Origin of the sequence: Variovorax sp. JS1663 (genome assembly GCF_002157355.1) — a bacterium.
GTDB lineage: Bacteria > Pseudomonadota > Gammaproteobacteria > Burkholderiales > Burkholderiaceae_C > Variovorax.
This window is the reverse complement of the sequence record NZ_LYMK01000015.1, coordinates 55,790-137,554: the sequence shown is the minus strand read 5'-3', so window position 1 is coordinate 137,554 and position 81,765 is coordinate 55,790. Positions and strand designations below refer to the sequence as shown.

The 81,765-nt window shown below is 66.7% G+C and carries 97 protein-coding genes and 3 tRNA genes (1 of these 100 running past the window's edge); 57 read left to right on the top strand and 43 right to left on the bottom strand.

The window, feature by feature from the left end; all coding sequences use genetic code 11:
* Nucleotides 1–300: 300 nt before the first annotated feature.
* From A8M77_RS15050 to pcp, 9 genes are all read left to right on the top strand, one after another.
* Nucleotides 301–1,758, top strand: a complete 1,458-nt coding sequence (locus tag A8M77_RS15050) for a M16 family metallopeptidase (RefSeq protein ID WP_086922308.1) — start codon at nucleotides 301–303, stop codon at nucleotides 1,756–1,758.
* A gap of 38 nt (nucleotides 1,759–1,796) precedes the next feature.
* Nucleotides 1,797–3,119, top strand: a complete 1,323-nt coding sequence (locus A8M77_RS15045; protein ID WP_238136833.1) for a M16 family metallopeptidase — start codon at nucleotides 1,797–1,799, stop codon at nucleotides 3,117–3,119.
* Between the two features lie 61 nt (nucleotides 3,120–3,180).
* Nucleotides 3,181–3,996, top strand: a complete 816-nt coding sequence (locus A8M77_RS15040; protein WP_086922307.1) for a TIGR00266 family protein — start codon at nucleotides 3,181–3,183, stop codon at nucleotides 3,994–3,996.
* Nucleotides 3,980–4,603, top strand: coding sequence for an RsmD family RNA methyltransferase (locus A8M77_RS15035; RefSeq protein WP_238136829.1), 624 nt, complete (start codon nucleotides 3,980–3,982; stop codon nucleotides 4,601–4,603). Before A8M77_RS15040 ends, A8M77_RS15035 begins: the two co-directional genes overlap by 17 nt.
* 44 nt (nucleotides 4,604–4,647) lie before the next feature.
* Nucleotides 4,648–5,151, top strand: coding sequence for a pantetheine-phosphate adenylyltransferase (gene coaD / locus A8M77_RS15030; RefSeq protein ID WP_086922305.1), 504 nt, complete (start codon nucleotides 4,648–4,650; stop codon nucleotides 5,149–5,151).
* Nucleotides 5,148–5,801: a 5-oxoprolinase subunit PxpB gene (gene pxpB / locus A8M77_RS15025; protein WP_086922304.1), complete on the top strand. Its 654-nt coding sequence runs from the start codon at nucleotides 5,148–5,150 to the stop codon at nucleotides 5,799–5,801. Before coaD ends, pxpB begins: the two co-directional genes overlap by 4 nt.
* Complete coding sequence (locus tag A8M77_RS15020) at nucleotides 5,798–6,841, top strand: biotin-dependent carboxyltransferase family protein (RefSeq protein WP_192871620.1); 1,044 nt, start codon at nucleotides 5,798–5,800, stop codon at nucleotides 6,839–6,841. Before pxpB ends, A8M77_RS15020 begins: the two co-directional genes overlap by 4 nt.
* On the top strand, nucleotides 6,831–7,568 hold the full coding sequence (gene pxpA, locus A8M77_RS15015) for a 5-oxoprolinase subunit PxpA (protein ID WP_086922303.1): 738 nt from the start codon (nucleotides 6,831–6,833) through the stop codon (nucleotides 7,566–7,568). The genes A8M77_RS15020 and pxpA overlap by 11 nt, the downstream gene beginning before the upstream one ends.
* Nucleotides 7,565–8,212 (top strand): pyroglutamyl-peptidase I, encoded by a 648-nt coding sequence (pcp, locus tag A8M77_RS15010; RefSeq protein WP_238136828.1) that lies wholly within the window; start codon nucleotides 7,565–7,567, stop codon nucleotides 8,210–8,212. Before pxpA ends, pcp begins: the two co-directional genes overlap by 4 nt.
* Here the strand turns inward: pcp and A8M77_RS15005 are convergent.
* Nucleotides 8,205–8,912, bottom strand: a complete 708-nt coding sequence (locus tag A8M77_RS15005; protein WP_192871619.1) for an alpha/beta fold hydrolase — start codon at nucleotides 8,910–8,912, stop codon at nucleotides 8,205–8,207. The genes pcp and A8M77_RS15005 overlap by 8 nt on opposite strands.
* Before the next feature lie 69 nt (nucleotides 8,913–8,981).
* Here A8M77_RS15005 and A8M77_RS15000 point away from each other — a divergent pair, with 69 nt between their 5' ends.
* A complete protein-coding gene (locus tag A8M77_RS15000) occupies nucleotides 8,982–9,653 on the top strand; it encodes a histidine phosphatase family protein (protein ID WP_086922302.1) in 672 nt (223 codons plus the stop codon).
* Nucleotides 9,654–9,707: 54 nt separating this feature from the next.
* Here A8M77_RS15000 and A8M77_RS14995 read toward each other — a convergent pair whose 3' ends face one another.
* Nucleotides 9,708–12,710 carry a transglycosylase domain-containing protein gene (locus tag A8M77_RS14995; protein WP_086922301.1) on the bottom strand — a complete coding sequence of 1,001 codons (3,003 nt, stop codon included), beginning with the start codon at nucleotides 12,708–12,710 and terminating at the stop codon, nucleotides 9,708–9,710.
* Between the two features lie 164 nt (nucleotides 12,711–12,874).
* Here A8M77_RS14995 and A8M77_RS14990 point away from each other — a divergent pair, with 164 nt between their 5' ends.
* Nucleotides 12,875–13,237 carry an SPW repeat protein gene (locus A8M77_RS14990; RefSeq protein ID WP_086922300.1) on the top strand — a complete coding sequence of 121 codons (363 nt, stop codon included), beginning with the start codon at nucleotides 12,875–12,877 and terminating at the stop codon, nucleotides 13,235–13,237.
* Nucleotides 13,238–13,250: 13 nt separating this feature from the next.
* Here the strand turns inward: A8M77_RS14990 and A8M77_RS14985 are convergent, their stop codons facing one another.
* From A8M77_RS14985 to A8M77_RS14975, 3 genes are read right to left on the bottom strand one after another with little or no spacing between them, the layout of a single operon-like run.
* Nucleotides 13,251–13,877, bottom strand: coding sequence for a LysE family translocator (locus tag A8M77_RS14985; RefSeq protein WP_086922299.1), 627 nt, complete (start codon nucleotides 13,875–13,877; stop codon nucleotides 13,251–13,253).
* A gap of 5 nt (nucleotides 13,878–13,882) precedes the next feature.
* On the bottom strand, nucleotides 13,883–15,247 hold the full coding sequence (locus tag A8M77_RS14980) for a tetratricopeptide repeat protein (RefSeq protein ID WP_086922298.1): 1,365 nt from the start codon (nucleotides 15,245–15,247) through the stop codon (nucleotides 13,883–13,885).
* A gap of 16 nt (nucleotides 15,248–15,263) precedes the next feature.
* On the bottom strand, nucleotides 15,264–15,662 hold the full coding sequence (locus A8M77_RS14975) for a tautomerase family protein (protein ID WP_086922297.1): 399 nt from the start codon (nucleotides 15,660–15,662) through the stop codon (nucleotides 15,264–15,266).
* 106 nt (nucleotides 15,663–15,768) lie between these two features.
* Here A8M77_RS14975 and A8M77_RS14970 point away from each other — a divergent pair, with 106 nt between their 5' ends.
* Entirely contained in the window at nucleotides 15,769–16,635 is an 867-nt protein-coding gene (locus A8M77_RS14970; RefSeq protein WP_086922296.1) for a LysR family transcriptional regulator, read from the top strand.
* Between the two features lie 7 nt (nucleotides 16,636–16,642).
* Here the strand turns inward: A8M77_RS14970 and A8M77_RS14965 are convergent, their stop codons facing one another.
* The 6 genes from A8M77_RS14965 to A8M77_RS14940 form a co-directional block, all read right to left on the bottom strand.
* Entirely contained in the window at nucleotides 16,643–18,049 is a 1,407-nt protein-coding gene (locus A8M77_RS14965; protein WP_443271308.1) for an amidase, read from the bottom strand.
* Complete coding sequence (locus A8M77_RS14960) at nucleotides 18,046–19,539, bottom strand: ABC transporter substrate-binding protein (protein ID WP_086922295.1); 1,494 nt, start codon at nucleotides 19,537–19,539, stop codon at nucleotides 18,046–18,048. Before A8M77_RS14960 ends, A8M77_RS14965 begins: the two co-directional genes overlap by 4 nt.
* Nucleotides 19,540–19,652: 113 nt before the next feature.
* Entirely contained in the window at nucleotides 19,653–20,456 is an 804-nt protein-coding gene (locus A8M77_RS14955) for an ATP-binding cassette domain-containing protein (RefSeq protein WP_086922294.1), read from the bottom strand.
* Nucleotides 20,453–21,439 (bottom strand): ABC transporter ATP-binding protein, encoded by a 987-nt coding sequence (locus A8M77_RS14950; RefSeq protein ID WP_086922293.1) that lies wholly within the window; start codon nucleotides 21,437–21,439, stop codon nucleotides 20,453–20,455. The genes A8M77_RS14955 and A8M77_RS14950 overlap by 4 nt, the downstream gene beginning before the upstream one ends.
* Before the next feature lie 12 nt (nucleotides 21,440–21,451).
* Complete coding sequence (locus tag A8M77_RS14945; protein WP_086922292.1) at nucleotides 21,452–22,333, bottom strand: ABC transporter permease; 882 nt, start codon at nucleotides 22,331–22,333, stop codon at nucleotides 21,452–21,454.
* Nucleotides 22,334–22,427: 94 nt separating this feature from the next.
* Entirely contained in the window at nucleotides 22,428–23,378 is a 951-nt protein-coding gene (locus A8M77_RS14940) for an ABC transporter permease (RefSeq protein ID WP_086922291.1), read from the bottom strand.
* 150 nt (nucleotides 23,379–23,528) lie between these two features.
* Here A8M77_RS14940 and A8M77_RS14935 point away from each other — a divergent pair, with 150 nt between their 5' ends.
* Nucleotides 23,529–23,822 (top strand): YfhL family 4Fe-4S dicluster ferredoxin, encoded by a 294-nt coding sequence (locus tag A8M77_RS14935; protein ID WP_086922290.1) that lies wholly within the window; start codon nucleotides 23,529–23,531, stop codon nucleotides 23,820–23,822.
* On the opposite strand, the gene A8M77_RS14930 is transcribed toward A8M77_RS14935, so the two are convergent.
* The 8 genes from A8M77_RS14930 to A8M77_RS14895 form a co-directional block, all read right to left on the bottom strand.
* Nucleotides 23,819–24,259, bottom strand: a complete 441-nt coding sequence (locus A8M77_RS14930) for a hypothetical protein (protein ID WP_086922289.1) — start codon at nucleotides 24,257–24,259, stop codon at nucleotides 23,819–23,821. The two genes, A8M77_RS14935 and A8M77_RS14930, sit on opposite strands and share 4 nt — an antisense overlap.
* Nucleotides 24,260–24,288: 29 nt before the next feature.
* Nucleotides 24,289–24,921: an aminoacyl-tRNA hydrolase gene (gene pth / locus A8M77_RS14925; protein ID WP_086922288.1), complete on the bottom strand. Its 633-nt coding sequence runs from the start codon at nucleotides 24,919–24,921 to the stop codon at nucleotides 24,289–24,291.
* A gap of 81 nt (nucleotides 24,922–25,002) precedes the next feature.
* A complete protein-coding gene (locus tag A8M77_RS14920) occupies nucleotides 25,003–25,656 on the bottom strand; it encodes a 50S ribosomal protein L25/general stress protein Ctc (protein ID WP_086922287.1) in 654 nt (217 codons plus the stop codon).
* 82 nt (nucleotides 25,657–25,738) lie between these two features.
* A complete protein-coding gene (locus A8M77_RS14915; protein WP_086922286.1) occupies nucleotides 25,739–26,713 on the bottom strand; it encodes a ribose-phosphate pyrophosphokinase in 975 nt (324 codons plus the stop codon).
* A 68-nt stretch (nucleotides 26,714–26,781) separates the two neighbouring features.
* A tRNA-Gln gene (locus A8M77_RS14910) sits at nucleotides 26,782–26,858 on the bottom strand.
* Between the two features lie 69 nt (nucleotides 26,859–26,927).
* Nucleotides 26,928–27,791, bottom strand: a complete 864-nt coding sequence (ispE, locus tag A8M77_RS14905; RefSeq protein ID WP_086922285.1) for a 4-(cytidine 5'-diphospho)-2-C-methyl-D-erythritol kinase — start codon at nucleotides 27,789–27,791, stop codon at nucleotides 26,928–26,930.
* Nucleotides 27,788–28,282, bottom strand: coding sequence for a lipoprotein insertase outer membrane protein LolB (locus tag A8M77_RS14900; protein ID WP_086922284.1), 495 nt, complete (start codon nucleotides 28,280–28,282; stop codon nucleotides 27,788–27,790). Before A8M77_RS14900 ends, ispE begins: the two co-directional genes overlap by 4 nt.
* On the bottom strand, nucleotides 28,279–30,105 hold the full coding sequence (locus A8M77_RS14895; RefSeq protein WP_086922283.1) for a tetratricopeptide repeat protein: 1,827 nt from the start codon (nucleotides 30,103–30,105) through the stop codon (nucleotides 28,279–28,281). Before A8M77_RS14895 ends, A8M77_RS14900 begins: the two co-directional genes overlap by 4 nt.
* An 81-nt stretch (nucleotides 30,106–30,186) precedes the next feature.
* On the opposite strand from A8M77_RS14895, the gene mutM reads away from it, so the two are divergent.
* From mutM to mutY, 3 genes are all read left to right on the top strand, one after another.
* Nucleotides 30,187–31,002, top strand: coding sequence for a bifunctional DNA-formamidopyrimidine glycosylase/DNA-(apurinic or apyrimidinic site) lyase (gene mutM / locus A8M77_RS14890; protein ID WP_086922282.1), 816 nt, complete (start codon nucleotides 30,187–30,189; stop codon nucleotides 31,000–31,002).
* Nucleotides 31,003–31,073: 71 nt separating this feature from the next.
* A complete protein-coding gene (locus A8M77_RS14885; protein WP_086922281.1) occupies nucleotides 31,074–33,035 on the top strand; it encodes a dynamin family protein in 1,962 nt (653 codons plus the stop codon).
* A 25-nt stretch (nucleotides 33,036–33,060) separates the two neighbouring features.
* Nucleotides 33,061–34,095 carry an A/G-specific adenine glycosylase gene (mutY, locus tag A8M77_RS14880; protein WP_238136832.1) on the top strand — a complete coding sequence of 345 codons (1,035 nt, stop codon included), beginning with the start codon at nucleotides 33,061–33,063 and terminating at the stop codon, nucleotides 34,093–34,095.
* On the opposite strand, the gene rapZ is transcribed toward mutY, so the two are convergent.
* The 3 genes from rapZ to A8M77_RS14865 all read right to left on the bottom strand — a co-directional run bounded on the left by rapZ (nucleotide 34,092) and on the right by A8M77_RS14865 (nucleotide 37,744).
* Nucleotides 34,092–34,970 (bottom strand): RNase adapter RapZ, encoded by an 879-nt coding sequence (gene rapZ / locus A8M77_RS14875; RefSeq protein WP_086922279.1) that lies wholly within the window; start codon nucleotides 34,968–34,970, stop codon nucleotides 34,092–34,094. The two genes, mutY and rapZ, sit on opposite strands and share 4 nt — an antisense overlap.
* Nucleotides 34,971–35,025: 55 nt before the next feature.
* Nucleotides 35,026–36,708 carry a DNA repair protein RecN gene (gene recN / locus A8M77_RS14870; RefSeq protein WP_086922278.1) on the bottom strand — a complete coding sequence of 561 codons (1,683 nt, stop codon included), beginning with the start codon at nucleotides 36,706–36,708 and terminating at the stop codon, nucleotides 35,026–35,028.
* 139 nt (nucleotides 36,709–36,847) lie between these two features.
* Nucleotides 36,848–37,744: an NAD kinase gene (locus tag A8M77_RS14865; RefSeq protein WP_086922277.1), complete on the bottom strand. Its 897-nt coding sequence runs from the start codon at nucleotides 37,742–37,744 to the stop codon at nucleotides 36,848–36,850.
* A gap of 28 nt (nucleotides 37,745–37,772) precedes the next feature.
* Here A8M77_RS14865 and hrcA point away from each other — a divergent pair, with 28 nt between their 5' ends.
* The 3 genes from hrcA to A8M77_RS14850 all read left to right on the top strand — a co-directional run bounded on the left by hrcA (nucleotide 37,773) and on the right by A8M77_RS14850 (nucleotide 39,027).
* The gene (hrcA, locus tag A8M77_RS14860; RefSeq protein WP_086922276.1) at nucleotides 37,773–38,777 is read left to right on the top strand and encodes a heat-inducible transcriptional repressor HrcA; all 1,005 of its coding nucleotides are present in this window, start codon (nucleotides 37,773–37,775) and stop codon (nucleotides 38,775–38,777) included.
* A 36-nt stretch (nucleotides 38,778–38,813) separates the two neighbouring features.
* Nucleotides 38,814–38,890, top strand: a tRNA-Ile gene (locus A8M77_RS14855).
* Nucleotides 38,891–38,950: 60 nt separating this feature from the next.
* Nucleotides 38,951–39,027: transfer RNA gene (locus A8M77_RS14850), tRNA-Arg, on the top strand.
* 80 nt (nucleotides 39,028–39,107) lie between these two features.
* On the opposite strand, the gene A8M77_RS14845 is transcribed toward A8M77_RS14850, so the two are convergent.
* The 8 genes from A8M77_RS14845 to A8M77_RS14810 form a co-directional block, all read right to left on the bottom strand.
* A complete protein-coding gene (locus A8M77_RS14845) occupies nucleotides 39,108–39,995 on the bottom strand; it encodes a tyrosine-type recombinase/integrase (protein WP_158100934.1) in 888 nt (295 codons plus the stop codon).
* Between the two features lie 20 nt (nucleotides 39,996–40,015).
* Nucleotides 40,016–40,396: a hypothetical protein gene (locus tag A8M77_RS36440; RefSeq protein WP_192871618.1), complete on the bottom strand. Its 381-nt coding sequence runs from the start codon at nucleotides 40,394–40,396 to the stop codon at nucleotides 40,016–40,018.
* 56 nt (nucleotides 40,397–40,452) lie between these two features.
* Complete coding sequence (locus A8M77_RS14835; protein ID WP_086922274.1) at nucleotides 40,453–40,833, bottom strand: hypothetical protein; 381 nt, start codon at nucleotides 40,831–40,833, stop codon at nucleotides 40,453–40,455.
* A complete protein-coding gene (locus A8M77_RS14830) occupies nucleotides 40,830–41,033 on the bottom strand; it encodes a hypothetical protein (protein ID WP_086922273.1) in 204 nt (67 codons plus the stop codon). Before A8M77_RS14830 ends, A8M77_RS14835 begins: the two co-directional genes overlap by 4 nt.
* Nucleotides 41,030–41,710 carry a hypothetical protein gene (locus A8M77_RS14825; protein WP_086922272.1) on the bottom strand — a complete coding sequence of 227 codons (681 nt, stop codon included), beginning with the start codon at nucleotides 41,708–41,710 and terminating at the stop codon, nucleotides 41,030–41,032. Before A8M77_RS14825 ends, A8M77_RS14830 begins: the two co-directional genes overlap by 4 nt.
* On the bottom strand, nucleotides 41,707–42,402 hold the full coding sequence (locus A8M77_RS14820) for a hypothetical protein (protein WP_086922271.1): 696 nt from the start codon (nucleotides 42,400–42,402) through the stop codon (nucleotides 41,707–41,709). The genes A8M77_RS14825 and A8M77_RS14820 overlap by 4 nt, the downstream gene beginning before the upstream one ends.
* Nucleotides 42,399–42,785 (bottom strand): hypothetical protein, encoded by a 387-nt coding sequence (locus A8M77_RS14815; protein ID WP_086922270.1) that lies wholly within the window; start codon nucleotides 42,783–42,785, stop codon nucleotides 42,399–42,401. Before A8M77_RS14815 ends, A8M77_RS14820 begins: the two co-directional genes overlap by 4 nt.
* An 89-nt stretch (nucleotides 42,786–42,874) precedes the next feature.
* Nucleotides 42,875–43,066: a hypothetical protein gene (locus A8M77_RS14810; RefSeq protein ID WP_086922269.1), complete on the bottom strand. Its 192-nt coding sequence runs from the start codon at nucleotides 43,064–43,066 to the stop codon at nucleotides 42,875–42,877.
* A 151-nt stretch (nucleotides 43,067–43,217) separates the two neighbouring features.
* Here A8M77_RS14810 and A8M77_RS37240 point away from each other — a divergent pair, with 151 nt between their 5' ends.
* Entirely contained in the window at nucleotides 43,218–43,727 is a 510-nt protein-coding gene (locus tag A8M77_RS37240; RefSeq protein ID WP_086922268.1) for an Arc family DNA-binding protein, read from the top strand.
* 205 nt (nucleotides 43,728–43,932) lie between these two features.
* Here the strand turns inward: A8M77_RS37240 and A8M77_RS35210 are convergent, their stop codons facing one another.
* The 6 genes from A8M77_RS35210 to A8M77_RS14775 all read right to left on the bottom strand — a co-directional run bounded on the left by A8M77_RS35210 (nucleotide 43,933) and on the right by A8M77_RS14775 (nucleotide 49,043).
* Nucleotides 43,933–44,976 carry a hypothetical protein gene (locus A8M77_RS35210; protein WP_143694609.1) on the bottom strand — a complete coding sequence of 348 codons (1,044 nt, stop codon included), beginning with the start codon at nucleotides 44,974–44,976 and terminating at the stop codon, nucleotides 43,933–43,935.
* A 152-nt stretch (nucleotides 44,977–45,128) separates the two neighbouring features.
* A complete protein-coding gene (locus tag A8M77_RS14795) occupies nucleotides 45,129–46,148 on the bottom strand; it encodes a P63C domain-containing protein (protein ID WP_158100933.1) in 1,020 nt (339 codons plus the stop codon).
* 128 nt (nucleotides 46,149–46,276) lie between these two features.
* A complete protein-coding gene (locus A8M77_RS14790; RefSeq protein ID WP_086922265.1) occupies nucleotides 46,277–47,050 on the bottom strand; it encodes an SGNH/GDSL hydrolase family protein in 774 nt (257 codons plus the stop codon).
* A 2-nt stretch (nucleotides 47,051–47,052) separates the two neighbouring features.
* Nucleotides 47,053–47,361, bottom strand: coding sequence for a hypothetical protein (locus A8M77_RS14785; RefSeq protein WP_086922264.1), 309 nt, complete (start codon nucleotides 47,359–47,361; stop codon nucleotides 47,053–47,055).
* Between the two features lie 278 nt (nucleotides 47,362–47,639).
* A complete protein-coding gene (locus A8M77_RS14780; RefSeq protein ID WP_238136827.1) occupies nucleotides 47,640–48,482 on the bottom strand; it encodes a DUF3800 domain-containing protein in 843 nt (280 codons plus the stop codon).
* Between the two features lie 132 nt (nucleotides 48,483–48,614).
* Nucleotides 48,615–49,043 carry a bacteriophage CI repressor gene (locus tag A8M77_RS14775; RefSeq protein WP_143694608.1) on the bottom strand — a complete coding sequence of 143 codons (429 nt, stop codon included), beginning with the start codon at nucleotides 49,041–49,043 and terminating at the stop codon, nucleotides 48,615–48,617.
* Nucleotides 49,044–49,138: 95 nt separating this feature from the next.
* Here A8M77_RS14775 and A8M77_RS14770 point away from each other — a divergent pair, with 95 nt between their 5' ends.
* Nucleotides 49,139–49,324, top strand: a complete 186-nt coding sequence (locus A8M77_RS14770) for a hypothetical protein (protein WP_086922262.1) — start codon at nucleotides 49,139–49,141, stop codon at nucleotides 49,322–49,324.
* A gap of 9 nt (nucleotides 49,325–49,333) precedes the next feature.
* Here A8M77_RS14770 and A8M77_RS14765 read toward each other — a convergent pair whose 3' ends face one another.
* Nucleotides 49,334–49,561 carry a hypothetical protein gene (locus A8M77_RS14765; protein ID WP_086922261.1) on the bottom strand — a complete coding sequence of 76 codons (228 nt, stop codon included), beginning with the start codon at nucleotides 49,559–49,561 and terminating at the stop codon, nucleotides 49,334–49,336.
* On the opposite strand from A8M77_RS14765, the gene A8M77_RS14760 reads away from it, so the two are divergent.
* From A8M77_RS14760 to A8M77_RS14735, 6 genes are all read left to right on the top strand, one after another.
* Complete coding sequence (locus A8M77_RS14760) at nucleotides 49,560–49,871, top strand: transcriptional regulator (RefSeq protein WP_143694607.1); 312 nt, start codon at nucleotides 49,560–49,562, stop codon at nucleotides 49,869–49,871. The genes A8M77_RS14765 and A8M77_RS14760 overlap by 2 nt on opposite strands.
* A 106-nt stretch (nucleotides 49,872–49,977) precedes the next feature.
* Complete coding sequence (locus A8M77_RS14755; protein ID WP_143694606.1) at nucleotides 49,978–50,334, top strand: hypothetical protein; 357 nt, start codon at nucleotides 49,978–49,980, stop codon at nucleotides 50,332–50,334.
* Nucleotides 50,334–51,278 carry a hypothetical protein gene (locus A8M77_RS14750; RefSeq protein ID WP_086922258.1) on the top strand — a complete coding sequence of 315 codons (945 nt, stop codon included), beginning with the start codon at nucleotides 50,334–50,336 and terminating at the stop codon, nucleotides 51,276–51,278. Before A8M77_RS14755 ends, A8M77_RS14750 begins: the two co-directional genes overlap by 1 nt.
* Complete coding sequence (locus A8M77_RS14745) at nucleotides 51,275–53,128, top strand: AAA family ATPase (protein ID WP_086922257.1); 1,854 nt, start codon at nucleotides 51,275–51,277, stop codon at nucleotides 53,126–53,128. Before A8M77_RS14750 ends, A8M77_RS14745 begins: the two co-directional genes overlap by 4 nt.
* Nucleotides 53,085–53,396, top strand: a complete 312-nt coding sequence (locus tag A8M77_RS14740) for a hypothetical protein (RefSeq protein ID WP_143694605.1) — start codon at nucleotides 53,085–53,087, stop codon at nucleotides 53,394–53,396. The genes A8M77_RS14745 and A8M77_RS14740 overlap by 44 nt, the downstream gene beginning before the upstream one ends.
* Entirely contained in the window at nucleotides 53,393–53,953 is a 561-nt protein-coding gene (locus A8M77_RS14735) for a hypothetical protein (RefSeq protein WP_086922255.1), read from the top strand. The genes A8M77_RS14740 and A8M77_RS14735 overlap by 4 nt, the downstream gene beginning before the upstream one ends.
* Nucleotides 53,954–54,336: 383 nt before the next feature.
* Here the strand turns inward: A8M77_RS14735 and A8M77_RS14730 are convergent, their stop codons facing one another.
* Nucleotides 54,337–54,543 carry a YegP family protein gene (locus A8M77_RS14730; RefSeq protein ID WP_086922254.1) on the bottom strand — a complete coding sequence of 69 codons (207 nt, stop codon included), beginning with the start codon at nucleotides 54,541–54,543 and terminating at the stop codon, nucleotides 54,337–54,339.
* Between the two features lie 470 nt (nucleotides 54,544–55,013).
* Here A8M77_RS14730 and A8M77_RS14725 point away from each other — a divergent pair, with 470 nt between their 5' ends.
* The 27 genes from A8M77_RS14725 to A8M77_RS14585 all read left to right on the top strand — a co-directional run bounded on the left by A8M77_RS14725 (nucleotide 55,014) and on the right by A8M77_RS14585 (nucleotide 75,889).
* Nucleotides 55,014–55,223, top strand: coding sequence for a hypothetical protein (locus A8M77_RS14725; protein WP_086922253.1), 210 nt, complete (start codon nucleotides 55,014–55,016; stop codon nucleotides 55,221–55,223).
* A complete protein-coding gene (locus A8M77_RS14720) occupies nucleotides 55,220–55,621 on the top strand; it encodes a hypothetical protein (RefSeq protein ID WP_192871616.1) in 402 nt (133 codons plus the stop codon). Before A8M77_RS14725 ends, A8M77_RS14720 begins: the two co-directional genes overlap by 4 nt.
* Nucleotides 55,578–56,978 carry a hypothetical protein gene (locus A8M77_RS14715; protein WP_086922252.1) on the top strand — a complete coding sequence of 467 codons (1,401 nt, stop codon included), beginning with the start codon at nucleotides 55,578–55,580 and terminating at the stop codon, nucleotides 56,976–56,978. The genes A8M77_RS14720 and A8M77_RS14715 overlap by 44 nt, the downstream gene beginning before the upstream one ends.
* Nucleotides 56,979–56,992: 14 nt before the next feature.
* Nucleotides 56,993–57,184, top strand: coding sequence for a hypothetical protein (locus A8M77_RS14710; protein ID WP_086922251.1), 192 nt, complete (start codon nucleotides 56,993–56,995; stop codon nucleotides 57,182–57,184).
* Nucleotides 57,185–57,186: 2 nt separating this feature from the next.
* A complete protein-coding gene (locus tag A8M77_RS14705; RefSeq protein WP_143694604.1) occupies nucleotides 57,187–59,526 on the top strand; it encodes a portal protein in 2,340 nt (779 codons plus the stop codon).
* Nucleotides 59,527–59,535: 9 nt separating this feature from the next.
* Nucleotides 59,536–59,973, top strand: a complete 438-nt coding sequence (locus A8M77_RS14700) for a phage tail fiber protein (RefSeq protein WP_086922249.1) — start codon at nucleotides 59,536–59,538, stop codon at nucleotides 59,971–59,973.
* Nucleotides 59,974–59,976: 3 nt separating this feature from the next.
* Nucleotides 59,977–60,303, top strand: a complete 327-nt coding sequence (locus A8M77_RS14695) for a hypothetical protein (protein ID WP_086922248.1) — start codon at nucleotides 59,977–59,979, stop codon at nucleotides 60,301–60,303.
* Nucleotides 60,304–61,650, top strand: coding sequence for a hypothetical protein (locus A8M77_RS35205; RefSeq protein ID WP_143694603.1), 1,347 nt, complete (start codon nucleotides 60,304–60,306; stop codon nucleotides 61,648–61,650).
* On the top strand, nucleotides 61,647–61,856 hold the full coding sequence (locus A8M77_RS14675) for a hypothetical protein (protein ID WP_086922244.1): 210 nt from the start codon (nucleotides 61,647–61,649) through the stop codon (nucleotides 61,854–61,856). Before A8M77_RS35205 ends, A8M77_RS14675 begins: the two co-directional genes overlap by 4 nt.
* On the top strand, nucleotides 61,853–62,161 hold the full coding sequence (locus A8M77_RS14670) for a hypothetical protein (protein ID WP_086922243.1): 309 nt from the start codon (nucleotides 61,853–61,855) through the stop codon (nucleotides 62,159–62,161). Before A8M77_RS14675 ends, A8M77_RS14670 begins: the two co-directional genes overlap by 4 nt.
* A gap of 98 nt (nucleotides 62,162–62,259) precedes the next feature.
* The gene (locus A8M77_RS14665) at nucleotides 62,260–63,219 is read left to right on the top strand and encodes a hypothetical protein (protein WP_158100932.1); all 960 of its coding nucleotides are present in this window, start codon (nucleotides 62,260–62,262) and stop codon (nucleotides 63,217–63,219) included.
* A 10-nt stretch (nucleotides 63,220–63,229) separates the two neighbouring features.
* The gene (locus A8M77_RS14660; RefSeq protein ID WP_086922241.1) at nucleotides 63,230–64,198 is read left to right on the top strand and encodes an SU10 major capsid protein; all 969 of its coding nucleotides are present in this window, start codon (nucleotides 63,230–63,232) and stop codon (nucleotides 64,196–64,198) included.
* A gap of 89 nt (nucleotides 64,199–64,287) precedes the next feature.
* Complete coding sequence (locus A8M77_RS14655; RefSeq protein ID WP_086922240.1) at nucleotides 64,288–64,605, top strand: hypothetical protein; 318 nt, start codon at nucleotides 64,288–64,290, stop codon at nucleotides 64,603–64,605.
* Between the two features lie 3 nt (nucleotides 64,606–64,608).
* Nucleotides 64,609–65,214 carry a phage adaptor protein gene (locus tag A8M77_RS14650; RefSeq protein WP_086922239.1) on the top strand — a complete coding sequence of 202 codons (606 nt, stop codon included), beginning with the start codon at nucleotides 64,609–64,611 and terminating at the stop codon, nucleotides 65,212–65,214.
* Complete coding sequence (locus A8M77_RS14645; protein ID WP_086922238.1) at nucleotides 65,214–66,674, top strand: hypothetical protein; 1,461 nt, start codon at nucleotides 65,214–65,216, stop codon at nucleotides 66,672–66,674. Before A8M77_RS14650 ends, A8M77_RS14645 begins: the two co-directional genes overlap by 1 nt.
* Nucleotides 66,671–67,279, top strand: a complete 609-nt coding sequence (locus A8M77_RS14640; protein ID WP_086922237.1) for a hypothetical protein — start codon at nucleotides 66,671–66,673, stop codon at nucleotides 67,277–67,279. The genes A8M77_RS14645 and A8M77_RS14640 overlap by 4 nt, the downstream gene beginning before the upstream one ends.
* An 11-nt stretch (nucleotides 67,280–67,290) precedes the next feature.
* Nucleotides 67,291–68,016: a hypothetical protein gene (locus tag A8M77_RS14635; protein WP_143694601.1), complete on the top strand. Its 726-nt coding sequence runs from the start codon at nucleotides 67,291–67,293 to the stop codon at nucleotides 68,014–68,016.
* On the top strand, nucleotides 68,013–68,423 hold the full coding sequence (locus A8M77_RS14630; RefSeq protein WP_086922235.1) for a cupin domain-containing protein: 411 nt from the start codon (nucleotides 68,013–68,015) through the stop codon (nucleotides 68,421–68,423). Before A8M77_RS14635 ends, A8M77_RS14630 begins: the two co-directional genes overlap by 4 nt.
* A 2-nt stretch (nucleotides 68,424–68,425) precedes the next feature.
* Nucleotides 68,426–69,208 (top strand): hypothetical protein, encoded by a 783-nt coding sequence (locus A8M77_RS14625; RefSeq protein ID WP_086922234.1) that lies wholly within the window; start codon nucleotides 68,426–68,428, stop codon nucleotides 69,206–69,208.
* A 96-nt stretch (nucleotides 69,209–69,304) separates the two neighbouring features.
* Complete coding sequence (locus A8M77_RS14620; protein WP_086922233.1) at nucleotides 69,305–70,861, top strand: hypothetical protein; 1,557 nt, start codon at nucleotides 69,305–69,307, stop codon at nucleotides 70,859–70,861.
* 1 nt (nucleotide 70,862) lies between these two features.
* A complete protein-coding gene (locus tag A8M77_RS14615; protein WP_086922232.1) occupies nucleotides 70,863–73,061 on the top strand; it encodes a hypothetical protein in 2,199 nt (732 codons plus the stop codon).
* Nucleotides 73,062–73,206: 145 nt separating this feature from the next.
* Nucleotides 73,207–73,983 (top strand): tail fiber protein, encoded by a 777-nt coding sequence (locus tag A8M77_RS14610; protein WP_086922231.1) that lies wholly within the window; start codon nucleotides 73,207–73,209, stop codon nucleotides 73,981–73,983.
* Nucleotides 73,984–73,993: 10 nt separating this feature from the next.
* Nucleotides 73,994–74,338 carry a hypothetical protein gene (locus A8M77_RS14605; RefSeq protein WP_086922230.1) on the top strand — a complete coding sequence of 115 codons (345 nt, stop codon included), beginning with the start codon at nucleotides 73,994–73,996 and terminating at the stop codon, nucleotides 74,336–74,338.
* Nucleotides 74,338–74,670 (top strand): hypothetical protein, encoded by a 333-nt coding sequence (locus tag A8M77_RS14600; RefSeq protein ID WP_086922229.1) that lies wholly within the window; start codon nucleotides 74,338–74,340, stop codon nucleotides 74,668–74,670. The genes A8M77_RS14605 and A8M77_RS14600 overlap by 1 nt, the downstream gene beginning before the upstream one ends.
* A complete protein-coding gene (locus A8M77_RS14595) occupies nucleotides 74,645–74,845 on the top strand; it encodes a response regulator transcription factor (protein ID WP_143694600.1) in 201 nt (66 codons plus the stop codon). The genes A8M77_RS14600 and A8M77_RS14595 overlap by 26 nt, the downstream gene beginning before the upstream one ends.
* Nucleotides 74,842–75,333: a glycoside hydrolase family 108 protein gene (locus A8M77_RS14590; RefSeq protein WP_086922227.1), complete on the top strand. Its 492-nt coding sequence runs from the start codon at nucleotides 74,842–74,844 to the stop codon at nucleotides 75,331–75,333. The genes A8M77_RS14595 and A8M77_RS14590 overlap by 4 nt, the downstream gene beginning before the upstream one ends.
* Nucleotides 75,326–75,889 carry a hypothetical protein gene (locus A8M77_RS14585; RefSeq protein ID WP_086922226.1) on the top strand — a complete coding sequence of 188 codons (564 nt, stop codon included), beginning with the start codon at nucleotides 75,326–75,328 and terminating at the stop codon, nucleotides 75,887–75,889. Before A8M77_RS14590 ends, A8M77_RS14585 begins: the two co-directional genes overlap by 8 nt.
* Nucleotides 75,890–76,953: 1,064 nt before the next feature.
* Here the strand turns inward: A8M77_RS14585 and A8M77_RS14580 are convergent.
* Genes A8M77_RS14580 through A8M77_RS14570 form a run of 3 tightly spaced genes read right to left on the bottom strand, consistent with a single transcriptional unit; the run spans nucleotide 76,954 to nucleotide 77,830 of the window.
* Entirely contained in the window at nucleotides 76,954–77,166 is a 213-nt protein-coding gene (locus A8M77_RS14580) for a hypothetical protein (RefSeq protein WP_086922225.1), read from the bottom strand.
* Between the two features lie 11 nt (nucleotides 77,167–77,177).
* A complete protein-coding gene (locus tag A8M77_RS14575; RefSeq protein ID WP_086922224.1) occupies nucleotides 77,178–77,408 on the bottom strand; it encodes a hypothetical protein in 231 nt (76 codons plus the stop codon).
* Nucleotides 77,405–77,830 (bottom strand): hypothetical protein, encoded by a 426-nt coding sequence (locus A8M77_RS14570; RefSeq protein ID WP_143694599.1) that lies wholly within the window; start codon nucleotides 77,828–77,830, stop codon nucleotides 77,405–77,407. Before A8M77_RS14570 ends, A8M77_RS14575 begins: the two co-directional genes overlap by 4 nt.
* Nucleotides 77,831–77,866: 36 nt before the next feature.
* On the opposite strand from A8M77_RS14570, the gene A8M77_RS14565 reads away from it, so the two are divergent.
* From A8M77_RS14565 to greB, 3 genes are all read left to right on the top strand, one after another.
* The gene (locus A8M77_RS14565) at nucleotides 77,867–78,061 is read left to right on the top strand and encodes a hypothetical protein (protein ID WP_086922222.1); all 195 of its coding nucleotides are present in this window, start codon (nucleotides 77,867–77,869) and stop codon (nucleotides 78,059–78,061) included.
* A 106-nt stretch (nucleotides 78,062–78,167) separates the two neighbouring features.
* On the top strand, nucleotides 78,168–78,593 hold the full coding sequence (locus A8M77_RS14560) for a hypothetical protein (RefSeq protein ID WP_086922221.1): 426 nt from the start codon (nucleotides 78,168–78,170) through the stop codon (nucleotides 78,591–78,593).
* 216 nt (nucleotides 78,594–78,809) lie between these two features.
* The gene (gene greB, locus A8M77_RS14555) at nucleotides 78,810–79,376 is read left to right on the top strand and encodes a transcription elongation factor GreB (RefSeq protein ID WP_086922220.1); all 567 of its coding nucleotides are present in this window, start codon (nucleotides 78,810–78,812) and stop codon (nucleotides 79,374–79,376) included.
* A 7-nt stretch (nucleotides 79,377–79,383) separates the two neighbouring features.
* On the opposite strand, the gene A8M77_RS14550 is transcribed toward greB, so the two are convergent.
* Nucleotides 79,384–81,639, bottom strand: a complete 2,256-nt coding sequence (locus A8M77_RS14550; protein ID WP_086922219.1) for a RelA/SpoT family protein — start codon at nucleotides 81,637–81,639, stop codon at nucleotides 79,384–79,386.
* 93 nt (nucleotides 81,640–81,732) lie between these two features.
* On the bottom strand, nucleotides 81,733–81,765 hold the 3' end of the coding sequence (rpoZ, locus tag A8M77_RS14545; protein ID WP_086922218.1) for a DNA-directed RNA polymerase subunit omega. 171 nt of this gene lie beyond the right edge of the window; 33 of the gene's 204 nt are visible here — the last part of the coding sequence; its start codon lies beyond the right edge, outside the window — the gene reads right to left on this strand; the stop codon is at nucleotides 81,733–81,735.

Below are 81,765 nucleotides of genomic sequence, written 5' to 3'. Positions count from 1 at the left end.
GGGGTACGGCAGGGGTCGCAGCAGGGGGCGCTATCGGCGCTGCAACGGGCGGTGCGACCGGAGGTGCGACTGGAGTTGCAACAGAAGGTGCAACAGGAGATGCGACAGGGGCGGGCGGCTCCGCCACGGCGGGTTTGCCGCCGAACCAACTGGACGGCGAGAACACCGACCGGGCGGGCGCCGGCGGCTCCGCGGGCGTCTCGGCCGGCAAGGCGACAGGTGCTGGCGCAGGGCTCTCGACCGGCGGTTTTTTCTTGAAGAAACTGAACATCGGGGTGTTTTTACAATCCGACCCATTCTATGAAACACCCCTCGCCACGCCGCGCTGCGTCTGGTGCGGTGCTGGCTTCGGTGCTCATCGCGCCCTGGGCCTGGCCCGCGCTGGCGCAGACCCCTCCCCCGGCCGCACCCGACGCCACGGTGGCCAGCCCAGCCACCCAGCCCCGCCAATTCACCCTCGCCAACGGCATGAGCCTGATCGTCAAGCCCGACCGGCGTGCGCCGACGGCGGTGCAGATGGTCTGGGTCCGCGTCGGCTCCGTGGACGAGGTCGACGGCACCTCCGGCGTGGCGCACGTGCTGGAGCACATGATGTTCAAAGGCACGAAGACGCTCAAGCCCGGCGAGTTCTCGCGCCGGGTGGCCGCGCTGGGCGGGCGCGAGAACGCCTTCACCACGCGCGACTACACCGGCTACTACCAGCAGATCCCGGCCGACAAGCTGGAGCAGGTGATGGTGCTGGAGTCCGACCGCTTCGCCGCCAACCAGTGGCCGGACGAGGAATTCACGCGCGAGATCGAGGTGGTGAAGGAAGAGCGCCGCCTGCGCACCGATGACCAGCCCCGGGCCTTGCTCGGCGAGCAGCAGAACGCCGCCGTCTTCACCGCCTCGCCCTACCGCCGCCCCATCGTCGGCTGGATGAGCGACCTGGACGCGATGACCCCGGCCGACGCCCGCGCCTTCTTCCAGCGCTGGTACGTGCCCGCCAATGCCGCACTCGTGGTGGCGGGCGATGTCGACGTCGACAAGGTGCGTGCCCTGGCCGAGAAGTACTACGGGCGCATCCCCAGCCGGGCGGTGCCCGAGCGCAAGCCCCGCATCGAGCCGCCGCAGCGCGGCCTGCGGCGCATCGAGTTCAAGGCGCCGGCCGAGCAGGCCTACGTGTCCCTGGCTTTCCGCGTGCCGCAGATCCCGACCACCGACCAGTTCGACGGCGCGAGCGATTCCTATGCCCTGCTGGTGCTGTCCGCCGTGCTTGACGGCTATCCGGGCGCGCGCCTGGACCGCGCGCTGACCCAGGGGCCGGATCGCGTGGCCGACTCGACCGGCGCCTACTCTGGCTTCGTCGGCCGCGGCCCGCAGCTCTTCGTGCTCGATGGCGTGCCCGCCGCCGGCAAGACCCCGGAGGCGGTCGAGGCCGCCCTGCGCGAGCAGGTCGCGAAGATCGCCCGCGAAGGCATCGGCGAGGCCGAACTGGCCCGGGTCAAGACCCAGTGGACCGCCAGCGAGACCTACAAGCTCGACTCGGTGATGGCCCAGGCGCGCGAGCTCGGCAGCAACTGGATCCAGGGCCTGCCGCTCGATGCCAGCCCGCGCATGATCGCGCGGCTGCAGAAGGTCACGGCGGCAGAGGTGCAGGCCGTGGCAGCCAAGTACTTCGGCGACGACCAACTGACCGTCGCCACGCTGCGGCCGCTGCCGCCCGATCCCCAGCGACGTGCACGCGGCTTCGCTGCCCCCGGGGGAGAACTGCGATGAAGACGACGAGCCGCCGCATCATGCCGATCCTGAACAAGATGAAGCTCCTGCCGTCCCTCGCTGTCGCGCTGGCCGGTGCCGTTGCCCAGGCCGCAGTCCCGATCGAACACTGGACCCTGGCCAACGGCGCCAAGGTGTACCTGGCCGCCACCGATGCCCTGCCCATCGTCGACGTCCAGATCGATTTCGACGCCGGCAGCCGGCGCGACCCCGCGGCGCAGGCCGGGCTCGCCGGTGTGACCGCCGGCATGGTCGAGAAGGGCATCCGGGCGAGCGGTAGCGAGCCGGCGATGGACCAGAACGCCCTGGGCGAGGCCTGGGCCGATCTCGGCGCCAACTTCGACGCCAGTGCCGGCTCCGACCGCATGAGCTTCTCGCTGCGCACGCTCGCCACGCCGGCGCTGCTCGACAAGGCGGTGCGCCTGGCCGCGCGCGAGATTGGCGAGCCTTCCTTTCCCGAGGACGTGTGGCGGCGCGAGCGCGAGCGGCTCAACGCCTCCATCCGCGAGGCCAACACCAAGCCTGCGACCCTGGCCGGGCGCACCTTCGGCCAGGACGTCTACGGCAGCCATCCCTATGGGTTGGATACGACCGAAGCCACGCTCGCGCGCATCGACACGGCCGCGATGCGCCAGCGCTACGAGCAGTTGATCCAGCCTTGCCGCGCCAAGCTCAGCATCGTGGGCGCCGTCACGCGCGCGCAGGCCGACTCGATAGCGAACACGCTGCTGTCGCGCCTGCCCGTGCCGGCCGGCGGCTGCGCCGCGCTGCCGCCGGTGCCCGACGTGGCGCCGCTCGCGGCCGCCAAGGACGAGCGCCTGCCCTTCGACTCGGCCCAGGCCCATGTCTGGATCGGGCAGCCGGGCTATCCGCGCAGCGATCCGGACCACTTCGCGCTCACCCTCGGCAACTACGTCCTCGGCGGTGGCGGCTTCGTCTCGCGCCTGACCGAGGAGGTGCGCGAGAAGCGCGGCCTGGCCTACAGCGTCTACAGCACTTTCTCGCCGGGCCTGCATGCCGGCGCCTTCCGCATCGGCTTCCAGACCCGGCCCGACCAGGCCGACGAGGCGGTGAAGGTCTCGCGCGAGGTGGTCGCGAAATTCGTCGCCGACGGCCCCACCGCCGCCGAGCTCAAGGCCGCCAAGGACAACCTGATCGGCGGCTTCCCGCTGCTGCTCGACAGCAACCGCAAGCTGCTGAGCAACGTCGCGAACATCGCCTGGAACGACCTGCCGCTCGACTACCTCGAGACCTGGACCGCGCGCATGAACGCCGTCACGGCGGCCGACATCAAGGCCGCCTTCGCGCGCAAGCTGCAGCCCGACCGCATGGTGACGGTGGTGGTGGGCGGCAAGCCCTGAATCCGCCCGCGGCCGCTTGGCTACCATCCTCGCCTCACAGCGCAACACGAGGAGCGACAAGATGGCGATGGACGTGGTGGACTACGAGATCCGCGGTGCGGAGATGCAGTTCGTCGAGGTCGAGCTGGATCCCGGCGAGGCCGCGATCGGCGAGGCCGGCAGCCTGATGTTCATGGATGGCGGCATCGCCATGGACACGGTGTTCGGCGACGGCTCGGTCCAGCAGGGCGGCGGCCTGTTCGGCAAGCTGCTCGGGGCGGGAAAGCGGCTGGTGACGGGCGAGTCGCTGTTCACCACCGTCTACACGAACAACGGGCAGGGCAAGCGCCGCGTGGCCTTCGCGGCACCCTATCCGGGCAAGATCCTGCCGATGGACCTGAAGGCGCTGGGCGGAACGCTGATCTGCCAGAAGGATGCCTTTCTCTGCGCCGCGCGCGGCGTGAGCCTGGGCATCGCGTTCCAGCGCAAGCTCTCGGTCGGCTTCTTCGGCGGCGAGGGCTTCATCATGCAGAAGCTCGACGGCGATGGCCTGGCCTTCGTGCATGCGGGCGGCACTGTGGTCAAGCGCGAGCTGGCGCCCGGCCAGACGCTGATGGTGGACACCGGCTGCCTGGTCGCCTACACGCCGCAGGTCCAGTTCGAGATCGAGTACGTGGGCAAGATCAAGACCGCGCTCTTCGGCGGCGAGGGCCTGTTCTTCGCCAAGCTCGGCGGGCCTGGCACGGTCTGGCTGCAGAGTCTTCCCTTCTCGCGCCTGGCCTCGCGCGTGTTCGCGGCCGCACCGCAGCGCGGCGGCGCGCGCGAGGAGGGCTCGGTGCTCGGTGGCTTCGGCGCTGGAGGACTGCTCGGAGGAGTGCTGGGTGGCGACGACGAATAAGCGGACACAGGACGCGCGGCGCCACGAGGTCCGCATCATCGGCGGCCAATGGAAGCGCACGCGGCTGGCGGTGGTCGACAAGCCCGGCCTGCGCCCCACGCCCGACCGGGTGCGTGAGACCCTGTTCAACTGGCTCGCCAGCCTGGCGGGCGCCAGTGGCGGCGAGCTGCCGGGCTGGCATTGCGTCGACGCCTTCGCCGGCACCGGCGCGCTCGGCTTCGAGGCCGCCTCGCGCGGCGCGGCCTCCGTGCTGCTGTGCGAGCAGGACGCCTCGCTGGTCGCTCAGATGCAGGCCCTGAAGACGAAGCTCGAGGCCGAGGCCGTGCGCATCGAGCGCGGCAATGGCGTGACGGCCCTCGAGCGCGCGCCGGCGGGGAGCGTGCATGCCGTGTTCCTCGATCCGCCCTTCGACAGCCCGCAGCTCTACGACTCGGCCCTGCGGGCAGCGGTGCGCGCGCTGCGGCCCGATGGCGTGGTCTACCTCGAAGCGGCGCGCCGCTGGGGCGGAGAAGAGCTGGCCCCTTTCGGCCTGGCGCCCTACCGTCTGCTCAAGGCCGGCGCGGTGCATGCACATCTGTTGATACTTGCGTCTGACAGCACTGCATAATCCGCCCGAACCGGCCGCAACGGCTGCACCAGGAGGAAGCAACCATGTCCAGCAACGTGATCGCGGTGTATCCCGGCACATTCGATCCCATGACCCTCGGCCACGAAGACGTGGTGCGACGGGCGACGCAGCTGTTCTCCAGGGTGATCGTCGCGGTGGCGGCGGGCCATCACAAGAAGGCCCTGTTCACGCTCCAGGAGCGCATGGACATGGCGCGCACGGCGGTGGCGCCCTACAGCGACCAGGTCACCGTGGAGAGCTTCTCGGGCCTGCTGCGCGATTTCGTGGTGGCGCGTGGCGGCAAGGCCATGGTGCGCGGCCTGCGCGCCGTGACCGACTTCGACTACGAATTCCAGCTCGCCGGCATGAACCGCTCGCTGATGCCGGAGGTCGAGACCGTGTTCCTCACGCCCAGCGACAAGTACCAGTTCATCTCGAGCACCTTCGTGCGCGAGATCGCGATGCTCGGCGGCGAGGTCGACAAGTTCGTCTCGCGCGGCGTGCAGGAGAGCCTGCTCGCCAAGGTGCGCAGCCTGGGCCGCGAATGACGTCGCCGCGCCTGCACGCCCTGGGCGATGCGGCGCTGCTGTGCGAGCTGCCGTCGCCGGCGACGCTGGCGCAGCAGCAGCAGATCTGGGCGCTGGCCAGCGAGGCCCTGCAATGGCGCGGCGTGCACGAGGTGCTGCCGGGCATGAACAACCTCAGCCTCGTCTTCGATCCCGAGCAGGTCGATGCGGCCGAGCTGGAGATGCAGGTGCTGTCGGCCTGGCCCCAGCTCGCCGGCATGGCCATCGAGGGGCGCGAGATCCGCATCCCGGTGGCCTACGGCGGCGAGGCAGGTCCTGACCTCGCCGACGTGGCCGCGCACACCGGCCTCGCGCCGGCGGAGGTGGTACGGCGCCACAGCAGTGCCGACTACGTGGTTTACCTGCTCGGCTTCCTGCCGGGCTTCGCCTTCATGGGTGGGCTGCCGCCGGAGTTGGCGACACCGAGGCGTGCCGAACCCCGGGTGGCGGTGCCGGCCCGATCGGTGGGCATCGGCGGGGCGCAGACCGGCATCTATCCGCTCGTCTCGCCGGGCGGCTGGCAGCTGATCGGCCGCACCCCGTTGGAACTCTTCGACCCGGCCGCGGCCGAGCCCACTCTGCTGCGCCCCGGGGACCGGGTGCGCTTCGTCGTGGAAAGCGTCGCGCTGTGACGGCGGCGGGCGCCCTCACGGTGCTGCGACCCGGCCCGCTGGCCTCCGTGCAGGACCTGGGCCGCCATGGCCACCGGCAGCAGGGGATCTGCCCCGGCGGTGCGCTCGACGCACTCGGGCTGGTGCTGGCCAATCGCCTGGTGGGCAACGCCGACGGCGCGGCAGGCCTGGAACTCACGCTCGGTGGCTGCGAGATCCGCTTCGAGACCTCCACCCGCATCGCGCTGGTTGGCGACGATTTCGGCGCACGCCTCGACGGTGCGCCGCTGTGGCCCGGCTGGAGCATGCCGGTGGCGGCAGGCCAGGTGCTGCGCCTCGGCGCGGCCAACGAATGGATCGGCAAGACGGGACTGCGCAGCTGGCTGGCCGTCGCCGGCGGCATCGACGTGCCGCCGGTCATCGGCTCGCGCAGCACCGACCTCAAGGCCGGCTTCGGCGGCCACGAGGGTCGCGCGCTGAAGAAGGGCGACCGGCTGCCGCTGGGGCTGCCCGGCCTCGATGCGGCACGCATGGCGCGCCGCGCCTTCGGCGTGCGCGCGCCCGACTGGGACCAGCACGAGGACGGCACCGTGGTCCTGCGCGTCATGCCAGGCCCCGAGTTCGATCAGTTCACCGTCGCTTCTCGCGAGCTGCTGTGGCGCGAGGCCTGGCGCATCACGCCGCAGAGCAACCGCATGGGCAACCGGCTCGAAGGACCGGAACTCAAGCGCAAGCGCAGCACCGACATGCTGTCCTCGGCCGTGATCCCCGGGACCATCCAGGTGCCGCCTTCGGGGCAGCCCATCATCCTGATGGGCGATGCGCAGACCACGGGCGGCTATCCGCGCATCGGCGTGGTGATCCGTGCCGACCTCTGGAAGCTTGCGCGGGCGCCGCTCAACGGCCGGCTGCGCCTGGTCGAGGTCGACGCGGCGGCGGCGCTGGAGGCCTGGGGCGCACAGCAGCAGTACCTTGCGCATGTCAGCCAAGGCCTGTCCGCGGCGGGGTGGATGCTGCCGGCGCACAATGGGACGCAAGGAGAACGCCACCATGCGGATTGACCTCAATGCCGATCTCGGCGAAGGCTGCGACAACGACGAGGCCCTGCTGCAGCTCGTGAGCTCGGCGAACATCGCCTGCGGCTGGCATGCCGGCGACGCGAAGACCATGCGGCAATGCGTGCGCTGGGCGCTGGAGAACGGCGTGGCGATCGGCGCGCACCCCAGCTGGCCCGACCGCGAGAACTTCGGCCGCAGCGAGATGCGGCTGCCGCCCGAGGAGGTCATCGCCGGCATGCTCTACCAGGTCGGCGCGCTGGCGGCCATCGTCAAGGCCGAGGGCGGCGCGCTGGCCCACGTCAAGCCGCACGGGGCGCTCTACAACCAGGCGGTGAAGGACCCGGTGCTGGCCGAGGCCCTGTGCGAGGCGGTGCGCCGCTTCGATCCCGGCCTGCGCTTCTTCGGCCTGGCAGGCAGCGGCATGATCGATGCGGCCCGGCGCGCCGGCCTGACGCCGGTGGAAGAGGTCTTCGCGGACCGCGGCTACATGCCCGATGGCAGCCTGGTGCCGCGCAGCCGGCCCGAGGCGCTGATCGAGGACGAGGCACAGGCGCTCGCGCAGACGCTCTCGCTGGTGCGCGACCACCAGGTGCGTGCGATCGACGGCACGGTGGTCGAGGTCAACGCGCAGACCGTCTGCCTGCACGGCGATGGCGCCCATGCGCTCGCCTTCGCGCGCCGCATCCGCGAGCGCCTGACGGGCGAAGGCATCGCGATCGCCGCGACGTGAACATCCTGCTGACCGGCTTCGAGCCCTTCGACAAGGAGGCGATCAATCCCTCGTGGGAGGCGGTCCGCGCACTGGACGGCTGGCGCTGCGAGGGCGCGGTGGTGCATGCGCGGCGCATCTCCTGCGTCTTCGGTGCCGCGCTGCGCGAGCTCGATCCGGCCATCGACGAACTGCGGCCGGTGCTGGCGATCGGCGTCGGCCAGGCGGGCGGCCGTAGCGAGATCACACCCGAGCGCGTGGCCATCAACATGGACGACGGCCGCATCTGCGACAACGCGGGCTGCCAGCCGATCGATGTGCCGGTGGTGGCGGGCGCGCCGGCGGCGTACTTCTCGACGCTGCCGATCAAGGCCATGGTGCGTGCGCTGCGCGAGGCGGGCATTCCCGCGTCGGTGTCGAACAGCGCCGGCACCTTCGTCTGCAATCACCTGTTCTTCGGCCTGATGCATCGCATCGCCATGCGCCCGGCGCCGGGCTTGCGTGGCGGCTTCATCCACATCCCCTACCTGCCCGAACAGGCGGTGCGCTTTCCGGGCATGCCGAGCATGGCGCTGGAGACGGTGACCACTGGTCTGCGCATCGCGGTCGCGACAGCGCTCGCGGTGCACGACGACGTGCGCGAGACCGGCGGGCAGATCAGCTGAGCATCACCCGCTGGAGCCATGGCAGCAGCGTCGCGTTGACGAATGCCGGCTTCTCCATCGTCAGCATGTGGCCGCAGGCCTCGACCCACACGAGTTCCGCGTGAGGCATCAGCGCGGCCAGCTCGCTCGAGCATTCGGGCGCGGTGAGCCTGTCGCTGTCGCCGCACATGATCAGCACCGGGCAGCGCAGCGAGGCCAGGTGCGTGCGCTGGTCGGGCCGCTCCATGAGGGCGCGGTTCTGGCTGATGAGCTGCTCCGCGCCGGCATCGAGCACCAGCTCCACGTAGCGGCGCACCAGCGCGGCATCGCCCGCCTGCGCGGGATGAAAGGCGAAGCCGGCATTGAATTCGATCACGTCGCGCGCCTCGCCGCGTTCGAAGAGTTCGATCGCGGAGGTACGCAGCTCGTACATCTCGGGCGTTTCGGGGCGCGGATTGGTGCCCAGCAGCGCCAGGCCCGCGATGCGCTCGGGCGCCTGGCGCGCAGCCTCCATCGCGATCATGCCGCCCATCGAGGCACCGCACAGCACCAGTGGCCCGGCATGCTCGCGCAGCACGGCTGCGGCCATGGCTTCGATGCGCTCATGCCGCATGTGGGCGTCGCTCACGCGCACGTCGAGGTTGGCGGGCAGTGCGGAGAGCTGGGCTTCCCAGAGGCGTTCGTCGCAGGCGAGGCCGGGCAGCAGGACAAGTTGGGGCATCGGCGCATTTTCGGCGATCCGCGGCCGTCGTCTGGCCGACATGGGTTGCGAGGACAATAGCCACACTCCATGTCCATCGAACTCATCCTCATTCGCCACGGCGAAACCGACTGGAACCGCGAGCTGCGCTTCCAGGGCCACATCGACGTTCCCCTCAACGACACCGGCCACGAGCAGGCACGCCGGCTGGGCCTGCGCATGGCGCGCGAGACGGCGCAGCACCTGGTCAGCAGCGACCTGATGCGCGCGCAGCAGACGGCGACGCCCGCCGCGCAGCAGCTCGGGCTCGAGATCCTCACCTCGGTCGCGCTGCGGGAGCAGAACTTCGGCGTCGTCGAGGGCATGCGGGCCGAGGAGATCCAGGCGCAGCACCCGAGCGCCTGGGAGGACTGGCTCAAGTTCAGCGAGGACCACGCGATGCCCGAGGGCGAGTCGACGCGGCAGTTCCACGCACGCGTCATGGAGACGTTCGGCGGCCTCGCGGCCGCGCATCCGGGGCAGAGGGTGATCGTCGTGACGCACGGCGGCGTGCTGGACATGGTCTGGCGCACCGCGCGCGGGCTGGGGCTCAACGGCCCGCGCCAGAGCGATATTCCCAACGCCGGCTTCAACCGCATCCGCATCGCCGACGCGGCGCGGCCCACGCAGATCGAGATCATCGACTGGGCCGACACCGCGCACCTCGAGGGCCTGCCCGCGCAGCCGACCTACGACCAGCAGCGGCACCTGCGAAAGTCATGAGCCGACGGGCCGCTCCCAAGGCGAATACCGCAGCCGGAGGCGAAGGTGCTCCGGTCAGCCCGCGGGCGCGCTGCAGCCTTCCTGCTGCAGCACCGGCAGCAGCTGCGGCGCCAGCGATTTCAGCAGCTGCACCGGCAGTGCGCTCGTGAAGCGGAAGCGCGCCGCGTAAGGCTCGCGCGCATAGGCGACCAGCGTGCCGAAGTACCGGTCGCCGAGGGTGAAGGCAAAGGTGGCCGTGCGCTCCACCTTGCGCTCGGCAATCACGCGGCCGCCGCGGCCGTAGACCTGGAAGCGGCGGTCGCCGGTGCCGGTCTTGCCGGTGATCTCGATGGGCCTGCCGTCCGCGTCGATCACCGCGCCGTACAGCCGGCGCGCCGTGCCGCTGCGCACGACGTCGGCCAGCGCACGGCGTGCCGCCTGGGCGACCTCCGGCGCCAACACCTGCTGCGGGGCCTCGCCGCGCTGCTCGAGCCGCGTCTCGTAAGGCGTCCCGCGCGCGAAGTGCAGGGCGGTCACGCCGGGCTGCGGCAGTCGCCGGCCGTCGTTGGCCAGGATGCCCATCAGTTCGGCCAGCGCCGCCGGCCGGTCGCCGGAGGCGCCGATCGCGCTGGCATAGGAAGGCGTGAGCGACGCGAAGGGATAGCCCAGGCGCTGCCACGAGCGGTGGATCTGGGCGAAGGCGTCGCCCTCGACCAGCTCGCGGATGCGGCGGTCCTGCGCGCTCCTGTGGCGCGTCCTGAACAGCCACGCATAGCTGTCCTGGCGCTCCTGCACGCTCGCGTCCAGCACCTCGGTCAACGAGGCACCGGGGTGTCGGCGCAAGTAGCCCACCAGCCAGAGTTCCAGCGGATGCACCCGTGCCACGTAGCCGCGGTCGCCCAGCGAGAGGCCGGTGTAGGTGCTGTGCATCTTGCGAAGGGCACGCGGCGAGTTGGCGCCGCGGCCGAGCTCGCGCACCAGCAGCGCCTCGAGCTGCGCTTCGTCGGCCCCCGGCTCCAGGGTGAACAGCACGCTGGCCAGGCGTGGCGCCGTCGGCCGCAGGCCCTTGAGCAGCAAGGCCTCCGCCTCGGCCGGCGTCTTGCCCTTGTACTTGCGATGGAAGCGCGCGAGGAAGGCCGAACCCTCGCGGTCGGCGAAGAGCACCAGCATCTCGCGGCGCGACGGGTCGGCCGGGTCTTCCAGCAGGCGGCGGCCGGCAGCGCCATCGCCGTACATCCGGTGGCGCACGATGTCGCGCATGAGCCGGATGAACACCAGGTTGACCGAGTGCCGGAAGGCCTCCTGCACCGTCATCGGCCCGCCGTGCGTGCGATCGAAGTTGCTGAAGCTGTGCAGGCCGCCGCCGGTGAAGAAGGCCTCGCCTTCGCCGGCGGAGTAGCGCCGCTGCATGGCCGCTTCCAGCATCGCCGGGAGGCTGCGGTCGCGTGCGTTCAGGAGCTGGTGGCGCGCCCACTGGCCCAGCGGATCGCGCTCGTTCGGCTTCCAGGCCGCGACCGCGGCCGTGCCGGCCTCCGCCCAGCGCCCGTGCAACTCGGCCACCAGTTCGAGGTAGCTCACCAGCGTGCGCAGCTTGGCGGTGGAGCCGAGATCCAGGCGTGCGCCCCGGTTCACGTCGAAGGGCTGATCGATGCTGTCGGCCTGCACCCGCAGCAGGTTCCTGTCTTGGCCGCGCTCGTAGAGCGTGAAGCTGTAGGTCAGGCGGCGCGGGTCGTCGCCCGGGTCCAGCAGGTGGTGGCCGTACAGCCCGGCGGCCTTGGCGGCTGCGGGCGTGCGAAGCTGCATCAGCGCCCGCGCGGCAATCGCCTGCGCCTGGTCGTGCAGGCTGCCGTCGACCTCCAGGTCCAGCCGCTCCAGGTCGTAGGCACGCGGCACGTCGAGCAGTGAGGTCATCTCGCCGCGCAGCGCATTCAGCGCCTTGCGCCGAACGAAGTCCGGCCGCGGTGCGGGCGGTAGCTCGGACGGTCGCTTCAGCGTGATCTTCAGCGCCGCATCGCGCAAGGAGGGCGCGATGACGCCCGCATCGGCCATCAGGCGCAGGTAGCTGTCGGTGAGCCGGCCCAGGCTCTCGCCGTTGTCCAGCAGGTGTTGCGAGGGCCGGCGTTGGGCGATCATGAGCGAGAGGGCCTGCTTGAAGGCCTCGGCCTGCCGTTCGAGCGCCTGTTCCGTGGGCGGGGCGCCTTCGGCGTTGTCGGCCAGCAGGCGATTGACCTCGCCGAAGTCTCGCCCGTACCAGGCCCACAGGCCGTCGCCCAGGCCATGCACCTCGCCGTAGCCGGGCCGCGCGGCGAGCGGCACGGTGTCCAGGTAGTCGACCACGATCTGGCGGCGCCGTACCTGCGTGTCCTCGCCGTCCTGGTAGGCGCGCAGCGAGGCCGATGCCATCTGGCGCAGCTTGTCGCCGATCGAGCCGGTGCGGCCGTGGGGCGAATGGCGGTACTTCTCGATCTGCGTGGCCAGCGTGCTGCCGCCCGAGGCGGAACGCGAAGCGCCGAGGGCGCGCTGCAACTGCTCGATGCCGGCCTTGGCGAAGCGCTCCGGGTCCAGCGCGGGATTGCGCTGCGCCGGCTCGGCGTCGAGCAGATGGCGGTCCTCGACGAAGAGCAGGGCGTCCACCAGCAGCGGCGGCACCTCCTCGAAGCGCTCGTACACGCGCTGCGGCACGCGGGTCTGCGACAGTGTCCGGGCCCGGCAGTCGCGTACGGTGAGGCCGGCCTGGTTCTTCTCGCGCCAGGGGCCATAGAGGCCGTGGTCGTACAGCGCCATCAGCCGCGGCGACATCCGCGCCTGCTCAGTCACCTGATAGCCGCGCGCCTCCAGCCGCTCGATGAACTCGGGCATGCGCTTGTAGCCAAGACGCTCGTCATAGGGGCCGCTGTGCGGGAAGCGGAGGGCGTCGCTGGGGCCGGCGGCGACGCTGAAATGCGCGTCGCGCCCGACATCGCGCCAGAAGGCGGACTGCAGCCGCGCGGTCCGCAACTCGTCCACCGCGAAGGCAACGAGCGCCCCCGTCGCGGCGAGTGCCGCGCCGAGCCACAGGAGCGTCCTGAACCTTGCCACGATCTGCCTCGCATCGAGCCCGTGCCGTGGGTTCTGCAGACCGGATGATGCGCCTTTCGGCGCCTTTGTGGGAGTCCGGGCGCTTTCATGTTCACAAAAGGAACCAGCGCCATGCCCGACGGGTCCAACGACCACCGGCATTCCAGCCGGCAGGAGGTGCAACCATGTTCCAACTCAAGCATTGGCAGGACGCCGTCAATGGCGCGCTGGGTGCCTGGCTGGTGCTCTCACCCTGGATCCTGGGCTATTCCGGTGATGCTGCCGCGATGCCGAACGCGGTGATCGTGGGTATCGCACTGATCGCCGCGGCGCTCGGCGCGATGCTCCTTCCGCGCGCCTGGGAAGAATGGACCGAGGCGGCGCTGGGGCTGTGGCTGGTGGCGTCGCCCTGGGTGCTGCGCTTCAACGGCAACGCCGATGCGATGCTCACCGCGGTCGTGACCGGGCTGGTGGTCATGGTGCTGGCGCTGTGGACCTTGTCGACCGACGAGGAATACAGCCGCTGGTGGCACCGCATCGCGCACTGAGCGCGCAGCGCGGCTAGGCCGGGCGACGGGCCAGCAGCGCCCAGATCCCGGCCGCCGACAGCAGCGAGCCACCCGCCAGGTGGAAGCGCCGCTGCGCGCGCGGCGAGCTCAGCAGCCGACGCGCCGCCGCGGCGAACACCGCGTAGAGCGTGGCGTTCAGCGTCGCCATCACCACGAAGGTGAGGGCGAGGATCCAGAGCTGCTGGGTCACGTCCTCGCCAGGCCGGAGGAATTGCGGCAAGAAGGCCACGAAGAACACGATGCCCTTGGGGTTGAGTGCCGTCACCAGCCAGGTGTTGGCGAACAGCCGCCAGCGCGAGCCCGGCGCGGCAGGGGCGGCCAGCTCGGCCGAGGAGGCGCCAGCGCGCAGCAGCTTGAAGCCCAGGTAGAGCAGGTACAGGCCGCCCGCCCACTTGACCACGGTGAACCAGAAGGCCGAGGCCGCGAGCAGCGCGCCCAGGCCCAGCAGCGACACTGCCAGCGCGGTCGAATCGCCCAAGGCCACCGCGGCCACCAGCGGCACATTGGCGCGGCGGCCGTGCGCCATCGAATAGCTGATGACAGTGAGGATGGTCGGGCCGGGAATGATGAGCAGCACCGCCGAGGCGGCGACGAAGGCGAGCCAGATTTCGATGGACAAGTTTCTTACTCCTGTGCGTGTGCGTGTGGGTTGGGCGAGTTGGACACCAGGCGTGGAAGCCCAAGTGCGGCGTAGACATCGCCGGCCTGGCGCCGCAGGCGCAGCGATTCGGGCTGCGCGTTGACCTTCTGCTGAAGAAGACCTTGTGCGCTGGCCAGCCCGCTGGCTGTGCCGCTGGCGACCAGCGCATCGAGGTAGACCTGCTCGAACAGGTCGCGCTGCGCATGGCTGCCGCCGATCTCCACGAGGCGCGGCAGCGCCAGGCCGAGGCCCTCGATCGTGCCGGCCGCATCACCTTGCGCGTGGGCCAGCAGGCCCCGCGCCGCCGGGACACAGACGCGTTGCCAGGCGGCACGCGTGGAGGCCGGGGCATCTGGTGCGAAGGCCTCGATGCTGTGCAGCAACTGCTGCGCCTCGGGCCGGCCGGCGCGCGCGAGGCCATAGAGATACTGCAGGTCGAGAAAAGGCAGCACATGGTCGTCGAGCCGCTGTGCCAGGTAGCCGGCCAGGTCCTGCCAGCGTGCGCCCACGTCGATGCCTGCGAGCTCCAGGCGGGCGAGCAGCGAGACCGCGCCGATCTGGTCCTGCGAGTACTCCTTGACCACGCCCCACACCTGCCGGTCGTAGACCGCGAGCGCCTCGGCATCAAGGCCGAGGTCGATGAGAAACAGCGCCACATGCCACCAGTTGTGCGTGACCATGAAGGAGTTGAGCCCGACCCAGGTGTCGCTCACGCCGCGCATGAAGTCCAGGCCCTCGGCCAGCCGTCCCTCGGTCAGCATCACGTGGGCCAGAGCGTGGTGGGCCCAGGGCTCCTTGTGCACCATCGCGATCGCGCGGCGTGCGCTGGCCTCGGCCTCGCGCAGCAGGTGGCATTGCTCCTGGCCGAAGGCTGCCATGCCGTGCAGATAGGGCACGTCGGCCGCCGCCGGCAGCGCCGCCAGCGCGAGCCGCAGCATGCCGGGGCAGTCGCCGACGTTGAAGCAGTGGTACTGCCCGAGCTTGAGCGAGGCCAGATCGCGCGGATGCTCGCGAGCCTGCTCGTGGTGCAGGGCGATCGCGCGCGTGATGTCGCCCTCGGCCCAGGCGCTGACGGCCGCGATGTAGCGCCGCTCGCGCGGCGTGGCACGGCCGGCGCCGGCCTGCGCCCTGTCGAGGAAAGGCCGCGCATTGGCCGCGGCATCGCGCGACTCGGCGAACAGATGCAGCGTCGCGCAGTAGGCCTGCACGAGAGGGCTGTCGTCCTGCGCGGCGGCGAGCACGTCGACGGCGCGCGCCTCGCAGGAGATGAAGCCCTCGACGAAATCGTTGACGGCGCGCAGGCTCGACGGGTCGCTCAGCGTGACGGGATTGCCCAGGCTGTCTTGCATGCAGCCTATTCTGCCCCTACACGCCGGCCTGCTGGTGCCGGTACTCCTGCGTGAGTCCGCCGTAACCGTAGGCCGCCGCGCGGGCGTCGATCAGATGCACATAGGACACCTCGTGCAGATTCTTCCGCAGCGCCGCCATCGCGCGGTAGATCTCGCGGAGGTAGCGCGCCTTCTCGGCCTTGGTGTTGGTCTCGTCGGTGATGCTGATGTCGAGATGGAAGGCCGACTGGCCGAGTTCGGCGAGCGAATGGCCTCCGATGAACCAGGCGTCGTCGGCGATGTACTGCACGGTGGTGGCGATCACCGGCAGCTTCTTGTCGAGCACGCTCTGGGTCAGCTCGGCCACGGTCTCGACGACGCGGCGGGTGAGCTGGGCGTCGGGCTGGCCGGAGAGATGGATCACGATGTGGGGCATGGTGCTTTCCTTTCGAACGATGAGGGCTTCATTCTGGGAAAAGGCGATCCATCTGAAAAGCGGGAAGATATGATGGATGTCATCGGTAGAACGAATGGATATGCCCATGCAGCAGAGCTTCGACCTGGAGCAGCTCAGGACCTTCGTCGCGGTGGTCGAGGCGGGCAGCCTCACCGCGGCCGCGCCGCAGGTCTTCCTGTCGCAGTCCGCGGTGAGCGAGCAGATGCGCAAGCTGGAGGAGCGCGCCGGCCAGTCCCTGCTCAGCCGCAGCAAGGCCGGCGTGCTGCCCACGGCGGCCGGCACGCGGCTGCTGGCCCATGCGCAGCGCCTGCTGGTGCTGGCGGACGAGGCCCTGCGCGACCTGCGCGGCGAAACCCTTCAGGGTGAACTGCGGCTCGCCGTCACCGACTACTTCCGGCCGGGAGAGCTGGCGCGCCTGCTCGCGCGCCTGGGCGAACGCTACCCCCAGGTGCGGCTGCATGTGAGCGTGCTGAAGAGCGGGGCGATTGAGGCCGGCTATGCGCAGGGCCAGTTCGACGTCGGTCTCTCGATGCGTGTGGCCGGGCAGGGCGACAAGGCCGCTGCGAAGGCGCCCGCGCTGCGCCGCGAATCGCTGGCCTGGATGGGCGCTGCCGGCCTGCGCGTCGCGCGTGGCGCGCCGCTGCGGCTGCTGGTGCTGCCCGACACGTGCTCGCTGCACCAGTTCACCATCGGGCTGCTGCGCCGACGGCGCGTGCCCTACACGGTGGCTCACGTGGCTTCGGGCGTGGCCGGGCTGCAATCAGCGCTGGCGGCCGGTTTGGGCGTGGCCTGCCTCAACGAATCCGCCCTGTGCGAGGGCGTGGCACGCCTGGCGCCGCCGCACGGCCTGCCCGCGCTGCCGCGGGTGGTCTTCCATCTGCTGCCGCCGCGGCGCGGCGAGACGGAATTCGTCACGCGGGCGCGCGAGATGCTCGCCTCGCAGTTTTCCTGAGCCGCGTTCAGGCGGCCGGCGGCTGCGGCCAGGGCCGCTGTGGTTCGCGGATCAGCTCGAAGGCGCGCGCGACCTGCAGTACGCCCAGGTCGTCGAAGCGATGTCCCGCGATCTGCAGGCCGATGGGCAGGCCGCTGGCGCTGTAGCCGCAGTTGATCGACGCGGCCGGCTGCTCCGACATGTTGAAGGGCACGGTGAAGCCAATGTGCTCCAGCGGGCGCAGCGGGTCGTTGGTGGGAGAAGGAAGCTCCGCGTCCACCGGCAGATTGGGCGAAACGGGCGAGATCACGTAGTCGAATTTCGAGCAGGCGCTCACCGCCGCCACGCGCGTCGCGTGGAATTGGCTGAAGCCGCGGAACACGTGCTCGCCGCTGAAGGCTCCCGCGCTCTCGGCCCATGCACGGATGTAGGGCAACACCTTGACGCGCTGCTCGGCCGGCAGGGCGTTGATGTCCACCAGCGACCGCATGCGCCAGAAATGGTCCATGCCATCCAGCATGGCCTGCGACATGAAGGGCCGCATCGGCTCGACCACGGCACCGGCGCGCTCGAGCAGCCGCGCTGCCTGCTCGACCGCCTTCAGGATCTCGGGCTCGACGGCCAGGCCACATCCCGCATCGAGCAGCAGGCCGATGCGCAAGCCGCGCAGGCGCTCTGCGCCGGCGTCGAAGGTGGACCAGGCGATGACCTGTTCCGGCAGGCTCATGCTGTCGCGCGCGTCGGGCTGCGCCAGCACCTGCATCATGAGCGCCGCATCGGCGACGCTGCGCGTCATCGGGCCGGCTGCGCGGCCCATGTAGGGCGGATCGATCGGAATGCGGCCCAGGCTGGGCTTGAGGGTGAAGATGCCGCACCAGCTGGCGGGCAGCCGCAGCGACCCGCCGATGTCGGTGCCGACATGCAGCGGGCCGTAGCCGGCCGCCGCCGCCGCACCGGCGCCTGCGCTGGAGCCGCCCGGTGTCCTGGTCAGGTCCCAGGGATTGCGGGCCAGCCGGTGGAAGCTGGAGAGTCCGGAAGACAGCATGCCGTAGTCGGGCATGGTGGTCTTGGAGACGACCACCGCACCCGCTTCCTTCAGCCGCGCGGCAGGCGGCGCATCGGCCGCGGCCGGGCGCAGCGCCACGGCCGCGGTGCCGGCGGGCATGGGGTCGCCCTGGGTGGCGATGTTCTCCTTGATCGTGGTCGGGACGCCGTCGATCGGGCCCCGCGGCTCACCGCGGCGCCAGCGCGCCTCCGCGGCACGCGCCTGCTCCAGCGCGGCCTCGGGGCGCAGCAGCCAGGTGGCCTGCAGCCGCGGCTCCCAGCGCGCGATGTGGTCGAGCACGGCCTGCGTGACCTCGACCGGGGACAGGCTCCCCTTGCGGTAGGCGCCGACGAGCGCCTGTGCCGACAGGTCGTGCAGCGGCGTGCTCACGACCAGGACAGCGCCGCGAGGTCGTTGACGAAGATCGGGCTTTCCTTCCACAGACCCTTGACGCCTTTCCTGGCGACGCTGGGGAACTGGGGCTGGTACAGGAATCCGTTCGCTGCGTCGGTTGCCAGCAGCTTCTGTGCATCCCCCAGGAGCTTGTTGCGCTCGGCCTCGTTCGCAGTGTTCTTGATCTTGGCGTAAAGCGCGGAGAACTCCTTGGAGTCGTAGCCCCAGTAGTAGTCCGGCTTGGCATAGTTGCCCAGGTCGAAGGGCTCGACGTGCGACACGATGCTGAGGTCGTAGTCGTGCGCACCGCCGTAGGTGTTGCTGAGCCATTGCGCCCACTCGACGTTCTGGATCTTCACGGTGATGCCGATCTTGGCCAGTTCGGCCGCGATCACTTCGCCGCCCTGGCGTGCATAGGGGGGCGGCGGCAGCGTCATCGTGAGTTCGAGCGGCGTTTTCACGCCGGCTTCGGCCAGGAGCTTCTTGGCCTTTTCGACGTCGTAGGGGTTGATGGCAGTGGTATCCACATAGCCGGGCGCGCCGGGCACGTAGTGGCTGCCGATCGGCGTGCCGAACCCGTCGGCGGCGCCTTCGATCACCGCCTTGCGGTCGATCGCGGCAAGGATGGCGCGGCGCACGCGCACGTCGTTGAGCGGCTTCTTCTTGCTGTTGATGGCGAGAATGGTCTTGGCGCGCGAGCCGCCCTGGATGACCTGGAACTGCGGGTTGTTCTTGAACTGCGCCACCGCGCGCGTACCGATCGGCTTGAACACGTCGACGTCGCCGGCCATCAGCGCCGCCGCCTGCGCGGCGGTGTCGGAAATGAAGCGGAAAGTCACGCGCCGGAGCTTGGCCTCGCCCGGATTGCGATAGCCGTCCCACTTGCTCACGACCACCGAGGCGCCCTTGGCCCAGCTGTCCAGCTTGTAGGGGCCGGTGCCGACCGGCTTCGTGGCATTGGTGTCCACGCTCTTGGGCTCGACGATGATCGCGGTTGCCTGGCCCAGCAGGAAGGGCAGGTCCGGATCGATCTCCTTGTTGATCAGCACAACGGTGTTGTCGTCCACCACCTGCGTGCTCAGGTTGGCGAAGGTGCGCTTGTCCTTGTTCGTGCTCTTCTCGGCGCCGGCGCGATCGAAGGAGAACTTGACGGCCTGCGCGTTGAATGGCTCGCCGTTCTGGAACTTCACGCCGCGGCGCAGCTTGAAGGTGTAGGTCTTGAGGTCGGGCGAGACCTCCCAGCTCTCGGCCAGGAGCGGCGTCACCTTGCCGTCGGCGTTGATCTTCGTCAGCGTCTCGTAGATGTTGTAGTGGGTGATTTCCGCGATGGCGGACGCTGCACCGGTGGTCGGGTCCAGGCCCGGCGGCTCGAGCGTCATGCCGATCACCAGGGCGTCCTTGCGCCCCTGGGCCAGCGCCGCCTGCGGCAGGGCGAGCGGCACGGTAGCGAGCGCAGCGGTGGTGAGGAGTGTGCGGCGTTTCAACATGTTCAGGACTCCGGACTGGAAACTGTTAGAGGAAAGACATACAACGTTACATCATCCGCGCGCCGGAGGGCTCGGGACAAGCACCTGCCCCTTCGGCGTGGCCGGGCGGACGCTCATGCAAGCGCCGCAGGCTCCGCCCGTGGCACCGCTGCCAGGAGGGCCTGGGTGTAGGGATGCTCGGCATGCGCGAAGAGCTGTTGCGGCGCGCCGCGCTCGACGACCAGGCCCCGGTGCAGCACGCAGACCTCGTCGCAGAGGTGGTTGACCACGGCCAGGTCATGGCTGATCAGCAGGTAGCTGATGCCGAACTTCTGCTGCAGGTCCTGCATCAGGTTCAGCACCTGGGCTTGCACCGAGACGTCGAGCGCGCTCACCGGCTCGTCGGCCACGATCAGCTTGGGCCGGGTGATCAGCGCGCGGGCGATCGCGATGCGCTGGCGCTGACCACCGGAGAACTCGTGGGGGTACTTGTAGCGATCGCTGGCGCGCAGGCCCACCGCGACCAGCGATTCGGCGGCGAGTTCGTGCTGCTCCGCGCGGCTGGTCTGGGCCAGTGCCTCCAGGGGCTCGGCGACGATTCGCGCCACGGTCTGGCGCGGGTCGAGCGAACCGTAGGGGTCCTGGAAGACCATCTGCAGGTCGCGGCGGGTGGCGCGCAACGCGTCCTTGGGCAGCGCGTGGAGATCACGGCCGAGCAGCTTCACCGTGCCGGCGGTCGGTGCGTCCAGCGCCATCACCAGGCGCGCGATCGTCGACTTGCCCGAGCCCGATTCGCCGACGATGCCCATGCTGCGGCCGGCTTCGAGGCTGAAGCTGACGCCGTTCAGCGCCTTCACCGTCGGCGCCGGGCCGAACAGGCGCTCCCGCGGGAGCTGGTAGTGGCGCACCAGGTTCTCGACTTCGAGGAGAGCGGTCATGCCGTCACCTCCTGCGCGATCGCTTCGCCCAGTCGGATGCAGCGCACCTCGTGCCCGTGCGGCATCGGCGTGGGTGGCGGGCGCGTGGCGTGGCAGTCGTCGATGGTGAGCTGGCATCGGCCGGCGAAGGGACAGCCGGCCGGCAGGTCCACCAGTTCCGGCACGCTGCCGCGGATGGTGGCCAGCTTCAGGCCTCTCGCCGCTCCGAGCGCGGGCCGGGCGGCGAAAAGACCCTGCGTGTAGGGATGGGCACGCTCCGCGAAGACGGCGGCTGTCGGCCCGCTCTCGACCACGCTGCCGCCGTACATCACCAGCATCCTGGAGACGTTCTGCGCGATCACGCCGAGGTCGTGGGAGATCAGGATCAGGGCCATCCCGCGTTCGGCCACCAGGCCTTGAATGAGCTCGAGGATCTGCTTCTGGATGGTGACGTCAAGCGCGGTGGTGGGTTCGTCGGCGATCAGCAGGTCAGGCCCGCAGGCCAGCGCCATCGCGATGCCGATGCGCTGGCGCTGGCCGCCGGAGAACTGGTGCGGGTAGGCATCCAGGCGCGAGGCGGCGTCGGGAATGCCGACCCGGTCCAGCAGGGCCAGCGCCTCCTTGCGCGCCTCGGCGCGCGACAGACCGCGGTGCAGGCGCAGCGGCTCGCCGACCTGGCGCGCGATGGTGTGGACCGGGTTCAGCGCCGTCATCGGCTCCTGGAAGATCATGCCGATGCGATTGCCTCGCAGCTCGCACATCGCGCGTTCGGGCAGGCCGACCAGCTCGGTGCCGTCGAAGCGGATGCTGCCCGTGACCTTGGCGGTGGCCGGCAGCAGCCCCATCAGCGACTGGACGGTGATGGACTTGCCGCAGCCGGATTCGCCGACGATGCCCAGTGTCTCGCCGCGCTCGAGCGTGAAGCCGATGCCGCGCACCGCCTCGGCGGGCCCGCGCTGCGTCTGCAGTTGCACATGGAGGTTGTCGACTTCGAGCAGGGGCATGAGAAGCGGGGATCAGCGGGCGCGGGCGAGGCGCGGATCGAGCAGGTCGCGCAGGCCATCGCCCAGCAGGTTGAGGCCGAGCACGGCCAGCGCGATGGCCATGCCGGGGAACACTGCCAGCAGCGGGGCCTGGAACATCATGGTCTGGGCCTCGCTCAGCATCCGGCCCCAGGAAGGCTGCGGCGGTTGCGTGCCCAGGCCGAGATAGGAGAGCGCGGCCTCGGCCAGGATGGCGATCGCGAAGCGGATGGTGGACTGCACGATCAGCACCGCCGAGATGTTGGGCAGCACATGCTGCACGGTGATCGCGAAGGCGCCTTTGCCGCAGGCGCGCGCCGCGGCCACGTACTCGCGCGACCAGATCGCGTTGGCCGAGGCGCGAGTGATGCGCGCGAAGGTGGGAATGTTGTAGATGCCGATCGCGATGATCGCGTTGACGATGCCGGCGCCGAAGACGGCGGTCATCATGATGGCCGAGAGGATGGCGGGAAAGGCCATCGAGAAGTCGGCGAAGCGCATGATCGCCTCCTCGACCCAGCCACGCTTCGCGGCGGCGAGCAGGCCCAGCGCCGTCCCGACGACGAGGCCGATGCCGACCGCGATCAGCCCCACCAGGATGGACGCGCGCGCGCCCACCAGCAGCAGCGAGGCCACGTCGCGCCCGAAGGTGTCGGTGCCCAGCCAGTGCGCGGCCGTCGGCGGCTGGAGCTTGTTGGCGATGTTCATCTCGTAGGGGGACCAGGGGGTCCACACCAGGGAGACGGCGGCCGCCAGGATCAGCAACAGCGTCAGGGCGCCGCCGATGGTGAAGCTGCGGTGATGCAGAGCGCGGCCCCAGAAGCCTGGGACCTTGAACGCGGCGGCGCTGGGGACTTGTGCGGGGACGGCGCTCATAGCGGTCGCCGCCGGGCCGCCCCACGGCGAGCCGCGCCGCCCCCTCGGGGGGTGGAGTTACACACAGCGCGGCGGAGTGAAAAGCCGGGGGGTCTCATATGTCGGAGGCTTTGATGCGCGGATCGATGACGGCATAGAGCACATCGACCACGAAATTGACGATCACCACCATCGCAGCCAGCAGCATCACGCAGTTGCGCACCACGATGAGGTCGCGGTTGCTGATGGCCTGGAAGATCAGCCGGCCCAGGCCGGGCAGGTAGAACACGTTCTCCACCACGATGGTGCCGGCCAGCAGCTCGGAGAACTGCATGCCCATGACGGTGACCACCGGGATCAGGGCATTGCGCAGCACGTGGGTCCACAGGACGGCGCGCTGGGTGACGCCCTTGGCGCGCGCGGTGCGCACGAAGTCCTCGCGCATCACCTCCAGCACGGCGGAGCGCGTGATGCGCGCCAGAATGGCGGCCTGCACCACCGCCAGCGAGAGCGCGGGCAGGAGCAAGGCCTTGAGTCCGGGGAGGATGCCTTCCTGCCACCCCTCGAAGCCGCCGGCCGAGAACCATTGCAACTGGACGGAGAAGACCAGGATCAGGAGGATGGCGAACCAGAAGTTGGGAATCGCGATGCCGATCTGGGTCAAACCCATCAGGCCGACGTCGCCGAGCTTGTTGTGGCGTGCCGCGGCGGTCACGCCCACCAGGAGGGCAAGCGCGGTGGTGAGGGCCATGGCGAGCAGGGCCAGCGGCACGGTCAGCGCCAGGCGCTCCAGGATCAGCTCGACAACCGGCGTGCTGTAGGCATAGCTGTCGCCGAGGTTGCCGGTGAGCAGGCCACCGATCCAATGCCAGTAGCGCGTCCAGGCGGGCTGGTCCAGCCCGAGCTTGGTGGCCAGGGCCGCGACCGCCTCGGGCGAGGCGTCCGGGCCCATGAGCATCTGCGCGGCGTTGCCGGGCAGGATCTCCAGCACGAGGAACACGATGACGGAGGCGCCGACCAGCGTGGCGATCAGCGTCACGAAGCGCTTGAATAGAAAGAGACTCATGGGGCGGGCCGCAGCATAACCCGACAGACGCAATGAGCATGCCGAGAGCTGTTGACCCCCACGTTCGGCGCTTCGCGTCCTCACCGCCCCCAGAGGGGGCTTTGGCCGCCTCGGGGCGGCCCGGCGGCGGCCGACGGATAATGCGAGCCCATGGCCCTCATGATCACCGACGAATGCATCAACTGCGATGTCTGCGAGCCGGAGTGCCCGAACGACGCGATCTACATGGGCGAGGAGATCTACGAGATCGACCCGCACAAGTGCACCGAGTGCGTGGGCCACTTCGACGAGCCGCAGTGCGTGCAGATCTGCCCGGTGGCCTGCATTCCCACGAACCCTGCCCACGTCGAGTCGCGGGAGACGCTGTGGCAGAAGTTCGAGCGGCTCGCCGAGGCCAAGGCTGCGGCTGAAGGCGAACCGCCGGCGGCGGCTGCACAGGCCTAGCCCTTGTCGCCGCCGCGGCGCGCGGCCGCCTTCTCCGCCTTTTTCTTCGCCGTGGCCACCGGGTCATGTGCGCTGAAGTAGTCGGGCTCCTTTTTGCCCTTTTTCTTTTTGCCCGTGCCGTCGGTGACGCTCTGCGGTTTGGGCGCCGCTGGCCGGCTGTCGATCAACGTGGGGCGGTTGGCTTGTGCCTTCTCCAGCCGCAGGCGCTCGCGCTCCATGCGATCGCCGGCCGCCTGGGCTTCGCGTGTCGTGCGGTCGGCGTCGCGCTTCAGCGTCGCTTCGCGCGCATCGTCGAGGGCGAGGGCCTTTCCGCCTTCGCATGGCCGGTCGGAGTAGGTGCTGCCGCAGCGCCAGGTCGTGGCGCTGCCGGCGATCGCGGGTGCCCACAACAGGCAGGCCGCGATCGCCGGGGCGGCGAGGGTGGTCCAGTTCTTCATTCTTCTTTCTCCCTTCTTCGTGATTCCGCTCAGGCCGGAGCGGGCGGTCCGCCTTCGCCCGGCTCGCGCCGCGGCGGCTTGGGACGCGGCGGCTTGCTCGTGTGGATGAGCAGCGTGGCCTTGTCCATCTCGCCGGCGACCAGGGCCGGGAAGGCGTGCAGCGTGCGGGCGATCGCGTCCTCGATCGCCTCGCGCTGTTCTTTCAGCGGCTTCTTCAGCACCCAGCTCACCACCTCGGACTTGACGCCGGGATGGCCGATGCCCAGGCGCAGCCGCCAGTAGTCCGCCGTGCCGAGCTGCGCGTGGATGTCGCGCAGGCCGTTGTGGCCGGCATGGCTGCCGCCGCGCTTGAGCTTGGCCTGGCCGGGTACGACGTCTAGCTCGTCGTGCACCACCAGGATCTCGTGCGGCTCGATCTTGAAGAAGCGGGCCAGCGCGGCCACCGACTTGCCCGAGAGGTTCATGTAGGTCTGCGGCTCCAGCAGCCAGACCGGCTGCCCGCCGATCTGCATGCGGGCCACCAGGCCGTGGTAGCTGCGCTCCGGCTGCAGCGTGAGCTTGCGCTCGCGCGCGAGGGCGTCGATCCACCAGAAGCCGGCGTTGTGCCGCGTGGCTTCGTACTCCGGGCCCGGATTGCCGAGGCCGACGAACAACTTGATCATGGGGCGGGATTATCGGCGGCGCGACGCGCCAAGAAAAACGGCCCGCGAAGGCGGGCCGTTTCCGGGAAGCGCGAGAAGCGATTACTTCTTCTTGGCGGGCGCGGCCTTGGCGTCCGTCTTGGCAGCCGCCGGAGCGGCTTCACCGGCACCTTCGGCAGGCGCGGCTTCTTCCGCGACCAGCGGCGGCACGGCCGACACCACCACCGGGTTGCCCTTGCCGTGGCTGATGTACTTCAGGCCCTTGGGCAGCTTGATGTCGCTGACGTGCAGGGTGGCGTTGTTGGTCAGGCCGGTCAGGTCGACCTCGATGAACTCGGGCAGGTCGCCCGGCAGGCAGCTGACCTCGATGTCGGTCATCACGTGGTTCACTAGGTTGTGGTCCAGCTTGACGGCCGAGGACTCTTCCTCGCCCTTGAAGTGCAGCGGCACCTTCACGGTCATGCGGGTGCGGGCATCGACGCGCTGGAAGTCCACGTGCTGCACGAGCGGACGGAAGGGGTGGTACTGCACGTCGCGCAGGAGCACCTTGCTGACGTTGCCGCCCAGTTCCATCTCGAGGATGGACGAGTGAAAGGCTTCCTTCTTCAGCGCATGCCACAGCGCGTTGTGATCGAGCTCGATCAGTTGGGGCTGGCCTTCACCCCCGTAGACGATGCCGGGCGTCTTGCCCGAGATGCGGAGACGGCGGCTCGCACCCGTGCCCTGCTTGGCGCGCTCGAAAGCGACGAATTTCATAACTGCTCCTGTGGAAGTCGACCGCGACCAGTGCGACTCCGGTTTCGAAAAAGGGCACCGCGAAGGGCGCCCGGCTTTTTGCTCAGAACAGGTTTTCCTGATCCGAGAACAAACTCATGACCGACTCGCCCTTGGCGATGCGCTGGATCGTCTCCGCGATCAGCGGCGCCACCGAAAGTTGGCGAATCTTGGTGCAGCCCGTCGCGCCGTCGTTGAGGGGGATCGTGTTGGTCACGACCACCTCGTCGAGTGCGCTGCCCTTGGCGATGCGCTCGATGGCGGGGCCCGAGAAGATGGGGTGCGTGCAGTAGGCGTAGACCTTCTTGGCACCGCGTTCCTTCAGCACCTCGGCCGCCTTCACCAGCGTGCCGGCGGTGTCGATCATGTCGTCCATGATCACGCAGTTGCGGCCGTCGATCTCGCCGATCACGTGCATGACCTCGCTCACGTTGGCGCGCGGACGGCGCTTGTCGATGATGGCGAGGTCGCAGTTGAGTTGCTTGGCCAGCGCGCGGGCCCGAACCACGCCGCCCACGTCGGGCGACACGACGATCAGATCCTCGTAATTCTTCTGGCGCAGGTCGCCCAGCAGCACCGGCGAGGCATAGATGTTGTCGACCGGGATGTCGAAGAAGCCCTGGATCTGGTCGGCGTGCAGGTCCATGGTCAGCACGCGCGCGACGCCCACGGTCTCGAGCAGGTTGGCCACCACCTTGGCGGAGATCGGCACCCGGCTCGAACGCGGGCGGCGGTCCTGCCGGGCATAGCCGAAATAGGGGATCACGGCACTGATGCGCTCGGCCGAGGCGCGCTTGAGCGCATCGACCATGATGAGCAGCTCCATCAGATTTTCGTTGGTCGGCGCGCAGGTCGACTGAACCACGAACACGTCGCGTGCACGGACGTTCTGATTGATCTCGACGGTGACCTCGCCATCGGAGAAGCGGCCGACGCGGGCGGCACCCAGCGAAGTGCCCAGGTTCTGCGCGATCTCGGCGGCAAGGCCCGGGTTGGCATTGCCGGTGAAAACCATGAAATCAGGATGGTGAGCCTGCATGAGCGTCCCGGCAAAAAAGCAAATGGCCCGTCAGGGGCCGCCACTAACTCTTGTGAACGATGAAGATTTGGCAGGGGAGAAAGGATTCGAACCTTTGCATGCTGGAATCAAAATCCAGTGCCTTAACCAGCTTGGCGACTCCCCTACACAGGTTGGTGGCCAGAAGCCACCCACCGATATATGTCGCATCAAACCACAAAAGTGGCCTGACTTTCTAGACCGCCCAACCCACAAGGGGATGAGAGCCCAGATTGCTGCACTTGCGAACCTGCCAGCCCGAAGGCGCCGGGTTCAGTTCCGTGTCCGACGGCATGGCCGCGAAAACCGAACTTCCCGAGCCGGTCATTCGAGCGTCGAGTCCTTGATCGCCGAGCCATCGGATGGCTTCGGTGACCGCGGGACAAAGCCTCTCGGCAACCGGCTGCAGATCGTTGTGACCGAAGTGAAGACTTTGGGTCTCGCCTTCGTTGCAGTCAACGTGTGCAGCAAAGCCAGAGAGTATAGCAGCTGGCGTAGAACGTTGAAGATCGGGTGCGGAAAAAATGAGGCGCGTGTCGAGGCCTTCTGCAGGCTTGACGACCGCGAAGCGGCCGGGAGGCAATTCGATCGGACTGATCTGTTCGCCGACACCTTCGACCCAGGCATTGCGGCCGCGCAGGAAGAAAGGGACGTCGGCGCCCAGGGCCAGGCCGATCTGCTCCAGTTTCGATAGCGGCAGTTTCAGATCCCACAAGCGATTGAGTGCCAGCAGGCAGGTAGCGGCGTCCGATGAGCCCCCGCCCATGCCAGCCTGGGAGGGCACCCGCTTGACGATGCCGATGTTTGCGCCCAGCGATGTTCCTGTCGCAGCCTGGAGTGCGCGGGCGGCGCGCAGCACCAGATCCTCGGGCGGCAGCGGGGTCGCGAGGTCCTCACGGCTCAGCAGGCCGTCGCTGCGCGCCTCGACATGCAGCGTGTCGCACCAGTCGATCAGCATGAACACCGACTGCAGCAGGTGATAGCCGTCCGCGCGCCGGCCCGTAATATGCAGGAACAGGTTGAGCTTGGCCGGTGCCGGAAGGTCGTAGAGGGCCTTCATGCGCGCTCGAACACGATGCGCAGCTCCGCCCGCGGCCGCGGCGACTCGCGCGTGGCCTGCAATCGGCCGGCGCCGACCTGGGACAGGTCCGGCCGCCAGCCGGGGACGCCCACGTCGCGGCCCGCCAGCCAGTCGAACAGGGCGCCAACGGGGATAGCGGCGCCGGTGGCCGCTTCGATCAGCGCGTCGACCGAATCGAAGTGCCGCGTCTCGCTGCCGTTCTTCAGCAGGGCTTCGCCGGGCGCCCAGTGCAACTGGGCCAGGGTGTTGCCGATCGGGCTGGTCAGGATGAGCTCGCCTGTCTCCGGGCTGCCGCGCAGCTCGAACAGAGCCGAGAACGTCTGCGCCGGCTCGCCGTCGACGCGCAGCGCGAGCCGCCCACTCCAGGACCGTCCCGATGCCTCATCGCGCGGCCGGCCGCCGGGGCTCGCACAGCCGGTCAAGAACAGCAGCCCGGCCCAGCCGGCGCCGAGGCAGAGGCGGCGCTTCAAAGCTTCACGCGCAGGCGCTTGAGCGTCTCCTGCAGCGTCTCGTTGTCCGCGTCGGTCAGGTAGGCTTCCTTCCAGATCGACAGCGCACGATCCCGCTGACCCTTGACCCATAGCACCTCACCCAGGTGTGCACCGATCTCGGGATCGGGCCGGCGCTTGTAGGCGGCTTCCAGGATGCGCATGGCCTCGTCGGTGTTGCCCAGTCTGAACTCGACCCAGCCGAGGCTGTCGGCGATGAACGGGTCCTCTGGCGCGAGCTGCACGGCCTTCCTGATCAGCGTGCGCGCTTCCTCGAGGCGGATCTTGCGATCGGCCAGCGAGTAGCCCAGGGCGTTGTAGGCATTCTGGTTGTCGGGCTTGAGCTCGATCAGGCGGCGCAGCAGGCGCTCCATTTCGTCGAGGCGGTTCAGCTTCTCGGCGACCATCGCCTTGTCGTAGATCAGGTCCGTGTCCTCGGGCTTGGTCGTGCTGGCTTGCGCCAGCATGTCGTAGGCGGCCTGGTATTGCTTGGCGTCGCGCAGCAGTTGGACCTCGGCCAAGAACTTCTGCTTCTTGTCCTCGTCGTTGCGCTCGGGCAGTGCCCGCACCAGCTCGCGGGCCTGCGGGAGCTTGCCCTGGCGGGCCAGCAAGGCCGCGCGCCGCGTCTGCGCCGCGACCAGGTCCTCGGTACTGTCGATGCGTGAAAGCCAGTGCTCGGCACCGACGAAGTCCTTGCGCCGCTCCGCCAGCTGTGCCAGCAGAATGAAGGCCTGCGTCTGGCCGCGGCTGCGTGCCTCGGGGTTGTCGCGCTGGGTGTCGGCCATCGCGATATAGCGCTTGAGCGAGCTTTCGGCGGCGGCGTCCTGGCGTGCCTGGGTCTGCAGGCTGCCCAGCAGCAGCCAGGGCTCGGGCAATTCGGGGCGGGACTGGGTCAGCGCTGCGAGCTCCGCGCTCGCATCGGTGTAACGGCGTCCTTCCACGAGCACGCGCGCATAGGCGATGCGCAGCTCAGGAAGGACCTTGGGGCCGGCGAGATACCGCTTGACCAGCGCCTCGGCCTCGGGCTGGCCAGGATCTACCAGTTCCAGGGCCAGCAGGGCCGGAGCGTCGGCGGAGGGGTCGATCTCATGGCCCTTGCGCGCCGCTTCGAGCGCGCCGCCGGCATCTCCTGCCGCCAGCCGCAGGCGGCCGATGGCGCTCCAGGCCGCACCGCCGGTGGCAGGGCTCTTGAGCTCCTCGGCGAGCGCCTGCTCGACCACCGAAACCGCAAGCTTCTTGTCGGTGGCCCGGGCATAGTTGCGGGCGATGATGGCCATCAGGAAGGGGCGTTCCACCTGCGGCGTTGCGGCCAGTTCGGCCTTGAGGGGCTCGACGGTTTCGCTGATGCGGTTCAGCGCGATCAGGATCTGGAGCTCGAAGCGGCGCGCATCGCGCGAAGCCGGCAGCGCATCCTTCCAGGCACGCGCCGCCGCCAGCGCGGCGTCGCCGGAACGCGCCTGCAGCGCGATTTCGACAGCGCGCTGGAAGAGCCTGGCATCGCGCGAGCGCCGTGCGGCATCGAGTACCAACGCGTAGCCGGAACCGGGATCGCCGGAGCGCGCCGTCAGCTCGCCCATCAGCACTTCGTAGAAGAGCTCTGCCGTCATCGCCGAAGGCCGGACTGCTTCGTCGCGTGGGGTGGCCGCAGCCAGCGTTGTCACAGGCGGGGCTGCCGGTTCGATGACGGGGGCAGGGCTGGTCGGTTCGGCAGGCGCGGGCAGGGTGGGCTGCGCCTGCACGGCCAGGGTGATCAAGGCCAGAAGCACGGCCGCCGCGAGGCGGGATCGGCGGGGCGAGGGGGTCATCGACCCATAATAATCCAAGGTTTTCGAGCCATGGCCGTGCGGGGGTTCGATCCTGTCTTGTTTTCGTGTCAGCCTTCCTCCATGCCTGAACTACCCGAAGTTGAAGTGACGCGGCTGGGTTTTGCCGGACGGATCGCAGGCGCGCGCATCGAAGCGGTGCGCCTCGGCAAGCCGCTGCGCTGGGCGCTGGCGGTGGAGCCCGCCGCGCTGGTGGGGCGCACGGTGCGCGCTGTGCGAAGGCGCGGCAAATACCTCCTGGTCGACATGGACTCTGGCTTGCTGCTGATGCACCTGGGCATGTCCGGCAGCCTGCGCTTCGACCTCCAGTTGCCTGCGCCCGGGACGCATGACCATTTCGACCTGGTGACCAGTCGAGGCACGCTGCGGCTCAACGACCCGCGCCGTTTCGGTGCGGTGGTTTACGCGCAGGACGAGGACGCGCCACTGGCCGCCAAGTTGCTGGGCGGCCTGGGCATGGAGCCTCTCGAGGCCTCCTTTGATGTCGAGCGCTTTCATGAGGGACTTCGGCGCCGCAAGGCCCCGATCAAGCAGGTGTTGCTTGCGGGCGACCTGGTGGTGGGCGTCGGCAACATCTATGCCTCCGAGGCACTGTTCATCGCGGGCATCCGTCCGAGCCTGCCGGCCTCGCGGATCAGCCGTCCGCGCGCGGCGCGCCTGCATGCCGCGGTACGGGAGATCCTGGCACGGGCCGTCGCGCGGGGCGGCAGCACCTTGCGTGACTTTTCGAACGTGGACGGCCAGGGCGGCTATTTCCAGCTGGAAGCAAGCGTCTACGGCCGTGCCGGCCAACCCTGCAGGGTGTGCGCTACCGCGGTGAGGCAGATCAGGCAGGGTCAGCGCTCCACATATTTCTGCCCGAACTGTCAAAAGTACTGAAAGCCCGGCAGACTACTGCCTCGTCAGCGCCGCGCGGGTGCTAATATTTTGTAAGCAACCCTTACACGCCCTTGACTCGCTCTTTCAATCAGCAGTTCGACCAGCATGGCGCCTGGCGACGGAACTTCGCGCACCGCCTCAAGTGGCTGTCGCGTTGGCTGGACGAGAACGAGCTCATGGACCAGAGCGTCGCGGAGCGGCTGCGCGAGCTGGAGTCGCAGATGCGCACCAGCAAGGTCATGGTGGCCTTCGTGGCCGAGTTCTCGCGCGGCAAGTCCGAGCTGATCAATGCGATCTTCTTCGCCGCCTACGGCCGCCGCATCATGCCGGCCAGCGCGGGCCGCACGACCATGTGCCCGACCGAGCTGGGCTACGACGCTGCCTTCCTGCCCTGCCTGCGCCTGTTGCCGATCGAGACCCGGCTGGAGCCGCATTCGCTTGCGCACTGGCGTGACCAGGCCGAGCGCTGGACCGAGATCCCGATCGACGTCGAAGACGCCGAGCAGCTTTCGCAGACGATGAACAAGGTGGCCGAGGTCCGGCGCGTTTCCCTGGAGGAAGCGCGCTCGCTCGGCTTCTGGAGCGACGAGGCGCCCGAGGACAACCCGGTGCCCGACGCCGAAGGCCAGGTCGAGATCCCGCGCTGGCGCCATGCGCTGCTGAACATGCCGCATCCGTTGCTTGAGCAGGGATTGGTGATTCTCGACACCCCTGGCCTCAATGCGATCGGCGCCGAGCCCGAACTGACGGTGAGCCTGATTCCGCAGGCCCACGCCGTGGTGTTCATCCTGGGCGCAGACACCGGAGTGACGCGTTCGGACCTGGCCATCTGGCGCGAGCACCTGATCACCGAGGGCGACCCGGGCGAGACGCGCATCGTGGTGCTCAACAAGATCGACACCATGTGGGACACGCTGAGCACCCCCGCCCAGATCGATGCCCAGATCCAGCGCCAGCGCAAGGGCGCCGCCGAGCTGCTGGGCGTGCCACTGACGCAGGTGCTGCCTGTGTCCGCGCAAAAGGGGCTGCAGGCCAAGATCCGACGCGACGTGCCGTTGTTGCAGGCGAGCCGGCTGCCGGCGCTCGAGGCGGTGCTGGGCGAAGGGCTGCTGGGCCGGCGCGAGCGGATGCTGCGGCTGGCCGTGGATGCCGGCATTGCAGCGCTGCAGTCGGAGGCGGCGCGCATTCTCAAGGTGCGCCAGCGCGATCTGTCGGAGCAGGCGCTCGAGCTGCAGGGCCTGCGCGGCAAGAACGTCTCGGTCATCCGCCACATGCGCACGCGCATAGAGCAGGAGCAGAGCGAATTCGAGGGCAGCAACACGCGCATCCTGGCGCTGCGTTCGGTCCAGGGCAAGCTGCTGCGCGAGGTCTATGCGGTCCTGGGCAGTACCGCACTGAAGGCCGACATGGCGCGTCTGTCGGCGTCGCTCAAGCGGCCCGGCATCAAGTTCAACGTGCGCAAGGTGTACGGTGCGACCTTCGATGCGCTGCGTAACAACCTGCGCGAAGTGCAGGCGACCACGGCCGAAATCCAGTCGATGCTACATGCCACTTTCCGCCAGCTCAATGCCGAACACGGTTTCGCGCTGCAAGCGCCCGCCGAGCCGGATCTGGCGGGCTTCCAGGAACAATTGAGCCAAATCGAGCGCAGCCATATCCACTACCTCGGTATCGGCAACTTGCTGAAGCTGGCCCAACCGGATTTCTGCGACAAGCTGGTGCGTGCGCTCGCCAGCCGGCTGCGCGTGGTCAACGAGGCGGCGATGACCGAGGTGGAGCGCTGGAGCAAGGGCGCGGGCGCCCAGCTCGATGCGCAACTGAAGGAGCGCCGCCGCAACTTCACCAAGCGCATCGAGGCGGTCGAGCGCATCCAGAGCGCCGCGGGCAACCTCGACGAGCGTCTCGCGGAACTCGCCGCCCAGGAGAGCGGGCTGGCCGAACTGCATGTGCGCTTGCGCGAGTTCACCGCGCTGCTCACCAGCAACGAGGCGCCCAACGCAGCCTCGGCGCGCAGCGAACTCAGTGCTGCCTGACGAGCCTGGACCGGCGGCGCAACGACTGCCGCCCGACTTCGCCGCGCGCGTCGTCGTCTGGCAGCGCAGTCACGGGCGCAGCGAGTTGCCGTGGCAGAACACGCAGGACCCGTATCGCGTATGGCTCTCGGAGGTGATGCTCCAGCAGACCCAGGTGTCGACCGTGCTGGGCTACTTTTCCCGCTTCCTCCAGCGCTTCCCGACAGTGGATGCGCTGGCCGCCGGCACGGAGGACGAGGTGTTCGGCCTCTGGAGCGGCCTGGGCTACTACAGCCGGGCGCGCAACATGCACCGCTGCGCGCAGGAGGTGGTTGCGCGCTTCGACGGTGCCTTTCCGCGTACGGCTGCTGAACTGCAGACGCTGCCTGGCATCGGCCGCTCGACTGCTGCAGCCATTGCCGCCTTCTGCTTCGGCGAGCGAGTTGCGATCCTCGACGGCAACGTCAAGCGCGTGCTCACGCGGGTGCTGGCCTTCGATGGCGACCTGGCCGCGGCTGCACAGGAAAAGGCCTTGTGGGGCCTGGCGACGGAACTGCTGCCGCCGGCAGCGCAGCGTGGTGATCTCGCCGGGTATACCCAGGGCCTGATGGATCTGGGCGCGACCGTCTGCCTGCCGCGCAAGCCCAGCTGCATGATCTGCCCGGCGAGCGAGCTGTGCGCGGCACGGCGCATGGGGGAGCCCGAGCGCTTTCCGGTCAAGACGCGCAAGCTGCGGCGCAGCGCGCAGTTGCTGTGGATGCTGCAGGCGCGCGATGCGCAGGGGCGCGTCTGGCTGGAAAAGCGCCCCTCGCGCGGCATCTGGGCCGGGCTCTACTGCCTGCCTGTCTATGAAAGCCGCAGCGCGTTGGTGGATCGCTTAGCGCCAGACGCGCGCCGGACGGTGCACGATGGCCGCGCCTTCGTCCATGTGCTGACGCACAAGGATCTGCATCTTCACCCGGTCTCGGCCCACTTCGCGACGGAGCATTCCCCCACGGAAACAGGCAGTTGGTTCGGGGCCGGTGAGTGGCCCGCGCTGGGGTTGCCGGCCCCCGTGCGCAAGCTGCTGACGGAGGATTAGCCCAGCGCGTCCAGTTCGCGGTGGCGCTTGAGCGCTGCCCAGTGCGCGCCGAAACCGCGCGCCAGCTGTTCCACCAGGAACACCGAGCGGTGCTGGCCGCCAGTGCAGCCGATCGCCACCGTCACGTAGCTGCGGTGGTCCCGCGCCAGGGCATCGAGCCAGCGCTGGAGGAACTGCTCGATGTCGCCGTACATGCGGGCGACGTCGTCGTGTTCGCGCAGCCACTCGATCACTGGTGCATCCCGGCCGGTGAGGGGGCGCAGCGTGGGCACATAGTGCGGATTTGGGAGCATGCGCACGTCGAACACGTAGTCGGCATCGAGTGGCACGCCGCGCTTGAAGGCGAAGGACTCAAACACCAGCGTGAGCGTGCTTTCGGGCGCCGCGATCAGCGCCTTGATGTAACTCTGCAGCTGCGCGGGGCGGATGAGGCTGGTGTCGATCACGTCGGCGCCATCACGCAGCTCGGCCAGTAGCTCGCGCTCGAGCTCGATGGCCTGCACGAGCACCCGCTGCTGTTCGGGCGCATCGGTGCGGCCGTCATGGCGCGAGAGCGGATGACGGCGCCGGGTCTCCGAATAGCGGCGCACGAGGGCATCGGTCGTCGAATCAAGAAACAGCGAGCGCAGCGACACGCCTTCGCGCCGCAGCAGCTCCAATTGCTGCGGCACCAGCGGCAGCGAGACGCCGCTGCGCACATCCATCGCAATGGCCACGCGCTCGGCCTGGCGCTCGCGTTGCAGGGCGATGAAGGGCGTGAGCAGCTCGGGTGGCAGGTTGTCGACGCAGTAGTAGCCCGCATCCTCGAGGGCATGCAGGGCCACGGACTTACCGGAGCCGGACATGCCGGTGATCAGCACCAGTTCCAGGCTCATTGAAAAACCTCCGCGCTGTGCGCTGCGGTATTCGCCTTGGGAGCGGCCCGGCGACTCATGCCGACACCCCCGGCGCCTTCCTGCCCAGCATTTCACGTGCATGTGCGAGCGAGGTCTGGGAGACGCGTTCGCCGCCCAGCATGCGGGCGATCTCGCGGACGCGCGTGTCCTCGTCGAGCACCGACACGCTGCTTTCGGTGCGAACGCCGGCGCGGACCTTGGCGCTGGTCTGGTGCTTGGCGACCAGAAGATGGTGGTTGGCGCACGCGGCCACCTGGGGCAGATGGGTGACGGCCAGCACTTGGCGATCACGACCCAACTGCTTCATCAGCCTGCCGACAGTCTCGGCGACGGCCCCGCCGACACCGGCATCGACCTCGTCAAAGATCAGCGTCTGTGCCGCGCCAAGCTGGCTTGTGGTGACGGCGATCGCGAGCGCGATGCGGGAAAGCTCGCCGCCCGAGGCCACCTTGCCGATCGGTCGCGGCGTGCTGCCCGGGTGGCCGGCGACCAGGAAAGCGACTTCCTCGAGCCCGTGCCGGGCCGGCTCCGCCAGCGCTTCCAACTTGACTTCGAAGCGCCCCCCCTGCATGCCCAGCCCCTGCATGGCCTGAGTGACGGCCTGGGACAGGCGAGGCGCGGCTTGCCTGCGGGCCTTGCCCAGGGCCCGCGCCTCCTTCAGATAGGCCTGCTGAGCAGCCTGTTCGGCACGCTCCAGGGCCTCCAGGTCGCTTTGCGCATCCAGCGTCTGCAGCTCGGCCTGCCAGCCGGCGAGCAGCGCCGGCAACTCGGCCGGTTGGCGCTTGTAGCGGCGCGCGAGCGACATCCAGAGGCCCATGCGCTCATCCAGCTCGGCAAGCCGCTGCGGATCGGTGTCGGTCTCGCGCAGGTAGCCGTGCAGCGAATGCGCTGCGTCGGAGGCCTGGGCCACGCTCGACGCCAGCACCTCGCCCAGTTCCTTGAAGGCCGGCTCGATGTGCTCGCAGTTCTGCAGCAGCGTGAGGGCGCGGCCGAGCGCGGCGAGGGCGCCGTGCTCCTCGTCCTCCAGCGCGCTGGAGGCGCCCTGCGCCGCGTCGATGAGCGCCTGCGCGTTGGAGATGCGCGTATGGGTGGCCGACAACTCCTCCCATTCGTCCGCGCCCGGCGCGAGTTTCGCTACCTCGCCCACCTGCCACTGGAGGCGCTCGCGCTCGCGCTGCAGAGAATCCTGCGCCGAACGAGCCTTTTCCAGCGTCGCGATGGCCTGGCGCCAGCTCTGCCAGGCCGCGCCGAGCGCGCTGTCGTCGGCACCGGCATAGGCATCGAGCAGCCCGCGCACGGCCTCGGGCCGCGTCAGGCTCTGCCATGCATGCTGGCCGTGAATGTCCAGCAGCCGGTCACCGAGTTCCCGCAACTGTGTGGCAGTGGCGGGGCCGCCGTTGATCCAGCCGCGGCTGCGGCCCTGGAGATCGACGGTCCGGCGCAGCAGTAAGACGTCGCCGGACTCGAAGCCGCCCTCGTCCAACCAGGCCGCCAGGGACGGATCGGCGTCAAATTCCGCGCTGACCTCCAGCCGGTCGGCGCCTTCACGCACGGCGCCGGCGTCCGCGCGGTTGCCCAGCGCCAATTGAAGGGCATCAATCAGGATCGACTTCCCGGCGCCGGTCTCCCCGGTGAGCACGGTGAAGCCCGAGGCCAAGTCGAGCTCGAGCGCGCGCACGATCACGAAATCGCGCAAGGCGATGCGACGCAGTGCCATCTCAATACCCGCCCGGATGCGCCAGGGGCTCGCGGCAAGCGTACGGCGAGCGATGAACAGATCGAGCGTGCGGGCTCACTGGAGTACCTTCGCCTGCGGCTGCGGTATTCGCCTTCAGAACGGCCGTGCGGCTCATGGATCAGGAACCTCCTTCGTTCCAGTGCAGTTTCTTGCGCAGCGTGTCGAAATAGCTCCAGCCGCGAGGGTGCAGGAAGCGCACGCGATAGTCGGAGCGCCGTACCACGACCTGGTCGCCGATCGCCAGCGAGGCCAGAGATTGCATGTCGAAATTGGCGCTGGCGTCGCGGCCGCTCACCAGTTCGATCGAGACCTCGTCCGCGTCGGGCAGGAGGATCGGCCGGTTCGACAGCGAGTGGGGCGCGATGGGCACCATCACCCAGCCCGGCACCGCGGGGTGCATCAGCGGACCGCCGGCGGACAGCGCATAGGCGGTGGAGCCAGTGGGGGAGGCCACGATGATGCCGTCGGCACGGTGATTGGCCACGAAATGATGGCCCACCGTCACCCGCAGCTCGACCATGCCCGAGGTGGCGCCGCGGTTGACCACCACGTCGTTCATGGCGAGCGCATGGAAGACGGGGGCGCCATCGCGCATCACCTTGGCCTGCATCAGGCTGCGGTGATCCTCCTCGTATTCGCCGGCCAGCATGGGCGTCAGCGCCGTGCGGTAGTCATTCAGCGAGATGTCGGTGATGAAGCCGAGCCGGCCGCGGTTGATGCCGATCAGCGGCAGGCCGTAGCAGGCCAGATGGCGCCCGATGCCGAGCATGGTGCCATCGCCGCCGACCACCAGCCCCAAGTCGCATTGCCGGCCTATCTCCTCGACCGACAGCGCTGCATGGCGGGTCTGCGCGGCTTCGCTGCCTGACGCCTGTTCCACGACGACTTCGCAGCCCTGCGATTCGAGAAAGGCGCCGATGTCCTCCATGACTTCGTCCGGCGCGCCGGCCTGCGCCCGCCCGCCCGTGGCCTGGTACTTGCCGATCAATGCCACGCGCCGGAAGCTGGATGTCATTCGTAAATTACAACACTAAAATCTTTCAATGCTGGACGAACGCGCCAAGTTGCTGCTCAAGACATTGGTCGAGCGCTACATTGCCGACGGGCAGCCGGTGGGCTCCCGCACGCTGTCCCGGGCGTCGGGGCTGGAACTGTCGCCCGCAACCATTCGCAATGTGATGTCCGACCTCGAAGGGCTCGGGTTGATCGCGAGCCCCCACACCTCCGCGGGCCGCGTGCCGACGGCGCGCGGCTATCGATTGTTCGTCGACACCATGTTGACCGCGCAGCGCGAAGATTTCACTGCGCAAAGCATCGCCCCGGATCAGCCTCAGAAGGTGATTGCCAATGCGGCGACCTTGCTGTCGAACCTCTCGCAGTTCGTCGGCGTCGTGATGGCGCCGCGCCGCGCCTCGGTGTTCCGCCAAATCGAGTTTCTGCGGCTGTCGGAACGCCGTTTGCTGGTGATCATTGTGTCGCCCGACGGCGACGTGCAGAACCGGGTCATCTTTCCCGAGGTCGACTATTCGCAGTCGCAACTGGTCGAGGCCTCGAACTACATCAACACGCACTTCGCAGGCCTGTCGATCGAGCAGGTGCGCGACCGCCTGCAATCCGAGATGGAGCAGTTGCGCGGCGAGATTGCGGCGCTCATGCAGGCGGCCGTGCAGGTAAGCTCCGAGGTGCTGACGCAAGCGCAGGACGAGGTGGTGATCGCGGGCGAGCGCAACCTGCTGTCCGTCACCGACTTCTCCAGCGATATGAGCCACCTGCGTCGCGCCTTCGATCTGTTCGAGCAGAAAGCTCAATTGCTGCGCCTGCTGGACGTGTCGAGCCAAGCCGAGGGCGTGCGCATTTTCATCGGCGGGGAGAGCCAGGTCGTGCCCTTCGAGGATCTCTCGATCGTGAGTGCGAATTACGAGGTGGACGGCGAAGTGGTCGGCACGCTCGGTGTCATCGGACCGACGCGCATGCACTACGACCGCATGATCCAGATCGTGGATATCACCTCCCGGCTGGTTTCGAACGCTTTGTCGCACCGCAAATAGCGCCCTTCAGCCGCCCCACTAGAATCCGGCCTGCGTGGGCCGTTAGCTCAGTTGGTTAGAGCAGCGGACTCATAATCCGTTGGTCGCTGGTTCAAGCCCAGCACGGCCTACCACCGCGCTTCGGCGCATTTATAGGAACAGCCCCGCGTAGGCATGCTATAATCGCAAGCTGTGCGGCTGTAGCTCAGTTGGATAGAGTACTTGGCTACGAACCAAGGGGTCGTGGGTTCGAATCCTGCCAGCCGCACCACTTTTCAGAGGGTTAGCCCGTGAGGACGGACTGACCCTCTTCTCTTTTGCGCGACTTTCTGCGCGACTTTCTTCTAACGCCTACCCGTTCACCACCCGCAGCAGCGTCGTGCGGTCGAAGGTGTTGGTCGCCTTGTTCGCGGCCTCCACCAGCCTTCCCACGGTCGCCGTCGCATAGTGCTGCGGCATCCCCTCGATCGCGTGCCCCAGGAGCAGGGCGCGGTCCTCTTCCGACACCCCTCCATCCCGCAGCCGCTGGCCGAAGGTGTGGCGAAGGTCGTGTACCCGCACCTTCTCCAGCCCGATCTCCGCTCGCGCGCGCTGCCAACCCGTGTTGTTCAGCGTCCCGATCCGTCGCCTGGGCAGTTCCTGCCGCTTGCCGTCTGGCTTCTTCTTCGACGGCGGGCGGTAGGTGAACACGTATTCCGGATGCTTCCCCCTGCACGACTCCACGATCTTCCAGGCCGCGTCGTTCAGGATCAGCACATGGTCGCGCTTCCCCTTGAACTCAGCCGCCGGAATCACGAACACGCTGCGTTCCAACTCCGGAACCGGCACTTCCCAGCTCCACCGCAGGCCGCACACGTTGTCGTCACGGGCGCCGGTGTTGAGCGCGAAAAGCACTGGCCGCTGAAGGTGGGTCGCGAGCACCGGAATCAGCTTGGCCTGCTCTGCCCAGGACAGCGGATACGGCGGTCTCCGCTGCGCATCTTCATCCAGCATCTCGATCAGCGGCGGGGACGGCAGCCAGGGCCGGCCGTTGTCGCGCCATACCCGGGCCGCGCGGTTCATCACTGTCCGCACCACCTCCAGGCTGCGGTTGACGGTCGAGTTCTTCGCCTCGTCCTCGTCGATCCGCTGCGCCTTGAAGGTCTCCAGCGAGTCATTGCAGATTTCGCCCATCGGCATCTTGCCGATGTAGGGCAGCAGGATCTTGACGTGGTAGCTGATGGTCTCCAGGGAGCGCACGCCGCGGTGCCGGCACTCCATCAGATACTTTGCCGCCCCATCTGCCCACAGGCGATCAGCGCCTGCTCGAAGTTGCTTTGCCCGCTCGTCGTCGATTTCGAGCTGGCGACGCCGAAGCCAGGCTTCTGCATCGTCCTGCGAGATCTCGCCGAGCCGCTGGAAGATCCTTTGGCCAAGGTACTGCTTGTTGACGACCCGCTCGCTTCCGAAGAGCTGGATCCCTTTTGTCCGAGTTCGCATTGGGTTTCTCCTTTCCTTGCGCGACTCGGGCGTCCACGCTCGGCAATATACGCGTCAAGCCAGGCGTCGAGTTCGTGCCTGTCGAAGGCGATGCCGCGATGGCCGATGGGGATTTCTGTGAGGGCAGGGCGCACCTCGGCGTCGAAGCGGTTGCGGTCCATGCCGCAGTACCCCGGGGCGTCGCGGTGGCGGACGACCCGTGGCAGGAGCGGGCCGCTCATCGCAACCCGTCCGGGTGGATGCCCACCTCTGCGAGCGAGTCGAACCAGCGTTCTGCGATCTCGACGGCCTCGATGCCGTCCTTCGCGTAGGTGTGCAGCGTGTGATTGATTGCTGGGTGGCGGACGGCATAGATGCCTGGGCCCAGGCTGCGAACCTCCAGCGGACCATGGTGCCGGCTGGGCAGAGGCATGACGGGATCGGCGGCAGCTGGAACTACACGCGGCCACGCCCGCCAGGAGGTCCAGTCGTGGAATCGGACGGACAGCCGAGACCAGTTCGTGATGGCCATGAGCGGATGGCAGATGGCATCGTGCACGAAGGCCCAGATGAAGCGCTCCTCGGCGTTCGCGCACGCGGCGCGCGGGTCCGTCCTCATGTAGGCTTCCCAGCTTGCTGCACGGCCCGCACGATCGTGTTCCGGACGTTGACCCGTGCGATCTTCGGCAGTCCCTCCCACAGGACCGGATAGGTCTGGTCGATGTACTCCATTACCGTGAAGGCGACCATGTCGGCGTCGATCGTGCCCTCGGGCTTGGGCACCAGGTGCAGGGTGCGCTTGCGCGGGGTGCTGCTCATGCCTGGCTCCTGAGAGCCAACACGGGCCTGGGTGCGGGCTTCGCTCCAGCAACCAAGCGCAGATGTCCTGGACGGTGCTCGTCCTTGGGGGCCGTAACTTGGTGGGCTGCGAAGAAGAACTCTTCACCACTGCGATAGCGGCAGGTGTAGCCCCAGCGGTATTCGATGCGAACGCCATCGCTGGCGACGAACTCACCGTCTTCGGCCTTGACCGCGCACAGCCCGTAGCCCTCGCAAACCATGGCCGGGTAGCCATTGGCCAACACGGAATCACCGACGTTGAAGATGGCGCTGGCGCCGCGCAATTGCTTGGCCGCCTCCTCGCGTCCGATGTCCTTCTTCGGCGCGGTGCGCGCCAGGTCTTCGAGTTCCTGCGCACGCTGCTGCTCGCGCCGGGTACGCTCCGCGTCGCTGATGCCCTTGGAGACGCGAAGCTGCCGGCCGATCATGGTCGCCTGCATCCAGCGTTCATCGTGCTTTGGCTTGGTGCCGCGGGGCTGCGGCACGCCGTCGATGAACGTGATGGAACTCTTCGGCATGCCTGGGGCACCCGGCACCTTCGCGGCGTCGATGATGCCGGAGGCGATCAGAGCCTCAGGGCGGCCCAGGTGGATGTCTCCGCTGGTGCCGGCTTCATACTCCACGCCGGCCTCGACAGTGATCGCGGCGGCTGTCATGCTGCAACTGCCCTCTCGTCCATCATGTCCTTGACGATGGAATCCAACTGATCACGTGCCTCCCGGAGTTCGTTGCCGCTAGCCCTGATCAGCATGACGAGACGATCTTGAGCTTGGGCGCACGATTCAGCGTTGCCGTACTGGAATTGACATGCTTCGCTAGCCATGTCGAGCAGGATCAGCGCCCCGTTGAGGGTCCCGTCAACACAGTCAACGTCAATCCAGGTGGACCGTTCGCGGTCCGGCTCCTGGGGGCTTTGCTCGGGCAGCAGCTTCGGAAGCTCCGCGCAGCAGTCGAGTTCGTCCTGCACCCGGTCGAGCAGGTCGAATGCCTCTTTCAGCGTTCCTTCGATGCCAGAACCCTGAGCGAGTGCGATCGTGCCCTGGAGCGCGGCCAGTGGCTTGAAGAGCGCTTCGAAGTTGGCGGCGGCATGAGCCCGTGTCGGCGAGTCGTCCAGCATCGCGAGCGCATCGCCGATCAGCAGGTCGTGCGCGACATGGCCGAGCAGCACTTCATAGGGCTCGCCACGTTCTGCGCGGTCGTAGGCAGCCTCGAGTTTTTCGTCGGCCTCTCTCAATGCTGCCTGCAGGGTCGCCAGCCGTGCCTTCCGGTTGTTGGCGTCGGTGGATGGCGCGTGTACGGCGTTCTTGCGGACGGGCTTGGCGGGGCGTGTGAGGGTGGTGGTGCTCATGCTGCACCGCCTTCCAGATGAGCCAGGACGGCGCTCAGGTTGACCTCTTGGTGCCTGAGGACGGTGATCAGTGCAGTCGATTCGAAACCGTCCCACGCAGGAGCGTCGATCTTGTACATCTCGCACTTCGCGGCGAACTCTTCGCTGTGCTTGCAATGGAAATTGACATCACGGCAGGCTTGCTGCGCGGCCACGATCCATTGCACCAGCCTCGAAATGTCGAGGGCTGCGCTGATGTCGGATTCGAGATCAACAGGAGTGGGCGCCTTGCGTTCCTCGTTCTCGATCGACGTGGCCGGGACAGTGGTAGAGGCGGCGACCGCGGTAGCTGCCGCGGTGACAGTTGTTGCGCCCTGACGCGGGCGCGCGATAGACTCAACCATGATTTGGTTTCCTTGGTAGGGTTTCCGGATCTAGGCCCCTTTGAGCGCTCTCATCTGCTCGGAGGGGCCGACTTTTTGGGGGTGCTGATTCAGCCGTTGCTCATCGCGTCCCCCTCGCTGTTCCTGGTCAGTTGCTGAAGGCGGGCCTGCTCCAGGACGCGGTTGATGATCCAGTTCGCCGAGCGCTCCTGAGCTTTGGCCTGCTCGTGGATCCAGCGGTGAGTTTCCGCCTTCATGCGGACCTGGACAGGTTTGAGATGCTTGTCGCTGCTTGTGCTCATGATTTGATGGCTGTTAGCCATGATGGCTAAATTATGGCTACCCAAGCAAGCTGTACGCAAATACATAATGGCTATGTGCCATTGTTGAGTTATGGCATTTAGCCATTAAGCTCGGGGGATGACGGAATCTGCTAAGCCCAGAGGCTCAACCATGCAAGCGGGGGACAAGTACATCGTTCGCTTCCCGGAGGGCATGCGCGAGCGCATCGCTGAGGTAGCCAAGGCGAACAATCGCTCGATGAATGCTGAGATCGTGGCCCGCCTGGAAAGCAGCTTTGACCTTCCGACCGGCTACGTGACCCAAGAGCAGTTTGAGAACGCGTTGCGCAACGCCGTGCTTAACTTCGAGGCTGATCAGTTTGTGATGGGGACGGTGCGGACGATGTTGGCGAGCAACGTCGTTCGGCTGTTTGAGCTTGTCCCCGAGGACCGTCGCACCGAAGCACTTGCGAATGCCTATGAATTTGCGCGCGCTCTGAAGGCGCCGGGCAGCGTCGGTCTTGAGGAAGCCGCCTCCAAGATCATGCGGCGGGCGGCCGATGACAAGGAGTCCAAGGATCTCGCTAGCGCTCTCCGGCGCCAAGAAGGCCGTCTTCAGCAGCAGTTGGATGCGGACCGCGTAGCTGACGTGAAGCTGGGTCGCAAAGAACCCAAGCTCTGACTTCACGCCTACCTCAAAGTAGCGCGCAGCGCCGCGCTGACCTCGGCGTAGATTCTGCCGGCCGATAGTTGCAATTGCTTCCATCCTCGCTCCGTTCCAACCCGCGGTGCACCTCCTGTGCTGCGGTATGGGCGAACTGTGCGGTAGCTTGGCACGAAAGAAGGGCAGTTGCCTATCTGGGAGGGGCAACTGCCCTTCGAGAGCCTTATTTCATACGGCTTTCAAGAGCATCTGGAATCTTCTTGAGGTGTCCTTCTATGGTGGTCTCGCCGATTGAAACTCCCATGCCCTCAGCAAGGCTCTGAATTAGCCCGGCGGTTTTTGCCGGCTTGGTGTAGTCCAGCTTGGCCTCTTTGCAGAGCACTGCGATGATAGTGAGAAGGGTTTTTTGCACCTTAGGGTGAATAGGATTGGGTTCGCTAGCCTTGGGTGACCCCTCCTGGAAATATCCAGCCTTCTTCGCTGCGTCAAGCCACGAGATGCCGATGCCCTTGGATGCCGCCCAGTCAAAAAAGTACTTTGGAGGCGCGGCCGCAGGATGTGCCGGATTGGATTTCCAAAGACGTTCCAGACTCTCGATCTGGGCTATGCGTGCATCCTTGTCCCCCTTGTCGTTGTGCAGCACCCCGCCCTCAACTTTAAAATACCCAAAACCTTCATAAATCTTGGCTGGGATCACTCCAGCGATCAAGAACATGGCAGCCTCCATCGGCCATGTGTCCATTATCAGCCATTGATGGAGTTCTTCTCGATCGTCTCCCAGCCGGGAGAACATGTCCCTGTTGGGCCCTCGGGAGGCGCCCAACGCTTCTTGCTCAGGAACCGCAAAGGAATAAACTGATTTCATTCCGATTGCTATGAGCCAGCGTCGTACTTCTTCTCTTTCGAAATTGGCGTCATCGAAAGGCGGGAGGTCTTCTGCAAAAAGAGACAACCCATAGCCCGAACCTGTACTTCGGACTCGTGTCATGGGCTCAGACTCTAGATACGTGGGATTGGCTGAAAACGAGCGCAAACCTTCTTTGGCATCGCCGCCCCATGTCGCAGCTGCATTCAAAAGATTGCCGGCGCCGATATAGGCGCGCTCCATTCGGCGAAGAATCGGCGTGATTTTCGCCACAAATCTCGCTTCTTCGCCCATCACTCCAAAAAGTCCGGTGTTCTTCTCAGGGGGAATTCCAACGATCAACTCGGCGATCTCCTTTGCCTTGAAGTGTTCTGCAAAATCCCAATGCGATAGATCTTCCATGCCCATCCAGTCAATGGCCAATCACGCCCGTGATACTGCCATCAATGTGCTATCAACGTGCCATCAGTTCGGCTCCCGGCTCATGGAGACGGTGACGGGCATGAAAAAAGCCCGCTCAGGGCGGGCTGGGTGTTGGGGCAACTCGTGTCGAGCTACAGCAACGGCAGGTTGTCGCCTTTCTTCGGGAACGCGCGGTGAAACCTCGCCTTGAACGAGTCCCAATCTTCCTCTGCCCTCATGAAGCCAATGAGAGCAAACATGTGCTGGGAAAGGGCGGTGTTCCCAATGTCTTCCGTAAGCCACTGATGATGTCTGGCCTTTCGTTGGCCGCGGCCATCGCTCGGATTCTTGCGCTCAAGCTCAGCGAGTACCCCAGGGCCAAGGCGTTCGTATACCAAGTCCTTGATGTAGAGTCCAACCACACCGGGACGCCTCGACGATCCATTCCATGGCCACTTCTTCAACCGGTAGAGCTCTCGGAAGAATTCAAGTGGGAACCGTTGCACCCACGCAGCCAACTCTTTGCGGATGAAGCGCTCAAGATAAGCCTGCAGGGCATCCTTTGCGCGAATCTCTTGGAAGCCCGTGGCTTCATCCACCAAAGCGATGATGCCGAGCGTGGCAAACCCGTGCTGCAGCATCTCGGCGCGCTGTGCCAGGTAGTTCAGCCGAGCGTCCAGGATGCCCATCTGAGAAGCCTTCAGGATCGCCGAGCAAATATCGGGCAGTAGTGTGGCTTCGTAGCCTGCTGCCGGGTTGCCGCCGTGTGGCGGAATGAAGCGGATCGGAGAATTTGCGCGCGCGGCTAAGTCTTTGATTGGTATGCCCTTTTTCTCGAATCGCTCCATCAAAGCAGCAATTTTGCGCACGCCACCTTGGCCGCCGCCGTGCGACATACCCAAGGCCGAATGGAGGCCCCGCAGCGCGAGAACTCGAGTCTCGTCCGGAAGCACATAGCAATGAATCTCGACCTCTCCGATGCGTACAGGTCGATCGAGAGACCCATGTGTAGCTATCGGAAGACGATCTAGGGCATCAGAAGGCGCTTCATCGGCATGATGCTTCGCTCTAGCCGCGATGCTTGCAATCTCGGATCGCCGCTGCGGGGAGAGTTTTGCCGCTCGGGCTGCGCCTCCGCGCGCTCGGCCTGTGATCTGCTTTTCGTCGCTCATGCAAGCACCTGATGGTTGAAGTGCATGCATTATCGGTGGAAAATTGAGAAAGCAAGCAAAAGAAGTGATGGTCGCTAAATTCAGCTAGCTTTTTCTCTGCCGCACTCCATCACATCCAACAGGTTTGCTTAGGGCACGCACTCCGGGGCGGCCCTGTCCAACGCGCGCACCAGTTGCTCGATAAGCCGCGTGCTGTACGACTGGCCTGGGTGCACGTCGTCGGCCATGTCGGCCGGATCGAACGCCGCCGTGCCCCAGTCCGCGAAGAGGGCGCCTTCCTCCTGTGCGACGTGCCGCGCCAGGGCGTCGTAGGCATCACGCCACAGCGGCGCACCGCGCACCCGCGACAGGCCCGTGATGATCGGCGTCTTCCCGAGCGCCTTCACGCGCTGCACCATGGCGCGCAGCGGCTCGCGGTAGTCGAAGCCCTGGCCGCCGTCGTTGATGCCGAACTGCAGCACCACGAACCGGGCGTCGAGCGGCTCGGCCAGGAAGCCGGGAATGCGCAGGTTCACGTAGTTGCCTGGAACGCTGCGGTCCGTGACCGTGTACATCGGCCGCATGCGCTTGATGGCTGCGGCTGGGGGCTCAGCCAGGCGACCGGCGAGGCTGGAGCCGTGCAGGATCGAATCACCCTCCAGCCAGACCGTGCACACCGGCGGCGGCTTGATGGGCTGTTCGGGCCGCGGATCCGGATTGGACGGTGCGGGCAGCATGGCGATCGGCGCGCTGCTGCCTCCGCCGCCACCACCGCCGCAGCCCCCACTGCAGCCAGCAACGGCTGCGAGCGCGAGGGCGGAGAGGACGCGAGCTGGTGCCACGTCCTCGCGCTCGTCGCGGCCGTGCATGGTTCCGAAGAACCAGTTGAACAGGCGCGACGACAGGATGAGGTCGAGCAGCATGGTCAGGCCCTCCGCTTAGGCATCAGGAGGCGGGTGACAAGATCGCCGGATGGCTGCTCCCACTCGGCGCGGAAGTCGCGGCATCCACGTTTGCGCGCGTTCTCGCGGTAGTTCTTGAACTCCTCGGTGCGGCAGAGCGCCAGATGGGCATCGCGGCGCAATCCATTTGCACGAGCCGGCGGGAAGCCGTTCACGTCGTCCGGGATCCCGGCGGCGGCCTCGGTGAAGAGCAGGGCGGCAGAACGCCAGTTGTGCTTGCTCAGCGCATCGCGTGCGGCGGCTTCAAAGTTCGTGTGTGTGACCGTGTCCATTTCCACTCCATCGCCCAGGATGGGCGGCGAAGCGAATTAAACACCGTGTGATGTCATTGGTCAACGTCATGTGAATTGCGAGTGGCCAATCGTGCAGAACGCGTGCGGCTTCAGTGGCCAGAATCGATCGTTAGCTGTACAAACGATCAGCGATGGACCGTCCATCATTCGTTGCACATGCTCGTACAGCAACGCTATACTTGCTGCAAGTGGATTGGGGGTTCCCGGTCGGCGCTAGGCCCTGGTGAGTTTCATCGGGGCCTTTCGCTTTTTTGGGGCTATGGATAGCGTTTCAGGCCGAATTTCTCGTAGCCCGCGCCGGCGGTTCTACGCCCGCCCTCACAGTAGAACTTGGCCTTCAAGATGTCGAAGGCGCGGTTGGACTGGTGGGGACGAACGGTGTGGATGCCAATAGGTCGCGCCACCAAGTCCACCAGTTGCAGACCATGGGCATTAGCCTTCTTGTCCGCGAACACGATGTTGTACGGCAGCCTTCCGCCGGTCCTGTTGGCGCTGTCGCAGATTCGCCGAAACTCAAGCTCTAAGTCTCTGTCCTCTTTGTGCCCGCGGCATTCCACCACGATGTGCGTGCGCAGGTCCTCTTGGTTCTTCTCTTTCAAGAAGTCATACAGGGAGTCCAGGCACTGGCCCAGCGCGAGGTGGTACAGATTTTCAGGTAGCTCTTTCTGCCCGGCCAGCTTGGTCTTATCGACCACGCATGAGATCAGGATGAAGTTAGACGAGTCGATGATCGAAGTGAGGTCTTCGATGAACGCCTGGTGGTGCTCCCTGTTGCGGAAGAAATTGAATTCACCGGAGCCCATTCGGATCTCGCGCTCGTGCAGTACCACCTGATCGTGGCCGAAGTGTCTGAACTTGAACTTCTCTACTGCAGGGACCACATTTTCCGAGTAGTACTTCTTGTGGAAAACGCAAAAGGCGAGCACGAAGACGGGGTAGTTAGCGTCGACCTTGACCATGCTGTGGTCGCCGCTTTCGTCGACGTAAACAACGTAGCTGCTGTCCCGACTGCCCGCCTGGACTGCATCGTCTGTCTTGCCGAGGGGCTGATGCTCCGCCGCGAATAGCCCAAGCTGTTCTTCTCGCCTTCTTTCTAACACAGCGCCTCCTAGTGATCGAATTGTCGTCGGTCGGCGCCGCACATTCGGCGGGAGCTACGTGCAGCGTCCGTTGCTCCATTTGCCTTGCTGGCAACCCTGCACTCTCGCACGTCTACCAGCATCTTGAGCCGGTCAGCCCTTCTGCCCCAAAAGCTGCTCGACCGTAGCCGCCGCAGCCCGCCACTCTGATGGATGGTCGAGCGCATACCTGATGGCGTTCTGAGCCTGGGAGAGGGGGAGGCCGTGGAGCGACCCCAACGCTGAGAAGACGACGCGCATGGCGTTTGTGATGGCCGGCCCCGACATGCTCGCCAGATTTGCCGAAGCCAGGCCAGGCGAGGTCTTCGCGGTCTCGTCTCCGATGCCGGTCAACAACCAGTTCACCGAGCATCCGAACTCTGCCTCGGCTGCGATGGCACCTTCCTTCGATAGCCCGCGGCTCTTCCAGTTGGTAAAGGCCCCAGAACTGACATTGAGGCGCTGCCGCAGTGAGCTCTCGTCGGTGATCGGACGCGCCTCTCCCTTGGTCGTCTTGATCGCGTATTCGAGGAGGCGCTGCATCGAGGGGTGCATGGCTCGATTGTGAAGGATTTAAACGCTGCGTGAATACACGTAGTGTTGCCAAAAGAGCTAACATGGCGTTTAATCTGAGCACCATGAAAGATGCAGACCTCATCAGGCAACTCGGCGGCCCCACGCGACTGGCCAAGCGACTCGGGTACGGCATTGGAGGCGCCCAGCGCGTCACCAACTGGCTCAAGCGCGGCATTCCTGCGCAGGTGAAGGTGGATCACCCCGATCTCTTCCTGGTGCGCCGGCCGGTTGCGGCAGAGAGCGCCTGACGTGGCCACCTACCTGACGTGCCGGCTCGGCCGCGTCCGCGTCGGTGACACATCCGTCGCATGCGCGCTGAAGCGCACACCCACATCACCGTCCTCCCACCGGATGTCCAGGCGCGTCACGCGCAGCTTCACCTGCGCGGTCTTGCCGTCACCGGTGGCGTTCGTGCTCAGGAAGGTTCGCGTCGAGCTGTGGATCAGGTCGGTGTCGTTGGCCGCGAGGGCAGGGCGGTAAGTCATGTCGGCAGTCTCGCCTTCACCCGCTGAAAGAGCCAGAAAGGGCGCGGTGCTCGCGGCCCGTGCTCTTGCTGAACCTGGCCGCGCTGCAGGTGTTGCCTCGGCCATGGGGCTGTCGGAATCCACGGTGAGCAGGATCAAGAACGAGCGCCTCGACGAGGTGTTGCTGTTCCTCGCGCACTTAGGGATCAAGTGCGTGCCGTCCTCCTTCCGGTGTGTCGATGAACGGACCTTCGAGGCCTACCAGATCCTTTGGGAGAAGGCGTTGAGCCAGACCTCTCCGGCCAAGCTGATTTTCGAGGAGGCCGACTGATGCGGCGCGCTGTGCTCTGGGCGTTTCACTTTGTCTACTGGCTGCGCGTGCACCGCAGCCTGAGCCGTGCCAAGTGGTGCACGGATCACGAGATTGGATGTTGGAAATGAAAGCATCGAACCTACCCGACGCGGCGTTCACGCCCAGCGAGGACACCGCCCCGACCTTCGACGAGTTGCGCGAGGGCGGCTGCATGCTGATCGACGACTCGCTGCAGAAGCTTGCGGTCTACCCCGGTGGCGGTGGCAACGTCGTCTTGATGGAGCAGAACTTCGACAGCGAGGTGCACCACATCGTCATCGACCAGGACAAGGTGCCGGCGCTGATCACCGCGCTGACCAAGGCGCAGGCCGAAGCGGCCGAAGCCTGGGCCGAGGTCGAGAAGGAGATCGAGCAGTATGCGGCCGCGGAGTCGGCGACGATGGGTCACGCGGCTTCAGGAGAAGTGGGGGCGCAACGCTGATGGCCCGCGCGCGCAACATCAAGCCCTCGATCATGGACAACGAGGCGCTGGCCGAGCTGGCGCCGATCGACAGGCTGCTGTTCATCTACCTCTGGATGCTGGCCGACCGCGAAGGGCGCCTTGAGGATCGACCGAAGCGGATCGCGAAGCAGGCGATCCCCTACGACGACGATGCGGATGCCGACGCGATCCTGTCTCGCCTACATGCATCGGGCTTCATCAAGCGCTATTCCGCAGCGGGCAAGGCCTGCATCCAGATCGTCAACTTCAGCAAGCACCAGGCCCCGCACGGGACCGAAAAAGATGGCGACATCCCGGATGAAAACGGGATGGTCACTGTCCATGAACGCAAGCCCAACGGATATGCAACAGGTCAGAAATCGTTGGCTTCCTGTTCGATAACTGATGCAGCACTGTCAGATAACAGTGCCTTAACAGTTAAAGAACAAGTGTCTAACGCCCTGATTCCTGATTCCGGATTCCTGATTCCTGATTCACTGATTCCTGATTCCCCCCATACCCCCCAAGGGGGGCGACCGCGTCGATCACCGACTGCAGCCATCGAGAGCATGCCGGGCTTCGAGGCGTTCTACGCGGCCTACCCTCGCAAGGTCGGCAAGCAGGCAGCGCTGCGGGCCTGGCTGAAGCTGGCACCGGACGAGGCGTTGCAGGCGACGATCCTGGGCGCGCTCGCTGCTCAGCGACCGCACCTCGACCGGCGAGAGAACGGGCGATTCATCCCCCATGCGTCGACCTGGCTCAACAAGGGCCAATGGGAGGACGAGATCCCGGGCGCGAAGGTGCCCGTCAACGACAGCGGCATGCGGTGGTTCGAGGCGGCGGGATTCGAGACCGAGTACGAGGCCAAGAACGCTCGCTGCCATGTCGGCAACTACCAGCTCTACCGTGCCGGCAAGTTGGTCGAGGAAGGGGCGACCGCTTGAACGCCGGCGAACTCAAGGTCCGCATGGCGCAGCACGCCGCCGAGATCGCCCGGCACCTGCTGCCGCAGGGCAAGAAGGCCTCCGGCGAGTGGAAGGCGGGCAACACCAGCGGCGAGACGGGCGACAGCCTTTCGGTGCGTCTGACCGGCGCGAAGGCCGGGGTGTGGAAGGATTTCGCGAGCGGGGAGGGCGGTGACCTGCTCGACCTCTGGATGGCCTGCCACGGGCTCACGCTGATCGAGGCGATGAAGGAGGCGAAGCAGTTCCTGGGCATCCGCGAGGACTTCCCGAAGCCGCCAGAACGCACCTTCACCAAGCCCGCGAAGCCGCAGACCCAGAAGCCTGTTGGACCGGTCTATGCCTGGCTTCGCGGCCGCGGCTTGACCGACCAGACGATCGAGGCCTTCAAGGTGCGCGAGGTGCAACGCAACGGCTCCACCTGGGCGCTGTTCCCCTACCTGCGTGACGGGGAGTACGTGAACGGCAAGTACCGGAACCCCGACGACAAAAAGGGGATGGGCCAGGAGAAGGACGCGATGCCGTGCCTGTTCGGCTGGCACCTCATCAGCCCGAACGTTCGAGTGGTGACGATCTGCGAGGGCGAGATCGACGCCATGACGCTCCACCAGTGCCGCATTCCCGCGCTCTCGGTGAACGCAGGCGCCGGCAATCACCAATGGATCGAAAGCGACTGGGAACGCCTGGAACGCTTCGAGGAGATCATCGTCTGGTTCGACAACGACGAGCCGGGCAAGAAGGGTGCGACCGAGGTTGTCCGCCGGTTGGGCATCGAACGCTGCCGGATCGTCCATCATGCGGCGAAGGACGCGAATCAGTGGCTGCAGGACGGCGCTGATGCTTCGGACCTTCAGCAGGCGATCGAAGAAGCGCGGCCGCTCGATCCGGACGAGCTAACCAGCGCGGACGACCACACAGCCGAGGTCGAAGCGCTGTTCTACCCCGACCCGGAGGCGCCGAAGGACCCGAGCTTGTTCATCGACAAGTACCTCGACTGGTTCCAGTTCCGCCGCGGTGAGTACACGGCATGGACGGGCTGGAACGGTCACGGCAAGAGCTTGATGCTCGACCAGGTGCTGCTTGGGCTGATGAAGCAGGGCGAACAGGTCGTCATCTTCTCCGGCGAGCTGACGCCAGCGCGGCACCTGAAGCGCGTTCACAAGCAGGCCTCGGGTCTGGATCGGCCGTCGATCCCGTACATCCGTGCCATCGGCGCATGGTTGCGCGACAGGTGCTGGATCTTCGACGTGGTCGGTAGCGCGAAGCTCGACCGCCTGCTCGAAGTGTTCGCCTATGCAGCGCGGCGCCACGGCGTGCGGCATTTCGTCATCGACAGCCTGATGATGATCGATGTACCGGTCGATGGGCCTGGCTCGTTGTCCGCGCAGAAGGCCGCCGTTCAGAAGATTTGCGACTTCGCAAAGCGGCACGGTGCACACGTCCACCTGGTCGCACACCCGCGCAAGGGCAAGGATGAAGCACGGCCGCCGACCAAGATGGACGTTGCCGGCAGCGGCGACATCATCAACGCAGCCGATAACACGTTCGCCGTCTGGCGGAACAAGAAAGACGAAGCCTTGCCCAGCGCTGACGACCCCGAGGCGGTCGAGAAGTGGAAGAAGAAGCAGGAGGAGCCAGATGCCGAGCTCGTGCTGTCCAAGAACCGCCACGGCGATTTCCAAGACTACACGCTCGCGCTTTGGTTCGACAAGGCCTCGCAGCAGTACCGCACGCAGCCGCGCCGCTATCCCCTCTCGTTCGTCGAGTTTTCAACCCAGGAACCCACCTATGCCGGATACGACCAATCGCCCGAAGCGCCCTCTGCTCGCTGAGCATCCGACATTCGACACCCTAAAGGTGTGGGTGCTCTTGTGGAGCCAGAAGCAAGGGATGCTGCACATCGAGACGCTGGACGACATGCTGAACTCACACATGCAGGCCTTCGCTGACGATCGAGACATGCAATACGTGCCGCTCCTGATCGGTGATCGAGAGGTGATCGACAAGGCCGCCGCAGCGGTCACGCCCAAGGTCGCCGAGCGCTACAACGCGAAGCACCGCGACGAGGATGGCTTCATCCCATACGAGGCGCTGCCTTGAAGATCATCGAGCGCTACGCCAGCGCAGTACGGTCCTCGAACCTCAAGAGCGAGGCGCGCACGAACTTCTCAGACTCCGACGTGCTGGGCGCGATGGGCCTGGCAGACCGCGACCTGCGGCGGGGCCATGACAGCGAGGGCAATCGCGTCTGGCGTGCGCCGCTGGCTGTGGCGCTGCAGCGGCTCTTCCTTGGCGACAACTCGGCGTCCGTGCAGGTCGTGGAGATCTTGTCGGACTTGGCATGGCGGCAGGCCCGCCGGATGCGTGTGAAGCTGAACCGCCGGGAAGCCGAGAACATGGCCAAGGCCTGCCTTGCCTGGCATCGTGACGGCCGGTGCAAGCCCTGCGGCGGCCATGGCTACGAGCTGATTCCTGGCACGAAGACCCTCGGCTCACGCGAGTGCAGCCCGTGCGCGGGTTCCGGCCGCATCCCGTTCGAACCGCAGTTCCCGAAGGACCATCGTGAGCTCGCCGCCTGGATGATCTCGGAGATGGAGCGCAACCAGTCCGAGGCCGGGCCGCAAGCGATGGACAAGCTGCGCGAGCGCATGGGGTGAGGGGTTGCAGATGCTCTACCAGACGGTAGAATGCTGAGAGCCGTCACCGGGCAGCCCGGGTCAAATAACAATGCGGCACCCTGGCCCCACGTTGGGCGAACTCGTCCCCAAGAACCCCGAAGCCGCCCAGCGTCACAGCTCGGCGGCTTTTCTCGTTCTCTCGCGGTTAGTCAGTAGCCGAAGTAAGGGCCTTCGCAAGATTGTTGATCAGGGTGCTTAAGTAGACCGCATCCCGCTCCGCAGCCTTTTTGGCTAGCTCAGTATCTGGATTGCTTGACGGACCAATGAGTTTTAGTCCTTCCCCTTGCAATGCGCCTTGAATGATCGAGCATGCGTTCGTGTACGCCTGATGATTCGTAAGTCCGGGCATCGTTTCCTCCTAGCTAGGGACGGTTGCGCTTGTAGTTGTCATCACCGATGGTGACGGCACCCGGCGATTCCTTCTTCACCAGTGCGATGCCGTGCTCACAGTCTTGAAGATTGTGATAGCTCTCCGCGCTGTCGGCGATCGTTCTGCCATTGCTCGCCACGAAGCGCCAGCGCCATTGCGAGGCGTGATCCTTGTAGACGAAGAAATAGGGAACATTCATGAATTCTCCAAGTCGAGTTGTTGTGATCGGCGAGACATCCTTCACTTTGAAGGATGACGGCAGTTGTGAGGTTCTGCGCAGGGACCAGCCGATCTTCAGTTGCCCCCTGAAAGACATTTTGGGTTTGCCAGCGCGCTTGAGAGCCGAAGCTGCCGAGGGAGAAGGCCCTAGCGAATAAGCTCGTCGGCGCGGAAGGGCATCGTCGCTTCAATTCGCCTGCAGGCAATGCGACCAAAGTCGAATGCGCGTGCACTTCGTCACGACTGGTCGATTCTTTCGCGCGCGGCACCGTTTCAACCACCCCGGCGAACAGGCACCAGCCTCGCGTGCCGGCGCGGCGGGCAATCCGCGCCAATGTTTCCACCATCCGCACTCGATGGTTGCGAGGCAAGAGTGAGAACCGCAACAGGCCCAGCGCGCGAGCGTAAGTCGGATGGGCCCCATCGGACAAGCCAAGGAAGCCCCGAACCATGAACATGTCAACCAACCCGACCCCGCCCGCACTCCAAACCTTCGATGAGTGGTTCGAGGGCAAGCACGGTTACAGCTTCGACCACTTGGCCTCGACGATGATGATCGACGGCGCAATGCGGTTCCTCGCTGCGGCAATGCGGGAATACGCAACGGTGATGTTCGCCAAGTTGCCGACGCTCGGCATGCGCGTGGGGGACCTGCCGTGACTCTTGAAAAGAATCAAGATAAATCAAGTCACGGCGGCTCGCGCAAAGGGGCAGGGCGCAAACCCGGGGCAGCGACGCAGAAGACGCGCGAGATCGCCGACAAGGCGGCAGAGGATGGGCTGACGCCTCTTGAGGTGATGCTGCGTACGATGCGCGCCCTGGTGAGCCGCTTCGATGGAATGCAGGCAGCCGCCCAGACCGACGCAGAGCGCGGCGCAGTGCCGCTCGACGCAATGATCGAGGCTTCGGCCATTGCAAAGGACGCCGCGCCCTACATCCATCCGCGCCTGCAGGCTATCGAGCACTCGGGCGGCGTGACGGTGCGGAGCCTGGCCGAAGAGCTCGCAGAACTGAATGGCGCTCACCGAGACGCAGCGGGCAGTCCTCCGGTGGCGTAAGGGTGGGCCGGCTCTCTTCGCGCAGGAGGTGCTCGGAGCGAAGCCCACGGATCAGCAGTGGGACGCCAGCCGGCACCTGGTGAAGACGCGCCGCGTGTCGATCCGCTCGGGCCACGGCACGGGCAAGTCCACTTTCATGGCTTGGTGCGTGCTGTGGTTCCTGTCGTGCTACTTCCCGGCGAAGGTGCCGGCGACGGCCCCGACCGCGCACCAGCTGGAAGACGTGCTGTGGTCGGAGATCGCCAAGTGGCATCGGACCATGAAGGAGCGGCTTCCGGCCCTTGGTGAGCAGTTCACCTGGTCGGCCGGAGCGTTCCGGATGAGTGCGGCACCCAACGAATCGTTCTCTGTCGCGCGCACATCGCGTCCGGAGCGGCCGGAGGCACTGCAAGGCTTCCACTCGGAGCACATCCTGTTCCTGATCGATGAAGCCTCGGGCGTCGCCGACAACGTGTTCGAGGTCGCGGAGGGTGCGCTGTCCACTGATGGCGCTTTCGTCGTGATGGCGGCGAACCCGACCCGGCAGAGCGGCTACTTCTTCGACTCGCACCACAAGATGCGCGGGTCCTGGGCTGCGCTGCACTGGGATGGCGAGGCAAGCCCGATGGTCTCGCGGGCCTACATCGAGAACATGGCCAGGAAGTACGGGCGTCAGTCGTCGGTCTTCAAGGTCCGGGTGAAGGGAGAGTTCGTGAGTGCACCTGATGGCGTGATCTCCCTGGAGCTGTGCGAGGCGGCCAAGATCCGCGAGGTGGCGGTGGTGGCCAGCGCGCCGGTGATCTGGGGCGTGGACGTGGCTCGCTTCGGCGACGATTCCTCCGCGCTGGCGAAGCGCAAGGGCAACCACCAACTGGCGCCGGTGGAGGAATGGTGGGGCAAGGACACCATGCAGACCGCCGGCCTGATCAAGGCGGAGTGGGACAAGACGCCCGAGCACGAACGGCCGCGGTCGATCAATGTGGACGTGATCGGCATCGGCGCCGGCGTGGTCGATCGCTTGAAGGAGCTCGGCCTGCCGGTGTTTGGCATCAACGTCGCCGAGGCCGAGGCGGTGAACGACAAGGCCGATCGGCAGTTCAACCGGCTGCGCGATGAGCTTTGGTGGAAGGGCCGCGAGTGGTTGGAGGCGAAGGACTGCCACCTCGCCGACGACGACGACACGATCGCAGAGCTGTGCGTGCCGACGTACTCGATCCTGAGCAATGGCCTGATCAAGGTCGAGGGCAAGCCCGAGCTGAAGAAGCGGGGCGTGAAGAGCCCGAACCGGGCCGACGCCTGGTTGCTGACGTTCGCAGACCTGGGCGCCCCTGCGCGGCCGCCGAAACCGCTGAAGCAACGAAACCGGGCCCTGGCCTGAAGAAAGGAGCCACCATGGCAAAACGCACGACGGCCCCAGAGGCCAGCACCGGCGCGGCCGCCGAAACCGCTGAAACGGCGGCGGACGACTCGCAGCCGAGCCAGATCCACACTTACCCGGACGGCTCGGCCGTGAACGGCTGCCCGCCCTGGCCCGAGAAGTCCCCGCTGCAACGCCAGCGCGCGACGGCCGAGGGCAAGGACTGACCGTGGCAGAGCGCATGGACGACGAGAAGCTGCTGAGCCATCTGCAGCTGCTGGAAGAGGACTCAGCAGACTTCACCTTCGGTCTGCTCGCGTCCGCCCGCCGGGCGTCCGTGCGCGAGTACTACCGCCGCCCCTACGGCAATGAGGAAGAGGGCTGGTCGCAGATCATCACCTCGGACGTGCAGGACACGGTCGAGTGGCTGCTGGCCGAGCTGCTGAAGATCTTCGTCTCCAGCGAGGATGCGGTCGTCTTCGACCCCACGCGCGAGTCGGAGGTGAAGGGCGCGCAGCAGGCGACGGACGCCTGCAACTACGTGTTCTACAAGCAGAACCCGGGCTTCCTGGTGCTCTACACGCTGTTCAAGGACGCCCTGCAGCAGAAGAACTGCGCGGTGCACTGGCGCAAGGAGACGGTGCGCAGCAAGGAGACAATTCCGGTGCGCGGCGCCACCGAGGAGGTGCTGGCCGCCGCCATGCAGGATGGCGACGAGATCGAGGCGGCCGAGGAGTACCAGGCGCCTTTGATGGACCCTGCCACGGGTCAGCCGGCGCTCGATGCAGCTGGCCAGCCCCTCCTGCAGACCCTGATCAACGCCAAGATCGCGCGCATCACCGAGCGCAAGGTGGTGAAGGTCGAGGCCTTCGAGCCCGAGAACCTGCTGGTGAAGCGGGACTGGACCAGCCCGCTCCTGCACGACTGCCCCTACGTGTCTCGCGTCATGGAGGTGACGCTGTCCGACCTGCACCAGATGGGGCACAAGGACGTGACGGCCGAAGAGCTGGCGGCCAGCTCGGAGCCCGGCGGCACCATCGACTCGATCAACCGCCGCGACCGCACCGGCGGGTTGAACGAGGACGTGACGACCGACCTGTCGAACACCCAGACCGAGGACGAGAGCCAGACCACCGGGTGGCTGCGCATCGAGTGGGTGCTGGTGGATACCGACGGCGACGGCATCTCGGAGCGCCGCGAGGTCTTCCGCTTGAAGGAGCGGATCCTGTCCAGCGAGGAATGCCCGCAGGTGCCGGTTGCCACCGGCTCGCCCCTGCTGGTGCAGCACCGTTGGGACGGCATGAGCATCGCTGAGCTCGTGAGCGACATCCAGAAGCTGCGCACCGACCTGATGCGCGGCGTCGTGAACAACGCCATCCTGGCCAACAACCCGCGCAAGACGGTGATGGTCGACAGCAATGGCGCGCCGCTGGCCAGCATCGAGGACCTGCTGGACGGTCGGCCGGGTGGTGTGGTGCAGCAGTGGGCAGAGAACGCCGTCGGCGTGGAGGCGACGCCCTACGTCGGCAACCAGATGCAGCCACTGCTGGGCTACGTGGACGCCATGCGCGAGCAGCGCACCGGCCTGACCATGAACCGCATGGGCATCGACCCGAACGCCCTGCGGCCTGGCGAGCGGACCCTGGGCGAAGCGCAGATCATCGACGATGCCTCGAAGCAGCGCACCGCGCTGATTGCGCGCGTGTTCGCCGAGGTCCTGGTGAAGCCGACCTTCCAGGGCATCCTCCGCCTGCTGACCGAAGGCGGCATGGAGAAGATCGCCTTCAGGCTGCGCGGCGAGTTCGTCGAGCTCGATCCGAACGAATGGCGCGACAGCTATGACATGACGATCAACGTCGGCCTGGGCACCGGCGACAAGCAGGGCCAGATGGCCGTGATGCGCGGCATCGTGTCGGACCAGATCCAACTCGCGCAGAGCCCGCTGGGCCCGATGATGATCACGCCTCGGCAGATCTACAACACGCGGGCCAAGATGCTGGACCTGCAGGGCATCAAGGACATCGGTAACTACTACACCGACCCGGGCGAGGCGAAGCTGCCGGAGAAGCCCGGCGGTCCGCCGCCCGAGGTGACGATCGAGCAGCTGCGCGGCCAGATCGCCATGACGAAGATCGACCGCGAAGCCGAGCTCAAAGAGCGCGAGGCGCAGAACAACTTCACGCTGCAGCAGCAGAACGACGAGCGCGACGCCGAGCGCGAGCGCCGCCAGGCGGAGTACGACTTCCAGATCGAGCTCGCGAAGATCGCCGAGGGCCGCTACAAGACCGACAAGGACAACGCCGCGCGCGTCACGGTCGCGAAGATCTCTCACCCCGAGAGCATCCTGCCGCCCGGCTGGGGCGTGGACCCCGAGACGGGGAAAGTGGTGCAGGGCCCGGACCCGTTCGAGACCATCCTGCAGGGCATGGAACTTCTCAGGGCCGAGATCAGCGCGCCTGCGCAGATCGTGCGCGACCCCGAAACAGGCCGTCCCGTCGGCATCACGAAGGGCGGACGGATGCGCCCCCTCGTTCTCGATGAATCCGGCCGGGTGGCCGGACACCAATAAGGAAAGACCATGAGCAAGTCCAACACCTTCGAGAACGATTTCCTGTTGCTGCTGTTTCAAAACACGTGGATCGCGAACATCGGGGACGCCTCGGGCCTGCGCGGTTCCTCTGTTGCCGGAAGCCTGTACTTCAGCTTGCACACGGCCGACCCGGGAGAGGCGGGCGATCAGACCACCAGCGAAATTGCCTACACGAGCTACGGGCGCGTAGCCAAGAACCGCAACAGCACCGACTTTCCGGTTAGCGGCAACGTTGTCAGCCTGGGGACCAATGCGGTGTTCCCGGCCGGCACCGGAGGCAGCGGCACTGCGACGCACTGGGGCCTGGGAACGGCCTCCAGCGGCGCCGGCAAGCTGCTTTACAAAGGCCCGCTGTCGCCGAGCATCGTCAGTGGCAACGGCGTCACGCCGACCATCAACGCAGGCCAATGCGTCACAGAGGACTGACGTGTGGCCGTCGTCCTGAGCGTTACTTCGCGGCAGTACTCGCCGCGCAAGATCTCGCTGGCGCCTTCACTACCGCAGCGCAGCACGCTCCGCATCACGCTCACGCGCGAGAACTGGCCGCCTGGCGACGTGGGCAGCATCACCCTCATTTCGCCAGACGGCGACCTGCTCGCATCGGCCAGCTTCCAGGGAGGGGCGGCCACGAACCGCGACGGCACACCGCGCACAACACAGGTGCTCCACCTCCCGGACGTGCCGGCCGGCCAGTGCGGCGTCGATGTGGACATCCTGCAGACCCTGCGCACCGCGGTAATCATCGAGAGGCTTTAATTGTCCTCGCTCGTTCAGAAGAGTGCGCAGTTCTTCCTTGATGGCGTCACGGGAGGCGCCAGGTCGATCACGGGAGTCACGGCGAACAACACGGTGGCGGTGGTGGTCGAGCTGTGCTCGCAGCCGAACACGTCGCCGACGCCGGCCATCAACACGCCGACCGGCGGCTGGTCGGTGGCGATCGCCCCCACGGGCAGCACGGGCGTCTCTGCGTACCGCCCGAACTGTGCGGTCTTCTACAAGCCGGCATCCAGTGTTGCGGCCGGCACGCATACAGCGACCTGGGCGACCGGTCAGTTTCCAACTGACACCTATGCGGAAGTAACGCTTCTCGAAATTTCAGGCCTTGACGCCAGTGCACCGGTTGACGTGGTGGCATCGGCGGCCATTGCATCGGCAGCAGGCTCGGGCAATGCGGGAACCACCGCGGCCTCGTCGTCGCTCGGCGGCTTCCACGTGGCAGCTGGCTCGTGCGGCGGTGAGGGGTCGTCGTTAGCTGGACCTACGTCCGGCTACACGCAGATCGACATCGAGCCGAATGCCAGTACCCATTTCACATACGGCTCTGGGTACAAAGTTCTGACCGGATCCGGCACGCAGACCGCATCCTTCACCTTCACCGGCACGGTGTCGGGATTTGTCGGCGTCCAGGTCGCGTTCAAGAACGCGAGCGGAGGCGGTGGTTCTTCAGCGGACATGACTGCGGCTGCCGGCACGGCCACCACGAGCACGATGACTGCGCAGTCTGGTGCCGCCTCCGCGATGACAGGCGCCGCGGGCGTGGCGACGGCCAGCAGCATGGCGGGGCGCGCAACCGCGATGGCCTCAATGACGGCGGCAGCGGGTGCCGCTACCGCCGGCACGCTCACGGCCGTGGCTGCGACCAGGTCCACGATGGTGCCGGCTGCCGGGCAGGCTACGACCAGCACCATGACGACCGGCGGCCAACCGCAGCCGGCCCCCGGCGGCATGGGTTTCGAGATGGTCGGCGGTGTTCGGGAGGTGTCCTTCAAGCCGCTGCTGCAGCGCGTCCTGGACGCGCGGGCCGAGCGGCGGGTGAAGCCCGCGAAGGAGAGGGCGCAGAAGCGCGCGAAGGCGTTCGAGGTCGAGGCCGCGCGCCTGGTGTTGGAAGACGACGGCGCCGAGATGCGCTTCCGGGATCTGATGGCGGGCTGGTTGGCGCAGCGGCCCGTCTTGCCGCCGATGTTCGACCGGCTGGACCCGATGCAGCTCTTCATGGCGCAGGTGGCCTTCCGCATCCAGCAGATGCAGGCCGAGGAGCAAGCCCGGGCCCGCCTGGCGGACCAGGACGAAGAGGAAGCGCTGTTGGCGCTGCTACTGGCATGAGCGAACCCGAGCGGCTGTGCCGCACCTGCACGCACTCGCGCACCAAGGACGGCGCGCAGTACACGAACGAGGACATGGCCTACTGCGCACGCGCGCAGGGCGAGTCCTCGAATCTGATCAACTGCCCTTCGCAGCGCTTCGCCGTGGCTGATGAACCAGCCGGTGTGTGCGGTGCCGAGGGCATCTTCTGGGAAGCCCGAGCATGAAGCGAGACGACGCGCAAGCCGCGACCCTGGGACTGGAGGCCCGGCAGGTGCTGGAGAACCCGGCCTTCAATGATGCATTCGAGCGCATGAGCCGCGCCATCTTCCAGGCCTGGCGCAAGTGCGATCTGCGCGACGCGGAGGGGCAGCGGCTGCTGCTGCAGCAGGCCAAGCTGGTCGACCGCATCAAGGCCACGCTGGGCGGAATGATCGAGCAGGGCAACCTGGCCGACGCCCGCATTCAGGCCGACGACCTGCGCGACGAATCGCGCCTGCGCCGCGGCCTGCGGTCCGTCACCGGCCGCTGATTTCTGGGCGCGCACCCGCCTATCTGGGCTCCGCCGCGAGGCGTCCCGTGTCTGCCCCTGGTGCCATCGAGGGGTAGTCTTGATCGAAAGCACATCACATGAGCGGTCAAGCCGATCCGGCCCCGGAATCTCTTGATGATCTGACCCAGTTCCTGGTCGATAACCCTGAGGCCGACCACCAGGGAGCTGAGTCCAACCGCGGCGCCGAGCCCAGCGACGAGCTGGACAACTCGAATGCCGACCCGGATGCAGATCCGGATGCAGACCCCGATCCCGACGCGGATCCGGACGCAGAAGATGCGGACCCGGAGGCTGACGCCGGCGCCAAAGATCGACAAGGTCTGAAATGGAAAGTCCCTGTCAAAGGCGATGACGGGGCCGACATCTTGATTGAGGTGGACGAGAAGGAAATGATCGCCGGCTACCAGCGGCATGCGGACTACACCCGCAAGACCATGGAGCTGGGCGAACGTGAGCGCCAGGCGTTCGATGTGGTTCAGCAGCGTCTCTCCGAGGGGCTCGAGAACTATGCGCAGCAGGCCGTCAAGGCCCGCAATGCAATCGTGAAGCTTGCGCAGCTCAAGACGGATGCCGAGTTGGCCCAGTTGGCCGCGAGTGACCCCAACGCCTACGTCATCGAGGATGCGCGGCGCCGGGCGATCCAGGCCACGCTGGAAGAGATCGATTCCGACATGCGCGAAGCGGTGCAGCAGCACCAGGAGCGCGCGAAGGGCGAGGAGGCGAAGGCTTTCTCTGCCGCGTGGGGCGTTCTCGGCCAGAACGGCATCAACAAAGAAAAGCTCGCCGGAATTTTCGGCGACATCGCCAAGCTCTACGGCATCGAGAAGGAGCGCTTCGCGGTGGTCAAGGACCCTCGGCTGGTCCTGATCATGCGCGACGCGGCGGAACTCCACAAGCTCCGCGAGAAAGCGAAGGGCGTCCGCCAGAAGGTGCCGCAGGGTGAACGAGTCAGCAAGCAGGTCGAGCAGCGGTTCAAGACGGGCCGTGCGAGGACCAGCGACCTGACCTCGTTCCTCATGAAAAACCCCAAGCTTTGAGGAGCCAGACATGGCACAACCAGCAAACCTTTTCGACCGCTACGACGTGAACAGCTCTGTTCGCGAGGACCTGGTCGACAAGATCTACAACGTGGACCCCGAAGAGGTCCCGATCACCACCAACTTCGGCCGCGGCACGGCGACGAACACGTACCACGAGTGGCAGCGTGACGGCATGGCCGCGCCGAACAAGGACAACGCGGCGATCGACGGCGACGATTTCGCGGCGGAGGCGCTGACCGGCACCGACCGCGTCGGCAACTACTGCCAGATCTTCACCAAGCGCCCGGCGGTGAGCCGTCGCGCCAACATCGTCAAGAAGGCGGGCATGGCCAAGGCCATGGCCTACCAGAAGGCGAAGAAGATGAAGGAGATCAAGCGGGACATTGAGGCGGCCACGCTGTCCGCGAACCCCGCTGTTGCTGGCACCTCGGCTGCTGCGTCGAAGCTCGGCGGCCTGGGTGTCCTGCTGTACAGCAACGTCTCGCACGGTGCTGGCGGCTCGACTCCGGTGCACAACACCGGCGCCCCGCTGGTCGCACCGACCGCCGGCACGGCTCGCGCGTTCACCGAAACCCTGCTCAAGACCGTGGCGCAGGCGGCCTACACCGCCAGCGGCCAAGTCCCCCCGCAGGCGGTGATGTCGCCGAACCACAAGGTGGTGTTCTCCACCTTCACCGGCATCGCGGTCAACCGCTACCAAGTGGGCAAGAAGGAGCAGGGCCGCATCATCGGCGGGGCCGACGTGTACATGTCGGACTTCGGCGAGATCGAGATCGTGCCCCACTACATCATGGTGGGCTCGTCCAACGTGTTCCTGGTGAACCCGGAGCACGGCGAACTGTCCTTCCTCGACGGCTTCCGTACCGAGGAGATGGGCAAGACCGGCGACAGCGAGAAGGTGCTGATCACCGCCGACGTGACTCTGGTGGTGGACGCGGAGAAGGCGATGGGCAAGATCGCTGATCTGACCCCGTAAGCAGCGCTCGCGCGCACCGAAGGGCCTCCCTCACCGGAGGCCCTTTTTTCATTCAAGGCATCGCTGAGAAGCGACCCGGAGGTAGAGCCATGGGCCATGAGGGAAACGTCACCGTCGACGAAGGCGTCAGCACGCAGGGCGTGCGCACGCAGCTGCATTTCGAGGGCGATTCCCTGATCGTCCAGCGCTCCTACGACGCGGAGCCGCACCTGGAGTACGCGCGACAGGCGCGCGAGGCGACGGAGGGCAAGCGCTGGGGCGAGGGCCGCCTGGTGGGCCACATCCCGCCGGCCGAGTACGCGCGCTTTCTGCTGATCCGCGACAACGGCGCACGCCAAGCCGCGATCAAGGCCTGGCTGCGCGAGAACAGCCAGTTCGTGATGTTCGAGAAGTACCTGAAGCGCTGAGCCATGAGCTTAAACAACTACACCGACCTGCAGGCTGCGGTGTCGGGCTGGGCTTCGCGCGCCGATTCGACGGTCGTCAGCAGAATCCCGGACTTCATCCGGCTCGGCGAGGAGCGGCTGTGGCAGCGCGTGCGCTCGCAGTGGGGCATCGAGCACGCCACGCTGACGATCCCAGGCGGGCAGAACTGGGTGGCCTTGCCGACCGGCTGGCTGGCGTTCAAGCGCATCACGTCTGCCGCCGAGCCGCGCATCGAGTACATGGCGCCCGATGCCCTGGAGGATCTGCCGCAGCCGGGCGACGCCACGAAGTACAGCATTGAGGGCGGCCGGTTGCTCTACGGCCAGACGCCGAGCGCGCCGCTCGTGCTCACGACCAAGTTCTACAAGATGCCGGGCCTGCTGGCCACCGCCGGCACCACCTGGCTCATGGACCGAGCGCCGAGCATCTACCTGTACGCCGCCCTGATCGAGTCCGCGATCTTCGTGAAGAACCCGGACAAGGTCGCCGAGTACGGCGCGCTGCTAGACAAGGCAATCGACAACTTCCAGAGCGCCGAGCGCGCGGCCGTGGTCAGTGGCTCGCGCCTCCGGATGCCAGGGCGGCAGTAATGGACAAGCTGCTTGGTTTCGCTCCGGACGTGGACCCGGTCACGCCGGGGATCTTCACCGACTGCTCGAACATCATCCCGCTGGAAACCTCCTTCGTGGGGGCGCCGACGGGGGCAGCAGCCAATGCGCCAGCGCTTGCCGCCGCGTGCCGCGGTGCGGTGATCGTCACGAAGCTGGACGAGACGCGGCGCATCTTCGCCGGCACGCAGACCAAGCTCTACGAGTTGCTGGGCACGGTCTGGACCGACCGCAGCGCTGGCGGCGGCAGCTACACCGGCAGCGTGGATTCGCGCTGGTCCTTTTGCCAGTTCGGCGACACGTCGATAGCGTCCAACCTGGTCGACAACATGCAGAGTTCGACCACCGGCGCATTCGCTGCCTTGGCCGGCGCGCCAAAGGCGAAGATCGTGGTCAGCGCCTCGAACAACTTCGTGATCGCGTTCAACACGAACGAGGGCACGTTCGGGGTAGCGCCGGACCGCTGGTGGTGCTGCGCGCAGAGCGATCAGACCAATTGGACGCCCAGCGTTGCAACGGGAGCCACCACCGGCCGCCTGGTGGCTGCGCCGGGCGGTATCCAGGCCGGCTTGCAGTTGGGCGACTATGTGATCGCCTACAAGACGCGCGGCGTGTTCCTGGGCCAGTTCGTGGGTTCGCAGTCCGGCACCTGGGGTTGGTCGCTCGTGCCGGGCTCGAATGACTGCGGCGCGGTCGGCCAGGAAGCCGTGTGCGACATCGGTGGCGCGCACTTCATCGTCGGCGATGATGATTTCTGGATCTTCGATGGCACGCGGCCGGTGTCGATCGGCGACGAGGTGCGCAACTGGTTCCGGCGCAACAGCTCGCAGACCTATCGCTTCCGCGCGCGCGCCACGTTCGACCGTCAGCGGCAATGCGTCTGGGTGGCGTTCGCCTCGCAGGGCAGCACGGGCGCCCTGGACCGCATGCTGGTCTGGAACCTCAAGTCCAAGCGCTGGGGCATCGCGGATCGGGTGTCCGAGGCCGCGCTGACCTTCACCGCGCCGGGCGTCACGATCGACGGGCTGAACGCCTATTCCTCGACTATCGACGGCCTGCCGGCGGTGCCCTTCGACTCGCAATACTGGCTCTCTGGCGGCCGAGCCTTCGCCTACTTCGATGCCAACCATCAGCTGGTGGTGGCCAATGGGGTCTGTGGCGCTTCCAGCTTCACGACTGGTGACTATGGCGACGATGGGCTGGTGACTTTGCTGGAGCGGGTGCACATCCGCTTCAGCCAGCGGCCCACGTCCGCGGCGGCAGCCGGCTTCTTCAAGTTTGAGGAGGGCGCCACGCTGCAGGCCGGGCCCACAGAGCAAATGTACGACGGAGGGTTCGACGTGTGGCAGTCGGGCCGCTTCCACCGTCTGCGCTTCGACTTCATGGGCGATCACCGCGAGACCGCGATCAAGGTCCCCCTGCGACCGGACGGGATGCGATGAAGCTCGAACAGGATCCGCGCATCACCCAAGGGCCGGGCTTCTTCCCTGCCGTGATCGACTGGGGGCGCCGCGTCGCGCTCTCGTTCAATCCGCTGGTGGACGCCATCGGACCCATCCGCGCCGGCGCGAAGTCGATTAGCGAGACGCTCGACGGGCCCGCCTTCAAGGCCTTCCTTGGGAGCAATTCGACCGGCGCACCGCAGAACGTCGTGACGGTCCTCACGGCTCTGTCGGAGGAGTTCGATACGAATGGCTGCTTCGAGACGACGGGGCCCAACGCCGGGCGGTTCACGCCCAACGTCGCCGGCTACTACCTGGTGACCGGGCGCATCTACCTGCAGGGCGTGGGCGGCAACCTCGTCAACGCACAGGGGCACATCAACAAGAACGGGGCCCAGGCCGCGCTGCTTGGCCTGGATGCCAGCGGCGCCTTCGCCGAGCCCTTCTGGCAGCGCAGCGGCGCGGCGCTGATCCCCATGAACGGCACCACCGACTACCTGACCTTCAGCTATTACGCGAGCGTATCGGCAGGCACCGTGACGATCGCGGGCGATGCCGATGGAGCCGTCACCAGTTGGACCGCGCACCTCGCGCGCCGGCTATAGGAGAAAGAAGAATGGCAGACCTTTCCGACTGGGGAATGGGGACGAGCAACCCATTCCTGGGCACCAGCAATCCCTACCTGCAGCAGATGATCGACGCGGCGAGCGGCGATGTCGTGCGCAACTTCAACCTGACGGCCCGGCCCGCGTCCAACGCGGCCATGGTGCGCTCGGGCTCCTTCGGCAACAGCGGCCTGGAGGAGATGGCGCGCAACGACGAGAAGAACCTGCAAGGCTCGCTCGCCGACATCGCCACGAAGCTGCGCTACGGCGACTACACGCAGCAGCAGGGCATGTACCAGTGGCAGAAGAACTTCGACGAAGGGAGCCGCCGCTACGAGCAGGACTTCGATCGCAACGTCTTCAACGACTCCTATGCCCAGAACATGGGCAACTTGCAGGCGGGCATTGGCCTGCTGGGCACCCTCGGCGGCTACAACGCGCTGGACTACCAGAATGCGACCGGCGAGCAGAACGCGCCGCTGAGCTACCTGCAGCAGTTCTCGCAGATTGCCAGCGGCCTCGGCGGCATGGGTGGCACGACCACCGGAACGCAGGGCACAAGCAGCAACCCACTGCTGGGCGCGCTCGGCGGCGCGCAGCTCGGGAACAGCTGGTGGAACCGTGGCAATAGCGGCTCCGGAACTGGCAGTAGCGGCAGCGGCGGCTCTGGCGGCTGGAATTGGGGCGGCGTCGATGCCGGCGGCTACAACTCGTCCACGGGCATGTGGCAGGCATGAGTGCGAACACCCTGCCAGCGGGACTGCGGCCGCTTGACGAACTGGACGGCACCGGCATTACGCACTTCTGGGGGCGCGGCGTGTGCTTGAAGCAGACGGTGATCCCCAAGGGCGCGCAGATCGTGCAGCACCGCCACAACTACGCGCACTTGGCCTACCTGGTGAGCGGCACGGTCGAAGTCAGCACCGACAGCACGAAGCGCGTGCTGACCGGGCCCGACGCGATCGAGATTCCCGCCGGCACGCACCACGGCGTGCGTGCGCTCACAGGCGCGGTGTGGCTATGCATCCATGGCACGGGCGAAGACCAGACGCCGGAGGCGGTCGACGCGATCACCGTCGCGCCGATCAACGAATCCGAGGTCGACGCCATCGTGCGCGGCTTCAACGAACAGAAGGAGGGCTGACCATGGCATGGATTGGCGCAGCGATCGGGGCTGTCGGCGGCTTGCTCAGCAGCGAAAGCAAGAGCGGCGGCGGCGCGGGCTCAAGTTCGAGCGCTCGCGAACCCTGGATGATGGCAGTCCCCTGGCTGCTGCAGAACCTCAACCAGGGCCAGGCGCTCCAGCAGCAGTACCAGGCGCAGCCGATCAGCGCCCGGCAGCGTGCGGCGCTCGACAACCAGTATGCGCAGAGCGACTACATGCGCGGGCTCATCCCAGGGCTGCTGGGCCAGCTGCAGGGCCAGCCGGTGGGCTTCGACAAGAAGAACCTGAGCGCGCGCCCGACGGCCTGGGACTGGAAGACCACTGCGGGCGGTCTCGGCCAGCGCAGTGTGCAGGACCTGCAGAGCCAGCCCGAGGCGATCAAGGAGCCCGAAAAGAAGTTCAGCCAGCAGGACCTCGGCTACACCCCCCAGCAGCAGGCCCTCATCGATTCGGGCCGCAGCCCGTGGCTGATGGGCGAAGGCACCTATCTGCTCGGGCCGCCTGGCACGCAGGGCAACGGCGGGTATGGGGCGTACCGCTACGGCGACACGCCGCAGGCCGGCACGCCGGCCTATCGCGACATGATGGAGTTCTTCTTGATGGGCGGCAACGACCCGGCGAATCTCGCCCCTGCGGGCCTGGGCATCAAGCGGCAGGCCTTCAATCCGTGGCTCATGGGCGGCGGTGGCAACACCGGCGCCAGCGTGGGCGGCTCGCCGGCCGCGGATGGCTCGGGCGGTGGCACGCCCGGCGGGAACTGGTAAGGGAACGCCATGGCCGGACTACTTGATTTCTTGAGCTCCGAAGACGCGGCCCTGGGGCTCGGCCTACTCGCGGCCGCTGGCCCAAGCGCACAGCCGATGAGCTTCGGCCAACGCGTGGCGCAGGGCACTGACTTCGCACGCCAGCGCGCGGACGCCGCAGAAGATCGCCAGATCCGCAAGATGATGACGGCCGCGCAGATCGCCAAGATGCAGCGCGACGCGGCGTTCGATCAGCAGTTCCTCGGCGGCGGGCTTCTGGGTGCTGCGCCGGCGGCGGCCGGCGGCACGGCAACCACTGCGGCGCCGGGTGGCGGCGGTGGCTCTGTGCCGGGTGCTCCTGCCTCTGGCGCGACCGCTGGCGGCCCGGCGGCTGGCGGCGGCATGTCTGCGGTTCAGATCTCGCAGCGCTACGGCATCCCGCTCGATCAGGTGCTGGCCGACTTCCGTTTCAACGGTGGCAAGAAGCTCGCCGAGTTCATCGCCGATCGCAGCAAGCCGAACTGGGTGAACGTCAACGGCAACCTGGTCAACACCAATGCGCAGGGCTTCGCTGGTGGCGTTCAGCCGGGACTGAGCGTAAGCAACAACGGCCAGGCCACGGCGTGGGAGGTCGGGCCTGATGGGCAGATCGTCGTTGGCGCGCCGCGGGGCGCCCTGGACACTTACAAGGCCTATCAGGGCATCTCCGACCGTAGTCGCGCAGCCAACACGCCGGGCCGGCCGACGATCCTCCCCGGCGGCCGCATGGGTGGTCAGTCGCAGCTGGACGAGATCAGCGGGGGCCCCGCATCGAGTCCGGCGCCCGTGCTGCCTGGGGCTCCCCTCGGCGCCGGCGGTCCGGTCAACGGCGTGCGGATTCCGAACCCAATGGCGCCTCGGCCCGGCGACAACGACCGGGTGCAGATCTACACGCAGGAACTGCGCGAGGCGCAGCAGCGCCTGGCCAGCGCTACCACGCCCGATGACCAGCGGCGAGCGCAGTCCGACATCGACGGCCTTCTGCAGGAGATGCGCAGCAACCGCATTCCGATGCCGGCTGGCGCGGCCCCGAGCGCGCTCCCTGGCCGCCCGTTGGGTGCTCCAGCTGCACCGCCTGCCGCTGTGGTGCCGGCGCAGCCCGAAGTGCAAGGCGGCGGCCTGGAGTTCTCTCCGGAAGAGAAGGCGGCACAGGAAGGGGCCCGCACCGCTGCCGTCGAGCGCTCGAAAGCTACCGTCGCGCGTGAAACGGAGCAGGCGGCAGCATCGAAGCGTGCCGGCCAGTTCGAGGCTGCTGGCGAGCTCGCCAGCCAGCTCCTGGACCAGGGCCCCACAGGCTCAGGTGTCGGCTCGTTGGCGGATCGTGTGGGGAACTTCGTCGGGCAGCCGCTCAAGGGCGCATCGCAGGCGCAGCAGCTCAAGGCGCTGGGGGGCTGGCTCACGGCGAATGTGCCTCGCATGGAAGGCCCGCAGTCGAACACCGACGTGCTGAACTACCAGACCATGGCCGGCCAAGTGGGCGACGACACACTGCCCGTCTCGACGCGCAAGGCGGCCTTGTCGACGGTGCTCCAACTGCAGCGCAAGTACGCTGCCCTCAACGGCGGCGCGGCGCCCGGGCCCAGCGCCCCGGCTGCCGTGACCCTGCCGCCCGGCTGGACCGTGAAGGTGAAGTGATATGCCGACCTACGAATTCACTTCGCCCGACGGCAAGACCTACGAGGTGGGCGCGCCCGAGGGCGCAACGCGCGAGCAGGCCTTCGGCATGCTGCAGTCGCAGATCGACAGCGGCACCGCGCCCGCAGCCTCGGATCCTTCCCTGGTTGTGTCGGCCGGTCGGATGCTCAACGACGTGCCGCGGCAGTTCGGCCTGGCGGGCCGCTACGCGCTGACCGGCCCCGCCAAGGCCGCACAGGTCGTCAAGGAGCCGCTGCGCTACTTCACCGATAAGGTGCTGCCAGACCGGCAGGTTCCACCGAAGTCGACGCCGCTGGGCGTGCAGGCGGAGAAACTCGCCGACACGCTGGGCTTGCCGCGTCCACAAACGCCGACCGAGCGCGTCATCGGCGACGCTTCGGAGATGGTGGCCGGCGCCGGCGGCCTGGCTGGCCTGGCGGGCAAGGGTGCCGAGATGGTTTCCCGCCCCGTGGCTGGCTTCCTGGCCGAGAACGCACCGAAGGCCCTCACCACCGGCGAGAGCCTGCTGCGTGGACTCGCTGCGAATGTGCCGGCGCAACTCGGCGGCGCTGCGGGTGCTGGTCTGGCCGGTGGCGCGTCGCGCGAGGCCGGCGGCGGCCCCTGGCAGCAACTCGGCGCTTCGGTGCTCGGCACCCTGGCCGGCGCAATGATGCCGGGCGGGGCTGGCAACCTCTTGGCGGCCGGCCGTCGCCTGCTCGCGCCCGCGCCGACGGCGGAAAAGCTCGACATGCAGCTCACCCGCGTGCTGGGGCAGTCCGGCACCGACTACTCGGCGCTGCCGGCAGCCGCGAAGATCGCGCTTCGGCGCGAGATGGCCGACGCGCTGTCCACTGGTCGCGAGGTGAGCCCCGAGGCGCTGTCGCGCCTGGCCGACTTCCGGGCCCTCGACATCACGCCTACGCGCGGCATGATCAGCCAGAACCCGGTTGACATCACCCGCGAGCAGAACCTAGCCAAGATGGCGGCCAACTCTTCGGACGGGCAACTGGCCGGCCTGCCGATGCTGCAGAACCAGAACAACCGGGCGCTGATCGGCCGCATGAACGATTTGGGCGCGCAGCAGGGCGACACCTTCGCTGCAGGAGAGCGCGCAATCGGGGCCATTGCTGCCAAGGATGCCGCCGAGCAGGCGCGCGTCTCTGGCCTCTACACGCGGGCCCGCGAGATGCCTGGCGGCGAGATCCCGCTGGAGCGCACCGGCATCGTGAACGGCGTCTATGACGCGCTCAACCGCGAGAACAAGCTGCGCTATCTGCCCGCGGCCATCGCCGACACCCTGAACGACATCAGCCTGGGTCAGACCACCGTCGGCGGCCGCACCTTCCAGGTTCCCTTCGACGCGAAGGCCTTGGATAACCTGCTGACCGACATCGCGACGGCGCAGCGCAGCACCAGCGACGGAAACGTCCGGGCGGCGCTGGGTATCGCGCGTCGGGCGATCGACGCAGCGCCGATCGCGCCCATCAAGGCACCAGTGCAGGGCCAGCCGCTGGTGACGGAAGCCGGAGCGGCCTACCTGCGCGGGAGTGACGCAGAGGCGCCGGCCTTCATGGACGCGCTGCACGAGGCCCGGCGCGCGGCTGCCGCGCGGTTCAACTGGCGCGAGAGCTCGCGGCCCGTAGAGGCTGCGCTGGGTGCAGGTCAACCCGACAACTTCGTGCGGCGCTTCGTGGTCGGGGGCTCGCTGGAGGATGCCGCAGCGGTGGCGCGCGAGGCGCCGGCGGCGCAAGTGAAAGAGGCAATCGTCTCGCACCTGAAGGACCGCGCGCTCAACGGCGCTACGGACGAGGTTGGAAGGTTCTCGCAGTCGGCCTACAACAAGGCGCTGGACGCGATCGGCGACCGCAAGCTGCAGCTTTTCTTCAGTCCCGAGGAAATCACGCAACTGCATCGCGTTGGCCGCGTTTCGAGCCTCATGCAGGTGCAGCCGGTGGGCTCGGCAGTGAACAACTCGAACAGTGGGGCTTTGCTGCTGGGCCGCGGCATCGACATGCTGGGGAAAGTGCCATTCCTCGGGCCTCTGACGGCCCCGGCAGCGCAGAACATCAACATCACGTTGCAGCAGCGCGCGGCGCAGAACGTGGGCCCGGGGCTGCTGCGCCCTGTGCCGGCGCCATCGCGCGTGCAGCCCCTGCTGCTGCCAGGCCTCGCGGCCGGCGGGGCTCTACTTTCCCAGTAGTCGGCTGATGAGGGCATACAGCGCCATGCCCACCACCCAGCCGAGAAAGATCGGATTGAACTCCATCGGCGCATTCTAGGTCGCGCCTCCCGAAAGACCTTGCAAGCCCGCTTCCGCGGGCTTTTTGCTTTTTGAAGGGCCTCCCATGGCATTTCCAACCACCCTTGCCGCGTGCAACCTGAACCCGGCATTGAACGGGCCGCAGGGCTCGGATCTTCCGTCCGAGCTCGACGACGCGCTGCGCCAGGCCTTCGCACTGCTGGCGCAACTGCGCGACGGCGCTGGCACGCCCATCGGCGCCGTCTGCCAGATGCCGATTGCCACGGCGCCCACGGGCTTCCTGAAGCTCAACGGCGCGCTGATCTCGCGCACGACCTACGCTGCTCTGTTCGCCTTCGCTACGTCGGCCGGCCTGGTCAGCGAGGCGGCATGGACTGCGGGCAGCTCGGGGTGCTTCAGCGTTGGTGACGGCTCGACGACCTTCCGCCTGCCCGATCTGCGCGGGGTCTTCACGCGGGGCCTCGATGAGTCGCGAGGGATCGATGTCTCGCGAGTGCTGGGCGTGTTCCAAGACCATGCCAACGTGACGCACAACCACGGAATCAACGACTCCGGGCATGGCCACGCGGTGAGCGATCCGACTCACCAGCACGCCGGCAGCACGGATGCACAAGGCTTCCATGACCACCCCTACACAGGGGCGGTGAACACCGTCTTCACGGCCGGCGGGGCATCTCCAGTCGCGCAGGCCACCTCGTTGACCACCAGCGGCGCGGGCAATCACGCGCACAACGTGGTGACCGACTTCCGCGCGACCGGCATCGCGATCGTCGCCAACGGAACGGGTATCAGCATCCAGAGCCAGGGTGCGAGCGACGGCCACCCGCGGAACGTGGCCTATCCCTACTACATGAAGTTCTGAGAGGCGCGCCATGTACGTCTTCTGCTACCACCCCAACACGCTCGCCTACACCGGCGGCGTTCCCGCTGAGTACGACCAGCTGCAGCCCGGCGTGGTGCTGGTGCCCGCCTGGGCCAGCAAGAACGCGCCACCGTCGCACGACAACGCGGTCGAGTGGCCCTACTACCTGCCCGAGAAGGACGCATGGGAAGTGCGGCCGCTGCCGGAGCCCGAGCCGACACCCGAGGCGGCGGCGCCGGCAGAGCCGACTAAGGGCGAGGCAATCGAGGCCATGCAGGCCACGTTGACCGCGCACCTTGAAGCTGCGCAGCGCCTCATGGACCAGATGAAGGCTGCTGCCGGGGAGGGCGCGTGATGGCTGATCCCAACGACATCAGCATGCCCGTCGCAAAGGCCACGGCCGCTATCGCCTCGGCGACCGGTGCGCAGGTGATCGATGCCGGCGCGAAGGCGCAGAGCATCTTCGCCGACCTGCTCGTGATCACCTGGCCGAACATCGCCAGCGCAGCGGCCGCGCTCTTCAGCATCGCGTGCTTGCTGGAGTTCTGTTGGAAGAAGTTCTGGCGCCCCGCGTTGGAGCGTCTCGGCTGGATCAAGCCCAAGGTGTACCTGACGCCCAGCCAATGGGCCGACCTGATGCCCTACACCCCAAGGAACAGGCGTGAAAACCGAACTGACACGCCGTGAGCGCGACGTTCTCATGCTGATCGTGAATGGTCTCAACAACAAGCAGATTGCCCGCGAACTGGGCCTGAGCTTCTACACCGTGAAGAACCACGTCGGCCGGCTCTTCGACCGCATCGACGTGGCGTCGCGCCTGCAGGCCGCAGTTTGGTACATGCAAGAAGGAAACACCCAATGAACTTCGACGAAGCGTTCGATCGCCTGCTCGGCCACGAGGGCGGCTACTCCAACCATCCCAGCGACCCGGGCCAAGAGACGATGTGGGGCGTCACGGCGAAGGTCGCCCGCGCGAATGGCTACCTGGGCGACATGCGGGGGCTGTCGCGCGAGAAGGCGAAGCAGATCTACCGTGACCTGTACTGGGCGCCGATCCGCGCAGACGAGCTGCCCGAGGGCCTGCGCTTCGACGTCTTCGACGCAGCCGTGAACAGTGGCGTGCAGCAGGCGGTGAAGTGGCTGCAGCGCGTGGTCGGCGCCGCTCCGGACGGTGTCATCGGGCCGGCCACGCTGCGCGCGGTTGCGCAGGCCGACGCCCTGGCGCCAGCGCGGTATGCCGGCGTGCGGCTGCAGTTCATGACTGACCAGCCTACCTGGGGTGCCTTCGGCCGAGGCTGGACGCGGCGCGTAGCAGCCAACCTCGTGCGCCTGGAGGATGCCCATGCCTGACTTCGACTGGAAGCGCCTGGTTGCCGGCGTGGCGCCTGCGCTTGGTACGGTGCTGGGCGGCCCGCTGATCGGCGCGGCGGTGGCCGAGCTCGGCGCCGCGCTGCTGGGCAATCGTGACGCGACTGAAGCCGACATTGCGGCGGCGCTGTCGTCGGGACGCCTGGGCCCTGAACAGGTGGTGGCGATCAAGCAGGCCGAGAATGCGCTGACGATCGAGCTCGCGCGCATCGAGCAAGCCCGCGAGGCCGCCGGCCTGCAGGACACCAGCAGCGCCAGGCAGCAGACCGTCGCGCTGGCGAAGGCGGGCTCGGGCATCGCCTGGGGTGCACCGGTGGTCTCGACCCTGATCGTGTCGGGCTACTTCTTCTGCATCTACCGCCTGTTCATCGTGCCGACGGACCTGCCCCCTAACGCCTTCCAGTTGCTGAACGTCATGTTCGGCGCGCTGTCGATCGCCTTCGGCCAGGTGTGCAACTACTGGCTGGGCTCCAGCGCTGGCAGCAAGGCCAGCGGAGACGCGGTGCGAAAGATTGCCCAACAGAACGGTGCGAGATAGCGCGATTGCTCAGCCGCTGCCCGGCGACTTGGAAAGTTGGTGCTTAACGGGACTGATAGCACCTCTGTCGTGTGGCTGCGTAGATCACCTATGTGAGCCAGTCATTTTCCCTTTTTCGCAGCGTCCAAAATTTCCCGGGCAGATTCCCGGCTTCGCGTGATCGAATCTTGGTAAGGCTTATTTTCGGGTTCTCGAACGATTGCTGCCCCGGGCGAGTATCTAGTGCGTTGTTCAGCGCTCCACGAGGCGGCCGGAGTTCCTGGGGGCGGCAGCCTGAGGTTCTGGTCCGGAGGCTTGGTTAGAGGGCGAGTTGGGCTATTGACGCTGGCCCTGTCAGCAGCCTCGGTAGCCGATTCGCCGATACCTTTGCTTTGTGCGTGTGCAACGATGGTCAGGAACAACGGAATGGCAACGGAAACTGGAATCGCTACTCCTCGGTATCTCATACGGATTGCCTCCAAATTACGACCCAATCTTCCAATGCCGCGGGCAAAGATATTGAAGGATCTATCTTGGTCCTTGGGCTGGGTTGTACTTGCACGTCAACTCGCGGCGTACCTCGCGGATGTCACAGCTACCGGAACCGTCTCTCGTATATGCGACACAATCGAGCGGAAGAAGCGCGTTGTTTTCGGATTTCAACAGTGATCCGTTGCTCGTCTTCTCGATGGATCTATTTCTTTCATCGAAATTGGATCCCTTCCTCGCCTCATAAACTTTTGATCGTCCCCGGCGGGATTCCATCGTGATTTCGAGGTCGATGTCAGCATAGACCAAGCAACGGGCCTGGGTGCAATCGACGCCACGAACTGCGGCAAGCCAGCGAATGGTCACGGGGCTTACGTTGAAATCAATCCGGTAGTCGAGGCTTGCCTCGCATGGCAGGAGTTGCGCCGCGACGGGTTGCGCGAGACCTACTCCGATGGAGATCGCTGCGAGGCAGTGACGCGAGGCGACTTTCATAAGCCTCCAACAGGAGACAGACCGAGCACTTGAGCATACGACCTTGATGGTCTCCGCGCGATATCTCGATGGACATAGTCTCCGTCGTGCGCCGAGTCGAATCAAGCCGGCGTGTCCCAGTCTTCCCGCGCGACCTCGACGGGATCGCGTGCGCCATGCACTGGATAGAGCTCGTTCGCCAGGTCATAGACCTGGTGCTCGTCAGCCATGCCCTCGGCAAGGCGACACCATTCGTCCGCGAAGGCGAGCTGCCATTCCTGGCTGTGGCTCAGCGGCTTGCCAAGCTGCAGGGTCGGGATCTCAGGCTGCCACATAGTGTTCTCCATCAGAACGGGGCCAGCGAGCGCACGACCTCGACGGGTCCGATGCCGCGGTAGACGACCTCGCCGGTCTTCAGGCAGGTGACCATCCAGCGATCGTCTTCGCCGCCCGGCGTCACCTTGTAGTCGCCGGGCGAGTGCGGCAGTTCGTGCTCATCACTCACGTCCTTGCCAAGCCACGACGGCATGCGCAAGAGGGTGGGGCGGGGTTTGGCGAGAAGGTCGAGTTGACTCATGAGTTGCTGTCCGGGTTGTACTTGCCGCGCCGCGTCGGCCTGCGGAGGAGCGATGTGCCGATCGCGCGGGCCTGCCGATCGCGTTCTCTCCGGCGCGCTTCAGTCGGATCCGGGGCCGGTGGCATCTTGGGATTTGTTTCGCACCACCAGGTCTGTCGATACATCGGGCCGGTGCCCTTGTCGTTGCGAGTCGGGTAGACCTCAATGCCGGTTAGCAGGATGCCGCGCTCATTGATCGTAAGCAGCTTGACCTTGTCGAGCAGCGGCACGACGTAGGTCTCACGATCTGCGGCAAGCAGTACGGCCACCCGCTTCATCCCCTTGCGCTGAACCTGCAGATCGCCATGGGCCGGGGCAGCCTGGATGTCATGGGGGTGCAGCGGTTGCCCCTCTCGACGGCAGCGGTAAACGATGGCGAACACATGCGTAAATCACTGTATGAACGTACAGTATAGGGCATGGAATCCGTCGCCGCAGAAATCTGGATCGCCGCCTGCGCGCATCGCCTGCAACAACGCTGGCGGACCGTGGACCCTGATCAGCTCGAAGAACTCGCCGAAGACCTGTGGCGAGACCCGCGGCTGCGAACCATGCACCCAGACGAGGCGGCGCGCGTTTGGCTGGAGCCATTGCCCTCGCGGGAGGGCGGTTAAGGTCGCCGATTGCTGAGGTGCGGGTGTGTCCTTGCCCATGGACAAAACGCTTCCGTCATTTCTTGGGTGTTGTCAGACTGCCTTGGTCATTCCGCTGAGGAGAACCATGGCAACTAAGCGCAGGTCCACAAAAAAGCGGCAACTTCTCGCGCACAAAGGAACGATCAGTCGCTGGGAAGTCCACGTCTTCAGTCACGGGGCCTGGGGGCGCAACTACGAGGAGCGGGTCGGTCGCGCCGGGATAAACGCTCGTGGTGATTTCGAAGGCGCACTAAACGGCATCACGTCATTCGACATCCTGCTAGTACGAAGGCCGCTGAAGGAACTACAGGCGGACGACCGGGTCGGCTGGGTGCTGTCGGTCAAGACCGAAATCTCCGGGATCGTTGACCTGACGGAGGACGAGTTCGATGTCGCTTTGGCACTGGCGACGCTGGGCCGGCCGGTGCACCTTCACATGGCCTTCGACCAGCCGCGCTATGGATCGGGAGCGATCCGCTCCTTTTCGATCAGCACGGACCCCATGGAATAGCTGCGCGACTTCTGCGCAACTCGTCTCTGCGCCCCTAGGCAAATCTCTGCAACAACCTATCAGGTGGACGCCCTAAGTCGTTGATTTACAATGACAACATTCGCGGCTGCAGGGCTACGAACCAAGGGGTCGTGGGTTCGAATCCTGCCAGCCGCACCATCATCAAGAAAGCCTGCAACGAAAGTTGCAGGCTTTTTTCCTTTGGAGCGTGTGGCGATGAGCAAGGCATTCACCAAAGAAAGCGATGCGGACGACGACGATGACGGGGCCGGCAGCGCGCCGCCCTTGCCTGCGGGAGGCAAGAACTACATCACCCCGCAGGGCTATTCGCGCCTGCGCGCCGAGCTGATCGATCTGATGGACGTGGAGAGGCCCAAGGTGGTCGAGGCGGTTCATTGGGCCGCCAAGAACGGCGATCGGTCCGAGAACGGCGACTACCTCTATGGCAAGAAGCGCCTGCGCGAGATCGATCGGCGCATCCGTTTCCTCACCAAGCGGCTGGAGATCGCGGTGGTGACGGACCCCACGATCCACCACGGCCGCGACCAGATCTTTTTTGGTGCCACAGTGCGCTATGCCGACGAGACGGGCGAGGAGCGGGAGCTGACAATCATGGGCATCGACGAGGCCGACAGTGCGCAGGGCCAGGTGAGCTGGATCTCGCCGATCGCGCGGGCTTTGCTGAAGCAGCGCGAAGGGGACGTGGTCAAACTCGCGACGCCGGGCGGCGTGCACGACATCGAGATCCTGTCGGTGAGCTATCCCCTGCCGGCGAAAGGCTGAGCAGGCCTCACGGCGCTGGCACGGTGCGTGCCGCCGCAAGCACCGAGGGCGTGCGGCGGGCGGCCCGCAGCACCGCCTCGAGGTGGGCGCGGTCCCGAACCGCGATCACGAAGCGCAAATCGGTGGAGTCCTGTGGTGTCTCGTCGGCCATCTCCACGTGCGTGATATCAGCCTCCGCGTCCGCCAACGCGGAGGCAACACGCGCCAGCACGCCTTTGTCGTTGCGCACGGTAATGACGACGCCGGTCTCAAAGGTCCGTACGGGCTCATCCGCCCACTCGACGGCGAAGAAGCGCTCGCTGTCTTTGTGCCGCAGGCGCTGGCCGACGCCGCAGGCTTCCGTGTGCACCACAAGTCCTTCGCCATGACCCAGGTACCCCACGATCGGATCGTCTGGAATGGGCCGGCAGCACAGTGCAAAGCGCACCGAGGAGTTCTCGCTGCCATCGAGCGTGACGGCGCCCTGCGAGACGGCTTCGTGCGCGGTGAAGCGCTCGCGGCTGAGCATCAGGGCATCGGGTTTTTCGCCGCGCTCCGCCAGTAGCGCCATCAGCCGCTTTGCCACGATGCTGGCAATGCGCTTGCCCAGGCCGATGTCGGTCAGTAGTTCCGAGCGCGTGCGGTTGCCGGTGAAGCGCAACAGTTTTTCCCAGATCTGCTGATGCTCTTCGTCATCGCCGGGCAGGTTGCCCAGGCCCTCGGCGCGCAGCGCCTGGGCCAGCAGTTTCTCGCCCAGGCCCTCGGACTCGGCATGGGCCAGTGTCTTGAGGTAGTGGCGGATCTTCGACCGCGCCCGGCCGGTGCGCACGAAGCCGAGCCAGGCCGGGTTGGGCGTGGACACGGGCGCCGTGATCACCTCCACCACGTCACCGTTCTTGAGCTCGGTGCGCAGCGGCACCTGGTCGCCGTTGATGCGGGCGGCGGAGGTGTGGTCGCCGATGTTGCTGTGGATCGCATAGGCGAAATCGACCACCGTGGCACCGCGCGGCAGGGCCAGGATCTGGCTCTTCGGCGTGAAGACGTACACCGCATCGGGGAACAGATCGACCTTGACATGGTCCCAGAACTCGGCGGCATCACGCGTTTCGTCCTGGATGTCGAGCAGGGACTGCAGCCACTTGGTACCGAGCCGGTCGCCGGTCGGCGTGCTCGGTTCGGCAGCCTTGTAGAGCCAGTGGGCTGCCACGCCGGATTCGGCTACCACGTGCATGGCCTCGGTGCGCAGCTGGAATTCAACACTGACGCCTGCCGGCCCCACCAACGTGGTGTGCAGGGACTGGTAGCCGTTGAGCTTCGCGATCGCGATGTGGTCCTTGAACTTGCCGGGCAGCGGCTTGTACATCTGGTGCAGGATGCCCAGGCCCGTGTAGCAGGCAATCACCGACGGCACGATCAGCCGGAAGCCGTAGATGTCGGTCACCTGCGCGAAGCTCAGGTGCTTTTCCTCCATCTTGCGGTAGATTGAGTAGAGCGTCTTTTCCCGCCCTGCGATCCGCACGCTCATGTTCGCGGCGGCGAAGGCGGCTTCCAGCTCCTGCTGCACCTTCTGGATCAGGTCGCGGCGCCGGCCGCGGGCCTTGGCGACGGCTTTGGCGAGAATCGCGTAGCGCCAGGGCCGAAGATGGCGGAAGGACAGATCCTGCAGCTCGCGGTAGGTCTGGTTGAGTCCGAGCCGATGCGCGATCGGCGCGTAGATGTCCAGCGTTTCGCGCGAGATGCGTGCCCATTTCTCGCGCGGCGCATCCTCCAGGGTGCGCATGTTGTGGGTGCGGTCGGCCAGCTTGACCAGGATGACGCGGACGTCGCGGGCCATCGCGAGCAGCATCTTGCGGAAAGACTCGGCCTGGTTCTCCTCGCGGGTGTTGAAGCGCAGCTTGTCCAGCTTGGTGAGGCCGTCCACCAGCTCCGCGACGGGCGCGCCGAAGCGCTCGATCAGCTCCGCCTTGGTGACGCCGCAGTCCTCGATCGCGTCGTGCAGCAGGGCGGCCATCAGCGCCTGGGCATCGAGCTTCCATTCCGCGCACTGCGCGGCGACGGCGATCGGATGGGTGATGTAGGGCTCGCCGCTGTTGCGCAGCTGGCCCAGGTGGGCTTCGTCCGCGAAGCGATAGGCGCGCCGGACCTGTTCCACGTCCTCGGCGCTCAGGTAGTCGAGCCGGTCGGTCAGAGCCGCGAAGCTGGCGGCGGCCGCGTTCAACGCCGCCGGACTGGGCCGGGGCGTGCCTCTGGGGGCATCGGACGGGGACTTGACAACCACGCTCATGGCTGTCACTTTAGCTTGGCCGCCGCTTCGATGTCTTTATGCAACAAAAAAGCACCGCCACGCGGTGCTTCTTTGTTGCAACTGTGCGTCAGCTCAGCCGGGGACTTTCTTGAGCATTTCCAGGCC

Coding starts and splice junctions, on each gene's coding strand:
- A8M77_RS15050 (WP_086922308.1), top strand. CDS start 301: ATGAAACACCCCTCGCCACGCCGCGCTGCGTCTGGTGCGGTGCTGGCT.
- A8M77_RS15045 (WP_238136833.1), top strand. CDS start 1,797: ATGAAGCTCCTGCCGTCCCTCGCTGTCGCGCTGGCCGGTGCCGTTGCC.
- A8M77_RS15040 (WP_086922307.1), top strand. CDS start 3,181: ATGGCGATGGACGTGGTGGACTACGAGATCCGCGGTGCGGAGATGCAG.
- coaD (WP_086922305.1), top strand. CDS start 4,648: ATGTCCAGCAACGTGATCGCGGTGTATCCCGGCACATTCGATCCCATG.
- pxpB (WP_086922304.1), top strand. CDS start 5,148: ATGACGTCGCCGCGCCTGCACGCCCTGGGCGATGCGGCGCTGCTGTGC.
- pxpA (WP_086922303.1), top strand. CDS start 6,831: ATGCGGATTGACCTCAATGCCGATCTCGGCGAAGGCTGCGACAACGAC.
- A8M77_RS15005 (WP_192871619.1), bottom strand. CDS start 8,912: ATGCCCCAACTTGTCCTGCTGCCCGGCCTCGCCTGCGACGAACGCCTC.
- A8M77_RS15000 (WP_086922302.1), top strand. CDS start 8,982: ATGTCCATCGAACTCATCCTCATTCGCCACGGCGAAACCGACTGGAAC.
- A8M77_RS14990 (WP_086922300.1), top strand. CDS start 12,875: ATGTTCCAACTCAAGCATTGGCAGGACGCCGTCAATGGCGCGCTGGGT.
- A8M77_RS14980 (WP_086922298.1), bottom strand. CDS start 15,247: ATGCAAGACAGCCTGGGCAATCCCGTCACGCTGAGCGACCCGTCGAGC.
- A8M77_RS14975 (WP_086922297.1), bottom strand. CDS start 15,662: ATGCCCCACATCGTGATCCATCTCTCCGGCCAGCCCGACGCCCAGCTC.
- A8M77_RS14970 (WP_086922296.1), top strand. CDS start 15,769: ATGCAGCAGAGCTTCGACCTGGAGCAGCTCAGGACCTTCGTCGCGGTG.
- A8M77_RS14960 (WP_086922295.1), bottom strand. CDS start 19,539: ATGTTGAAACGCCGCACACTCCTCACCACCGCTGCGCTCGCTACCGTG.
- A8M77_RS14955 (WP_086922294.1), bottom strand. CDS start 20,456: ATGACCGCTCTCCTCGAAGTCGAGAACCTGGTGCGCCACTACCAGCTC.
- A8M77_RS14950 (WP_086922293.1), bottom strand. CDS start 21,439: ATGCCCCTGCTCGAAGTCGACAACCTCCATGTGCAACTGCAGACGCAG.
- A8M77_RS14945 (WP_086922292.1), bottom strand. CDS start 22,333: ATGAGCGCCGTCCCCGCACAAGTCCCCAGCGCCGCCGCGTTCAAGGTC.
- A8M77_RS14940 (WP_086922291.1), bottom strand. CDS start 23,378: ATGAGTCTCTTTCTATTCAAGCGCTTCGTGACGCTGATCGCCACGCTG.
- A8M77_RS14935 (WP_086922290.1), top strand. CDS start 23,529: ATGGCCCTCATGATCACCGACGAATGCATCAACTGCGATGTCTGCGAG.
- A8M77_RS14930 (WP_086922289.1), bottom strand. CDS start 24,259: ATGAAGAACTGGACCACCCTCGCCGCCCCGGCGATCGCGGCCTGCCTG.
- pth (WP_086922288.1), bottom strand. CDS start 24,921: ATGATCAAGTTGTTCGTCGGCCTCGGCAATCCGGGCCCGGAGTACGAA.
- A8M77_RS14920 (WP_086922287.1), bottom strand. CDS start 25,656: ATGAAATTCGTCGCTTTCGAGCGCGCCAAGCAGGGCACGGGTGCGAGC.
- A8M77_RS14915 (WP_086922286.1), bottom strand. CDS start 26,713: ATGCAGGCTCACCATCCTGATTTCATGGTTTTCACCGGCAATGCCAAC.
- ispE (WP_086922285.1), bottom strand. CDS start 27,791: ATGAAGGCCCTCTACGACCTTCCGGCACCGGCCAAGCTCAACCTGTTC.
- A8M77_RS14895 (WP_086922283.1), bottom strand. CDS start 30,105: ATGACCCCCTCGCCCCGCCGATCCCGCCTCGCGGCGGCCGTGCTTCTG.
- mutM (WP_086922282.1), top strand. CDS start 30,187: ATGCCTGAACTACCCGAAGTTGAAGTGACGCGGCTGGGTTTTGCCGGA.
- rapZ (WP_086922279.1), bottom strand. CDS start 34,970: ATGAGCCTGGAACTGGTGCTGATCACCGGCATGTCCGGCTCCGGTAAG.
- recN (WP_086922278.1), bottom strand. CDS start 36,708: ATGGCACTGCGTCGCATCGCCTTGCGCGATTTCGTGATCGTGCGCGCG.
- A8M77_RS14865 (WP_086922277.1), bottom strand. CDS start 37,744: ATGACATCCAGCTTCCGGCGCGTGGCATTGATCGGCAAGTACCAGGCC.
- hrcA (WP_086922276.1), top strand. CDS start 37,773: ATGCTGGACGAACGCGCCAAGTTGCTGCTCAAGACATTGGTCGAGCGC.
- A8M77_RS36440 (WP_192871618.1), bottom strand. CDS start 40,396: ATGGACCGCAACCGCTTCGACGCCGAGGTGCGCCCTGCCCTCACAGAA.
- A8M77_RS14835 (WP_086922274.1), bottom strand. CDS start 40,833: ATGAGGACGGACCCGCGCGCCGCGTGCGCGAACGCCGAGGAGCGCTTC.
- A8M77_RS14830 (WP_086922273.1), bottom strand. CDS start 41,033: ATGAGCAGCACCCCGCGCAAGCGCACCCTGCACCTGGTGCCCAAGCCC.
- A8M77_RS14825 (WP_086922272.1), bottom strand. CDS start 41,710: ATGACAGCCGCCGCGATCACTGTCGAGGCCGGCGTGGAGTATGAAGCC.
- A8M77_RS14820 (WP_086922271.1), bottom strand. CDS start 42,402: ATGAGCACCACCACCCTCACACGCCCCGCCAAGCCCGTCCGCAAGAAC.
- A8M77_RS14815 (WP_086922270.1), bottom strand. CDS start 42,785: ATGGTTGAGTCTATCGCGCGCCCGCGTCAGGGCGCAACAACTGTCACC.
- A8M77_RS14810 (WP_086922269.1), bottom strand. CDS start 43,066: ATGAGCACAAGCAGCGACAAGCATCTCAAACCTGTCCAGGTCCGCATG.
- A8M77_RS37240 (WP_086922268.1), top strand. CDS start 43,218: ATGCAAGCGGGGGACAAGTACATCGTTCGCTTCCCGGAGGGCATGCGC.
- A8M77_RS35210 (WP_143694609.1), bottom strand. CDS start 44,976: ATGGAAGATCTATCGCATTGGGATTTTGCAGAACACTTCAAGGCAAAG.
- A8M77_RS14795 (WP_158100933.1), bottom strand. CDS start 46,148: ATGAGCGACGAAAAGCAGATCACAGGCCGAGCGCGCGGAGGCGCAGCC.
- A8M77_RS14790 (WP_086922265.1), bottom strand. CDS start 47,050: ATGCTGCTCGACCTCATCCTGTCGTCGCGCCTGTTCAACTGGTTCTTC.
- A8M77_RS14785 (WP_086922264.1), bottom strand. CDS start 47,361: ATGGACACGGTCACACACACGAACTTTGAAGCCGCCGCACGCGATGCG.
- A8M77_RS14775 (WP_143694608.1), bottom strand. CDS start 49,043: ATGCAGCGCCTCCTCGAATACGCGATCAAGACGACCAAGGGAGAGGCG.
- A8M77_RS14770 (WP_086922262.1), top strand. CDS start 49,139: ATGAAAGATGCAGACCTCATCAGGCAACTCGGCGGCCCCACGCGACTG.
- A8M77_RS14760 (WP_143694607.1), top strand. CDS start 49,560: ATGTCGGCAGTCTCGCCTTCACCCGCTGAAAGAGCCAGAAAGGGCGCG.
- A8M77_RS14765 (WP_086922261.1), bottom strand. CDS start 49,561: ATGACTTACCGCCCTGCCCTCGCGGCCAACGACACCGACCTGATCCAC.
- A8M77_RS14755 (WP_143694606.1), top strand. CDS start 49,978: ATGAAAGCATCGAACCTACCCGACGCGGCGTTCACGCCCAGCGAGGAC.
- A8M77_RS14750 (WP_086922258.1), top strand. CDS start 50,334: ATGGCCCGCGCGCGCAACATCAAGCCCTCGATCATGGACAACGAGGCG.
- A8M77_RS14740 (WP_143694605.1), top strand. CDS start 53,085: ATGCCGGATACGACCAATCGCCCGAAGCGCCCTCTGCTCGCTGAGCAT.
- A8M77_RS14730 (WP_086922254.1), bottom strand. CDS start 54,543: ATGAATGTTCCCTATTTCTTCGTCTACAAGGATCACGCCTCGCAATGG.
- A8M77_RS14725 (WP_086922253.1), top strand. CDS start 55,014: ATGAACATGTCAACCAACCCGACCCCGCCCGCACTCCAAACCTTCGAT.
- A8M77_RS14715 (WP_086922252.1), top strand. CDS start 55,578: ATGGCGCTCACCGAGACGCAGCGGGCAGTCCTCCGGTGGCGTAAGGGT.
- A8M77_RS14710 (WP_086922251.1), top strand. CDS start 56,993: ATGGCAAAACGCACGACGGCCCCAGAGGCCAGCACCGGCGCGGCCGCC.
- A8M77_RS14700 (WP_086922249.1), top strand. CDS start 59,536: ATGAGCAAGTCCAACACCTTCGAGAACGATTTCCTGTTGCTGCTGTTT.
- A8M77_RS14675 (WP_086922244.1), top strand. CDS start 61,647: ATGAGCGAACCCGAGCGGCTGTGCCGCACCTGCACGCACTCGCGCACC.
- A8M77_RS14670 (WP_086922243.1), top strand. CDS start 61,853: ATGAAGCGAGACGACGCGCAAGCCGCGACCCTGGGACTGGAGGCCCGG.
- A8M77_RS14665 (WP_158100932.1), top strand. CDS start 62,260: ATGAGCGGTCAAGCCGATCCGGCCCCGGAATCTCTTGATGATCTGACC.
- A8M77_RS14660 (WP_086922241.1), top strand. CDS start 63,230: ATGGCACAACCAGCAAACCTTTTCGACCGCTACGACGTGAACAGCTCT.
- A8M77_RS14655 (WP_086922240.1), top strand. CDS start 64,288: ATGGGCCATGAGGGAAACGTCACCGTCGACGAAGGCGTCAGCACGCAG.
- A8M77_RS14650 (WP_086922239.1), top strand. CDS start 64,609: ATGAGCTTAAACAACTACACCGACCTGCAGGCTGCGGTGTCGGGCTGG.
- A8M77_RS14645 (WP_086922238.1), top strand. CDS start 65,214: ATGGACAAGCTGCTTGGTTTCGCTCCGGACGTGGACCCGGTCACGCCG.
- A8M77_RS14640 (WP_086922237.1), top strand. CDS start 66,671: ATGAAGCTCGAACAGGATCCGCGCATCACCCAAGGGCCGGGCTTCTTC.
- A8M77_RS14635 (WP_143694601.1), top strand. CDS start 67,291: ATGGCAGACCTTTCCGACTGGGGAATGGGGACGAGCAACCCATTCCTG.
- A8M77_RS14630 (WP_086922235.1), top strand. CDS start 68,013: ATGAGTGCGAACACCCTGCCAGCGGGACTGCGGCCGCTTGACGAACTG.
- A8M77_RS14625 (WP_086922234.1), top strand. CDS start 68,426: ATGGCATGGATTGGCGCAGCGATCGGGGCTGTCGGCGGCTTGCTCAGC.
- A8M77_RS14620 (WP_086922233.1), top strand. CDS start 69,305: ATGAGCTTCGGCCAACGCGTGGCGCAGGGCACTGACTTCGCACGCCAG.
- A8M77_RS14615 (WP_086922232.1), top strand. CDS start 70,863: ATGCCGACCTACGAATTCACTTCGCCCGACGGCAAGACCTACGAGGTG.
- A8M77_RS14610 (WP_086922231.1), top strand. CDS start 73,207: ATGGCATTTCCAACCACCCTTGCCGCGTGCAACCTGAACCCGGCATTG.
- A8M77_RS14605 (WP_086922230.1), top strand. CDS start 73,994: ATGTACGTCTTCTGCTACCACCCCAACACGCTCGCCTACACCGGCGGC.
- A8M77_RS14600 (WP_086922229.1), top strand. CDS start 74,338: ATGGCTGATCCCAACGACATCAGCATGCCCGTCGCAAAGGCCACGGCC.
- A8M77_RS14590 (WP_086922227.1), top strand. CDS start 74,842: ATGAACTTCGACGAAGCGTTCGATCGCCTGCTCGGCCACGAGGGCGGC.
- A8M77_RS14585 (WP_086922226.1), top strand. CDS start 75,326: ATGCCTGACTTCGACTGGAAGCGCCTGGTTGCCGGCGTGGCGCCTGCG.
- A8M77_RS14580 (WP_086922225.1), bottom strand. CDS start 77,166: ATGTGGCAGCCTGAGATCCCGACCCTGCAGCTTGGCAAGCCGCTGAGC.
- A8M77_RS14575 (WP_086922224.1), bottom strand. CDS start 77,408: ATGAGTCAACTCGACCTTCTCGCCAAACCCCGCCCCACCCTCTTGCGC.
- A8M77_RS14565 (WP_086922222.1), top strand. CDS start 77,867: ATGGAATCCGTCGCCGCAGAAATCTGGATCGCCGCCTGCGCGCATCGC.
- A8M77_RS14560 (WP_086922221.1), top strand. CDS start 78,168: ATGGCAACTAAGCGCAGGTCCACAAAAAAGCGGCAACTTCTCGCGCAC.
- greB (WP_086922220.1), top strand. CDS start 78,810: ATGAGCAAGGCATTCACCAAAGAAAGCGATGCGGACGACGACGATGAC.
- A8M77_RS14550 (WP_086922219.1), bottom strand. CDS start 81,639: ATGAGCGTGGTTGTCAAGTCCCCGTCCGATGCCCCCAGAGGCACGCCC.